We start from the raw sequence: 112999 nt of genomic DNA on the forward strand, positions 1-112999 counted from the left end.
TGCGGGTGCGCTGCAGTTCGGCCAGCTTCGCCTTGATCTGCGGCATCGCCGCCAGCGCGGCGCGTTCGCCCTCGAGGATCGCGGTGTTCTTCTGTTCGAAATCGGCCGGGCCGATGTCGTTGACCTTGGGCCGGATGACGATGTCGGCACGCGCCAGTTCCTGCTCGCCCAGGCGCTGGCCCATGATGCTGATGGACTGGTTGACGATGCCGAGCATGCTGCCCGGCTTCGTGCCCGGCGCCTTGGTGGAGATGTCCACGGCGATGACGAAGTCCGCGCCCAGCTGGCGCGCCGCATCCACCGGCACCGGGCTCACCACGCCGCCATCGACGTAGCTGGCCTTGCCGATCACCACCGGTTCGAACACGCCGGGGATGCTGCTCGACGCGCGCACCGCCTGGCCCGTGTTGCCGCGCACGAACACCGTGCGCTCGCCGTTCTCCAGCTGCGTGGACACCGCGGCGAACGGCTTCTTCAATTGCTGGATGGTGCGCTTGCCGACCAGGTCGTTGACGTAGTCCTGCAGCTTCTGGCCCTGCACCAGGCCGCCGGAGAACAGGCGCACGTCGCGGATCTTCGCTTCGTCCAGCGCGAAGGCCTGGGTCTGCATCTGGAACGGGTCCATGCCGCTGGCGTAGAGCGCGCCGACCACGCTGCCGGCGCTGGTGCCGGACACGACCACCGGCTCGATGCCGTTGGCTTCCAGCATCTTGATCACGCCGATGTGGGCGAAGCCCTTCGCCGCGCCACCACCGAGTGCGATGCCCACCTTGAGCTTCGGCGCCGGCAGCGCCGGCTTCACCACCGCCGGCGGCGGCGTGGGCTTGACGTTGTCGCCGCCGCACGCGGCGAGCAGGGTGACGCAGGCGGCGAGCAGCAGGGGACGCGGGATCAGGCGCATGGGGCAGGGCAGGGTGGGGTGGCGATCAGCGGCGGAGCATAGCGTGCGCCGCCGCAATGAAGGCCAACCGCCGTCGCGTCCTCAGAAACTGTTGTCGCCGTCGAGGATGCGGCCCAGCCCGCCGAGCACCGAGCCTTCGCCGCGGGCCTGGCCACCGCCCTGCGGCGCGGCCTGCAGCATGCGCCCGGCCAGGCGCGAGAACGGCAGCGACTGCAGCCACACCTTGCCGGGGCCGGTCAGGGTGGCGAGGAAGACGCCTTCACCGCCGAAGAACATGCTCTTGATGCCGCTGACCGGGCGCACGTCCATGTTGACGCTGGCGTGGTAGGCCACCACGCAGCCGGTATCCACGTCGATGCGTTCGCCGGGCTTGAGTTCGCGCTCGACCACGCAGCCGCCTGCATGCACGAACACCCAGCCGTCGCCCTCGAGTTTCTGCATGATGAACCCCTCGCCGCCGAACAGGCCGGTGAGGATCTTGCGCTGGAAATGGATGCCCACCGACACGCCGCGCGCGCCGGCCAGGAAGCTGTCCTTCTGGCAGATCAGGCGGCCGCCGTGCTCGTCCAGCTTCATCGCCAGCACGGTGCCGGGGTAGGGCGCGGCGAACGCGACCTTGGCCTTGCCCTGGCCGGTGTGGGTATACATCGTGGTGAACAGGCTCTCGCCGGTCAGCACGCGTTTGCCGGCGGAGAGCAGCTTGTCCATGAAGCCGCCGCCCTGGCCGCTGTGCGAGCCGTCGCCGAACACGGTATCCATCTGCACGGCGCTGTCCTTGAACATGAGCGCGCCGGCCTCGGCGATGGCGCTCTCGCCGGGGTCCAGTTCCACTTCGACGAACTGCATCTCATGGCCGACGATGCGGAAATCGATCTCGTCCGCGCCACGACGGCCACCGGCACCGGGCAGCGGCGGCAGGTGCGACGGCGGGGTGGCGGCGCCGGCCAGCTCGGGCAGTTCGCGCGCCGGTTTCCATTCCCGCATGCCCTCGCGCCAGGTCAGCGCGCCGGGCGTCCGCTGGGCGAAGGCCTGCGCCGCCGCCTCGTCCAGGGGACCGTGGCGCTGGTTGTCGTTCGGGGTATGGAAGAACCACTGGGTCATGGCGGCGATCCGGAGGGCAGGGAAGGGCGCCGAGTCTAGCCCGCGGCCCCGTCCGGCCGTCACCTGCCAGCGGTCACGGGAGGCGCCTGAACGTACCGGGGACCCGGGGAACGTATGGCGCGGCTGCGCGACGGGCGGCAATGTCCGTTACCTTTGTCGGAACGGGACTTCCAGCCATTGCCCCCCTTGTTGCTGTAATGCAACATTCGCGTGCTAGCGCCGCCAGGCGCCCCGACACCCACCCACTCGGAAAGCCACCGCCATGTCCCGACTCCGCACGACCGCTGTCCGGCCGCAACGCCTCGCTTTTGCCATCGCCGCGCTGCTGCCCTTCGGCACCGCTTTCGCGCAGGACGCCGCGCCCGCCACCACTGATGCCGCCACGCTCGACACCGTGCAGGTCACCGCGCAGCGCAAGGTCGAGAACATCCAAGACGTGCCGGTTTCCATCAGCACCATCAACGGCGAGCAGCTCGGCGTGCTGGCCTCCGGCGGTACCGACATCCGCTTCCTGTCCGGCCGCGTGCCCAGCCTGAACATCGAATCCTCGTTCGGCCGCGCGTTCCCGCGCTTCTACATCCGCGGCTACGGCAACACCGACTTCCGCCTCAACACCTCGCAGCCGGTCTCGCTGGTGTACGACGACGTGGTCCAGGAAAACCCGATCCTGAAGGGTTTCCCGCTGTTCGACCTGGAGCAGGTCGAAGTGCTGCGCGGTCCGCAGGGTTCGCTGTTCGGCCGTAACACGCCGGCCGGCGTGGTGAAGTTCGAATCGGCCAAGCCCACGCAGGAGACCACCGGTTACGGCAAGGTCGGCGTCGGCAGCGACAACATGTGGAACCTGGAAGGCGCCGTCGGTGGCGCACTGAGCCCGAACTGGTCGGCGCGCGCTTCGGTGCTGTACCAGCGCCGTGACGACTGGGTGACCAACACCTATCCGGGCCCGAACGACGGCTTCGAGGGCTACGACGAATCCGCCGGCCGCGTGCAGTTCCTCTATGAAGGCGACGGCTTCGACGCGCTGTTCAATGCGCATGCGCGCAAGCTCAACGGCACCGCGCGCCTGTTCCGCGCCAACATCATCGAACCGGGCACCAACAACTTCGTGCCGGGCTTCGACGAAGACGAAGTCTCGCAGGATGGCCTGAACTACTCCGAGCTCGAATCGCAGGGCGCCAGCGCCCGCCTGAGCTGGGACCTGGGCCAGTACAAGCTCTATTCGATCACCGGCTACGAGAGCGTCGAGACGATCAACCGCGGCGATATCGATGGCAGTTCTGGGCCTTACTTCACGCCGGAGCTGCCCTTCGCCTCCGAAACCGCCGACGGCATCCCCGAGCACTCGCAGTGGACGCAGGAGTTCCGCATCGAGTCCGCGTACACCGGTCCGTGGAACTGGCAGGCCGGCGTCTTCTACTTCAAGGAAGACTACAAGGTCGAGAGCTTCAGCTACGACTCGCTCAACGGCAGCGCGCAGGACGGTTACCAGCGCATCCGGCAGACCAACGATGCGTGGGCGGCGTTCGGCGCCGTGACCTGGCAGGCCACCGACAAGCTGGAGCTGCGCGCGGGCGCCCGCTACACGGTCGACGAGAAGAAGCTGACCGTCGAGGACTACTGGAACACCGGTTTCGCCGCCTGCGTGCTGGCGGGCAAGTGCACGCTGGCGCAGTTGGCCGCACTCGAACCCGATGGCGACCTGTCGGCTTCGCCGGAAGACAAGAAGTTCAACTGGGACCTGTCGGCGACGTACGCGCTGAACGAAGACGTGAACCTGTATGCGCGTGCTGCTACCGGCTTCCGCGGCAGCAGCATCCAGAGCGCGGGTGCGTTCAACGCGAAGTCGGTCGCGGATCCGGAAACCGTCACCTCGATCGAGACCGGCGTGAAGGCGGACTTCTGGGACAAGCGCGCGCGCCTGAGCGCGGGCGTGTACTACTACCGCGTCAAGGACCAGCAGCTGACCGCCGTCGGCGGCGCCGCCAACGCGAACATCCTGCTCAATGCCGAGAAGTCGGCCGGCAAGGGCGTCGAACTGGATTTCCAGGCCTACGTGCTGGACAACCTGCTGGTCACCCTGGGCAGCAGCTACAACGACACCGAGATCCAGGACGACGACCTGGCCGTCGCCGTGTGCGCGGCATGCACCGTCACCGATCCGACCAATGGTGCGGGCCTGGCCCTGATCGACGGCAACGACCTGCCGCAGGCGCCGAAGTGGGTGCACAACGTGACCGCGCGCTACAGCGTCGGCCTGGGCGACGGCAGCGAGCTGTACGTCTACACTGACTGGGCGTACCGCAGCGAAGTGAACTTCTTCCTGTACGACTCCATCGAGTTCACCGGCAAGTCGACCCTGGAAGGCGGCCTGCGCGTCGGCTACGGCTGGGGCTACGGCGACTACGAGGTCGCGCTGTTCGGCCGCAACATCACCGACCAGCGCCGCATCGTCGGTGGCATCGACTTCAACAACCTGACCGGCTTCATCAACGAGCCGCGCACGGTGGGCGTGGAGTTCAGCGCGAAGTTCTGAGCGGAAATCCATCGCCGAAGAAGGCCGCCCTCGGGCGGCCTTCTTGTTTCAGGCGTGGACTGTCAGACGCCCGCGGGCGTGCTCTGGCCGCGGAACTGGTTCGGCGCATCCGCGGGACAGCCCGCGACTTCCTCGATGATCAGCTGGCAGATGTACATGCCCTGCGTCAGCAGTACGGGCTGCGGGCCGAGATTGATGATCTCCAGCGTGATCGAGCCCGAGAAACCCGCATGGATGGTGGGTGCGGTGAAGTGCACCAGCACGCCACAGCGCGCAAGCGAGCTCTTGCCTTCGACGCGCGCGCTGTAGCACGTACCGTCGCCGCGCAGCGGAAAGGACACGGTTTCGCGCGTCCTTGCCAGCACCAGCTGGTGTTGCGTCAGCGAGAAAGGCTGACGGTCGGTGATGACGTACGGCGTCGAATTCTTGGCCAGGTGCTGCGCGATGCCGCCGCCGCTGAGGTCCAGCTGGAACGGACCCCCCGAGGCCGGGACCGTGATCTGGTCGTCGAGCCGGAGATCGACGGCACTCGTGTTGAAGGGCGCGCGGCGCGGATCGGTGCCCGCAAGATCGGCGATGTGGAAGTCGCCCGCCTGGATGCGCTCCAGGATCTGTACGTTGCTGAGGATCATGGCATCCGTGTCCTGATGATCGGGCCTAGGCGGCGACTTCCACCCAGCGCGAGGAGGTTTCGAACGTTTCCGTCGGCAGCAGCACGAGCTGTCGCTGTTGCGTGTCATCGGACTCCACGAGCGTGACACGAAGTTCGCCTTTCCCGTCGCGCTCATGCCGGATCTGCGATGCATCCACGAAGAAGGACACTTCCTTGCCGTCGATCAACGTCAACGACACCGCACGTTCCGCAGAAAACATGCCTTCTGAGGTGGCGACGCGGATCCAGTGTTCCTGCATGGACGGCTTCATCGTGATACTCCCGGGCTGGTCACCGGAATGGTGACGCCGGGAATATCCTCCAGCACGCTTTCCGCCACAAGAACTTTCTGCAAATGTGATAGTGATGCACACGTACCACGCGTGCATCACACCTTCGTCGACGTCAGTCTTTCGTTTTCGGCGGGAAGCGCAGCACGACGCCACGCGGTTCCTCGTCCTGATGCTCGGGGCGCACCCACAGCAGCGGCACTTCGCGCGGCGCAGGCAGTTCGAGTTCGTCGTCGTCGCGCGCGGCGGCTTCCTCGTCCTCGATCTCCCAGCTGTACTTCTTCTTCGGCAATTCGGGGTCGAGGCGACGGAACAGGAAGGCCGCGATCAGGCCCGCGACCGCGCCACCCAGGTGCGCCTGCCACGAGACCCCGGCCTCGCGCGGCAGCACGGTCAGCACCATGCCGCCGTAGAACAGGAACGCGATCATGCCTGCCGCGATCGCCGCACGGTCGCGACGCAACAGGCCGAGCATGAAGATCATGAATATCAGGCCGTGGGTCAGGCCGCTGGCACCCAGCGTATGCGTGCCGGGCTCGGCCAGCAGCCATGGCCCGAGGCCCGCGCCCAACCACACCAGCGGGATCGCCCACAGCGTCGCCCGCGGATACACCGCGCCGGCCAGCGTGCCGAGGATCAGCAGCGCGGACGCGTTCGCGGCGATGTGTTCCAGCGAGCCGTGCAGCAGCGGTGCGGTGAGGATGCCGAGCAGGCCCTCCGCGGACAGCGGGGCGATGGTGAACGCGCGCACGTCGAAGCTGTTCTGCGCCGAATACACCATCGCCAGCACCAGCACGAAGGCCAGGCTCAGGTTGAGCGCGCGCAGGATCCGCTTGCGGTCGTAGCGCTGCTGGGTTTCCGGGTCGAACGCCGGATCGTCGGGATGCAGGTCCATGAACCAGTTCTGGCGGCGGCCCCGGCGATTGCAAGGCCGGGTCGCGATGGACAGACCATCCCGCGGGCGGGATGGTCTGCCAGGGCCGACTCAGACGGCCGGGTCGGTCTTCTGAGGCCGCGCCAGGCTCAGCGCCACCGTCACGCCCAGGATCGCCGCCACCGTGCCCAGCGCCCACGGCACCGGGATCTTGTAGACATCGATCAGCAGCATCTTGGTGCCGATGAAGCCCAGCACCACGGCCAGGCCGTATGGCAGCAGGTGGAAGCGGTCGGCCATGCCCGCCAGCAGGAAGAACATCGCCCGCAGGCCCAGCACCGCGAACACGTTCGAGGTCAGCACGATGAAGGGGTCCGAGGTGATCGCGAAGATCGCCGGGATGCTGTCGACAGCGAAGATCACGTCGGTGACGCCGATCAGCACGAGCACGACGAACAGCGGGGTGAACCAGCGCACGCCGTTCTCGCGCACGCTCAGCGCCGCGCCGCGGTAGCCGTCGGTGAGCTTAAGGTGGTTGCGCATCCAGCGCAGCGCCGGGTTCTTCTCCAGGTCCGGCTCCTTGCCGGCGGCGAACCACATCTTGATGCCGGTCAGCAGCAGGAACGCGCCGAACAGGTAGAGCAGCCAGTGGAAGTGCTGCAGCAACGCCGCGCCCGCGAAGATCAGGATGCTGCGCAGGACGATGGCGCCCAGGATGCCGATCACCAGCACGCGCTGACGCTGTTCCTCGGGCACGGCGAAGTAGGTCATCACCATCAGGAAGACGAAGATGTTGTCGACGGCCAGCGCCTTCTCGACCAGATAGCCGGTCAGGAACTCCAGGCCGACGCGGTTGGCTTCGACCAGGCCCGCGGTCTCGTTGACGTACCACCACAGGCCGCCGTTGAACGCCATGGCCAGCGCGATCCAGCCCAGGCTCCACCACATCGCTTCCTTGAACGTCACCTTGTGCGCGCCGCCGTGGCGCATCAGCACCAGGTCGACCAGCAGGGCGATCACCACCAGGCCGCCGAAGCCGGCCCACAACCAGGGGTTGCCAATCGTTTCCATCGAGATTCCCGAAAAAAGTGGAGGACGGCCGCGGGCGCGGACATCTCGGGAACCGGGAAACGGGGATCCGGGGTATGCCTTCGCCATCGCGGCGAAGGTCTCGCTCACAGCCCGGTGGGCTGCCGTGGGACCGGAGCATGACTGCTCGAATTGACGGCCGGCACGTTGGGAGCTACTCCCCTTCAGGCGGGAATTGTCCGGATGGCGAGCGGCCGGGTCAACCGCGAAGGTAAAATGTCGTTCATGAACACGCCCAACCCGACCGTACGCCTGAAGAACGCCTGGCGTTCCAGCCACCCGTGGATCTTCCAGAAACTGGTCGAGAAGCCCGCCGCCAAGCCCAAGTCCGGCACCCTCGTCGAGGTGGTCGGAGTGGACGGGGAGTGGATCGGCCGCGGCTTCTACAACGGCCACTCGCGCATCGCCGTGCGCATCCTGGAAACGCACCCGGACATCCCGGTGGACGCCGGCTGGTTCTCGCGCAAGATCGCCGACGCGGTCTCGCTGCGTCGCGACGTGCTGAAGCTGGACGCCATCAGCGACGCCTGGCGTGTGGTGCACAGCGAAGGCGACGGGCTCTCCGGCCTGGTGGTGGACCGCTACGGCGACCTGATCGTGGTGGAGTTCTTCGCCGCGGGCATGTTCCGCCATCGCGAATGGATCTACGAGGCGCTGCGCGAGCAGTTCCCGGGCTGCCGCTTCCACAGCTTCGCCGACGAGCACGTGCAGAAGCAGGAGAGCTTCGACTTCCACGGCAACACCACGACCGAGGCGGCCGTCATCACCGAGTACGGGGTGAAGTTCCGCGCCGACCCGGCGGGCGCGCACAAGACCGGCTTCTTCGCCGACCAGCGCGAAAACCGCGAGTGGCTGAGCCAGCAGGTGGAAGGCAAGACCGTGCTGGACCTGTGCTGCAACACCGGCGGGTTCGCGGTGTACGCCGCCGCGCGTGGCGCGACCGACGTGCTGGGCGTGGACATCGACCAGGACGTCATCCAGATCGCCAAGGGCAACGCCAAGCTCAACAACGTGCGGCCGAAGTTCGTGCAGGCCGACATCTTCCCGTACCTGCGCGATGCGGCGAACCGCGGCGAGCAGTACGACGTGGTGATCCTGGACCCGGCCAAGATGACGCGCGATCGTGAGCAGGTGATCGCCGCGCTGAAGAAGTACCTGGACATGAACAAGCTGGCGCTCGGTGTGGTGAAGCCCGGCGGCCTGTTCGCGACGTTCTCGTGCACCGGCCTGGTCAGCGAGGAGCAGTTCCTCGACATGCTGCGCCGCGCCGCGTATTTCTCCGGCCGCACGATCCAGATCCTGAAGGTCGCCGGTGCCGGCCCCGATCACCCGTTCATGGCGCACGTGCAGGAATCGCGCTATTTGAAAGCGGTGTTCTGCCGCGTGGTGGACTGACCATGCGCGGCGTGCGGATCGTTCCGGTCCTGCTCGCCGCAATGGTGGCAGGCTGCGCGTCGACGCCCGATGCGCCCTGGCAATCGCTGGCGGATGCGGGCCAGTGGCGCAATGTCGGCGCTTCCGCGCTGGACGCGCGTTGGAAGGCGCATGAGAACGAACTCGTGCTGACCTCGGCGGGCGGTGGCGACATCATCAGCGTCGGCAGCTACGGCGACTTCGAACTGGAACTGGAATGGCGGCTGCCCGCCGGTGGCAACAGCGGGCTGTTCTATCGTGCAGTCGATGCTTCGCCGGTCTGGGCGCGGGCAGTGGAGTACCAGTTGCTGGATGACCGCGAGGCGGAAGACCGTATCGTGTCCAGCCATCGTGCCGGCGCCGCGTACGATCTCGTCGCGCCCGCAAAGGATGTCCTGCGCCCCATCGGCGACTACAACCAGGCACGCATCGTCGCCTGCGGTCCGCGCGTGGAACACTGGCTCAACGGCGTGCGCGTAGCGGCTTACGACACCGACAGCGACGCGTGGCGTCGCCGCGTCGCCGCCAGCAAGTTCGCGGGGCAGGCGGAATTCGCCCAGGCACGGCGCGGCCATCTCAGCCTGCAGGACCACGGCAACCCCGTGTATGTGCGCAACATGCGCATTCGCGCGCTGGGCCCTGAGTGCTCTTAGGTTCTGGTGTGGGAGCGACGTAAGTCGCGATGACAGATCGCTGCACAGGATCGTCGCGACTTACGTCGCTCTCACAGGCAAGACCCACGAAAAAGGCGAGCCGAAGCCCGCCTTTCCACGCACCCTGCGCTGCGATCAGCTTTCCGGCGACAGCTCGATGCAGTCGAACTGCACGTCCGGGTTCACGTCGGCATCGTAGTCCACGTCGTCGCGCTCGAAGCCGAACAGCTTCAGGAACTCGTGCTTGTAGTTGGCGTAGTCGGTCAGCTGGAACAGGTTCTCGCTGGTGACCTGCGGCCACAGCGCCTTGGCCTGCGTCTGCACCTCGGGCTTCAGTTCCCAGTCGTCCAGGCGCAGGCGGTTCTCGTCGTCGGTCGTGGCGGGCTGGCCATCGGCGCGGTACATGCGGTCGCGGTACAGGCGGTCCAGCTGTTCGATGGTGCCCTCGTGCAGGCCGAGTTCCTTCATCACCTTGAACACGATGCTGATGTAGAGCGGCATCACCGGAATCGCCGAACTGGCCTGCGTCACCACCGACTTCAGCACGGCGACGTTGGCGGTGCCGCCGGTCTTCTTCAGGCGCGCGTCGAGCCGCTGCGCGGTCTCGTCCAGGTCCACCTTCGCGCGGCCGAGCGCACCATGCCAGTAGATCGGCCAGGTGATGTCGGTGCCGATGTAGCTGAAGGCGACGGTGCGCGCACCGTCGGCCAGCACGCCGGCCTTGTCCAGCGCATCGATCCACAGCTCCCAGTCCTGCCCACCCATCACGGTGACGGTGTCGGCGATCTCCTGCTCGGTGGCCGGCTCGATGGTGGCCTGGACGATCGCGTCCTTGTTCGTGTCGATGGCGGTGGAGGTGTACGGCGCGCCGATCGGCTTCAGCGCCGAGCGCTTCACTTCGCCCGTGCCCGGAAGCCTGCGCACCGGCGACGCGAGCGAATAGATCACCAGGTCGACCTGGCCGCCCATCTCGTTCTTGATCAGTTCGATCACCTTCGCGCGCGCCTCATCGGAGAACGCGTCGCCGTTGATCGATCGGCTGTACAGGCCGGCGTCCTTCGCCGCCTTGTCGAACGCGGCCGAGTTGTACCAGCCCGCGGTGCCGGCCTTCTTCTCGTTGCCGGGCTTCTCGAAGAACACGCCCAGCGTATCCGCGCCGAAGCCGAACGCCGCGCTGATGCGCGCCGCCAGGCCATAGCCGCTGGATGCGCCGATCACCAGCACCTTCTTCGGTCCGTCGGTGCGCACGCCCTGCGCGCGCGTGGCGGCGATCTGGTCGCGCACATTGAGCGCGCAGCCGAGCGGATGGGTGGTGGTGCAGATGAAGCCGCGGACTTTGGGATGGATGATCAACGTCGTAACCCGGGGGATGGTGTGCCTGCGCGGCATCTTAGTGCCGCGGGCGCCGGGAATGAAGCGCCGGCCCTGCACACGCATGCGTATGGCGAACGTGAATCCCGCACGCGCGGGCAAAGAAAAAGCGGGCCGAAGCCCGCTTTTCCAGCACCGCGACGTCGACGTGCCTTACGCGTCGCCGCCCTTCGCCAGCATGCTGTTGCGGCGGCTGTAGGCCAGGTAGACCACGATGCCGACCACGTTCCAGACCAGGAACCAGAGCTGCGTGCGGTGCGGCAGGCTCCAGAACAGGTACAGGCAGCCGAGGATCGCGACCGGACCGACCATCCACGCCAGCGGCGTGCGGAACACGCGCGGGCGGTCCGGTTCGCGCGTGCGCAACACCAGCAGGCAGACGCCGACGGCGACGAAGGCCGCCAGCGTGCCGGCATTGGCGAGCGCGGCGATTTCGTCCAGCCGCGCGACGCCGGCCAACGCGGCGACCAGCACGGCGGTGAATACCGTGATCGCGACCGGCGTGCCGGTGCGCGCATTCACCTTCGACAGGCCGCGCGGCAGCAGGCCGTCGCGCGACATCACGAAGAAGATGCGGCTCTGGCCGTAGAAGAACGCCAGCAGCACCGTCGGCAGCGCGACGATCGCGACGATGCCGATCACCAGCGCGGCGGTGCCGTGGCCGAGTTCGCGCATGATCAGCGCCAGCGGTTCGGCGCTCTGGCCGAACACCGTGTAGCTCAGCGCGCCCACGGCGGCAACCGCGACCACCAGGTAGATCAGGGTGCAGCCGACCATCGAGCCGATGATGCCGATGGACAGGTCGCGGCCCGGGTTCTTGGTCTCTTCGGCCGCGGTGGAGATCGCATCGAAACCGTAGAACGCGAAGAAGATGATCGCCGCCGCCGCCATCACGCCGCGCTCGACGCCGTCCGGCCCGACCGACTTCGGGAAACCGTACGGCATGAAGGGCTGCAGGTTGTCCGGGTTGAACGCCGGCAGCGCGACGGCGATGAACACCGCCAGCGCGATCAGCTTGAACACCACCAGGATCGCGTTGAGCGTGGCGCTCTCGCGCGTGCCGGCGATCAGCATGCCGGCGACGAGGAAGGTGATGACGATGGCCGGCAGATTGATCACGCCCCCGGCGTGCGGACCGGCCGACAGCGCCGCGGGCAGCGTCACGCTCCAGCCGAAGTTCTGCTGCACCCATTCGAGGAAGCCGACGAAGTAGCCCGACCAGCCCACCGCCACCGTGCTGACGACCAGCGAGTACTCCAGGATCAGGCTCCAGCCCACGATCCAGGCGATGGATTCGCCCAGCACGCCGTAGCTGTAGGTGTAGGCGCTGCCGGCGGCCGGCATCATCGTCGACAGTTCCGCATAGGCCAGCGCGGCGCAGGCGCAGACCACGCCGGCGACGACGAAGGAGATCAGCACGGCAGGGCCGGCTTTCTCGGCGCCCACGCCGATCAGCGTGTAGATGCCGGTGCCGACGATGGCGCCGATGCCCAGCGCGACCAGGTGCGGCCAGCTCAGCGTGGGGACCAGTCGCCGGCCTTCTTCGTGCTCGGTGATCCGGTCGATGGATTTGCGCCGTAGCCAGGTCATGGAAGTTCCTCGAATGCGTCAATCGGACGGCATGCCGGCCGCGGGGCCGGCATGGATAAGGTGAGGGGGCACGCCCCGCGGGCGCATCCCCGCCCCGGGGCCGCCAGCAGCCTATGCGGGTGCGGCGCGGCTGGCAATCGGCGGCGCACCACGCGCCGCGGCGCAGGCCGGTTCAGAGATACGACGGGCGCGCAGGATCGAATACCAGCGGGTAACGGTGCACGTCGAGCAGGTCGAGGAACACATCCAGGCCCTCGTCCGAGCGCACCAGGTCGTACTCCGCGTCGGACACCAGGTGCACGACCAGCGGCTCGACGCCCTGGCCCTGCAGGTGCACGTTGTCGAACAGGTGGCGATCGGTCGCCACGACCGGGGGCAGCAACAGGAAGGTGGAGAACGGCGAGCCCGCCAGCGGCGGCTCCGGCAACGGCACCGTGTGGCCGTATCCGAGCCAGCTGCCTTCCGCGAACGGCAGTTTGGCCAGCCAGCGTAGCTGCGCGATGAAGGCCGGATGCGGCGCACGCACGTACCAGAACAGCTCGCGGGCCGCGGACTCGTCGCCGTCGTAGCCGTCGGGCATCGGCATCAACCGGTCGCTCATGCCGCTGGTGACCAGCACGTAGCCCTCGTCGCCGCCTTCCACGCACGCTTCGACGAAGGTGCGCGCGTAGACATGCACGTCCACCCGGTGCCGCCGATCGGGGTCGCGATCGATGCGCTCGGGCTCGCCGAGCGCCGACTGCAACGCCACCGTGCGCGCCGCCGCGAGGGCAGGCACGGGATCGGGCGCGGCGCCCATCAGTGTCCGGAGGTGTTGCAGCAAGCCGGCTTTCCCCAAGCGGTCGGTGCGCCGCGACTGTGCGCCGGCCCCACGGGGGGGTCAAGCCGCGCATCCGCGTCCCGTGACGCGGCGCGCGCTTCGCGTGCGAGGCGGTTCGCGCTGCACCCGCCTCAGGCGGTGAGACGCCAGCGGCTACACTGTCGGCATGGATTCCCAGACCCTGCTCATCCTGCTGCTGATCCTTGTCGCCGTCGCCGTCGTCCTGCTCGCGGTGCTGCTGCTGCGCCGCCCCGAGGCCCGCATCGGCGACCTGCTGGAACGCGCGCTGCGCGACGAGCAGCGCGAAGGCCGCAGCGAGCTGCGCGACCAGCTGGAAGGCCTGTCGCGCGCGCAGGAAGTGCGCATCGACGGCTTTGGCCGCAGTCTCGCCGACTTGAGCACCCGCACCGACCAGCGCCTGGACGTTTTGCGCGACACGCTGACCGAGGACGCCCGCAAGGGCCGGTTGGAATCGGCCGAATCCCAGCAGCGCTTCGCCGACACGCTGGGCCAGCGTCTCAACGAACTTACCCAGCGCAACGAGCAGCGCATCGGCGAGATGCGGCAGACGCTGGAAGGCCGCCTGAAAGAGCTGCAGGCCGACAATGCGCAGAAGCTCGAGCAGATGCGGGCGACCGTGGACGAGAAGCTGCACGCCACCCTGGAGACCCGCCTGACCGAGAGCTTCGGCAACGTCACCCGCATGCTCGCGCAAGTGCACCAGGGCTTGGGCGACATGAACAAGCTGGCGGCGGACGTCGGCGGCCTGCAGCGTGTGCTGACCAACGTGAAGAGCCGCGGCGTGTTCGGCGAAGTGCAGCTGGCCGGTCTGCTGGAGCAGGTGTTCGCGCCGGACCAGTACGCCGGCAACGTGGCCACCGTGCCCGGCAGCGGCGAGCGCGTGGAGTTCGCGGTGCGTTTTCCGGGTTCTTCCGGCGATGCGGTGGTCTGGCTGCCGATCGACGCCAAGTTTCCGCGCGAAGACTACGAGCGGCTGCTCGACGCCCAGGAACGGGCGGACGCCGATGCGGTCAAGCAGGCCGGCGACGCGCTGGAGCGTGCGGTGCGCAAGCAGGCGCAGGAGATCCGCAAGTACATCGCGGTGCCGCATACGACCGAGTTCGCGATCATGTTCCTGCCCACCGAGGGCCTCTACGCCGAAGTGCTGCGTCGCCCGGGCCTGTTCGAAGCGATCCAGCGCGACCAGCGCATCACCATCGCCGGCCCCACCACGCTGCTGGCCCTGCTGACCAGCCTGCAGGTGGGCTTCCGCACCGTGGCCATCGAGAAGCGGTCGGCCGAGGTCTGGAGCATCCTGGCCAACGCCAAGCGCGAGTTCGGCAAGTTCGGCGACGTGATGGATTCGGTGAAGACCAAGCTGGACCAGGCCAGCAAGCAGATCGACCAGACCGGCGTGCGGACGCGCGCGATCGAGCGCAGCCTGCGCGAGGTGGAGTCGCTGCCCAGCGCCGATGGCGCGAAACTCCTCGGTGGCGACGAAGCCGAGTGACCCTTGTCCTGTGGGAGCGACGTCGCGACTCTCGTCGCTCCCCAAGGAAACAAAAAACGGCGCCCGCAGGCGCCGTTTTCGTTTCCGGAGCGGGATGGCCTCAGCCGCCGCCGCTGATCTCCGGCATCGGCATCGCATCGACCGGGACGGTGGGATTGTTCTCGTCCTGCAGGTACTCCGGCAGTTCGTCCTCGGACGGCTGCTGCTGGGTACGGTGGCTCTCGATCTGGTAGTTGCGGCGCTGCAGCCACGAATCGCGGACCAGCGCGTAGTCGTCGACCGCGCCCTCGCGCAGGCTGTCCAGCGAGAGCAGCTGCGCGCGCGTGTCCACCAGGTTCAGGCCCTGCAGGAAGATGCGCGTCTTGTCGTCCTCGATCTGCCGCACCGGGCTGAGCGGCATGTCGCCCGCCAGTCCGAGGACGTCGCGCACGGTGCGCGGGCCGAAGAACGGGAGTTCCACGTAGCGCGAGCGCTTCCAGCCCCAGGTGCCCAGCGTCTGCCCGAAATCCTCGCTGCGCCGCTTCATCTTCAGGTCGCTGGCCGGGTCGAACAGGCCACCGATGCCCAGCGTGGAATTCATCACGAAGCGGCCGAAGGTCTGCGTGGCATCGCGCGGGCGGCCCTGCAGCAGCTGGTTCACCATCGTCAGCGGCTGGCGCAGGTTGTCGAAGAAGTTGCTCACGCCCAGGCGCACCGGCCGGGGCACCGCCGCGGTGTAGGCGCGCGCCAGCGGACGGGCGACCGCACGGTCCACCGCGTTGTTGAAGGCGTGCACCTTGCGGTTGTACTTCTCCCACGGGTCGTAGGCGACCGGCGCCTGCACGGGGGCGGGCAGCGAGGGATCGGCGACCGGGTCGTAGGCGCCCTGGCCGTAGATGGCCGCGAAATCGTCCTCGGCGCTGGCCGTGGCGGGATCGGTGGTCGGCGCGGCGGCGATCGTCGCCGGATCGATCGGCGGTGCGGCAGGCAGCGCGAGGGCGGGTGTCGCATCGACGCTGGCGCTGCCGTCGACCACCACGGGTTCGGGTGGCGCGCCGGTGGCCGACTTGGGCGCCGAGGCGCAGGCCGTCGCCAGGGCGGCCAGCAGGACCACGGTGCTGAGGCGGAACAGATTCATCCTGATTCCTGGAAACTGCGGGGGTGGGGTTTACGCCGGGAAATCCAGTTCCGGCGTCAGTCGGTACGCGGCCTGCAGGTCGGCCAAGCCAGCGGGCTGGCCTTCGAAACGCGGTGCGGTGCCGGTGGCGCGCGCGCGCGCGGCCAGTTCCGCCAACAGTGCCAGCCCGGCGCTGTCCACGGTAGTGACGTTCGTCAGGACGAAGCGTTGCGCGCCGGCCAGCTGCGCCGAGGCCTGCGCCCACAGCACGGCGGCCGCGGCGCGGTCCAGCGCGCCCGTGAACACGAGCGCGTCGCCATCCCGGCGTACGCCGGCGTCACTTGCCGCTGGCATTCCCGTTGACCTGGAGCTTGCCGGACTTCAGGTCCGCCGCCACCTGGGCGATGGACTTCTGCCGCAGCGGGGTATCGAACTGGGTCTTGAACGTCTGCACGAAGGACACGCCTTCCGGCAGCACGTCGAACACCTTCCACTGGCCGCCGACATTGCGCGCGTAGAAAGTGATCGGGGTGACCGTCTGGTCGGGCTGCATGAACTCGGTCTCGACCTTCACGCCCTTGCCGCCCGGCAGCGGCGATTCCGACTTCACCCGCACTTTCAGGCGCGCGTTGAAGTCCGCCAGGCGTGCGCCGTAGGCCGACAGCAGACGCTCGGTCAGGGCCTGGCCGAACAGCTTCACGTCGGCGTCGGAGGCGCCACGGCCATGCACGCCCAGCACCAGGCGGGCGGAGTAGTCGCCGTCGAACAGCGTGTTGAATTCGCTGGTCACGTACTGGCGCAGGGCAGCCGGATTCGCCTTGAACTCGGCGCGGCGCTGGTCGAGCGTGGCCAGGATGCGCGTGCTGCTGCTCAGGACCACCTGGCTGGCGCTGTTCGGCTTGGCGGCGGCCGCCGGCGCTGCGGCCTGCGCGAACACCGCGACCGGCGCGGAGGCCAGGATGGCCGCCGACAGGGCGATGGACAGGAAGGAATGCTTCATCAGGGTCTTCATGGAGTGGGTTCTTCCGTAACGGGGGGCGCGGCGGTCTCGCCACTGGCCGGGGTTTCCCCGGAGCCTGCGGCATTGTTGGCGCCGCCGCTGAACATGTACTTGCCGGCCAACTGGAGCAGGTCTACCGCCGGTTGCGTGAAGGCGATCTCTTCGCCGGGCTTCAGCACCTCCGGGTCGCCGCCCGGGGACAGGCCGATGTAGTTCTCGCCCAGCAGGCCGCTGGTGAAGATGCCCGCCGCGGTATCGGCCGGCAGGTCCTTGTACTGGCTGTCGATGGACAGGGTGACGATGGACTCGAACTTGACCGGATCCAGCTGAATGTCGGCCACCTGTCCGATGACCACGCCCCCGATCTTCACCGGCGCCTGTTTGCGCAGCTGGCCGAGGTTGGTGAAGCGCGCGGTCAGCTCATAGCTGCCCCCGCCCACGCCGAAGCGCTTGTTGGTGGAAGCCAGCGCCAGCACCAGCAGCGAGGCCAGGGCCAGCAGCAGGAAGGCACCGACGGCGAATTCGAGGCGGGGTCCACGGACGGACATGGGTCAGCTCCTGAACAGCAATGCAGACATGACGAAATTGAACATCAGCACCAGCAGCGAGGCGTTCACCACCGCGCGGGTGGTCGCCACCGAGGTGCCCTCGATGGTGGGCTCGGCGTGGAAGCCCACGTAGGCCGCGACCAATGCGCTGGTGCCGCCGAACACGGCCGACTTCAGCAGCGCCACGCCGAAGTCGTCCCAGAAATCCACGCTGTTCTGCAGCGCGGACCAGAAGGTGCCGTTGTCCAGGCCGAGCACGTGCACGGCCTCGAAGTAGCTGGCGCTGATCGCCAGCGAACAGAAGAAGCCGGTCAGCAGCGGCACCGTCAGCACCGCCGCCCAGAAGCGCGGCGCCACGGCCTTCGCCACCGGATCGATGGCCATCAGCTCCAGCGCCTTGATCTGGTCGGTGGCGCGCATCAGCCCCAGCTCCGCGGCGATCGAGCTGCCGGCGCGGCCGATGAACAGCAGCGCGGTCAGCACCGGGCCCAGTTCGCGGTAGAGCGACAGCCCCAGCAACGTGGACAGTGCGTCGCTGGCGCCGAACGTGGTCAGCGTGCGGTAGCCCTGCAGGGTCAGCACCAGGCCCACGAACGCACCGCCCACGGCGATGATCGGCAGCGAGCGGCCGCCGATCTTGTAGATCTCGCGGGTCAGTTCGGCGAAGAAGTCGCGGGTCGGCGTCGAGGCGCGGAAGACCGACAGCGAGAACAGGCCAGCGCGGCCGAGCGAACGGGTGGCGGCGACGAAGGGCATCAGGCGGCCTCCCCGCGCGTGACCGTATCGAAGGCGATCGGGCCGTCCGGCTCGCCGCGCAGGAACTGCTTCACCAGCGGGTCCGAGGTCGCTTCCAGGTCCGCCGGCGTGCCGGAGAAGACCAGCCCGCCGTTGGCGATCACCACCGCCTGGTCGGCGATCGGCAGCGTCTCGTGCACGTGGTGGGTCACGATGATGCTGGTCAGCCCGAGGGTGTCGTTGAGGCGCTGGATCAGGCTCATGATCACGCCCGAGGCGATCGGGTCCAGGCCGGTCAGCGGTTCGTCGTAGATCATCAGCGGCGGATCCAGCGCCAGCGCGCGGGCCAGCGCCACGCGACGCGCCATGCCGCCGGACAGCTCGCGCGGGTAGGCGTCGGCGGCCGCACGCAGGCCCACCGCATTCAACTTGAAGTCCACCAGCCGGCGGATCAGCGCGTCGGGCAGCTTGGTATGGGTGCGCAACGGCAGCGCCACGTTCTCGGCCACGGTCAGGTCGGTCAGCAGACCGTTGCCCTGCAGCAGCACGCCCACGCCCTTGCGCATCTCCAGCAGCGCGCGGCTGCGGTGCGGCACGGGCTGGCCGAAGACCTCCACGGTGCCCGCGACCGGCGGCAGCTCGCCGGTCAGCGCCGCCAGCATCGTCGACTTGCCGCTGCCGGATGGACCGAGCACGGCGGCGATGCTGCCGCGCGGCACGGTCAGGTCGATGCCACGCAGGATCGTGCGGCCGCCGCGATCGAGGCGGAGTCCGGAGAGGTGCACGGCAGGAGCGTCGGCAGGCGTCATGGGCGTCGTCGGCGGACCACAGGCGGGTTAACGGAAAAACAACGGTGTAGCTTCGCGGCCAGCGGCTGAACATAAACCGTACCGCGCAGTTTGATTATTGTGGCATCCACGCCTCGCCCGCGCGCACGGCCGTGCGGGATGCTGTGGCCCAAACCGCCGCCGTCTCCGGTGCTGCGACCGCCATCCGGCACAATGACGGCGACGATGACGACCGACGCCACGCCCGACTTCCGCCTGTATCCCTCCAATGTGCTGGAGCTGCTGGCGGCGTTGCTGGCCGAGGAGCTGCGCACGCCGGTGCCGGACCAGTCGCCGTTGGCGCCCGATCTGGTCCTGATCCCCCAGGTGGCCATGCGCCGCTGGTTGCAGGCCACGCTGGCGGCGAAGTACGGCATCGCCGCCAACCTGGAATTCCTCACGCCGGGCGAGTTCGTCGCCCGCGCGCTGGACGCGAATCTCGGCCCGAGTGCCGACGACCTCGACATGGCCGCGCTGCAGTGGCGTCTTTATGGCGCGCTGCGCGATCCGGCACTGCGCGGCGCGCCGGCGCTGGCCTCGTTGGACGCCTGGCTGGGCGATGGCGATCCGCTGAAGCCCTGGGCCTTGGCCGGTGAACTGGCCGGCGTCTACGAGAAATACCAGGCCTGGCGCCGCGACTGGCTGCTGCGCTGGGAGGCGGGCGCCGACCAGGACGACGCCCAGGCGCGCCTGTGGCGCGCCGTGGCCGCCGGGCACGACTACCGGGCGCGCCGCATCCACGATTACCTCGCGCGCTTCGGCCGCGACGACGGTCCATTGCCGCAGGGCCTGCCGAAGCGACTGCTCGTCTTCGCCACCCTCAACGTTTCGCCCGACGTGCTGCGCGTGCTGGCCACGCAGGCGCGCGTGGGCACGCTGCACTTCTACCTGCCCACGCCGGCGCGCGGCTACTGGGGCGATCTGCAGACGCTGCGCGAGCGCCGCCGCAGCGGCGACAGCGACCTGTTCGCCGACGACGTGCAGGAGAATCCGCTGCTGCAGGCCTGGGGCGCGGCCGGGCGCGATTTCATGGCCCTGCTGGGCGACTACGAAGTCGTGCATCCGCGCGCCGAAATCGACGTCTACGCCGATCCGCTGGGCAGCGACGGGCCCGACACACTGCTGCGGCGCCTGCAGTCGGACCTGTTCCACCGCCGTGCCCCGGCCGTGCCGCCGCCCCGCGCCGCGCTCGACGTGACCGATCCCAGCCTGCAGGTCCACGCGTGCCACACACGCCTGCGCGAACTGCAGGTGCTGCACGACCGGCTGCGCGCGCTGCTGGACCCCGCCTCCCCTGAGGGCCGCCGCTTCGATCCGCCGCTGCAGCCGCGCGAAATCGCGGTACTCGCGCCGGACATCGATCCGTACGTGCCCTACCTGGATGCGGTGTTCGGCGGCAGCGGACACGAGGATGCCCTGCCGTGGGCATTGGCCGACACCAGTCCGCTGGCGAGCGAACCGCTGGCGGAGGTGTTCCTGCGCCTGCTCGACCTGCCGGTGTCGCGCTTCGGCCTGGACGAAATGCTCGACTTGCTGGCCAGCGCGCCCGTCGCCGAGGCGTCCGGACTCGATACCGATGCGATCGACCGCCTGCACGGCTGGCTGCGCGAGGCCGGTGCACGCTGGGGGCTGGATGCCACGCACCGCGCCGCGTCCGATGCGCCGGCCGACGATGCGTACACCTGGCAGTTCGCGCTGGACCGCCTGCTGCTGGGCCATGCGAGCGGCAGCGATGACGCCATCGCCGGTGTCGCGCCGTGGCCCGAACTGGAAGGCGGCAGCCTCGACGCGCTCGACACGCTGGTGCGCCTGTTGCGCGAACTCGCCCGCCAGCGCCGCGCCCTGGGCAAGGCGCAGATGCCTGCGCAGTGGCGCGAACGCCTGCTGCACCTGCTCGACGTGCTGCTGCCCGAGCGGCCCGCCGCACCGCGTGCGCAGCGCGCGCTGGATCGCCTGCGTACCCTGGTCGACCGCTTCGCCCGCGATGCCGACGCCGCCGGCTATGGCGGCACCGTGCCGCCGGAAGTGGTGCGCGTGCACTTCGCCGACCTGCTCTCGCAGGCCGACACGCGCGCGCCGTTGCTGACCGGTGGCATCAGCATCGGCCGGATGGTGCCGATGCGCCTGCTGCCGTTCCGTGCGATCTGCCTGCTCGGCATGAACGACGGCGATTTCCCGCGGCGCGATCCCGCCGCCGGCCTCAACAAGCTGACCGCCGAACTGCACGCAGGCCGCCGCCTGCCGGGCGACCGCTCGACCCGCGAGGATGACCGCTTCCTGTTCCTGCAATTGTTCGCGGCCGCGCAGGACGTGTTCTACGTCAGCTATCTCGGCGCCGATCCGCGCGACGGCAGCGCGCGCGAACCGTCCGTGTTGGTCAGCGAACTGGTGGACGTGGCGGCGCGCTACCACGGCGATGCGAAGGCGAAGGATGCGCTGGTCGTGCGCCACACGCTGCAGCCGTTCGCGCCGGCCGCGTTCGGTGGCGACAGTGATCCGCGCCATTTCAGTTACCGCGGTGCATGGCGCGATGCGGCGCACCGCCTCGGCGGCACGCGCCGTGCGCTGGCGCCCTGGGTCGAAGCGCCGTTGCCGGCGCTCGGGGACGAGGGCGATGCGCTGCCGCTGGACGCGCTGCGCCGTTTCCTGCTCGATCCGGCCGGCCAGTTCCTCGCCCAGCGGCTCGGCATGCGCCTGCCCGATGCGCTGGAGGAAAGCGAGGACACCGAGCCCCTGATCGCACCCACGCACGGCCGCGAACGCACGCGCATGCAGCGCGAGGTGTTCGAGTGGCTGCTCGACCGCGCGTCGCCGCCCGAGACCCGCACGCCCGGCGCGCTCTACACGCGGCTGCGCGCACGCGGCCAGGTGCCCACCGGTCCGCTGGGAGAACAGGCCGCGGAGCGGGTGTTCGCCGACGTCGACCCGTATGCGCGCGCCTTCGCCGACTGGGTCGGGCACGATCGTCGCCACTGGCTGCACGACGCCCTGCATGAGCCGGATGGCCAGGCCGTGCTGGCGGCGGTGCGCAAGGGTGAGCCGGACGACGGCCTGCTCGCCCGCCTCGCAGAACAAAGGTTGTTCCCATGGATGCGCGAGGAGACCGCCGCGCAATGGCGCGGCCGCCCGACCGGACCGGACGCGGAAGCGCGTCGCTTCCTGTTGTTGCTGGACGAAGCGGAGCGCCACGTCCGCGCGCAGGTGCAGTGGCGCGAACAGGTCGATCATCGCGGCATCGTCGGCCCGCACGGCGGCGCGCCGCACCTGCACACCGTGATCGACGGCGTGCGCGTGCAGGGTCGCGTCGAGGATCTCTACGTGCACGGGTTGGCGCGCGTGCATATCGGGGTGTTGAACGGCCCGGCGGCGATCCGCCACGGCCTGGACTGGCTGCTGGCCAACGCCTGCGGCCTGCGTGTGCCGCTGGTGCAGTTCCACGACGCGGGCGAGGCCGGCGTCGGCCCGCACGTCACCCCGGGCATCGAGGCGGAACAGGCGCGCGACGCCCTGCGCCTGCTGCTGTCGCTGCGCCGCGAGGGTCTGCGCGCGCCGCTGCCGTTCGCGCCGCATACCGGCTGGGAGATCCACGGCGCCGATCCCGGCAAGCGCGAGGACGCCGCGCGGGCGAAGTGGTATCCCGGCGATTTCAGCTGGGGCGAAAGCACGGGCGAAGCGATCCAGCTCGCGTTCCGCGGCCGTGATCCGCTGGCCGATGCGGAAGGGCTGGCCGCGTTCGTCGACACCAGCCTGCGCCTCTACGCCGCGCTGCGCGGTGGCCGCACCGACGGTGGGGAGGGCGCGGCATGAGCGGCTTCGATCCCGCCCGCGAGCCGTATCTCGATCGACCGCTGGACGGCGTGCAGCTGATCGAGGCCAGCGCCGGCACCGGCAAGACCTACACGCTGGCCACGCTGTTCACGCGGCTGATCGTCGAGCGCGGCCTGCGCATGGGCGAGGTGCTGGCGGTGACCTATACCGAGGCCGCCACGCAGGAGCTGCGCAAGCGCATCCGCGAGCGCCTCGCGCTGGCCGCCGATCTTGTCGGCACGGTGGCGCACGAGGACGAGACCCACGAGGCCGCGCTCACGCGGGCCATCTTGGCCCGCCATCTCGCGCAGGGTGACGAGTCGCCTGTCCAGCTCGCGCGTCGCCTGCGCACGGCCGCCGAAGAAACCGACCTCGCCTCGATCTTCACCATCCACGGGTTCTGCGCGCGCGTGCTGCGTGAGTACGCGCTGGAGACCGGGCAGGGCCTGCAACCGGGCGAACTGCTCGGCAACACGCGCGAGCTGTACGAAGAACTCGCCGCGGACCTGTGGCGCTCGTACGCGGCCGATGCCGGCACCGTCGACGCGCTGGCCGGGTTGTGGAGCGGCCCCGATGCGCTCGCCGCCGACCTGCCGGCGTTGTGCGGTCCGCTGCCGCTGCTGCCTCCCGCGCCTCTGCATGACGACCGCGAGCGCCAGGTGGCCGTGGACGCCACGCGCGCCGGCCGCGCAGCCCACTTGGTCGAGGCCATCGGCCTGTACGAAGCGGACGCGCGCACCGCGATCGCCACCGCCTTCGACGGCAAGGTCTTCGATGGCCGCAAGGCGCGACGTCCGAGCTTCGACAAGGCCTTCGAGGAACTGTGCGCCGGTGCCGCCCTGGCGCAGTGGCCGCGTACCGACAAGACCCATGTGCAGAAGCTGCTGCCGGAGGCGTTGCTGGGCTACTGCAAGGATGGCGAAGCCGCGCGCGTGCCGGCGTCGCCGCTGTTCGACGCATGGCGCGACTGGTGCGAGGCCGACGATGCCTGGCAGCAGCTGCAGAAGCGCCTGCGCCTGGCCTTGTTGCACCGCCTGCGTGACGACGCCCGCCGTCGCCTGGCGGCGATGAAGCAGACGCGGCGCCTGCAGACCTACGATGACCTCATCGACCACGTGGCCGACGCGCTCGATGGCCCGCATCGTCGCGCGCTGGTGGCACGTTTGCGCGCGCAATACCGCATCGCCCTGGTGGACGAGTTCCAGGACACCGACGAGCGCCAGTGGCAGATCTTCGCGCGCGTGTTCGGCGACTCCGACGACGTGCGCGCACTGGGCGAGACGCCGGCGCTGTTCCTGATCGGCGACCCCAAGCAGGCCATCTACGGATTCCGTGGCGGCGACGTCGCCACTTACCTGGCGGCCCGGCACCACCCGGCCACCGTCCATGCGGATCCGCTCACCCACAACTTCCGCTCGCGTCCGGCGTTGCTGCGCGCGGTGCAGGCCTTGTACGACGGGGCCGATGCCGCGGGCCGCGAGGCGTTCGTGCATCCCGGCATCCGTTTCGAAGCCGTGTCGGCGGGCGAAAAGCGCGGCGATGCGGATTACCTGCGCGAAGGCGTTCCCGCGCCGGCGCTCACCCTGCGCCTGCTACGCAACGCGGCCGGCAAGGCGTTCGACGCGGACACTTCGCGCGAGGCCGCCACCGCCGCCTGCGTGGCCGACATCCACCGCGTGCTGTCCGATGCGCGCGACGATCGCGCGCGTATCGACGGCCGGCCCGTGCGGCCGGGCGACATCGCCGTGCTCGTGCGGAACCACAAGGACGCCACCCGCATGCAGCAGGCGCTGGCGCGGGCCGGCATCCCGGCCGTCGCCGCGGGCAAGCAGAGCCTGTTCGAAAGCCGCGAAGCCGCCGATCTGCGCACGCTGCTGCTCGCGCTGTTGCATCCGGCCGACGCCGGCCGCCTGCGCGCGGCGCTGGCCACCGTACTGCTGGGCGAGGACGCCCTCTCGCTGGCCGCCCTGGAGGCCGATGGCGAAGCGCAGCGCCATCATCAGGCGCGCCTATTGCACTGGCGCGAGCGCTGGCAGCGCAGCGGTCCGTTCGCGCTGGTGTCCGAGCTGTGCGCGGCGGAAGCCGGGCGCTTGCTCGGCCTGCTGGATGGCGAACGCCGCCTCACCAACTATCTGCAGCTCGGCGAGCATCTGCAGGAAGCCGCCGCCCGCACGCTGGGCCTGCATGGTCTGCTCGATTGGCTGCAGGCACGCATCGCCCACGCCGATCCGAACGACGAAGCGCAGCTGCTGCGGCTGGAATCCGATGCGCGCCGCGTGCAGATCGTCACCCTGCACAAGAGCAAGGGCCTGGAGTATCCGCTGGTCTACCTGCCGTTCGCCGGTCTTGGCACGGGCCGCCCGGACAGCGGCCGCCATCGCACCGTGCATGACGGCGTGCGTCGCGTGCTGCATTGGCGCATCGACAAGGACGATCCTGTTTGGCAGGCCGCGGGCGTGACGGCGAAACAGGATGCGCTGGCCGAAGATGCGCGCCTGCTCTACGTGGGCCTGACCCGCGCCCAACATGCGCTGTGGATCGCGGCCGGCGACGTGACCGAGTTCGAGAAGAGCCGCCTGGCATCGTTGCTGGCCGACCTCGCCGCACTCGGCGCACGAGACGAGGTGCGCGTTGTCGAGGGTCCGGCGGAAGTGCCACCGCCGCGCCTGCCGGTCGAATACGAGGCGGCCATCGCGCCCGCGCGGACCGCGTCGCGCCGCGTCGCCGCGGATTGGTGGGTCTACAGCTTCACCCAGCTCGCCCATGCCGACGGCGCCGATCCGCTGGCCGCCGCCACTGAAGCCGATCCCGGGGGCGAGGACGAAACGCCCGCCTCCGACGCCGACGTGCTGCCCGACGCGATCGCCGCGCCCGTGGCGCAGGCCGATCCGCGTTTCGCCGGCAGCCGTTTCGGTGTGGTGATGCACGCTGCGCTGGAGAACGCCGATTTCGCCGCCTGGCGCGACTGGCAGCCGGACGATCCCGCCCCCGACGGCCAGGCCGACGTCATCGTCGACGCGCTGCGCGAAGGCGGCTATGCCGAGGCCGATATCGACGACGGCCTCGCCGTGCTGGTGCCGCTGGTGGGGCAGACGTTGTGCACGTCGCTGCCGGAAGGCACGCGCCTGGCCGATGTGCCGCCCGACGCGCGTCGCGCCGAAATCGAATTCCACTTCGCCATGCAGCCCACCGGCGTGCCGGCGCTGCTCGCCCTGCTGCACCGGCACGGCCTACTGCGCCATCGCACGGCCTTCGGTGCGCGCGCGCGACTCGAAGGTCTGATGACGGGCCTGATCGATCTCACCTACGTCCATGACGGCCGTTGGTACGTGCTCGACTACAAGTCGAACCAGCTGCAGGCCTACGACGCGGCGGCGATGCAGCAGGCGATGGCGCACAGCGAGTACGACCTGCAGGCGCTGATCTACACGCTGGCCCTGCACCGCTGGCTGCGTTTCCGCCTGGGCGAGCGCTATGACTACGCGCGCGACTTCGGCGGCATCCGCTACCTGTTCTGCCGCGGGCTGGACCTCACCCAACCGCGTTCGCCCGGCGTGCACGCGCACCGCTTCGCCCCCGAACTGGTGCAAGCGCTGGATGCGCTGTTCGCCGGCCACCCGAGGGAGGCCCTCGCATGAGCCTGCTCGATGCGCTCTACGCGGGCGGTCACCTGCGCACGCTCGACCATGCCCTGGCGCAGAGTCTGCGCCGGCTGGATGGCGACACGCCGGATGCGGTGCTCGCCGCCGCGGCGCTGGCCTCGCTGGCGGTGGCCAAGGGCCATGCCGGCGTGCGTCTCGACGCCGCAGGCACGCTGGTCGACGCCGAACTCCCCTGGCCCGACGCCGGCGCGTGGATGCAGCAGCTGACGGCTTCGCCCTGGGTCGACGTGCCCCGCGAAGCGATGTGGCCTTCGCCCGGCAGCGCACCACTGGTGCTGGAAGGCGGCCTGCTCTACCTGCGCCGCTATCGCGAGTACGAACGCGCGCTCGCCCTGGGCCTGCGGCGCATCGCGTCGCAGCCGGTGCCCGAAGGCGACATCGCGGCACTCGCGCCGCTGTTCGGCACACTATTCCCACACGCCACGCACGACGATCGCCAGGCGCGCGCCGCCGCACTCGCGCTGCGCCATGCGTTGCTGCTGGTCACCGGCGGCCCTGGCACCGGCAAGACCACGACCACCGCACGCTTGCTGGTGTTGCTGGTCGCGCAGGCGACGTTGTCGGGGCAGGCATCGCCGCGCATCGCGCTGGCCGCGCCCACCGGCCGTGCCGCCGAGCGCATGGCCGAGAGCGTGCGCCATGCAGTGCAGGCGCTGGCCGCGCAGGGCCTCGACGCCGATCTGCTCGCCTCGTTGCCCACCACAGGTACCACGCTGCATCGCCTGCTCGGGACGATCCCGGATTCGCCGCGCTTCCGCCACGACCGGGACAGTCCGCTGCCGTACGACATCGTCGTGGTCGACGAAGCCTCGATGATCGATCTTCCGCTGATGGCCAAGCTGGTCGATGCGGTCGCGCCGGGCACGCGGCTGGTGCTGCTTGGCGATCCCGACCAGCTGCCGTCGGTGGAAGCCGGCGACGTGCTAGCCGCCATCCTCGGTGCCGCCGGCGGAGGCGACGCGATAGCGCGCGCCGATGCGGACGCCCTGCAGCCCCTGATCGGCGATGCCGGTGCGCCAGCGCCGGTCGGGGGCGAAGCGCGCTTCCCCGGCATCCGTGTCCACCTGGAGCAGGGATGGCGTCAGAGCGAGGCATTGCAGCTCGCGCCGCTGGCGTCGGCCGTGCGCGAGGGCGATGCCGATGCGGCGTTGTCGCGACTGCGCGACGGCGCGCTGTCCAATATCCACTTCCACGAGAACCTGGCCGATCCGCTGGCAGCGCAGCGCGAAGTGCTGCTCGCGCACTTCCGCGCGCTGGGCCATGCCGCCACGCCCGCCGATGCGCTGGCGCAGTCCACGCGCCTGCGCCTGCTGACGGCCGTGCGCGACGGTCCGCAGGGCGCACGCACGCTCAATGCGCGCATCGAACGGTGGCTCGCCGAATCGGGTGGCCCCGTGCGCGCCGCGCAGGGCCACGTCCACGGCCAGCTGCTGATCGTCACCGAGAACAGCTACCGTCACCGCTTGTTCAATGGCGATATCGGTGTCTGCCTGCGGGATGCGGCCGGCACCCTCGTGGCCTGGTTCCCCGGCGACGCGGTCGACGCACCACGCGCCTTCCATCCGGCCGCACTGCCTGCGCACGAGTCGGCCTTTGCGATGACGGTGCACAAGGCGCAGGGCTCCGAGTTCGATGCGGTGTGGCTACTGCTGCCCGCACGCGGCAATCGCGTGCTCTCGCGCGAACTGGTCTATACCGGTATCACCCGCGCACGCCGGGAACTGCATGTGGCCGGCAGCGAAACGGTGATCCGCGAGGCGCTTTCGCGGCATGCGAGCCGCTGGTCGGGGTTGGGCTGGCGGCTGGGCATGCGTTGAATACACCGCCCGGCCGCTCATCACGATCGTGCATGGGAACAGCGCTCCCGGGCGTTTGCGATAACCCCCCCAACGGCGTATACCTGTCCCTGCTGACTGGCAGTCCCTTCCGCCGCAACAGGCCGGCGAATTTCCTCCCTATCGGCCCATCCCGCGCAAGCCGCGCGTGCCGAGGAGGTGTGTGTGACGAGTCAGCACGTCCAGGTCTTCATCCTGCACCTGGGATCGCAGCAGTCCATCGGGCCGGACGACCTGCGCGTCATGTGGGCCACCGCGTGCGAATCGCTGGACATCTCGGTCTCGCGACGGCCAGCCGGGCAGGGCAACAACACGGGCCGACCCTGTTTCGGTCTTTGGGCCGGCCGCCAGTTCCATCGCGTGCCGGCGGAACAGCGCCTGCGCGCCATGCTGGAAGCGCGCGGCTATCTCTTCACGCTTACGCATACCGCTCTTTAGGAGGGCGCATGGCTTTTGATATCGGGATCGGCAAGTGCCGGTCGGTGTCGTCGGATTCGGTGGACGTCTGGGCGGACGGCTCCATCGTCCGGCGGCTGATGCCGGAGACCAAGTGGCAGCGCGACGGGATCAGCATCCTGCAGGTGCCGGCCAAGTTGTGCAGCGCGCGCCATCGGTTGGTCGCGGGAGAAGAGGTGTTCCTCGACACCGGCCTGATCAACGCCAACAGCGCGGGCAAGCTGGATGTCGAAGGCAGCGGCGATTTCGCCAAGGCGCGCCTGTCGCTGCTGGTGCCGTCGATCGACATCGAAGCCAAGCCGCCGCCCTCGCGCAAGGCGAGCTGGCGCTGACGGGCGTCCTTTCCCGGCAGGCTCACCGTACGACGCACCCCGGACCCTTTGCATCCCCTGGGTCCGCGCGTGTCTTCAGGTTGGGGGGCGCCGTATGGCGTAGGATGGGGGCGTCCCATTCGTGCGTCCCGTCCGACCGCCGCTACCGTCGCTCGCTGCGCTTTCCTCAACGCGTCACCGCCCACCGGGCTGACGCACCTCCGGGAGCGCCCATGACGGGCTATCAGGTCCGCGAGACCCGCCACGCCGTTGGCGGTCACGTTTTTCGCCTGCGTGTACTGAGCGACAAGCAGCAGTTCGCCGATCCCGACGGTCACGGCGCGCGCATCGGCATCTCATCGGCGCAATGGAGCCTGTTCGGACAGGTCTGGCCGGCCGGCCGCCTGCTGGCGCAGGCGATGCAGCGTTTCGATATCGTCGGCAAGCGCATCCTGGAGATCGGCTGCGGCATCGGCTTGGCGAGCCTGGTGCTGCAGAAGCGCGGTGCCGATGTGGTCGCCTCCGACATCCATCCGCTGGCGGAAGTGTTCCTGGCCTACAACGCCGCCCTGAACGGTCTGCCGGCGCTGCACTACCGTCAACTGCGTTGGGATACTCCCTTGCCGTCGCTGGGCCGCTTCGATGCGATCGTGGCCAGTGACGTGCTCTACGAGCGCGACAGCGCGGACCTGCTGAGCGCGTTGATCGAACGCCACGCGTGCGTCCGCGCCGAGGTGGTGATCACCGATCCTGGCCGTGGCAACAGTGCGCGCTTCAGCCACATGCTCGCGGCACAGGGATTCGCAGTGGATGCCGCTCCGTGCCCGATGGACGACGGCGATCCCCCGCCCCATCGCGGGCGCCTGCTGCACTACCAGCGTGGAATGGCCGCATGAACGCCGTCGCCGATCCCCAGGTCCCGTTGTGCGCGCGCTGCGATGCCGTGTGCTGTCGCCTGACCGTCGTGGTACAGCCCGAGGACCGCATTCCCGCGCATCTCACCACGCAGACGCCGGCAGGCCTGACCGTGATGGCGCGCGATGAGGAAGGCTGGTGCGTGGCCATCGATGCCGCGCGCATGTGCTGCTCCATCTACGACACGCGACCCGACGTGTGCCGTCGTTTCACGATGTCGGGTCCCTACTGCCTCGCGGTGCGCACCGACTATCTGGACAGCACCTCGCGCGGCATCCCCCTGCAGCTGTACTCATAAGGAGAGCGGCATGGCCCGCCCCCGCAAGACCTCGTCCGGAGACGCCGCTGTGCCGAACGTCCACCGCGACGCCAGCCGCGTGTTTGCCCGTCGTCCGGGCAGCGAACGCGGTCCGCTGACGCATGAAACCCTTGCCGCCGATCTCGACGCATTCCACCGCGATGGGGGCACCATCGAAGTGCTGGGCACCACGTACGTGCGCCGCAAGGTGACCCAGGACGGCAAGCCCGTCCCATCTCCGGAACCGGCGGCCGGCAAACGCCGTCGTTGAACGACTAGGAGCACGCCCTTGCCCGTCACGCCCAACTACGCTTTCGAGAGACGCCAGCGCGAGCTCGCCAAGAAGAAGAAGCTGGAAGAAAAGAAAGCCCGCAAGCGCGATGCGATCGTTCCCGCGCCCGATGATGCGCCGCCCGAAGCCGTCCACAACGACGCCGCGGCACCTGCGTCGCCGGCGATGGACGCGACCGCGGGGCCACGCATCCATCGCAAGCGGTCGCCATGAGCGCCGGTGCGGCATCGCTTCGTTTCGGGCGACCGCGGCATGAAGGACCGGGAGTCGGTGACGGTGTCGCGTCGCCAGGCTCAAGGGCTGGCGATGGCGCCGGCCGCCGTATGCGCCAGCAGATAGCCCACGACAAGATTGACGGTGCCCCCCACCGCCAGCACGATCGCCGCTGCGCCGAAGCAACGCCACCACGATAACCGGACGCGGCGACGGAACCAGGCCGCCTGCGCCACCCAGAACCACGCGAGCACCGTCAGCGTCACGCAGGCCGACGTCAGGTTCGCCCACGACTGCGGCATGAGCAGCAGCGAGACACTGATGGAAAGCAGCAGCGCGAACGGCGATACCAGGTAGCACTGCTCGTAGAACGGTTGGCGCAGGCTATCGCGATTGACCGGCTGGCGCGCCCGCATCAGCACGTAGGCGGCGCCCGCGAGCGCCCACACGCCGAAGGTGATCGTGCGGTAGAGCAGCAAGGTTTCCTCCGACGCCAGGATGACCGAAGCCAGGGACCCGGACGTGTCCGGCACCTGCGCCCGCACGCCGAGGTCGAACAGGTGCGCCAGCAGCACGCACAGGATCAGCAACAGCGGCGGACTGACGGCATCGCTGAAGCGCGCATCATCGGTGCGCGCCAGCTCATGCGCGGCGTAGGCCGTCATCCGGTCCGGGTGCAGCAGCGTCCGCACCAAGGTGCGCGGCAGCAGGATCACCCACGTCAGCGCCTCGTAGACGAACTCCTCGAACGATTTGAGGATCTTCAGGAAATCCATGACCGCATCCCCGCGACAGTCCTGCCCATGCCGGCAGCGTAGCGGACGGCGGCGATGCCGTGGTTATTTCCCCGGCGCCGGCCGCTTCCCGGTCGTGCCCCACCGCGTGAGTACGCCGAACGCCTGCGTGACCTGGTCCGGCGAGAACCCGCCATGGCCCTCGCCCGCGCCGAGAGCCTCGGCGCCGCGATGCCGTCGGTGCGTCAATGCATCAGCCGCGCCGCCATGCTGTCCAGGTCGTAACCGAAGCCGCCGTCGATGCGGCGCACGATGTCCGCGCCGGCGGCCGCCTGCAGGAATGCGGGCGTCACCTGGTAGTTGCCGCCCACGGCGTCCACGTGCGCGGCGATGCGGCTGTCCGATTCGGCGCGCGTCACCAGTTCGCCGAACGCCACCACGCGCAGCACCAGCGACGCTTCCTCTTCCATTGAAAGGCCGTGTCCGCCCACTTGGCGCGCGATCACGTTCATGCCCACGCAGGCGAGGTCTTCGCCTTCGTAGTCGGTCACGGGCAGCGCGCCGTTCATGACGGCCTGGAACAGGTCGATGCCGAAGTTCAGCAGCGCCGGGTCCACCGCCACGATGTCGATCGCGCGGACGGGAAGATCGGTCTGTGCCTGGATCTGGGGCATGGGCCACCTCGGTGCCATCGTCGTGACCTCCGTTCTAGGCATGCCCGCCGAAACACCGTGTGACGACCGCCCATGCATGCCGTTCACAACGCGGAACCCGCGTGCAACGGCCTCAGGGTCGGACGCAGTGGGCCTGCAGCCAGGCGCGTGCGGCATCGAGCGGCTGCTCGGTCGTTTCATCCGGCAGCACGGGGCCGTGCTGGACCGCGCCCTTGCGGTCGAGGATGCGCGAGGTGGTCAGCAGCAGCTTGCCGCCGTTCTCCAGTGGAAAGCTGCGGTTGGATGTCGTGTATCCGCCCGAAGGCTGTCCAAAAAAGCGCACGTTGCGCTGACCCTTGAAGCCGATGGCCAGTATCTCGCCCGAACTCATCGTCCGGGGCCCGATGATCACCGCGATGTGCGAGGGCACGCGGGAGAGTGCCGGCAGCGCAACCTGGGGATAAGGCGCATCGCCATTGAACAACTGCCCGGCAGCGACATGCACTTCGAGCCGGCTGCCGTCACGCCGCTCGAAGGTCTCCAGCACGCCTTCGTCGTAAAGAGGAGCGATGCCGCCCATCATCGGCCACATGTTGCCGCCCATGTTGGTTGTGACATCGATGACCACGCCGCATTGCGAAGACGCGAGTACTTCGTTGAGTGCCGCACGCACCACGCGCGCCTGCATGGGTACTGCCATGGGTTCGCCGCTCCAACCATTGATCTTGAGCCGGCCGATGCCACCCGCTTCCGCCAGCGCCTCGGCGATGGGCGGATTGTCCGCGGACTGCACGGGCGCATGCTGCGGTGCGGCCGTCACCGGATTCGCCAAAGGGGGCGTCGGCGATGGCGGACGGTAGGTCGAATGCCGATCCTTCAGCGAGGCCAGCACGAAGCGGATCGCCGCGGTGCGGCCGGCTTCGCCCGGCGTGGCGGTGAGTCGGGCGTAGGCCTCGCGTTCCACCGCGGGCCAGTCGGGCTGGTCGCCGTACAGGCCTTGAGTGCGCGCCAGCTGGATCACGTGGTCGAGCACGGCGTCGGCCGCGTGGGCCGATGGCACGAAAAGGAGACCAGCGCATGCGAGAGCGGCAAAACGACGGAGCGCCATGGCGGCATCCTTGCGGGTGGCGGGTTGGACTTCCTGTGTGGGCAAGAAGTTACGCGAGGTTCCGGCATCGTGCCAGCGGGCCCGCATCCATCGCGGTGGCCACGCCGTAGCAGATCGTGCCCGGGTGCCATCGGGCTTCCCGTCACCCCGATGGGTTACCATCACGCCCCCCGCAGGAGTCCATGCGATGAGCCATTCCGACGACAAATCCGGCAAGGTGACCCAGGCGCAGGCCGAGGACGCCGTGCGCGTGCTGCTGGAGTGGGCCGGCGAAGATCCCGGGCGCGAAGGCCTGCTGGACACGCCCAAGCGCGTGGCCAAGGCGTACCGCGACTGGTTCAGCGGTTACCAGATGGATCCTCGCGAGTACCTGGCGCGGACCTTCGAGGAAGTCGCCGGTTACGACGAGATGATCGTGCTGCGCGACATCGAGTTCGAAAGCCATTGCGAACACCACATGGCGCCGATCATCGGCCGCGTGCACGTGGGCTACCTGCCCGACGGCAAGGTGGTCGGCATCAGCAAGCTGGCGCGCGTGGTCGACGTGTACGCGCGCCGTTTCCAGGTGCAGGAGAAGATGACCGCGCAGATCGCGCAGTGCATCCAGGACGTGCTGCAGCCGCGTGGCGTGGCCGTCGTCGTCGACGGCGCGCACGAATGCATGACCACCCGCGGCGTGCACAAACGCGGCGTCAGCATGGTGACCAGCAAGATGCTGGGCACCTTCCGCGAGGATGCACGCACGCGCGCCGAGTTCCTGCGCTTCATCGAGACGGGCCACGGGAAGCGGTGACCGACGCCAGTCCCATGCTGTCGTGGGAGCGACGTCAGTCGCGATGAACCACCGCGGAGGCCCCCTCGCGACTGACGTCGCTCCCACAGGAGGCAGCTCGGCATGAGTCCGTGCCCCTGCGGCGCCCATCGCGACTACGCCGCCTGCTGCGGCCGCTATCACGGCGGTGAGGCCGCGCCGGACGCCGACGCGCTGATGCGCTCGCGCTACTGCGCCTTCGTGATGGGCGATGCCGACTACCTGCACGGCACCTGGCATCCCGATACCCGCCCGGCCGACCTGGGCCTGGACGCGTCCGGTGCGCCACGCACCACCTGGCTGGGCCTGACGGTGAAACAGCACCGCGTCACCGGGCCGGATACCGCCGAGGTCGAGTTCGTCGCCCGCTACCGCGTCGGTGGCGGCAGCGCAGTGCGCTTGCACGAACGTAGCCGCTTCATCCGCATCGACGGACGGTGGCTGTACGTGGATGGCGAGCATCGGTGACGCGCTTTTCCTTCTCCCCGCTGGCGCAGGGAGAGGGAGAAACTATCTCAGCCCTTCGGCTTCTCCAGATAATCCAGCGTCACCTGCAGCAGGGCGCGCAGGCCGATGTCGAGCGAGGCTTCGTCGAGCATGAACTCGGGCGAGTGGTTGCTGGGCGCGGTGACCGGATCGATGCCCTTGGCCGTGCTGCCGACGAAGAAAAACATCGACGGCACTTCGCGCGCGTAGAACGAGAAGTCTTCCGCGCCCATCTGCAGGCCCGGGGTGATGACGTTATCCGCGCCGACTACAGCCTGCAGGCTGGGCAGCATGCGGGCGGTGAGTTCCGGGTTGTTGACGGTGACCGGATTGCCGTCCTTGTCGGGCACGTGGGCTTCCACCTTCGCGCCGTGCGCGGCGCTGACGTGCGTGGCGACATTCTTGAGGTCGGCGAAGATTTTCTGCCGCATGCCTTCGTCGAACGTGCGGATGGTGCCGACCACTTCGACGTCGTCGGGGATGATGTTGTAGCGGATGCCGCCCTTGATCGCGCCGAAACTGACCACCGCGGGCAGCTTGGAAATGTCGGTGCGACGGCTGACGATGGTCTGGGCGGTACCGATCACGTCGGCCATCGCGACGATCGGGTCCACGCCACCCCACGGGCGCGACCCGTGCGTCTGCCGGCCGATGACCTTCAGCGTGAACGCATCCGAGGCGGCCATCAACGGGCCCTGGCGCACCCCGATCTGGCCGACCGGGATCGACGAGAACACATGCAGGCCGAACACCGCTTCCGGCCTGAAATCCTTGAACACGCCGTCCTTCAGCATCAGCGAAGCGCCTCCTTCCTCGCCAGCCGGGGCGCCTTCCTCCGCGGGCTGGAAGACCAGCAGGACCTCACCCGGCAAGGTGTCCTTCATGCCGACCAGCGCCTTCGCCACGCCGAGCAGGATGCCGGTGTGCGCGTCGTGGCCGCAGGCATGCATCACGCCGACGGTCTCGCCGCGATAGGTCGACGTGGCCTTCGATGCGAACGGCAGGCTGTTCCGCTCGGTGACCGGCAGCGCGTCCATGTCGGCGCGCAGGGCGATGCGCGGGCCCGGCCTGCCGCCCTTGATCACCGCCGTGACGCCGTGGCGCGCGATGCCGGTGCGCGGCTGCAGGCCCAGCTTGCGCAGTTCCTCGGCCACGCGCTTGGCGGTCTGTTCCTCGCGGTTGGACAGCTCCGGGTACTGGTGGAAGTGCCGGCGCCAGGCGATCACCTGTTGCTGCATCGCTTCGCCGGCGGCGACGACGTCCGGCCGTTGCGCGGGCGCGGCGTCCTGCGCGGCGGCAGGAAGCGCGCAGGCGAACGCACCCACGAGCAGGGAAACGGCGAGAGGACGTGCATGGCGCATCGGGTCGGCTCCTGGAGGCATGCGCCGATGCTAACGCTTGCATCGCGGATGCGCGCAGGCGGCTTTAGAATACGCGGGCGTTCCGTGTGGCCTATCACGGCTGGCGATCGCCTCCGTCCCCCGCCGGAATGTCCATGCCCGACCTCGCCCTGCAGGTGCTCCTGCTGCTGTTCCTCGCCGCGATGCTGGCGGGCTTCATCGATGCCATCGCCGGCGGCGGCGGCATGATCACCATTCCCGCCATGCTGCTGGCCGGCATCCCGCCGCTGCAGGTGCTGGGCACCAACAAGCTGCAATCGCTGTTCGGCTCGGGCTCGGCCAGCTGGGCTTATGCGCGGCATGGGCACGTCGACCTCAAGGGCCAGCTGCCGATGGTGCTGACTGCGGCGCTGGGTGCCGTCGGCGGCGCGTTGCTGGCCACCGTCATTCCGGTGGACTGGTTGAAATGGGCGCTGCCGTTCCTGCTGGTGGGCATTGCGGTGTATTTCGGCCTGAAGCCCGACATCGGCCACGTGGACCGCCACCAGCGGATGCGCCCCCAGGTGTTCGCGCTGACCTTCGTGCCGGCGATCGGCTTCTACGACGGCGTGTTCGGCCCGGGCACCGGTTCGTTCCTGATGCTGGGCTTCGTCGCGCTGGCGGGCTTCGGCATCCTCAAGGCGACCGCGCACACTAAGTTCCTCAACTTCGGCTCCAACCTCGGTGCGTTCGTCGTGTTCCTGCTGCACGGCGCGGTGCTGTGGAAGGTCGGCCTGCTGATGGGCGCGGGCCAGTTCCTCGGCGCGCAGATCGGTTCGCGCTTCGCGATGAAGCAGGGCGCGCGCATCATCAAGCCGCTGCTGGTCACCGTATCGATCGCGCTGGCGATCCGCCTGCTGGCGGATCCGCAGCATCCGTTGCGGGTGTGGCTGGCGTCGTTCTGATTCAGCTGTTGTGGGAGCGACGTAAGTCGCGGGCTTTTCGTGTGGCCCGGGGAAGAGCATCGCGACTTACGTCGCTCCCACAACCATTCTCCCTCAAGGCGAGCGAAGGTAATCCAGCGCTACCTGCAGCATCGCCTTGCTGCCCGTCTGCAGCGCCTGTTCGTCCAGCAGGAACTGCGGCGAGTGGTTGATCGGCGCGGTGGCCGGATCGATGCCCTTCGACGTTGAACCGACAAAGAAATAGAAGCCCGGCACGGTGTTGGCGAACTGCGAGAAGTCCTCGGCCACGGTCACCAAGGGCATCTCGACCACGTTCGCCGCGCCGACGGCCTTGTCCAGCGAGGGCCGCACGCGTTGGGTGAGGGCGGGCTGGTTGATCGTAGCCGGTGCGTTGTTGGCCACCTTCAGCTCGGCGCTGCCGCCACTGGCATGGCTGTAGTCGTCGGCGATGCGGCGGAAGCGCGCGATCACGTCCTCGCGCACGGCGGGGTCGAACGTCCGCAGCGTGCCGACCAGGGTGGCCTCGTCGGGGATGATGTTGAAGCGCACGCCGGCCTGGAACTGGCCCGCGGTCAGCACCACCGGGCTGGTGGCGATGTTCACCTGCCGCGCGATCATGCTCTGCGTGCCCAATAGGATCTGCGCGCCCAGGGTGATCGGGTCCACGCCGTCCCACGGCCGCGAACCGTGCGTCTGCTTGCCCTTCACCACCAGCGACCACTCATCTGCCGCGGCGAGCAGCGGTCCGCTGCGATAGCCCACGCTGCCCACAGGCAGGCCGGCCCAGACGTGCAGGCCGAACACCGCGTCCGGCTTGAAGTCCTTGAACACGCCTTCCTGCAGCATCAACGCCGCACCAAAGGTCTGGCCGGCGACGGGCGGGCCTTCCTCGGCGGGCTGGAAGACGAACATCACCTCGCCGGCGAGCTCGTTCTTCGCGGCGACCAGCGCCTGCGCCACGCCCATCAGGACCGCGACGTGCGCATCGTGGCCGCAGGCGTGCATCACGCCGACTGGCTGGCCGCGGTACTCGGCCTTCACCTTCGACGCGAACGGCAGGCCGGTCTGTTCGGTCACCGGCAGCGCATCCATGTCGGCACGCAGCGCGATGCGCGGGCCGGGCTTGGCGCCCTTCAGCACCGCGACGACGCCGGTCTTGCCGACACCGGTGCGCACCGTCAGGCCGAGCGCGCGCAGGTGGTCGGCGATGACCTTCGCGGTTCGCGTCTCCTGTTCGCCCAGTTCGGGATGCTGGTGGAGGTCGCGGCGCCACTGCACGAGCTTCGGTTGCGCCTGGTCCAGTGCGGCGAAGGCGGTGGCGTCCTGCGCGCGGGCGTCCGTGCCCGCCAGTGCGGTGGCGACGAGCAGGGCGGCTGACAGGCGGTGGGCGCGAAGCATGGCGGCATCCGGGACAGGCGGGGAGGACGATGCTAGCCCGAGCGGCGCGCGCGTCCAATGGCGAATCCCCATGAGCGCATGCCTGCGCGCGGCTCGCATTCGCCACGCGCGCGTGGCAGGCTCGCAGGCCACTGAAGAGCCTGTTCGTCCATGACCCGAGACGCCGATCCCGCTTCCTCCCGCCCGCTGCAGGGCGATGCCGCGTTGCTGCGGGCGGTGGGCAGCCTGGCGCTGGCGGCGGCCGTCATCAACATCATCGTGGGTGGTGGCATCTTCAAGATGCCCGCGGCGTTGTCGTCCCAGGTCGGTGCGGCCGCGCCGCTGGCGTTGCTGGCCGGTGCGCTGGTGATGGTGCCGGTGGCGTTGTGCTTCGCCGCCATCGGCAGCCGCGCCTCCGCGACCGGTGGGCCGTACACGTACGTCAGCGCGGTGTTCGGCACGCTGCCGGGGTTCCTGGCCGGAGCGTTGATGTGGATCTGCAACGTGGCGTCCAGCGCCGGCGTGGCGGCCGCGCTGTCGTTGCAGGCGGCCAGCCTGTGGCCGATCTTCGATGCGCCGTTGCCGCGCGCGCTGCTGCTGCTGGGCGTGTATGCCGCGATCTACGCGTTGAACGCGTTCGGCGTGAAGCTGGGCGCGCGCGCGGTGATGACGCTGGCCACGCTGAAGCTGGTGCCGTTGTTCCTGCTGGTGGTGCTGGGCCTGGCTTTCGTCGATACCACGCAGATCAGCTTCGCCTTCGCCGACGTGCCGTCGTGGACCGCGTTGGGTGCGGCCATGGTGATGGTGGTGTTCGCGTACTCCGGCGTGGAGACGGCACTGATTCCGGGCGGCGAAGTACGCGACCCCTCGCGCAGCGTGCCGCGCGCGGCGTTGAGCGCCATCCTGCTGGTGGTGCTGCTGTACCTGGGCCTGCAGATCGTCTGCCAGGGCGTGCTGGGCCCGGCGCTGGCGAGCAGCAGCGTGCCGATCGCCGAGGCCGCCGGCCGGTTGTGGGATCCGGCGCGCATCGCGCTGCTGGTCACCGCCTGCATTTCTATGGCGGGCTTCCTGCTGGGCAACCTGCTGGGCTCGTCGCGGTTGCTGTTCGCACTGGGACGCGACGGCTATCTGCCGCAGGTCTTCGGCCGCGTCAGCGCCCGCCACCGCGTGCCGCTGCTCGCGCTGGCCACGCATGCCGGCATTGCCTGCCTGCTGGCGGTGGTGGGCAATTTCGAAGCGCTCGTGCTGATCTCGGGCGGTGCCGTCTGCCTGGTGTACGTGATGGTCTGCGTCGCTGCGTGGCGGGCGCAGCGCACCGACCTGCGCGAACGCGGCGCGCCCTTCGTGCTGCGCGGCGGGCCGCTGGTGCCGGGGCTGGCGGTGGTCGGCATGGTGGCGATCCTGACCACGCTGAGCGTGCGCGAATGGACGGCCATAGGCGTGGCCGTCGTCGTGCTGGCGGTGGTGTATGCGGTGCTGGTGGGTCTGCGGCGGCGCGTCGGCAGCTGAGTTCCAGACGGGGCGGCAAGGCTGGTTGTGGGAGCGACGTAAGTCGCGAGCTCTTCCTCCGGCAACACCAAACGCTCGCGACTTACGTCGCTCCCACACCGACTATCCCCACATCTGTTATCCCTACGCCGGCCAGGCCTACCGGAACACCACAGTGCGGTGGCCGTTGAGCAGGATGCGGTGCTCGGTATGGCGACGCACGGCGCGGGCCAGCACCAGCGATTCGATGTCGCTGCCCATGCGCACCAGCTCCTTCGGCGTCATCGCGTGGTCCACGCGGGCGACGTCCTGTTCGATGATCGGGCCTTCGTCCAGGTCGCGCGTCACGTAGTGCGCGGTGGCGCCGATGATCTTGACCCCGCGCGCGTGCGCCTGGTGGTAGGGCTTGGCGCCCTTGAAGCTGGGCAGGAAGCTGTGGTGGATGTTGATGGCGCGCCCGGACAGCGCGTCGCACAGCGTCGGCGAGAGGATCTGCATGTAGCGGGCCAGCACGACCAGGTCGATCCGTTCGCGTTCCACCAGGTCGATGATCCGCTGTTCCTGCTCGTCGCGATGGTCGGCGGTCACCGGCAGGTGGTGGAAGGCTACGCCGTACGACTGCGCCAATGGCGCGAAGTCGGGATGGTTGGAGACCACGCAGGCGATCTCGACCGGCAGCTGCCGGCTGTGCACGCGGAACAGCAGGTCGTTGAGGCAGTGCCCCTGTTTGCTGACCAGCACCATCAGCCGCGCCTTGTGGCGTGCGTCGCGCAACTGCCAGTCCATCGCGAACGCCTCGGCCAGCGGCTGGAACCGTGCCTGCAGCGCTTCGGCGGAGATGGCTTCCGGCAGGTCGAAGTGCACGCGCAGGAAGAAGCGGCCGGATTCCTCGTCGCCGAACTGCTGCGCATCGAGGATGTTGCAGCCGGCGTCGAACAGCAGCCCGGTGACCCGGTAGACGATGCCGGTGGTGTCCGGGCAGGACAGCGTGAGGATGTGGTCGCGACGCATGGATTCGGTGCTTGGATCAGGCCGACCCGCTGAGCGGGCTGGGCCCGCGTGGATCGTGGGATGGGGATTCCGACACCGTGTATTGCAGACGGCGCTCGCGGATTGAAAGGTAGATGAGAAGCAGGCCGACGGTGACCAGGAACGCGCCCGACGCGAACATCACCCAGAACGTATTACCGAGGACGTCGATCAGCACCAAGCCCGTGCTGTGGGAATCCCTGGCCACGTATGCGTGATCGCCCGTGAGGGAGGCCACCACGTGCTTCGAATGCCTGCGCAGGGGCGACCCCATGTGCCATGCCGCGTCCCAGGCGTAGAAGATCCACAGCCAGTTGAAGACGCCCACGGCGATCGACAGTCCTCCAAGGACCAAGCCCATCGGTCTGGGGGCAACAGGGCTCATCGCCTTCTGCTTACTCGCAGCGCGCCGCGGTGATGCGGTTGTTGGCGTCGATGTAGACGCGCAGGCGGTCGCTGCGCGTGTCGTGCTTCACCACGGTGCTGGGGCCGATCGGATTGACCAGGCCCGCGCCGCTCTCGCTGGAGAGGCGGCGCAGGGTGGCTTCGTCGGCCGGCTGGCCGACCGCCCAGCCGAGCGACGCATCGCGGCAGGTGCCGCTGCCGGCGACCTGCGGGCCCGGTGTGCTGACGCAGGCGGTGAGCGCCATGACGGCGAGGGCCAGCGACGTCGCGCGGGTGGACGAACGGTACAGCAGCGGGGGGAGGGCCATGGCAGCATCTCGGGGGCGGCTGAGGATCGCTGTTTAACACACCCGCCGGCCTAACGGGCGGGCGCCCGTCTCGCACCGCCTGTTCCCCCTTCACGGAGACCGTCATGGATCGTCGCTTCGTCATGCCGCTCGCGCTCGCCGCCGCCCTCCTGTCCTCGCTCGCCGCCACGCCGCCCGCCGATGCCTGTACCCGCGTCGTCTATCTCGGCGCCAACGACGACGTGATCACCGCCCGTTCGATGGACTGGAAGAACGACGTGGCGACGAACCTGTGGATCTTCCCCCGCGGCATGGCCCGCAGCGGGCAGGCCGGGCCCCACTCGGTGAAATGGACATCGAAGTACGGCAGCGTCATCGCGACGGGCTACGACATCTCCACCACCGACGGCATGAACGAAGCCGGCCTGGTCGCCAACGTGCTCTGGCTGGTCGAATCCGAATATCCCGCCTACGACGGACGCGGCCCCGGCCTGAGCATCGCGGCGTGGGCCCAATACGTGCTCGACAACTACGGCAGCGTGAAGGAGGCCGTCGACGCCTTGCGCAAGCAGCCTTTCACCGTCGTGACCGACAAGGTGCCCGGGGAGGACCGGCTGACCACGCTGCACCTGTCGATGTCCGATGCCAGTGGCGACAGCGCCATCATCGAATACATCGACGGCAAGCAGGTGATTCACCATGATCGCCGGTACCAAGTGATGACCAACTCGCCGGTGTTCGACCAGCAGCTGGCGCTCAATGCCTATTGGAAGCAGATCGGTGGCACGGTGATGCTGCCGGGCACCAACCGCGCCGCAGACCGCTTCGCGCGCGCCTCGTTCTACGTCAATGCGATCCCGAAGGCCGAGGATCCGGTGAAGGCGCTGGCCAGCGTCTTCAGCGTGATCCGCAACACGTCGGTACCGTTCGGCATCAACACGCCGGAAGAGCCCAACATCTCCTCCACGCGCTGGCGGACCGTCGCCGACCACAAGCGCAAGCTCTATTTCTTCGAATCCGCGCTGACGCCGAACACGTTCTGGGTGGATCTCAAGGACGTGGACTTCTCGAGGGAGACCGGCAAGGTGCTGCGCCTGGACCTGGGTGCGGACCAGCGCAACGTGTTCGCCGGCAACGCGGTGAAGGATTTCAGGCCCGCGGAACCGTTCGTGTTCCAGGGCCTGTAGCTACAGATCGAATGCGAGCAGGTCGTGGCCGGTGGCGGCGCGCACCACACGCCGGTACAACACGTTGCCGCTGCCGCCGTTGGTCAGCGCCACCAGCGCACGCTGGCCGCTGGCATCGCCGAGCGCGAAATTCTTGAAGATGCCGCCGTTGCTGCCCGAGTGGTAGAAGACCGGCCCGCGCGGCGTGGCTTCCAGGTTCCAGCCCAGGCCCTTCTCCGTCCAGCGGCCGGGCACGTCGATCTGCTTGGTCAGCATCGCGCGGCGCGTGGCCTCGGTGATCTGCCACGGTTCGCGCGGCGTGCGCACCATCAGCGCCATGAAGCGCGCGTACGCGGTCGGCGTGGTGCGCAGGCTCGCGGCGGCATTGGCGAGGATGTCACCGGGCCAGTTCACCAGGCCCTTGGGCGTGATCGCCTGCACCTCGGGCAACGCGCGCGCGGCATCCTCGTAGCGCCAGGTCGACAGCGGCTTGCCCCAGCGGTCTGCCACGACCTGCGCCGCGCTCCACTGCTCGCGCAGCATCTGCGGCGGCATGCCGGGCGTTTCGTCCTCGACGGCGCGATGCCCGTACACCGAACGCGCGGCTAGGTCCGCATTCCAGCTGTAGCTGCTGCCCTGCATGCCGGCGGGGCCGAACAGCAGGCGCTGCATCGATTCGTCCAGGCTCTCGCCGGTCAGCGTTTCGACCACCAGCTGCAGCCAGAAGATCGCTTCGCCCGAATAGTCGATGCGCGTGCCGGGCTTCACGGCGGGCACCAGTTTTTCGGTCACCGGATCCTTGCGCCAGTTCGGCAGGCCGGTGGAGTGGCGCAATACGTCGCGCACGGTGATGGCGTCGATCCACGGATGGTCGGCCAGGTAGTCCATCCGCCGGTAGCGCACCAGCGGTGCATCAAGGTCGATGACGCCCTGGTCCGCCAGCTGCAGCACCAGATAGGCGAACACCGGCTTGCTCAGCGAGGCGTCCTCGAACAGCGTGTTCGCCACCACCGGCGCGCGCGTCAGCGCATGGGTCACGCCGAACCCGCGCGCCCACACCACCTCGCCCCGCTCGACCACCGCCAGCCCGATGCCCGGCACACGCAGCGCCTGCATCAACCGCGGCAGATCATCGAGGAAAGCCTCGGGCGGAATCCAGCCCGCCGCGTCGTCGCAGGCGGCGGCGGAAGCGGAGCGTGGCCAGGCCCACGCCAGCGGGGACAACAGGCCGGCTTTCAGCAGGTTTCGGCGTGACGGGAACGATGAGGCGTGACTCATGACGGCTTGAGTGTCCCTAGGCAGGCTCGTTTAAAGATGACGTATGAGCGATGCAAACCCCGCGCTGGCTTGACGCGCCACGCCCCACCGCCGTATCGTCCGCATCGCCAAGGTTTCCATCTCTTCATGCGAATGAAGAGATGGGATTAAAAGGGAAGCCGGTGCGGCCTGTTCCATGGGCCTATTCCGGCGCTGCCCCGCAGCGGTATTTGGAAACGAACCCCGTCAACAGCACTGGTCCTCGCGGGCCGGGAAGCGGTGGGAAGTAGGCCAGCGCACACGCGCCCGTCCATGAGCCCGAAGACCTGCCCTGGCCGGAAGACACGACCGTCTTCCGTCTGACCTGGAGCTTCCGAGGGGAGGCGGCCGGAGCCCGTGTCCGCGCGCGCCTGCCCGGATGCGTCCTCCTGCGCCTTCCTCCCGGCACTCCGGCTCGCCCGCGGGGGCGAAGGTCGCTGGCGTGGCGGGCGCGTGCCCGGCGCGCGGTTCCTTCGTTCCTCATCACTGCTTGCATGAGGACACGCACCATGACCACCGTTACCACCCTCGGCTTCCCGCGCATCGGCGTGAAGCGCGAACTGAAGACCGCACTCGAACGCTACTGGCGCGGCGAAAGCAGCGCCGACGCGCTGCAGGACACCGCACGCGACCTGCGCCATCGCCACTGGCAGCTGCAACGCAATGCCGGCGCCGATGTCGTCCCCTGCAACGACTTTTCGCTGTACGACCACGTGCTGGATACGGCGTTCCTGTTCGACGCCCTGCCCGACGCCTACCGCGCACTGGCCGATGCCGATCCGTTGGCCGGCTACTTCACCCTCGCGCGCGGCCTGCAAAAGGACGGCGTGGACCTGCGCGCGCTGGAGATGACCAAGTGGTTCGACACCAACTACCACTACCTCGTGCCGGAGCTGCACGCCGGGCAGAGTTTCCGGTTGCGCGGCGACAAGCCGGTGGCCGAGTACCTTGAAGCACGTGCCCAGGGCCACGCGACGCGCCCCGTGCTGCTCGGGCCGGTGAGCTTCCTGCTGCTGGCGAAAACGGTGGACGGCAGTGACCGGCTGGCGCTGCTCGACCGCCTGTTGCCGGTATACGCGGAGCTGCTGACGAAGCTGCATGCGGCGGGTGCGGACTGGGTGCAGCTCGATGAGCCCTGCCTGGTGCTGGACCTGGATGAGGCCACCCGTTCGGCCTACCTGCGCGCGTACGCGACGCTGGCGAAGACCGTCCGTCCGCGCCTGCTGCTGGCGACGTACTTCGGTCGGCTCGATGCGCAGCTGCCGCTGGCCTGCGCGCTGCCGGTCGACGGCCTGCACGTGGACCTGGTGCGCGGCAAGGAACAGCTGGACGACGTGCTGAAGCAGTGGCCGCGTGGCCGCGTGCTGTCGGTGGGCCTGGTGGATGGCCGCAACATCTGGCGCACGAACCTGGACAACGCGTTGATCCTGGCCAGGTACGCGCAAGGCCACCTGGAGCTCGGCCAGCTGTGGCTGGCGCCGTCGTGCTCGCTGCTGCACGTGCCGGTGGACGTCATCGGCGAGAAGGCGCTGCCATCCGACCTGAAGTCATGGCTGGCCTTTGCCCGGCAGAAAATCGAGGAACTGCGCCTGCTGGCCGACGCGCTGCGCGATCCGCGCACGGCGGACCCCGCGCTGGCGGTGGCGCGCGATCGCATCGAATCGCGTCGCCACTCGGGACGGGTGCACCGCCCCGCTGTCGCGGCGCGGCTGGCCTCGCCCGAGGCGGCCGACATCCATCGTGATGTGCCGTACCCGCAGCGTCGTCTTGCCCAGCAGGCGCGATTCGCGCTGCCGGCGTTCCCGACCACGACGATTGGCTCGTTCCCGCAGACGCACGAGGTGCGCGAGGCGCGCGCGCGCCACAAGAGCGGCACGCTGTCCGACGCCGGGTACGATGCCTTCCTCGAAGCCGAGACCGCGCGCTGCGTGCACATCCAGGAAGAGATCGGCCTCGACGTGCTGGTGCATGGCGAGTTCGAGCGCAACGACATGGTGGAGTACTTCGGCGAGCAGCTGGACGGGTTCGCCTTCACCAAGAACGGGTGGGTACAGAGCTATGGCTCGCGCTGCGTGAAGCCGCCGATCATCTACGGCGACGTGTCGCGCCCCGCGCCGATGACGGTGCGCTGGACGCGGTACGCGCAGTCGCTGACCGAGCGGCCGATGAAGGGCATGCTGACCGGACCGGTCACCGTGCTGCAGTGGTCGTTCGTGCGCGACGACCAGGCGCGTGCGCAGACCTGCCGGCAGATCGCGCTCGCCCTGCGTGACGAAGTGCTGGACCTGGAGGCGGCCGGCATCGGCGTGATCCAGATCGACGAACCGGCCCTGCGCGAAGGCCTGCCGTTGCGTCGCGCGGACTGGCAGGCCTACCTGGCCTGGGCCGTGGAGTGCTTCCGCATCAGTGCGTCCGGTGTGAAGGACGACACCCAGATCCACACCCACATGTGCTACTCGGAGTTCAACGACATCATCGAAGCCGTGGCGGCGATGGACGCCGACGTCATCTCCATCGAAACCTCGCGTTCGCGGATGGAACTGCTGGAGGCGTTCGTGAGGTTCCGCTATCCCAACGAGATCGGTCCCGGCGTGTACGACATCCACTCGCCGCGCATCCCGACCACGGGCGAGATGATCGACCTGCTGGAGCGCGCCCGCGCCGTACTGGCGCCCGAGCAGATCTGGGTCAATCCGGACTGCGGCTTGAAGACGCGGGGCTGGCCCGAGGTGCGTACGGCGCTGGAGCGGATGGTGGAAGCAGCGCATGCCTTGCGTGGCGGACGCGCGCAGGCGGCCTGACGGTCGTCGCAACGTGGTGGCGGGCAAGGGCCCGCCCCACGTCGCTTCAATCCTGCGCGATCGCCGGGGGCAGCGGCGGTGCGGGCGTGGGCCGGCCGAGCGGGTCGAGCGCGATCATCACGAAGTGACCGCGCGTGCACAGCTTGCGCTCGCCGGTCAGCAGGTTCTCGGTGATGACTTCCACGTCGACGTTCATCGAGCTGCGGCCGACCTTCACCACGCGCGCGACGACTTCCACCAGGTCGCCCTTGTGGATCGGCTGGTTGAAGTCCACCTGCTCCGAGCGCGCGGTGACCACCGTGGAGCGGGCGTAGCGGGAGGCGACGATGAAGGCGGACATGTCCATCCACGCCAGCGCCTGGCCGCCGAACAGCGTGCCCAGGTGGTTGGTGTGGTCGGGAAAGACCATGTGCAGCAGGCGGGCCTCGAGCGGGCGCGCTTCGGCGTTGGCCAGTTCAGTCATGGTGGTGCTCCGGTTCGCGTGCTCCCGGCGGCAGCATAGCGCAAGCCCTTGTGGGAGCGACGTGAGTCGCGACAAGGCTGGAGAAGCGCACGGCTGCCTTCGGATGCCATGAGGACGTGTCGTTGCAGAGATCGCGACTTACGTCGCTCCCACGTCAGCCATCGCGACGCCTCAGAACGCGTGGTCGAAGCCGACTTCGCCCTGCACGCCCAGCTGGTAGGCCGAGACGCGGCGCTCGAAGAAATTGGTCAACTCCTGCACGTCCTGCAGCTCCATGAAGGGCAGTGGGTTGCGCACGTCGTAGCGCTTGGGCATGCCCAGCTTGGCGAAGTGCTGGTCGGCGCAATGCTGCAGGTATTGGCGCATGTCGCGCGTGGAGATGCCGGCCACGCCGCCGGACAGCACGTCCTCGGCGAACTGCACCTCGCACTCGATGGCCTCCTCCAGCATGTCGTAGACCTGCTGCTGCATGACATCGTCGAACAGGTCCGGCTCTTCCTCGCGCACGGTGCGCACGCATTCGAACGCGAACTCCATGTGGCAGCTCTCGTCGCGGAACACCCAGTTGGTGCCGCTGGCCAGGCCGGGCAGCAGGCCGCGCGAGCGGAAGAAGTAGACGTAGGCGAAGGCGGCGAAGAAGAACAGCCCTTCGATGCACGCGGCGAAGCAGATCTGGTTGAGCAGGAACTGCCGGCGCTGGTCGCGCGTCTCGATCCGCTTCAGGTCCTGGATGCTGTCGATCCACTTGAAGCAGAAGTCGGCCTTCTTCTTGATCGCCGGGATGTTCTCCACCGCGGCGAAGGCCTTGAAGCGCTCCGACGGGTCGGGCAGGTAGTTGTCCAGCAGCGTCAGGTAGAACTGCACGTGCAGCGCTTCCTCGTACAGCTGCCTCGACAGGTACATGCGCGCTTCCGGCGCGTTGAGGTGCTGGTAGAGGTTCAGCACCAGGTTGTTCGACACGATCGAATCGCCGGTGGCGAAGAAGGCGACCAGCCGGTGGATCAGGTGGCGGTCGGCCGGCGTCATCTTGGCATGCAGGTCGGTGATGTCGATCTGGAAATTGATCTCCTCCACCGTCCACGTGTTCTTGATGGCGTCGCGGTACATGTCGTAGAACTGCGGGTAGCGCATCGGGCGCAGCGTCAGTTCGAAACCGGGGTCTAGCAGCATCTGCTTGGGGTGTGCGGACATGGTGCGGTGTTCTCGTGGTTCTCCTTCTCCCGCCGGGAGAAGGTGCCCGAAGGGCGGATGAGGGTGCGGCGAAAGTAGCGGCGGTGACACATCGTGATGTCGCCGTACCCTCACCCCAACCCCTCTCCCGATGGGAGAGGGGCTCGAATCAGAAGCTGGCGCATCCATGCGCCGGGAACATCCGTGTTCCGATTCCAGGGTCCGTCGACCGGGGTCGACGCAGGGGAGCGGTTACTGGCAGGCCTCGCAGGCTTCCGGGTTCTCCAGCGAGCAGGCGATGGCCTCCGTCGGCGTGTAGTCGCGCTTCGGCGCTGCGGCCGTCGTGCTGCTGACCGTGGTCTTGGCGATCTTGGTGGCCGGGCGCGAGCGCAGGTAGTAGGTGGTCTTGATGCCCTGCTTCCATGCGTACATGTACATGGACGACATCGCGCCGATGTTCGGGCTTTCCATGAACAGATTCAGCGAGGCCGACTGGTCGATGAAGGCGCCACGGCCGGCAGCCATGTCGATCAGCGAGCGCATCGGCAGTTCCCAGGCCGTGCGATAGACCTGCTGCAGCGTGTCCGGGATCTGCGCGATGCCCTGGATGGAGCCTTCGGCCAGCTTGATCGCATCGCGCGTTTCCGGCGTCCACAGGCCGAGCTTCTTCAACTCGTCCACCAGGTAGCGGTTGACCTGCAGGAAGTCGCCCGACAGCGTCTCGCGCTTGAACAGGTTGGACACCTGCGGCTCCACGCACTCGTAGCAGCCGGCGATCGAGGCGATCGTGGCGGTCGGCGCGATCGCGATCAGCAGCGAGTTACGCAGGCCGTGTTCCTTGATGCGCGCGCGCAGGGTATCCCAGCGTTCCGCGTTCTCCGGAACCACGTTCCAGGCGTCGAACTGCAGCTCGCCGTTGGCGGCGCGCGTGTCGGCGAACGACGGATGGCGGCCACGTTCCTGCGCCAGTTCCACCGACGTCTCCAGCGCGTGGAAGTAGATGGTCTCGGCGATCTTCGCCGACAGCGCGCGCGCCTCGGCGCTGTCGAACGGCAGGCGCAGCTTGAAGAACACGTCCTGCAGGCCCATGCAGCCGAGGCCCACCGGGCGCCAGCGCAGGTTGCCGCGGCGCGCGGTCTCGATCGGATAGAAGTTCAGGTCGATCACGCGGTCCAGCTGGCGCACGGCCAGGCGGACGGTCTCGGCGAGCTTGTCGAAATCGAACCAGCCATCGTCATCGAAGTGACGGCCCAGGTTGATCGAGCCGAGGTTGCACACCGCCGTTTCTTCCGCCGAGGTGACTTCCAGGATTTCCGTGCACAGGTTCGACAGGTGGATGACGTTGCCGGCGCGCAGGGTCTGGTTGCTCGCGGCGTTGCACTTGTCCTTGAAGGTCATCCAGCCGTTGCCGGTCTCGGCCAGCGTGCGCATCATCCGGCCGTAAAGCTTGCGAGCGGACGTGGTCTTCATCGCCTTGCCTTGCGCTTCGGCCTGCGTGTAGGCCAGTTCGAACGCAGCGCCATACAGGTCGGTCAGTTCAGGCACCACGCGTGGATCGAACAGCGACCATTCCTGGTCGGCTTCGACGCGCTTCATGAAGAGGTCCGGCACCCAGTTGGCCAGATTGAGGTTGTGCGTACGGCGCGCTTCGTCGCCGGTGTTGTCGCGCAGCTCCAGGAAGTCTTCGATGTCGGCGTGCCAGGTTTCCAGGTACACGCAGGCCGCGCCCTTGCGCTTGCCACCCTGGTTGACCGCCGCGACCGAGGAATCCAGCGTCTTCAGCCACGGCACGATGCCGTTGCTGTGGCCGTTGGTGGACTTGATCAGCGAACCACGCGAACGCACGCGGGTGTAGCTCACGCCGATGCCGCCGCTGAACTTGCTCAGCTGGGCGATGTCGCCGTACTTGGCGTAGATCGACTCCAGCGTGTCCTGCGGCGAGTCCAACAGGAAGCACGAGGACAGCTGCTCGTGCGTGGTGCCGCTGTTGAACAGCGTCGGCGAGCTGGGCAGGTAGTCCAGGTTGCCCATGCGGCGATACAGCGCCAGCGCTTCGGGCACGTCTTCGCTCAGCGCGCAGGCGATGCGCAGGAAGAACTGCTGCGGCGTCTCGATGACCTTGCGGGTGTGCGGGTGGCGCAGCAGGTAGCGGTCGTACAGCGTGCGCAGGCCGAAGTAGTCGAAGTGCAGGTCGAGCGAGGCGTCCAGCGCATCGTTGAGCTTGCGTGCGTTGGTCTGTACGAAGTTCAGCAGGCGGTCGTTGATCAGGCCGACTTCGTGGCCGCGGGTGACCGACTGCGAGAACGCGTGGATCTCCTGGCCGGTGACTTCCTTGACGATGTAGCCGGCCAGCAGGCGTGCGGCCAGGCGGCTGTATTCGGGTTCCTCGCCGGTCAGCAGCGCGGCGGTGCGGATCGACAGTTCGTCCAGTTCGCGCGTGCTGGCGCCGTCGTACAGGCCGGAGATGGTGCGGGTGGCCACGCGCATCGGGTCGATGGCGTGCAGGCCTTCGCAGTTGCGCTGCACCGCGCGCACGATCTTGTTGAGGTCCACCGGCTCGCGGCCGCCGTTGCGCTTGGTCACGCTCATCGCGGTGGCGGTGGGCGGCGGGGTCAGCGAAAAGGCGTCCTTCTGGGACGGGGTGGTGCCGGCGTCGGCGACGGCGCTGTCGATCTGGGTCACGAGAATCCTCCATGCGTGGTGCACGCGGCGGCCCGTCCCTCGCGGGGCTGCGCAAGGCCGGATGGAGGATCACAGTGGGGAAGCGGCGTCGCAGGGGGCGAGATCGCGCGGACGGAAGACCGGCGTGCCCTGCTTCGCCAGCCCTCTCCCCCCGGAGATTCCGCGGCCGGCACCGCGCGGTGTGCTACGCGCGGCTGTCGGCAGGTCTTCGGACTCATGGGCGGGAAGGACGTGCCTTCTTCCTACGTCCGCCGCTTCCCAGGGCAAGGCCCCAGTGCTGGTGGCGGGTTCGTTCCCAATTACCGCTGCGGGGCAGTGCCGGAGTGGCGCGAACGCGTCACCGGCTTCCCGTTTTAATCCCGTGGCTTGCGACCACCGGAACCGACGGCCACAACATAGTGGGGCATGCCGGAAGCGTCAACACCAAATGTTGTGTGGAACAGCGGGTGTCGGACTGGCGCGGGTTTCACGGATTTCTCCTTCGCCCCGCCTGCGGGGAGAAGGTGCCCTAACGGCGGATGAGGGGCAGGCGCGATGATGATCCGCGCGCGACACCAAGATCGCGAACGTTTTGCCGACTAAACGCGTTGGGGGTGGGACTCCGTTCGCCCCTCACCCGCCTTCGGCACCCTCTCCCCGCTGGCGCAGGGAGAGGGCATATGAAGCCTTAGCCGCGCAGCGCGGCGACCGAAGCGTCCTGTGCCTGCGCGTACAGCGCGAACGGGTCGTGGATCGTCGCGCCGAGCGCGGTCTCGAACGCGTCCTGGTTCGCATGCGCGTCGTAGGCGCGCTGTTCGCCGCCGCCGAGGTTGGACTGGAAGATGCCCGCCGCGCTGACCGGCAGGAAGTCCTCGTAGACGATGGGATCGGCGACGGCATGGCCGGCCGCGACGAGGGCGTCGGGCGTCATCGCCGCTCGCTCGGCGGCCGGCAACGCAGCGCCGGTCGCGGTGACGCGGTAACGGAAGTACCCCAGTCCGTCGCGGCGCAGCGTGGTCTCATCATCGGGGAAGGCCGCGAACGCCGCCGCCAGCCGCTGCGGATAGTCCGCCGACGTGTTGCCGGCGCCGCCGGCCTGGCGCACCTGCGCGAGCAGGCGGTCGTAGAGCTCGCGCCCGGCGGGCGTCAGCGCCAGGCCGCGCTGTTCGATCTCGCCGAAGCGCGCGCTGTGGCTGCCGGGCACCAGCGTGCCGGTGGCGTCGGGGAAGGCGACTTCCTCTTCCAGCGCCTTGAAGCTGGTCTGCCGCAGCAGGATCGGCACCGCGCGGCGCGGCGGGCCTTCGATCAACGCCTTGGCCTGGATGCCGCGCTCCAGCATCGCCGCCTGGGCGGCATCGATGTCCAGCGTGCGCGGGGTGAGGTGGTTGATGTGCGGGCCGCGGAAGCTGACCACGTCGGCGACCAGCCGGTGCAGACCGTGCAGCGCGCGGTAGGTCTGCAGCGAGACGGTCGCGTCGCCATGCCAGCGGAAGGTCTCGAGCACTTCGGCAACGAAGCGCTGCGCATCGGCATCGTCCAGCCCGCCGTCGCGTTCGGCCTGGTCCACCAGCGCGCGCGCGCCGGCGGTGAAGATGTCGCGCTTGGCCAGGATCGCCTCGGCTTCCGCGCGCAGCGTCGCGTCGGCGATCAGCTCCAGGCGCAGCAGCGAGGTGAAGATGCGGAACGGGTTGGCGGCCAGCGCGGCTTCGGTCAGTGGGCGGAACGCGGTCGCATGCACCGGCACGCCGGCCACGGTGAGGTCGTAGTAGCCCACCGGATGCATGCCCATCAACGCGAACACACGGCCCAGCATCGCCAGTTCCGCCGGCGTGCCGACGCGGATCGCGCCGTGGCGCTCCAGGTCCAGGCGCTCGGTTTCGCCGGTGCGCTGCAGGCGCTCGGCCAGGGCGGCGTCGCGCTGCAGTGTCGTCGTGTTGATGTCGCCGACCAGCGTGATCAGGTCGCCGTACAGCGGCACCTCGGCGCGGTACATGTCGGACATGGCCTGGGCGAACAGGCCGCGGATGCGGTCGGGGGAAACGAAGGCGGTCATGGGGCTCGGCGTGCGGGCGGCGTGGGGCCGCCGGGGGGGCGTATTGTCGCCGGCCACGCGGGCGCGGGCCAGCCGGATCCGGAGGCCGTCAACCCGTGGCCCGACGGCGCGTTGTCCCCTGCGAGGTGACCCCATGACGCCCCATCCCTGGCTCCGCACCGGCCTGTTGGCCTGCGCCCTGCTCGCTGCGCTGCCGTTGGCGGCGCAGACCTTCCGCGAGCGCCTGCAGGAGATGCGCGATGCGTCGCGCCAGCCCGCCGCCCGTGCGCCAGCCCTGCCGGCCGGTGCGCGTGCGATGCGCGATGTCGCCTACGGCGACGATCCGCGCCAGCGCTTCGACGTCTACCTGCCGGCGCAGCCCAAGCACGCGCCGATCATCCTGTTCGTCCACGGTGGCGGCTGGGCCAACGGCAACAAGGACAACCCGGGCGTGGTCGAGAACAAGGCCGCCTATTGGCTGCCGAAGGGCTACATCCTGGTCTCCACCAACTACCGCCTGCGACCGGACACCGCACCGCTCGACCAGGCGCGCGATGTCGCCCGCGCGCTGGCCGCGGTGCAGAAGCGCGCGCCCGAATGGAACGGCGATGCCTCGCGTGTGGTGCTGATGGGTCACTCGGCCGGCGCGCACCTGATCGCGTTGGTCGGTGCGTCGTCGACGCTGTGGCGCGACGCCGGCGCGACCCAGCCACGCGGCGTGGTGTCGCTGGACAGTGGCGGGCTGGACGTCCCGCAGACGATGCAGCGGCCACCGCTGCCCGGCATCTACCAGCGCGCGTTCGGGAGCGACCGCAGCGACTGGATCGCCGCCTCGCCCTACCACCAGCTCACCCGCGACGCGGTGCCGATGCTGTTCGTCTGCTCCTCGCGCCGCAAGGACGCATGCCCGCAGGGGCGAGCGATGGCGGACAAGGCGAAAACGCTGGGCGTGCCGATGGAGGTGCTGCCGGAGGATCTCTCGCATGGCGACGTGAACCGCGACCTCGGGTTGCCGTCCGGCTACACGAACACCGTGGACGCGTTCGTGCGAAAGCAGTTGCAGTAGTCCTGGCCGAAGTCTCCCTCGCCCCGTGAAACGGGGAGAGGGTGCCGAAGGCGGGTGAGGGGCAAACCGAGTCGGGAGAGGAAAGTCCGCCAGGATCATTCCGCGTTCGACGATTCGGAGATATCGCTTGGTGAACGCATCCACGCCGAAGAGAAGCGCCCTCATCCGCCCTCCGGGCACCTTCTCCCCGCGCGCGGGGAGAAGGGAAATGGAAAAGCCGTCAGCGGATGATCCGAACCGCCGCCAACGCCTCCTGCAGGCGCGCACGCGCCGTCGCTTCATCGAACGGCGGTGTGGCTGGCGGGTCGTAGACCTCGGGACGCGTGCCGGCGACGAACAGGTCGATGGCGATGCAGCGTTCGTTGCGCACATGGCGGTACGCGTCGACCGACTGGTAGTGGCTCATCGCCGCATCGCCGGCACGGAAATGATGGAACGCCTGGCCGTCGATGCGCACCTCATCGGGCGGTTCGGTGGTCGCGCCTTCTGGCGGATCCAGGCAGGTGACGACGGCGTGGCTGTCGGTGCTGGTGCCGATGCGGAGTTCGGCGGCCGTGATCTTGTCCGAACCGTCCAGGACCAGCGCGACCAGCGGTTCGCCGCGCATGTCAGGCGCGGCGAATGCCTTCCACGCGTCTGCAGAGAGATAGTCGCGGGTGAAGTCGCGGCGTAGGGTAAAGCCCGGTGTGGGCAAAAGCGCGAGACCGATCTCGTCATCCGAAAACTGGAACTGCGGCGCTTCGCGACCGGTCACGGGGGGCGCAGGATCGGCGATCTCGGCCGCGGCCTGCGTGGCGGCGTCGACGTCCTGCTCGTCGGGCGCGCGCTGGCAGCCGGCCAGCACTGCAACGGCGAGTGCCGCGTAGAGCGGAACCTGGGTGATCGGCTTCATGGCGTCTCCTCGTCGGACGTCGCGAGTCTGGCAAGCCGCGCGTGAAGCCGGTGCGTGCGGATCAGCCCAGGAACCGCGGCAACCCATGCGCCGCCGTCGCGCGCCATACATGGTCGACCTCCGCGGACAGCGCGGTAGGCTCCGGGTTGATTTCCACCACCGTGGCGCCGTGGCGGCGGGCCAATGCGGGCAGTCCGGCGGCGGGGTAAACAAGCCCCGACGTACCCACGACCAGCATCAGCGTGCAGCGCATCGCCGCATCGGTGGCCGCGCTCCACGCATCGTCCGGCAAGGCTTCGCCGAACCACACCACGCCCGGACGGATGCGATCCCCGCATGCGGCGCAGCGCATCGGCTCGACCCGCTGCATGCCACCCACATAGTCGTCGAGCGAACCTGCGTGCGCGCGGCCGCACGCGAAACAGCGCAACGCGAACAGGCTGCCATGCACATGCGCATCGACGAGGCTGCCGGCGCGCTCGTGCAGGTCGTCCACGTTCTGGGTGACCAGCGACAGCGGCACGCGCTGCGCCAGCGTCGCCAACGCGCGGTGACCGGCGTTCGGCTGCGCATCGCGCACTAATTGCATGCGCCAGCGGTACCAGCCCCAGACCAGCGCAGGATCCTCGCGCCAGGCCTCGGCCGTCGCCAGCCGCATCGGGTCGAAGCGCGACCACAGGCTGTCGTGCGTGCCGCGGAAGGTCGGGATGCCGCTCTCGGCGGACATTCCGGCGCCGGTCAGCACGCAGATGTGGCCGCCGGTGTCGGTCGCCCGGCGCAGGGCCTCGGCGATCGCGGCAGGCACGGCGTCCATCGACTCAGGCCTTGTGCGGCGTGGCGAGGTACTCGGCGCTCTGCATCTCGATCAGGCGCGAGGCCGTGCGTTCGAACGCGCCCTGCAGCCGGGTGCCGGCGTACAACGCCGTCGGCGCGGCGGCGGCGGTGCAGACCAGGTTGACGTGGCGGTCGTACAGCTCGTCGATCAGGTTGACGAACCGGCGCGCGGCGTCCTCGTTCAAGGCATCGAACGCCGGGATGCCGCCCAGCAGCACGGTGTTGAACTCGTGCGCGATCTCGATGTAGTCCGTCGTGCCGCGCGGGCCTTCGCACAGGGCGGCGAAATCGAACCAGGCGATGCTCTTGCCGCGTCCGCGCACCGGGATCTTGCGGCTGTCGATCTCGATGTTGCCGGCATGTGCCGCTTCACCGCCGGTCAGCTCGCGCCAGCGCGAGGCCAGCCAGGCGTCGGATTCGCCGTCCAATGGCGTGCGGTAGACCGGCGAACGTGTCAGCGCGCGCAGGCGGTAATCCTCCTGCCCGTCCGAGCGCAGCACGACGCAGTGCTGTTGCAGCAGCTCGATCGCCGGCAGGAAGCCCGCGCGCTGCAGGCCATCCTTGTAGAGGTTCTGCGGCGCGGTGTTGGAGGTCGTCACCAGGGTGATGCCCTCGGCGAACATGCGCTCCAGCAGGCGCGCCAGCAGCATCGCATCGCCGATGTCGGTGACGAAGAACTCGTCCAGCACCAGCACGCGCAGCTTGCCGCGCACCTCGCGCACGATCTTCGCCAGCGGGTCGCTCTCGCCCGTGTGCAGGCGCAGGCGTTCGTGCACGCCACGCATGAAGCGGTGGAAGTGCGTGCGGTATTTGCCGCCGCCCTCGCCATGCGCCTTGTTCTGCGAGACCGAATACGTCGGCAGCGGCAGGCTGTCGTAGAACAGGTCGACCAGGAACGTCTTGCCGCGACCCACTTCGCCCCAGTAGTACAGGCCCTTCACCGTCTCCGGCGCCTTGCCGAACAGACGACCGAACAGGCCCGGCGTGCCGTCATCGGCGAGCAGCGCAGTGTGGATGCGGTCCAGCTCCGCCAAGGCGGGATGTTGCGCCGGATCGTCCTGCCACTGGCCCTGCGCGGCGCCGCGCGCGTAGACCTGCGACGGCGTCAGGGCCGTCTTCTCGTGATCGTCCGCCATCACGCCGGCACGTAGGCTTTCATCGCGTGCTTGATGGCGCCGCGCAGGTCCATCAGCTTGCGGTGGAAGAAATGGCTGGTTTCCGGCATGCGGATCAGCTCCGGCGGCTGCTTCAGCGTGTCGATCCAGTCGTACACGGCCTGCGGCTCGACGATCTCGTCTTCCTCGCCCTGGATGACCAGCCACGGGCAGGTGGGCGGGGTGATCGCGGCGAAATCCCAGCGGCCGGCGGGCGGTGCGATCGAGACCAGCGCATCCGGCTGCAGGCTGTCGCTTGCACGCAGCGACACGTAGGCGCCGAAGCTGAAACCGGCCAGCCACAGCTGCGTGCCCGGTCGCTGTTCGCGCACCCACGCCACCACCGCGCGCAGATCCTCCGCTTCGCCGTCGCCCTGATCGAACAGGCCGGCCGACGCACCGGTGCCGCGGAAGTTGAAGCGCACCGTCACCGCACCGAGTTCGCGCAGGCTGCGCGCGGCCATCACCACGACCTTGTTGTGCATGGTGCCGCCCTCGGTGGGCAGCGGGTGGCAGACCACCGCGGTGATCGGCGCGAGCGGCTCGCCTTCCTCGGGCCAGTCGACGTGGGCTTCCAGCGGCCCTTCGGGGCCGTCGAGGGTGATCGGGCCGGACGCGGCGGGGAAAGCGGGCTTCGTCATGCCGCCATGATAAGCCCTGTGTGCATGACCGCCGTCATTCCGGCGTACGCGCCGGAGTGTCGAGCAAGGAATGACGGCATCTATGCCGTACGACGATGGTCCGGCAGCGCGGCGCATTCCGGTATGCGATCCTGCCCGTCCCGCGCCGTCCTCCGTTCCACCATGGCATTCGATGCCTTCGCCCTGATCCTGACCATGCTGGCCCTCGGCATGGTGTTCGCGCGCCTGCGCGCGTTCCCCGGGAACGCCGCCGACGTGCTCAACCGCGTGGTCCTGTACGTCTGTCTGCCTGCCGCGGTGCTGATCTACGTGCCGCGGCTGCATGTGGACGCGTCGTTGCTGGGGGTGGTGGCGACCCCGTGGGTACTGACGGTCGCCACGGTGGCACTGGTCGCGCTGGCGACGCGCGTGTTCGGTTTCCGGCGCGACGAGCATGCGGTGCTGCTGTTGTGCGTGGCGCTGTGCAACAGCAGCTTCATCGGCTACCCGATGGTACGCGCACTGCTGGGCGAACACGCGCTGCCCTACGCCGTCGTGTACGACCAGTTCGGAACGTTCGTGCTGCTCTCCACGTTCGGCCTGTACGTGCTCGCGCGCTACGGCGGCGACACGCCGCCGACCACCCGCGAGATGCTGCTCCGCATCGTCAGGTTCCCGCCGGTGTGGGCGCTGCTGTTCGCGTTGACGCTGATGCCGGAGCGGCCGCCGGCGTGGATCGGCGCCGCGTTGAAGAACCTGGCCGATGCGATGCTGCCGCTGGTGATGCTGGCGGTCGGCCTGACCATCCAGTTGAAGCTGCCGCGCGACGAGGTGAAGCCGCTGGCCGTCGGCCTGTTGCTGCGTCTGCTGGTGATGCCCGCCCTGGCGCTGCCGCTGTCGTTCGCGTTCGGCATGTCCGGCGAGATGCTGCAGGCGAACGTGCTGGAATCGGCCATGCCGCCGATGATCACCGCGGCCGCGCTGGCGATCTCCCACCAGCTGGCGCCGCGTCTGGCGGCGGCGATGGTGGGCTACGGCATCCTGCTGTCGCTGGCGACGCTGCCGATGTGGGCGTGGGTGGTCGGGCGGCTGGCCTGAGGCGCCGCCTGCGGGCATTCGCATCGCGTTGACCCTGCCGATGGAACCATCCGGGCAGGAGGATCACGCCATGTTCGATGGATGGGAAGTACAGGCGCCGGTGGTCGGCCGGATCGCATTCGCCATGCTGCTCGGCGGTGCCATCGGCCTCGAGCGTGAGATGAAGGACCGGCCGGCCGGCTTCCGTACCCATACGCTGGTCGCCGGTGCGGCGGCGATGCTCACCGGCATGGGCGACATGATGCTGGCGCAGGCCCAGCACGACGACGACGGCCGCGTGCAGATCGATCCGTTCCGGCTGGTCGAAGCGGTCATCGCCGGCGTGGCGTTCATCGGTGCGGGCACCATGATCGCCCACCGGGGGCGGGTGGTCGCCGGCATCACGACGGCCGCATCGCTGCTGATGGTGGCGGTCATCGGCGTGGCCGTCGGCTTCGGGCACGGCTGGCTGGCTCTGCTGGCCACGCTGCTGACGTTCGCCGTGCTGTTCGTACTGGCGTGGCTGGAGCGCCGCGTCGCGAAGCGCGACGACAGCGGCTAGCGCGGCCGGCGCATCACGCGATCAGGCGCGTCGTGCCTTCGCGACGATGCACGCCTTCCCGCGGCTGCGCATGCCAGGTGTCGGCCATGGCACGTACCGCCTGCACCAGGACATCCTCGGGCTTGGCGTAGGGCAAACGCAGCCACTGGTCGGCGCCGCCTTCCACGCTGAACACCGGGCCCGGCGCGAGATACACGCCTTTGCGCTCCACGTCCGCCGCGAGTTGCGTGGCGCTGCCCCGGGGCATGCGCGCCCACAGCGACAGGCCTCCCTCGGGCAGGCGGAACTGCCACGTGGGCAGATGTTCGCGCAGCGCACCCGCGAGCGCGTCGCGGCGCAGCCGCAGCTGTTCCCGGCGCGTGGCGAGGATGCCGCCGTCAGCGAGCATCTCGGTGACGACGAGCTGGTCGAACAGCGAGCTGCCCAGGTCCATCTGCACGCGCGTGGCGATGAGGCGGTCGACGGCCTCGCGCGGCGCGCGGATCCAGCCGACGCGCAGGCCGCCCCAGCACAGCTTCGAAGCGCTGCCGATGGTGAAGGCGTCGTGGGCATGCGCGGCGAAGGGCGCCGGCATCGGCGCGCCCGACAGGCAGGTCGCCTGCAGCGACTCGTCGACGATGGCGAGGGTGCGCGTCGCCCGCAGCGTCGCCGCATAGTGTTCGCGCTGCGCTTCGTCCATCAGGAAGCCGGTGGGATTCTGGAAGTCGGGGATCAGGTACGCCGCGCGCGGCGACGTCTGCCGCAACGTGGCCTCGATCGCCGCCAGGTCCCAGCCTTCGTCGCCGAGCGGATCGGCCATCGGCGCGGGCACGAGGCGTCCGCCGCCGAGGCGCAGGGCCTCGATCGCGTTCGAATACACCGGCGACTCGATCATCAGCCCGTCGCCGGGACGCGACAGCGTGCGGGCGATGATTCCGATGGCCGACAGCGCGCCCGAGGTGACCACGATCTGCTCCGGCGTCGTCGGCAGGCCGCGCTCCGCATAGGACTGTGCGATCCGCGCGCGCAGCGCGGGCAGGCCGGAGGGCAGGTAGCCATCGCTGGCGAGGTAGGCGGGCAATGCTTCCAGCGCACGCGCATAGGCCGCGGCGACGCCGGGTGTGGCGGCACCGGCGGCGCAGTTGAGGTCGATCGCACCTTCGGTCGATTGCGCCGTGCCGACGGCGTGCAGCGCATGGTCGTGTGCGCGTCGGCGGTCAAGTGGCACGGAGGCATACGTGCCGGCGCCCTGCCGCGCAGTGGCGAAACCGGCGGCGACCAGGTCGGCATACGCCCGGGTGACCGTGTTGCGCGACACCCCCAGTACTTCGGTGACGGCGCGTTCGCTCGGCAGGCGGGTGCCCAACGGGATGCGACCGTCGCCGATGAGTTCCTGCAGGGCCTGGCGCAGGCCACGGTAGGCCGGCGTGCGCGGGAAGTCGCCGACCAGCGTGGCGAGGCGATCAGGAGCCAATGAGCGGTTCATGTGGCCACTATCGCATGATTGGCTCTATCGAAAAGAGCCAATTTGAGGGAAGGTGGCCCCATGAACCCGCCGCCCGCCCCCGCCCTGACCCACCTCGGTCCGCTCGCCCAGCTCCGGGCCGGCCGTCTTCCCGAACGCCTGCTGCGCCTGCTGGTCGGGCTCTGGCTTTACGGACTGGCCATCGCCCTGATGATCGAAGGCGCGGTCGGTGCATCGCCGTGGGATGTGTTCCACCTGGGCGTCTCGCATCACGTGCCGGTGTCGTTCGGCATGGTCATGATCCTGACCGCGGTGGCCGTGCTGCTGGCCTGGATCCCGCTGCGGCAGATGCCGGGCCTGGGCACGGTGGCGAACACGCTGCTGCTGGGGCCGTTCGCCGATCTCAACCTGGCCCTCCTGCCGACGCCCGAGGGACTGCCGCTGCGCTGCGCCTACCTGCTGGCGGGCGTGGTGCTGTGCGCGATCGCCACCGCCATGTACATCGGCGCGCAGCTGGGCCCGGGCCCGCGCGATGGCCTGATGACGGGACTCGCGCGCCGCACCGGTTGGTCGATCCGCAGCATCCGTACGCTGATCGAAGTGACCGTGCTGGTCATCGGCGTGCTGCTCGGTGGCGTGGTCGGCGTGGGCACGCTGGTGTTCGCCTTCGGCGTGGGGCCGCTGACGCAGCTCTTCTTGCGCCATCTGGTCGTGCGGCTGGATGCGCGTCCGGCCCCCGCCCTCTCCGGAGAAACGCCATGACCGCCGCGATCCTGCGCTACAGCGCGTTCACCACCGATCCGCAGGGCGGCAATCCTGCGGGCGTGGTGCTGGATGCGCGCGGCCTGTCCGACGACGCCATGCAGCGCATCGCCGCCGACCTCGGTTATTCGGAAACCGCCTTCCTGTTGCCGCGCGCGGACGGCGAACTCGATGTGCGCTACTTCAGCCCGCTGGCGGAGGTGAGCTTCTGCGGACACGCGACGATCGCGGCGATGGTCGCCTACGCACGCGAACACGGACCGGGCGATGTGGTCCTGCACACGCAGGTCGGCCGCGTGAGCGTCACGATCGATGAAACGTTCGCGGCCACGTTGACGAGCGTGGCGCCGCGCGTCGCCGTCCTGGATGCCGCGGATCTCGATCGCCTGCTGGCGATCCTGGGCTGGTCTCGCGACGAGCTCGACACCGCACTCGCGCCGGCCGTCGCCTATGCAGGTGCGTGGCATCCGGTCATCGCGGCCGCATCGCGCGCGCGCCTGGCGGACCTGCACTACGACTTCGATGCGCTGTCGGCGCTGATGGCGGCGCGCGGCTGGACCACGGTGAACCTGGTCTGGCGCGAAGATGCGCACACGCTGCACGCGCGCAATCCATTCCCGCCCGGCGGCGTGGTGGAAGATCCTGCCACCGGCGCGGCCGCGGCCGCGTTGGGTGCCTACCTCGCCACGCAGGGCGAACTGCCGCCGACCCGCCGCTTCCGCATCCTCCAAGGCCACGACATCGGTCGGCCCAGCCTGCTCCAGGTGGAGGTGCCGGTCGATGTGGATGCGGGCGTGCGGGTAAGCGGGACGGCGGTGGAGATCCACACGACGCGCTGACGCGATCGCCTAACGACGGCCGCATTCGCTTGAATGTGATACATGCCGCGTGCGAACGTGCGTGCTCGTCTCCCTAAAGGAGTAGGGCATGCGCAAGGCTGGAAAGATGAGCGTGTGGTTGGCGGTAATGGCCACGATGTGGGTTTCATCGTCGGCGATGGCACAAGAGGGTCCACGCCCGGTGCCTCCCGGCCGGATCGAATCCGACCCGCGGCTCGCGCGTGCAGCCGAAGCGTGGCACAGGGCGTGGCGCGCGAATGTCGAAGACCACCTGCGCGCCGTCGCTGCGCGCGGCACGCCGCGTGACCTGCTGGCCGCGGGCTGGCTGTGGCCGATGGAGACCGACGAAGCCACCCTTGCGGCGCGTGGCTCGCTCTCGAGGCCACAGGCTCGCGCATGGATACAGGCGGCGTACGACGACGCGCGGGGCGACGATCCTCTCGTGGACTGGGTGCTGCTCGATGCGTGCGCGACCTCGGGCGCGGCCTGCGATCGCCAGCGGCTGCTCGCACGCGTGATCGCCGGCGATCCTGGCAACGCCGAGACGCTGCTCCTCGCTTATCAGGACGCCGTCGAGCGCAAGGATGCGGTGGCTGCGGAGGCTTACTGGCAGTCCGCTGGGCGCGCATCGCACTATCGTTCCAGGATCAATGAAGTCGGCGCGCTGATGGCGTCCGTCCTGCACGCGAGTCCCTCACCCGAACTGGACCCCACGCTTGCGGCGGCGATGGGAGAGGACCTTGGGCTGGGGCGCAGCGCCACGTCGAAGGACTTGGGGGACGTCGTGGTGATGGCCCTCAACGTGGCGATCGCGTTGCCCGCCCTGCAACCCCTCCAACAGCGTTGCACGGCCCGCGTCGGACGGGTGCCTGCGGAGGCTCGTCGCGTGTGCAAACAGATCTACGCGTTGCTGGCGGCTGATGGATCGACGCTTATAGGCCCCAGCTTCGCCCTGCCTCGCCTGGTCGAATGGGCCGACGGCGAAGACGAACGGGCGGCGGCACGCGAGCGCCTGCGTCGCTTCGCCTGGATCTACGAAGCCGGACTTCGGCAGTACCTGCTTCCTGCAAACGCGCGACGTCTGCCGGTGGATCACATGGAGCGCATGTTCCGCGACGGCGAGCTCGCCGCGATGCGCTACCAGCTGCAACTCAACGGCATCGCCACCGAACCGCCCGCGGGCTGGTTGCCCGACAACCCCGAATACCGCGCGCTGCTGACAGGCGCGTCGGTTCCTGTCGCGCGCTGACCGCCTTCGGTTGCACCTTTCCCACGGTCCTGACCGTACACTCGTGTCGACGCGATCAGGCATCAGGGGACGATGCCTGTTGTGCCATCCAGCAAAGCACCAACACCAACAGGGGTCCAGCCATGTTTGCCAAACGGATGACGGGCATCGCGCTCGTCTGCGCCTCGCAACTCTGCAGCGCCCAGGAGACGGCGCCAGCACCTGAGCAGAAAGCCGAAGAGGGCGGCATCTGTCTTTTTACCGCCACGCCACCGGCAGAGTTCTCCTACACCACGGTGAGGAAGCTGAAGTACGGGAAGGGCAGCTACGGAAGCGTCAACGATATTCTTCCCATGGTCATCGCCGATGCCAAGGCGGCGGGTGCCGATGCCGTGATCCACTACAACGGCTCTCAGCGCTTCGGCTTCTGGCCCTGGCGGCTCGTCAGGCCGGTGGTGACCGGCACCGCCGTCAAGTGGACGCCCGCGCGTGACATCGATTGTGCGGCTTCGGGCGGGCACTACAGCACCGGAACGCTGGCAGAAGCACCGCCGCCCCACGGCGGCAAGTGACCTGCGTGGGCGTCGGATGCACCGACGCCTGTTCCATTTCCTGATGTGCGGCGTCCCCGGTGGGGCGCCGCATGCTTCAGGCGTGCGCGGGGCACACAGGACGGGTGGAGCCGCAGGCGATACCCATGGTCGTTGTTCTGAAAGAGACACAACGCATTGTTGCGGCGTCCGCATCCTGACGCCGCATTTCGCTCAGTCGTGACGCAGTGCCGCGATCGGGTCCAGCTGCGCGGCCTGGCGCGCGGGATATACGCCGAAGCCGAGGCCGACCACGGCGCAGAAGCCCGCCGACAGCAGGATCGGCAGCGGCGCCCACGCGACCTGCCAGCCCGCGAACGTGGCGATCAGGTAGGCGAGCACGCCGCCGAACAGCAACCCCAGCACCGCCCCGGAGATGCAGATGACGGTGGCTTCGCGCAGGAACTGCGCGATCACGTCGCGGCGACGCGCACCGAGCGCGCGCAGCAGGCCGATCTCGCGACGGCGCTCGAGCACGTTGGCCAACATGATGTTCATGATGCCGATGCCACCGACCAGCAGGCTAACGCCGGCGATCGCGCCCATCACGACCTGGAAGATGCGCTGGGTCTGCTGGTGCTGCTGGAACAACTGCTGCGGCACGATCAACTGATAGTCCGCCATGCCGGCATGGCGCTGGTCCAGCACCGCGGCCAGCACACCGGCACCGGCCGCCAGCCGCTGCGGATCGTCCAGGCGCAGCAGGAAGCGGTCGACCTCGTCTTCCTGCGGCTGGAAGCGGAAGCGCGCCCGCGTGCTCGCCAGCGGCACGTAGATGCGGTTGCTCTCCGAGCCCAGCTGCACGCCCTCGAAATCGTCCTGGCCGAGGTCGCGGTCGGCCAGCACGCCGATCACTTCGAGCCACACGTGATTGACCTTGATCAGACCGCCCACCGCATCGCCGTTCGGGAACAGATCGGCAGCGGCTTGGTGGCCGAGCACCGCGACAGCGGCCAGCGCGGTCTCGTCGTCGGCATCGAAGGCGCGGCCCCGGGCGACATTCAGGGACGAGAGGCCGAACCAGTTCGCACTCACGCCGCTGGCCTGGGCATCGCTGCGCCCGGTGTCGCTGAACACCGTATGCGTGCGCACTTCCTTCTCGGCGGCGTGGCGCTCGGCGCCGGGCACGACGCTGAGCGCCGCATCCGCATCGGCGACGGTCAGCCCCAGGCTGCGTTCGCGCGTTTCCTTCAAGGTGTCCTCGTCCTGGGACTTGGCCTCGGCGATCAGGTTGTGCAGGCCCAGGCCTTCGACCAGGCGCAGCGCCTCGCGCCGGCTGCCTTCGCCGACGGCCTGCATGGCCACGATGGCGCCCACGCCGAAGATCATGCCGAGCAGCGTCAGCAGCGTGCGCAGTCGCCGCCGCCACAACTCCTCCACCGCCTCGCGCCAGACCGTGGGCAGGCGGTTGAACAGTCGGGTCATGCCTGCTTCTCCTGCGCGTCGCCGGTGTTGTCCGCATCGCGCGATCCGTCACCGTCCGCCGCGTCCTTGTCGTCGTCCTTGTCGCCTGGCGCGGGCACGTCGGCCTGCGACAGTCGCACCAGATCGCCGGGCTGCAGGCCTTTCATCACCTGCGAGCGCGCGGTGCCGCGTACGCCCAGGGTCACTTCGCGCGCGACGTAGTCGCCGCCCTGCTTCACCTGGACCCAGTGGCGATCGTCGCGCTGCTCGATGGCCACGTTGGGGACGCCGATCGCGTCCTTCGCGTCGAGCAGCACCACCGAGGCGGCGAACCGCTGCCCCGGGATCAGGCGGAAACGCTCGATCGCCTGCGCCGGGATCGGCGCGCGCATGGAGAGGAATTTCACCGGGCTCTCGCGGTTGCGCACCTTGGCGGCGCTCGCCACCCACGACAGTGCGCTGTCGATGCGCTGGTCGGGCCGGCCGAGCGGGTGCAGCACCACGGCGGCACCGGCCTGCACGCCCTGCGCCTCGATCTGCGGCAGGTCGATCTCCACCTCCATCGTCGAGGTGTCGGGCAGGCTGCCGAACTCGAAGCCCGCGCGGAGGTTGGCGCCGACCATCGGCTTGTCGCCGGACCAGTTCGTCGCCAGCAGCAACACGCCGTCGTTCGGCGCGCGCAGTTCCAGCGCATCCAGGTCGGCCTTTCGGGTCTGCGCATTCATGTCGAACGTGGCGCGCTGGGCATCCAGCACGGCGAGCTCCGCACCGCCGCGTACGCCGGAATGGTCGCGCTGCCATTGCAGCACGCCCTGCCGCACCTGCAGGTACTCCTTGTCTTCCACCGCGTCCAGCACCTGGTTGCGCGCGACCGTGCTGAGGTCGGCATCGGCATAGCGCTGGGCGATGCCGAGCTGCACAGCGACCTGCGACAGGTCGACTTCCACGCGGCCCTGCGTGGAGACCAGCCCGCTTTCCTTCGCCGCGCGGGCCAGTGCGTTGCGTTGCAGGTCGATCATCGCCTGGGCCAGCTGCTGTTCGCCTTCCGGCGAGATGAAGCGCGCCAGCAACTCGCCCTTCTTGACCAGACTGCCTTCTGGCACCATCCATTCGACCTGGCGTTGCGCCCAGTTCTTGCCGGGCACCGTCAGCGGCGTCGGCTTGGCCGAGCGCAGTTCGCCTTCGCCGCGGACGACGAGCGTCAACGGCCCCCGAGCGACGGTCTCGCTGGCGACGGGGACGTCGGCGTCGCCGCAGGCCGCCAGGGCGGCGACCAGCACCAACACCGTCAGGGAGCGCGCGTTGCGGATCATTTCGCGGCTCCGGCGATGTCGGGCACGGCGAGTTCCACGCGGACGGCCTGGCCCGGGCGCAGCTTCGCTTTCGCATCGTCCAGGCGGATGTCCAGATCCAGCACCGGGACGGGCTGGACCTGGGACTTGCTGCGCACCGCGCGGCCGACGCTGGCGACCTTACCGTGGTGCACGCTGCCGCCACCCCCTTCGATCACGATGCGCGCGGCCGCCCCGACCTTCACCCGCTGCAGATCGCGCTCGGGTAACTGGGCGCGGACGGCCAGCGTGGCCGGATCGGGGATCTCGGCCACGGTCTGGCCGCGCCACACCTGCGAACCGACATCGAACTTCTCGCCGTTCCAGTTGCTCTTGTGCATGATCACGCCGTCGCGCGGCGCCGGCAGGTTGAGCGCGGCGATGGACGTTTGCAGGCGGGTCACGTCCGCCTGCGCCTGCTGCAGCTCGGCGTTGACCAGACGCAGTTCCTGGCGGCGCTGCTCGGCGGCGGCGCGTTCGGCCACCTGCGCAAGCGCGGCACGGCGTTCGGTGCGGCGACGGTCCTCCACCAGCTTGTCGTACTCCAGCGCCGCGATCAGTTCGCGCGGCTGTTCGGTCTTGCGGCCGGCCTTGTCGCGTTCGGCGTCGGCTTCGGCTGTGGCCAGGCGCTGGCTGCGGTCGCGTTCGGCGACGTCCAGCGACAGGTTCTCCAGCTCGCGCTTCTTCTCCTGCAGCAGGCTCTGTTTCTCGGCCAGCTGGCGGACCAGGTCGTTGGTATCGAAGGCGACCACGATGTCGCCCTTCTTCACCGTGCTGCCGTCCGGCGCGAGCTGGGTGAGGTTGAACTGCCACATGCGGTCCACCGAGGGCGGCAACAACTGCGCGCTGCGCTGCGCGTACACCTCGCCGTCCACGCGCAGGGTGCCTGCCTGTGCGGCCGAGCCTGCGCACGCGAGGACGAGGACGAAGGCGGTGCGATGAAGGGCATTCATGGGGCGCGCTCCCTGCCGGCGGTCGTGGGCGGGCGGGCGATGACGCGCACGCTCATGCCCGGCATCAGCGTCAGCGTGTTCGCTTCCGGCGTGATGTCGAGGGTGAAGTAACGGCCCTCGCCCCATTCCGGACGCCGGTCCGGTGCGCCGGAGATGAAGTCGATGCGGCCTTTGACCTTGCGGCCGGGCAGGGCGTCGAACGTCAGTTCCACCGACTGGCCCACCGCCAGCCCGCGCCGGTCCGGCTCCAGCGCCCACGCGCGTACGTTCATGCGCCCGCTGCCGACCACTTCGCCGGCCTTGCTGCCCGGCATGGTCGAAGAACCCTCGTCGATGCGCCCGCCGATCCAGTTGTTGTTGAAGCCATGCACGACGATGCCGTCGCGGTCGGCGACCACTTCCGAGGTACGCACCAGGGCGGTGTGGTAGTCGCGCTGCAGCACCAGCTTGTCGATCTGCAGCCGGCCATCGTGGATGCGCCGCTGCACCGCCGCGCGCGCGGCCTCCAGGTCCTTGCGCTTCAGCGTGACCTCGCGCGTGGCACGGTCCAGTTCGCCCTGGTGGCGGTCGTAGTCCAGCGCGGAGATCAGGTCCGGCGGGATGGTGGCATCGAGCTTGGCGGTGGCCAGTTCGGCTTCGGCATCGACCAGCGACATCTCGGCCTCCACCGCCTTGACCTCCAGCTCGGCGATCTCCTTCGCGTCCTTGGCGCGACCCTGTTCGATCTGCGCCTCCAGTTCGGGAATGCGGCTGGCGGACTGGCCGGGGTCGATCCGCAGGACCACGTCGCCCTTCTTCACCCGTTCGCCTTCGGGCACGTAGTAACGGATCACCACCGGCGAGGTGTTGGACTGCGGAGTGAGGACCTGCTGCGCATCGATCGCGCGGACCTCGCCCGTCAGCACCACGGCCTGCGCGGGCAGGGCGGCGGCCAGGGCCATCGCGGCCCACAGCGTCTTACTGGAGCGCATCGGATTCCACCTTGCCGTCCCGCAGCTTGACCTGGCGCGGCGCGCGCGCGGCAATGTCGTTGTCGTGGGTGACCAGCACCACGGTCTGGCCACCGGCATGCACTTCATCGATCAGCGCCAGAACGTCGGCCGCGCTCTTCGAATCCAGGTTGCCGGTGGGTTCGTCGGCCAGCAGCAGGGCCGGTTGCAGCAGCAGTGCCCGGGCGATGGCGGCGCGCTGCATCTGGCCGCCGGACAGTTCGCTGGGGCGGTGGTCGCGGCGTTCGGCCAGGCCGACGCGATCCAGCAGCGCCAGGGCGCGCTCCTGCGTGCCGGGTGGCGGCTGGCGGTGGAAGCGCAACGGCAGCATGACGTTCTCCAGCACGCTCAGCCGTGGCAGCAGGTGGAAGCTCTGGAACACGAAACCGATGCGCCGGTTGCGCAGGTCGCTGCTGGCCTCGTCGTCGAAGGTGGCCACGTCGCGGCCTTCGAACAGGTAAGTGCCGGTATTGGGATGGTCCAGGCAGCCGAGGATGTTCAGCAGGCTGGACTTGCCGGAACCCGAGGGTCCGGTGATGGCGACGAACTCGCCCTGGCCGATGTGCAGGTCCACGCCCGCCAGCGCACGCACGGTCTGTCCACTCATGGCGTAGTGGCGCTGCACGCCCTGCAACTCGATCATCGCGTCCCCTTCGTTCCTTCGCGTCCTGTCGACCGCCGTCCTGCGCGAAGGTTCCCTTCGTGGCGGCACGGTCGAGCGTCCTGTTCCGGGGCGAGCATCCCAGATGGATGCGCGGGCGTGCAACCGCATGGGGATGGCAACCCATCAATCACCACTGCTCTGTCGATTGACACAAAGGTGGCTTGTCGCCAAGGCATCACGCCCGGGTTGGCCCGGGACGCGGCATCAATCCGCCGGCACCGTACGTTCCCGCGCCCACTCGCGCAGCGCCTGCACCTGTTCGGCCATCAGCACCGACAGCGGACGCGTAGTGCGGATCTCGTGCATCACCACGTCGGTGTCCAGCGGCTTCTGTTCCGCGTGTGCGGCGTACAGCGCGGAGACGATCGCCTGTTCCAGTTCCGCGCCGGAGAACCCGTCGGCCGCCGCGGCGAGTGCGGGGAGGTTGAAGCCTTCCGGGTCCAGCTGGCGACGCGACAGGTGCACGCGCAGCACCTCCACGCGGGCTTCGGGCGAGGGCAGGTCGACGAAGAAGATCTCGTCGAAGCGGCCCTTGCGCAGCAGCTCGGGCGGAAGGTCCTGCACCTGGTTGGCGGTCGCGACAAGGAACACCTGTCCGCTGCCGGCGCCGGCCTTACGTTCGGCCATCCAGGTCAGCAGATAGCCGAGCACGCGGCGCGACACGCCGCCGTCCTCGTCGCCGCCACTGGCGAGGCCTTTCTCGATTTCGTCGATCCACAGCACGCAGGGCGCCAGCTGCTCGGCCGAGGCCAGGGCGGCGCGCAGGTTCTTCTCGGTCTCGCCGTGGTACTTGTCGTACAGCGTGCCGAAATCCAGCCGCAGCAGCGGTACGCCGAAGCCGGCCGCGGTGGCCTTGGCCAGCATCGACTTGCCGCAGCCCTGCACGCCGAGCAGCAGCACGCCCTTGGGCAGGTCCAGGCCCGGCGGCGGATTGCCGGAGACGAACACCGCGCGGCGCTGCTCGATCCAGCGCTTGAGCCGGGTCGCACCGGCGACGTCGGCGAACTTCGCCGTGTCGTATTCGTAATGCAGGTGGCCGCTGCGGTTGAGCAGTTCGAACTTCAGCTTGTTCAGGGCCGGCAGGTCGCTGGCGGTGAGCGCGCCGTCGTTGAAGATCAGCTGGCGGGCGATCCGGCGCGCATCGACCAGGCTCAGGCCCTGCAGGTTGCGCACGATCTGCTTGACCGCCTCGCCGTCGGCCTCGACCCGTCGGCCGCCGTGTTCGCGGGCGTAGTGCTCGGCTTCCTCGCGGACCATCTTCAGCAGGGCGTGGCCGTCGGGCAGGCGCGGGCTGAAGCGGACCGCCAGGGCTTCCAGTTCGGCCGGCAACTCGATCTTCGCCCCCACCAGCACCACCACGTGCGGCAGGCTGTGCCGGCGCTGCAGGATGTCGCGCAGCTGGCGCTGGCTGCTGGCGTAGCCCAGGTAGGGATGGAAGTCGAACAGCAGGTAGATGCCGCGCTGCTCGGCCTGCTTGATGGACTGCAGGGCGGCACTGGCGTCCGGCGGGCCGACCGCGTCGTCTTCGCGGTCCATGTCCAGGCGGCGCAGGCCCTCGGTGATGCTCCAGCGGAACAACGCCCGCCACACCTGCCCCAGGGCCTGCCGGAACAGTTCCACCACGCGGGCCTCGTCCTGCGTCTCGATGACGATCAGCGGGGTGTTGGCGCGGATCAGCGCGGTGAGGTCCTGCAGTTCGTTCATGGGGCGTCCGGTCCGTGGGGACGGGCAAGATAGCAAGGGCGCGCGCGGCGGGGAACGAGGCTGCGGGGGCTTCATCCCCGGTTCCCGGACGCCGGTTCCCGCTTCACCAAGGCCGGTGTACCCTGCGGGCTCCCCGGGCAACGAGGTGCGCGCATGAAGACGATTCTGGTCGCCAGCTCCAAGGGCGGCGCGGGCAAGACCACCCTGGCGACCAATCTGGCCGCGTACTTCGCACTCGATGGCAAGCGTACGGTGCTGGTGGATGCGGATCCGCAGCATTCCTCCACCCGCTGGGCCGAACGCCGCGCCGAACTGGAAAGCGCCGTGCTCCCGATCGACGCCAGCGGCAAGCGCGCCTGGCGCGCCTGGTTGCCCGAGGACGCCGAGCGCGTCGTCGTCGATGCGCCCGCCGGCGCGATGGCCGACGACCTGGCCGGCTTCCTGGAGCACGCCGATGCGGTGGTGGTGCCGGTGCTGCCGTCGGCACTGGACATCGAGGCCACGGTCGGCTTCCTCAACACCCTGGCCAAGGTGCCGCGCGTGCACAAGCGCAAGCTGCCGGTGGGCCTGGTGGTCAACCGCACCAAGCCGTGGACCAACGCCTCGCAGCAGGCGGTGGAGATGCTGAAGACCTGGCCCTATCCGGTGGTCACCCAATTGCGCGATACCCAGGCCTACGTGGTGCTGGCGGGACTGGGGCGCAGCCTGTTCGATTACCGCTCGGCCCAGGTCCGCGACCACCAGGCCGACTGGGAACCGTTGTTGAAATGGATCAAGAAGGCCTAGGGCCGAAGGAGCAAGCGTCCCATGCGTGAACTCATCCTGCTGCGCCACGCGCATGCCGAACCGGCCACCACCGGCCAGTCCGACCTGGACCGTCCCCTTTCGCCGCAGGGCCTGGCCGAGGCCGAGTCGGTCGCGGCCTGGTTGAAGGACCAGGGCCTGGTGCCCGATCGGGTGCTGTGTTCGCCCGCGCGCCGGGCGCGCGAGACGCTGGAAGCGGTGCTGGGTTCGATCGGCTATGTCGAACAGCGTCTGGAAGAGCGCATCTACGAGGCCACGCCGGGCACCCTGGCCGACCTGGCCGACCAGCATCGCGAGGCCGAGCGCCTGCTGATGGTGGGCCACAATCCCGGCTTCGAGCAGCTGGCGGCGCTGATGTATTCCGGCGTGACCAGCGAGTACCGCGGCATGCCGCCGGCCGGCGTAGTGGTGCTGACGCTGCCGGTGGACGCCTCCATCGAACCGGGCGTGGCGCAGCTCTCCGCTTTCTGGTGGCCATGACGCAGGTGACTGCCGGTCTGCGGCTGGCCGCGCTGGCCGTAGGCGCGCTGCTGGCCGCGCCGGTGCTCGCGCAGGGACGCAACGACTTCGACCCGGCCAACACGCGGCTCGGGTTCGAACTGCGCACGCGCTGGGGCCAGGTGCTGGATGGCGTGTTCCGCCACTACGAAGGCTCGGTGGAGCATCTGCCCGACGGGCGCCAGCAGGTGCGCCTGCGGATGTACACGCGCGATGTCGACATCATCGATCATCCCCGCTACAGCGATTGGGCGCGCAGCGAGAAGTTCTTCGACGCCGACCGCTACCCGGTGGTCACCTTCACCTCCAAGCCCTATGACCCGATGCTGCTCTACGACGGCGGCGAGCTGGAAGGCGAGCTGAGCATCAAGGGCATCAGCCGTCCGCGCAGCCTGGACGTGGCGCCATCGACCTGCCAGCGCCCGGCGGTGGCCTGCGACGTGGTCGCCACCGGCGCGGTGCGCCGCAGCGACTACGACATGGACGACTGGATGCTCGCGGTCAGCGACCGCGTGGTGTTCGTCCTGCGCGCGCGGATCAGGAGCGGGAAAACGCCGTGAACCGCCGCAGTGCCGCCGTGATCGCCGCGCGTTGCGCGGTCCTTTGGCTCGCGCTGCTGTGCAGCGCCTGCGCCAGCCTCTCCGACCGCCAGCGCGACCGCGCCGCCGGCATCGCCGCCGCGGCCCGCTCGCAGGTGGTCGATTGCACGCAGGCCGATGCCTGCGCATTGCGCTCGCCGTTGTACGACCTGGGCGACCAGGCGCGCGCGGCGTCCACGCCGGAGGCCCCGCGCCACTACGCGGTCATCCTGGACCAGGGCTCCGACGCATTGCTGGCGCGGTTGAACCTGATCCGCAGCGCACGGGAACGCATCGACCTGCAGACCTACATCTTCGACAAGGACGACAGCGCCCGGCTGGTGCTGGACGAGTTGCTGGCCGCGGCACGGCGCGGCGTGAAGGTGCGCCTGCTGATCGACCAGCTGTCGGCGATCGCGGACCTGGAGATCCTCGCCGCGCTATCCGGCGCGCACGAGAACTTCGCCATCCGGATCTACAACCCCAGCTTCGGCAAGGCCAAGCTCAACTACCTGGACTACGCCGGCAGCGTGCTCTGCTGCTTCCGCCGCTTCAACCAGCGCATGCACACCAAGCTGCTGCTGGTGGACGGCCGCGTCGGCATCAGCGGCGGCCGCAACTACCAGGACGACTATTACGACTGGGACGCGGAATACAACTTCCGCGACCGTGACGTCCTGGTCGCCGGTCCGGAAGCGGAGGCGATGTCGCGCAACTTCCAGTCGTTCTGGGACGCCCGGCGCAGCGTGCCGGCCGAACGGCTCAACGACGTGGGCCGCACGCTGCTGGACGCCGGCGTGCCGGCCATGCCGGCGCCGCGGTACCTGCGTCCCGAGCGCGTGCGCGCCGCCAGCGAGGAGGCCAGCGACGCCGCCGTCATCCGCGAGCGCTTCGTCGATACCGCTTACCCGGTCGGCGCCGTGCGCTACATCGCCGACCTGCCGCAGAAGCACCGCCGCGAGCGACGCGACGACGATGCGCCGGCGGCGCCGGAGCTGGAGGCGCTGATCCGCGGCGCGCACTCGGAAGTGCTGCTGCAGACGCCCTACCTGGTGATGTCGAAGCAGGCGCAGGCGATGTTCCGCGAAATGCGCCAGCGGCAGCCGCCGCCGCAGGTGGTGGTGTCGACCAACAGCCTGGCGGCCACCGACAACCCGATCGTGTACTCGATGTCGTTCAAGTACAAACGCCGCTACCTGCGCGAGTTCGGCTTCCAGATCCACGAGTACAAGCCCTTTCCCGAAGACGCGCCGGTGGACTACGCCACGCTGATGCCGGAAGGGCCGCCGTTGGCGCCGGACGCCGTCGCCGCGCGCAACGACGGCGTGCGCGGGCCCTCGGGTTCGATCGGGCCGTCGTCCGGATCGCAGGGCGAGACCACCCGCCGCCTGCAGCGCACCGAGTCGCGGCCTTCGTTCCTCAGTCGAGGGGCCGGCGCGGAGCCGCTGCCGCTGAAGCGCGCCGGCGTGCGCATGGGGCTGCATGCGAAGTCGATGGTGATCGACGGCGAGACGGCGGTGATCGGCACGCACAACTTCGATCCGCGTTCGGAAACCTACAACACCGAGGCGGCGGTGGTGATCGACGATCCCGCGTTCGCGCAGGCACTGGCCGCCAGCATCCGTCGCGACATGTCGCCGCGCAACGCGTGGGTCATCGCCCCGCGCGCCAAGCCGGTCGTGTTCTCGGGACTGGATTACAGCCTGGGCAAGGTGTCCGAGGCGTTGCCGATCTTCGACATCTGGCCGTGGCGGTACGCGACGAGCTACCAATTCCAGCCCGGGCCCGACTGCCCGCTGCCGGTGACGCCGAAGGATCCGGCATTCCATCGCTGCTACGTGTCGGTCGGCGACTTCCCCGAGGTCAATGTCGGCCCGAAGTGGCTCTACACGCGCATCCTGACCGCGTTCGGCGCCGGACTGGTGCCGATCCTCTGAACGCGGGGTCCACCCGGCGCGGCCTGGCCCTTCGGGTGTCGCGCCGGCTGCCGTAATCTTGGGCTTTCCCCTTCGGATCCCGTTCCGCCATGAGCTTCCGCGCGCCCGTCGACCTCGCCGCCCTGAACGCCCACGCCGCCGACACCCTGGTGTCGAACCTGGGCATCGTCATCACCGGGGCGGGCGACGACTGGCTGCGCGGCACCATGCCGGTGGACGTCCGCACGGTGCAGCCCTACGGCATCCTGCACGGCGGCGCGTCGGTGGCGCTGGCCGAGACGCTGGGCAGCATGGCCGGCAACCTCTGCGTGGACACGACGAAGGAGATGGTCGTGGGCTTGGAGATCAACGCCAACCACGTGCGCGCGATGCGCGGCGGCGTGGTCACCGGCACGGCACGCGCGCTGCACGTGGGTCGCAGCACCCAGCTGTGGGAGATCCGTATCGAGAACGACGAGGGCAAGCTGGTCTGCGTCTCGCGCCTGACCCTGGCGGTGGTGCCGGTGCCGAAGGGGTGATGCCCGGCGCGGCGATCGGTCGCGGCGCATTCCGCTGGGGCCGGGCATCCGGTATCGTGGCGGCATGACGCCGCCCCCTGTTCATGTTGCCGGCGGCAGCGGCGTGGCGCGGCTGTTCCGCTACCTGTACCGCGTGCCGCTGTTGCTGATCCACCTGCTGGTCTTCCTGCCGATCATCCTGCTGTGCCTCTCGCCGCTGCTGGTGTGGATCCGCGTGGGCGACGAGAACGTGGGCGACGTGGCCGTGCGCTGGTGGTCGAGCGGCCTCATGCGCATCTTCGGCTTCCGCCTGCGCCGGGTCGGCACGCCGCTGGTCGGGCCGACGATGTTCGTGGCCAACCATGTCAGCTGGATCGACATCGAGGCGCTGCACAGCCAGCGCATGATGGGGTTCGTCGCCAAGCACGAGATCCGCGGCTGGCCCGTGGTGGGCTGGCTGGCGGCGCAGGGCCAGACCATCTTCCACCAGCGCGGCAGCCAGGAATCGCTGGGCGGCGTGCTGCAGGCGATGATGCGGCGGCTGCGCGAAGGGCGTTCCGTCGGCGTCTTCCCCGAGGGGCGCACGCGCGACGGCCGCGAGGTCGGCCCGTTCCATGCCCGCATCTTCCTGGCCGCGGTCGAAGCCGGCGTGCCGGTGCAGCCGGTCGCGCTGCGTTATGGCGCCCATGGCAGCGCGCAGCCCGTGGTGGCGTTCGGGCCGAAGGAAAGCTTCTTCGCCAACTTCCTGCGCCTGCTCGGCGAGCCCGCGCGGACGGCGGACATCTGTTTCCTCGAACCGATCCGCATCGCGGACGTCGAAGGGCGCCGGCGCATCGCCGACCTGTCGCGCGAGCGGATCGTACGGGCCATGGCGGCCGCCTGATCCATGGCCTTGACGGGTTTCCGACGGAGTCGAAGGAATACTCGGTCCCGCGGTGCCATGCTCGGCCCGACGCTGCCGCGATGACCCGATGATCACTGCCGCCGACTACCGCCCGCCCCGCTGGCTCCGCAATCCGCACCTGCAATCGGTGCTGGGTTCGAGTGCGCTGCGGCGCCGACGCGGGCTGCGCGCGCTGGCCATCAGCGGCGCGGTGACCGTCGAGCACATCGTCGATGGCGGGGACGGCGTGCGGCTGCAGGGGTTCCTCAGCCAGATGCCGGGCCGCGATCCGCGCGGCCTGGTGTTGCTGCTGCACGGCTGGGAAGGCAGCGCGGATTCCAGCTACATGCGGCTGACGGCCGCCCAGCTGCTGGCGCGCGGGTTCGATGTGTTCCGGCTGAACTTCCGCGACCACGGCGACACCCACCACCTCAACGAGGACCTGTTCCACTCCAACCGGCTGGACGAAGTGGTGCACGCCGCCGTGGACGTGTCGCGGCGCTTCGCCGGTGAGGTGCCGATGCGGGTGGCCGGCTACTCGCTGGGCGGCAACTTCGCGCTGCGCCTCGCGCTGCGCGCGCCGCAGGCCGGACTGTCGCTGGCGCACGTGGCGGCGGTCTGTCCGTTGCTGGATCCGGCGACCACGATGACGCGCATCGAGAACGGACTCCCGTTGTACGACTGGTACTTCGCGCGGAAGTGGCGGCGCTCGCTGCTGCGCAAGCGCCACCTGTTCCCGCAGCGGCACGACTTCGACGACACCGTGCTGGCGCTCGACATGCGGGCGCTGACCGATTGGCTGGTCCAGCGGCATACGGCGTTCGGCACGCTGGACGCCTATTTCGACGGCTACGCGATCGGCGGCGACCGGCTGGCCGGCCTCTCGGTGCCGGCGCACATCCTGATGGCCGAGGACGATCCGGTCATCCCGTTCGATACCTTCCGCGGCTGGGCCTTGCCGGCGCAGGCCACGCTGGAGATCGCCCCGTGGGGCGGGCACTGCGGTTTCATCGAGAACGTCGCCTGCGACGGTTACGCGGAGCGCTGGGTGGCCGAGCGGCTGGCCGCCGGCGTCGCCTGAGGCCCCTTACAATCGAGGCGTGCACGAGCAACGTGGCCGGCATCCGTGCTGCGGGGCGCACCCGTACCCGGCGTGATGCGCGGCATCAGGCCTTTATCCTTGCGACAGGAGCCGCGCATGCGTCTGTGGAGCGACAGTTTCGAGAACACCCGGCCCATCCCGTCCGAATTCGCGATGGGAAAGCCCGACGGCTTCGCCGCCAACCGCAACCCGCACCTGGCGTGGTCCGACGTGCCCGACGGCACGCGCTCGTTCGCCCTCCTCTGCATCGACCCCGATGCGCCGACCGTGCCGGAGACGGTCGGCCGCGACGATCTGCAGATCCCGGTCGAACAGCCGCGCGCGCATTTCATCCACTGGGCGATGGCGGACATCGCCCCGGACGTGCGCACCATCGCGGCCGGAAGCTGCAGCGATGGCGTTACCGCACGGGGCAAGCAGCACCCGCAGGGGCCGGCCGGTGCGCGCCAGGGGTTGAACGGCTACACCGGCTGGTTCGCCGGTGATGCGCAGATGGGCGGCGACTACCTCGGTTACGACGGTCCGTATCCGCCGTTCAACGACCTGCGGGTGCACCGCTACTTCTTCCGCCTGTTCGCGCTGGACGTGGCCACGCTGGACCTGCCCGCGCGCTTCGCCGCCGCCGATGTCGAGCGTGCGATGCAGGGCCATGTGCTGGCCGAAGCCGCGGTGCATGGCACCTATACGTTGAATGCCGAGCGGGCCTGAGCGCCGTGCGGCGTCAGTCGCCGTCCTGCCTCCAGTGCGTGCGCCCATCGCTTTCGATGATGAGGCAGGTTCCGGTCGATGGGCATTCCCGCGCCACGCTGATGCTCTGCAGCGGAACATCGAGTCGCCACGCAAGGCCCCACCCGCCGATGGCGTAGAAGCGTTGCTCGTCCGCGACGGCCACGTGCAGGGGCGTCGCGGGCGTGGGCTGCCGCTCCAGCGCCTGCAGCGTGGCCTCCGCCCAGCGCGCCCGCCCGATCAGGCCCGGGTGGTCGAGACGGCGCGTGCCTTCCACGGCGATCCATGAGGACAGCGCCACGAGCGCCGCGACCGCGAGCGCGCGAGGCGTGCCGACGATGCAGCGCGCCATCGCGATGACGGGCAGGATCGCCGCGATGGCGGCGTAGTACTCGTAGCTGTTCCAGGCGAACAGGAAGTAGGGCCCGTACGCGAGTACCGCGAAGGCGGGCAGCGCCAACCACTGGCGCACCACCAGGGCCCTGCGGCTGCACCAGAAGGCGAGCGCCCAGGCGGCGAGCATCGGCAGTGCGGTGGCCGCCATCCAGGCCAGCCCGGCGGCACGATCGCCCGCGACCACCATGCGCAAGGCTTCGCGCGGCACGTTCAGCAGCCATGCGGCGAACGACGCCGCGTTGCGCACGACGTGGCTGCCGAACCCCAGTTCGTAGGCGGCATCGGTGTTGGCGGTGAAGCGTCCGCGCAGCACGAGCCACGCGACGACCACGGCTACGGTCGCCAGCCAGGCGAGGATCTCGTCGGCGCGCGGTCGACGGACGCCGACGAACAGGGCGACCACGATCATCAGGCCGGGCGTGAGTGCCGCGGACTCCTTGCAGAGCAGGGCGAGGGCGAGCGACACCGGCACCGACGCGAGCAGGGCGACGCGCACGCGCCCTCGCGCATCGCGTGCGCCGATCCACGCGGCCAACGCCAGCGTTGTGAACAGGGTCAGCATCGCGTTGTTGGCGGCCGCGGCCCAGTGCACCGGCATGAGGTGCATCGTCAGCGTGCCATACATCGCGGCGGCCAGCGCGGCGATCCATCCCGCCGGGGTCCATGCGCATGCCCGCGCGACGCGGTGCGCCAGCAGCGCCACGCCCAGCGACGCGAGCACATGGAAAGCCAGGTTCACCGCGTGCGCCGCGAAAGCGTTGCTGTCCAGGGCGGCATCCACGAAGCGCCAGTACGCCTCCTGCGACAGGGGCCGCCAGAAGCGCACGGGCGACGTGGGCCAGAAGTCCGACCACCACGGTGCGCCACTCGCGTTCGTCGCATGCGCGGCATGCAGGAACACGTAGTCGTCGCCCCAGAAAGGCGTCCATAACGCGGGCAGCCACAGGGCCAGCGCTGAGGCGGCCAGCAAGGCGACGGCAACGCCGGTGAAAAAGGGGGCGTTCCTTGCGAAGCGCATCAGCGATGGATCCATTCCGGCGACGCGCCACTATACCGGCGGCGCGTCACCCGAAGGCATCACTTCTTCTCGCTGGCGGACTCCACCACCATGTCGAGCACGTAGGCGCGATTGGATGCGTCCGCCGGCGGATTCTTCACCGTGTAGCGGTCCACGCGCAGCACGTTGCGGATACCCGGTTCGTGCGTGTAGCCCTCGATGCTGTCGTAGAAGTGCTGGAACGCGCCGGGCGTGCCGACCTTCAGGCCCTTGTCGTCGTACCGGATCTCGCGGACCTGCAGGCATTGCATGTTCGGGATCAGCGGATGGTTGCAGGGCTTCGTTTCCGATGCCACTTCCAGGAACACGCGCTCGCCCGCACCGCCGTAGCGCGTTTCGGCGGTGGGTTCGCCGGAGAAGGTGAGCGTGTCGCCGCCGGCGGTGGTGAGGGTCAGCGTAGGCGCATCGCCGGACGCGGCCGTCGCCAGTTTCAGCGTGCCTTCCAGGCGCTTGCCGACTTCGTCGTCCAGCGCCATCAGCGTGGCGTCGGCGCAGGCCATCTTCGTCGACATCAGGCGTCCGGCGGTCAGCGAGCCGTCGGCCAGCGTGTAGCTGCCGCCCATGCGATTGCAGGTGTTGGAAATGCCGAGGCGGCCGTCGCGGAAATCCAGCGTGACCGGCTTGTCGGGCTGTACGAGCAGTGCGTCCAGACGCTGCCCCTGGGCATCGGTCGCGGACGTGAGGCGCCAGTGGTACTTCGGCAGTAACGCGGGGTCGGCGACGGGGGCCGCGGGCGCGGTCGCGGCAACCGGTGCCGCGGTGGGTGCGGCAACGTCATCGGCGGGCTTGGGGCAGCCGGCCAAGGCAAGGGGCAGGGCGAGCAACAGCAGTCGTTTCATGGCGTCATCTCCAAGGGTGGCCTATGCAAACGCGCGAGCGGTTGGAACGGGGTGAAGGGCCCTCAGCTTCCGACCGGCATCAGCAGGAGCAGCAACCCGCCCAGCACGATCCGGTAGATCGCGAACCCGGTGAACCGGTGCGCCTTGATGTAGCCCAGCAGCCACTTCACCACCACGAAGCCGGTGGCCGTTGCCGCGGCGAAGGCCAGGGCGACCTCGCCCCAGTTCTCGCTGCCCAGCGCGTTGTCCTTCACCAGCTCCAGGAAGGCGTAGGCGCTGGCCGCGAACATGGTGGGGATGCCGACCAGGAACACGAACTCCGCCGCCGACGAGCGCCGGCTGGTGCCGGCCAGCATCGCCATGAAAATCGCCGCGGCCGAGCGCGAGGTGCCGGGGAAGACGCCGGCCACGACCTGGGCCAGGCCGACCAGGACGGCCACCTTCCAGGTGATGGTGGCCACGTCGCCGCGTTTCTCGGCGAAATGTTCGGCCACCAGCATCCACACGCCACCCAGGATCAGGGCCCAGGCGATCGGGGTGACGGTCTCCGGCAGCTCCCAGCCGGCCAGGCGCACCGGCAGGCCGACGAAGGCGGTGACCAGGAAGGCCGCCGCCAGCTTCATCGCGTAGTCGCGGGTCTCGGCATCGCGCCAGCCGGTGGCCAGTTCCCAGATCCGGCGCCGGAACACCAGCGTGGTGGCCAGGATCGCGCCGGCCTGGATGACGATGTTGAAGAAGTCCGAGCGCTGGCCCAGCCAGTGCTGGGCGATCAGCAGGTGGCCGGTGCTGGAGACCGGCAGGAATTCGGTGAGGCCTTCGAGGATGCCGAGCAGCAGCGCGGCGAGCAGGTCGGTCATGGGCGCGGAGGACGGCGGAAAGCGGGAAAGGATAGTGGAAAGCCCGATGCACCGTTTCGGGGCTATACTCCGAAAAATAGCACCATAATGGGGATTGCTTGTGAAGGAATTGTCAAGCTAGCCATTCAAAATCAATGGCTTGGATCGATGTTGGGATTGGCACGGGGATTGCTGTACATCTGCACATCCTTATCCAACCCGAGGTTCCGAGATGTCTGTGGAGAATGTTGAAAAGCTGATCAAGGACAACAAGGTCGAGTTCGTCGACCTGCGCTTTGTCGACATGCGCGGTGTTGAACAGCACGTCACCTTCCCGGTCAGCATCGTGGACGCCTCGCTGTTCGAGGACGGCAAGATGTTCGACGGCTCGTCCATCTCGGGCTGGAAGGGCATCAACGAGTCCGACATGGTCCTGCTGCCCGACCCGAGCAGCGCCTACCTGGATCCGTTCTACGCCGATCCGACCCTGGTCCTGATCTGCGACATCCTGGACCCGGCCACCATGCAGGGCTATTCGCGCGACCCGCGCGGCATCGCCAAGCGCGCCGAAGCCCACCTGAAGGCCAGCGGCATCGCCGACGTCGCCTTCTTCGGCCCGGAGCCCGAATTCTTCATCTTCGATTCGGTGCAGTTCGCCAACGACATGGGCCACGCGTTCTTCAAGATCAATTCCGAGGAAGGCGCCTGGAATAGCGGCAAGAGCTACGACGGCGCCAACAGCGGCTACCGTCCGGGCATCAAGGGTGGCTACTTCCCGGTGCCGCCGACCGATTCGCTGCACGACCTGCGTGCCGAGATGTGCAAGACGCTGGAGCAGGTCGGCATCGAAGTCGAAGTGCACCACCACGAAGTCGCCACCGCCGGCCAGTGCGAGATCGGCGCCAAGTTCAACACGCTGGTGCAGAAGGCCGACGAACTGCAGCGGATGAAGTACGTGGTCCGCAACGTGGCCCACCGCAACGGCAAGACCGCGACCTTCATGCCCAAGCCGATCGTCGGCGACAACGGCAGCGGCATGCACGTGCACCAGTCGCTCGCCAAGGGCGGCACCAACCTGTTCACCGGCGACGGCTACGGCGGCCTGTCGCAGCTGGCGCTGTGGTACATCGGCGGCATCTTCAAGCACGCCAAGGCGATCAACGCCTTCGCCAACTCGGGCACCAACAGCTACAAGCGCCTGGTGCCGGGCTTCGAAGCGCCGGTGATGCTGGCCTACTCGGCGCGCAACCGTTCGGCCTCGTGCCGCATTCCGTGGGTCGCCAATCCTAAGGCGCGCCGCATCGAGATCCGCTTCCCCGATCCGCTGCAGTCGGGCTACCTGACCTTCACCGCGCTGATGATGGCCGGCCTGGACGGCATCAAGAACCAGATCGACCCGGGCGCTCCTTCCGACAAGGACCTGTACGACCTGCCGCCGGAAGAAGAGAAGAACATCCCGCAGGTCTGTTCCAGCCTGGACCAGGCGCTGGACGCGCTGGACAAGGATCGCGACTTCCTCAAGGCCGGCGGCGTGATGTCCGACGACTTCATCGATGCGTACATCGCGCTGAAGATGCAGGAAGTCACCAAGTTCCGCGCGGCCACGCACCCGCTGGAATACCAGCTGTACTACGCCAACTGATGCCGTCGCACGCGCCCATCGCCACGCAGGCGGAGGACCTTCTGAGGGTCCTCCGCAGCGCAGCGGTCGCGCACTGAGTTATCGCGGCGATGGCGACGGATCTCCCCTCCCACCCGTCGCCATCGCCGCACCCTCTCGGATGCATCGCATCGCGATGCGTCCGCCCGGTTGGGGAACCGGGGCAACACCGTCTTCGATTCCTGGAGATCGCACCAACGCTGTACTTGGGGAACCACAGGAGAGGTCCATGAACCGCAACTCCCTCCCACGTCACCCGTCTCCGTCGCATGTGATCGCGGCGGGCACGGATGCGGTTCATGCATCGCTCCGCACCGACAACGTGCACGCAGCCAGGGGGTCGCGCGCACGGGTGCCTTGAAACCGCCGGCCGGCTTCGGTCGGCCGGTTCCATCCACCATCGGGGTATGCGCATGAAACTGATCACCGCCATCATCCGGCCGTTCAAGCTCGACGAGGTCCGAGAGTCCTTGTCGCAAGCGGGCGTGTCCGGCATCACCGTGACCGAAGTGAAAGGCTTCGGCCGGCAGAAGGGCCACACCGAGCTGTACCGCGGCGCCGAGTACGTCGTCGATTTCCTGCCGAAGATCAAGATCGAAACCGTCGTCACCGACGAGCGACTGGATGCCGTCATCGAAGCCATCCAGCAGGCGGCCGGCACCGGCAAGATCGGTGACGGCAAGATCTTCGTCACCACCATCGATCAGGTCATCCGCATCCGCACCGGCGAAGTCGGCGCGGACGCGCTCTAACACTCGGAGACCCACATGAAGACTCGACTGTTCTCCGGGTGGAAGACCCGTGCCCAGATGGTGTGCCTGGCCGCGCTGTGCGGCCTGATGACGGTAGGCGTGGCCTCGACGGCGTTCGCCGCGCAGGACACCGCCGCCCCCACGACCGAAGCGCCCGCTGCCGATGCCGCCCCCGCGGCCGACGCCGCGCCTGCACCGGTCGAAGCGGCCGCCGCGCCTGCGGAAACCGTTGCGGCCCCGGCGGAAGCCGCTGCCGCGCCGGCCGAGGAAACCCCGGCCGCCGCGCCGGTGGTGGACAAGGGCGACGTGGCGTGGATGCTCACGTCCACGCTGCTGGTGCTGCTGATGGTGGTGCCGGGCCTGGCCCTGTTCTACGGCGGCATGGTGCGTTCGAAGAACGTGCTGTCCGTGCTGGTGCAGGTCATCACGGTGTTCTCGCTGCTGGTGGTGCTGTGGATCGTCTACGGCTACAGCCTGGCGTTCTCCGGCGAGGGCCAATGGCTCGGCAATCTGGACAAGCTGTTCCTGAAGGGCGTCGGCATCGACACGCTGGCCGCCACCTTCAGCGACGGCGTCAGCCTGCCGGAGTACGTGTTCGTCGCGTTCCAGTCGACGTTCGCCGGCATCACCGGCGCGCTGATCGTCGGTGCGTTCGCCGAGCGCATGAAGTTCGCCGCGGTGATCCTGTTCTCGATCATCTGGTTCACCCTGGGCTACCTGCCGATCGCGCACATCGTGTGGGCCACCGGCGGCTATCTGTTCGAACTGGGCGCGCTGGATTTCGCCGGCGGCACCGTGGTGCACATCAATGCGGGCGTGGCCGGCCTGATCGGCGCGTACTTCGTCGGCAAGCGCCTGGGCTACGGGCAGACCGCACTGAAGCCGCACAACGTCACCCTGACCTACGTCGGCGCGTCGCTGCTGTGGGTCGGCTGGTTCGGCTTCAACGCCGGCTCCAACCTGGAAGCCAACGCCGGCGCCGCGCTCGCCTTCATCAACACGCTGGTCGCCACCGCTGCCGCGGTGATCGCTTGGGCGCTGGCCGAGAAGATCTTCAAGGGCAAGTCGTCCGCGCTGGGCGTGGCCTCGGGTGCGGTCGCCGGCCTGGTCGGCATCACCCCGGCCGCCGGCCTGGTGGGTCCGTTCGGCGCGGTGGCCATCGGCTTCATCGCCGCCATCGCCTGCGTGTGGGGCGTCACCGGCCTGAAGCGCCTGCTGAAGGTCGACGACACCGCCGACGTGTTCGGCGTGCACGCCGTCGGCGGCATTGTCGGCGCGATCCTGACCGGCGTGTTCTACAACCCCGCGTGGGGCGGCCAGGGCGGTGAGGACTTCGACCTGGTGGCGCAGGTCATCAAGCAGGCGACCGGCGTGGGCCTGACGATCGTCTGGATCGGCGTGGTCTCGGTGATCGGCTTCCTGGTCGCCAAGCTCGTGTTCGGCCTGCGCGTGGCCGAAGACGCCGAGCGCGAGGGCCTGGACATCGCCTCGCACGGCGAATCGGCCTACGAGGCCTGAGGTTTGCCGGGGACGGCTTTGCACTAAACTGGTGCAATGTCGTCCCCGGACGTTTTCCCCATGCGATTCGAACCCACCACCGACGCCCTCAGTACGCCGGTGGCCTGGGCGGACGCCGACGGCCTGGTCCTCGGCGTGAATCCTGCCTTCGCCCGCTGGATGGGCGTCAGTACCCGCCGCCTGCTGGGACAACCGCTGGCGGCCCTAGAGATCGACGGCGACGCCATGGCGCGCTTCCTGGACAACACCGACCGCGACGTCCTACGCCTGCACCGCCTGGCGCTGGGCATGCCGGGCGAATCGCCCCGTTTCGCCGAAGGCTGGCTGTCCCGGCTGGACGGCGGCGGCTGGCTGCTGGAAGCCCATCCGGTCGACGAATTCCCCGCCCTGGACCCGACCCAGGCATTGCCCAATGCCCTGAGCGCCGCGCTCAAGGGCCTGGCCCACGAACTGCGCAACCCCCTGGCCGGCCTGAAGGGCGCCGCCCAGCTGCTGGCGCGCCGCGCCGTGCAGCGCGACGACAACGACGACGAACGCGAGCTGATCGGCCTGATCGAATCGGAGATCAACCGGCTCAACAACCTGCTCGAGCAACTGCTGTCGCCGGCCCCGCAACGCCCGCATGCACCGCTCAACATCCACGCCGTGCTCGAACGCGTGCTGCGCCTGGCCGAGAACGAGGGGGGCTGGTCCGTACGCCTGCAGCGCGACTACGACCCCAGCCTGCCGGAACTCGGCGGCGACGCCGACCGCCTGACCCAGGCGGTCTGGAACCTGGTCCGCAACGCCTTCCAGGCGGGCGCGGCCAACATCATCCTGCGCACCCGTGTCGAACACGGTTCGCGCATCCACGACCACCTGCATGCGATGGCGCTGCGGGTGGAGATCGTCGACGACGGCCGCGGCGTGCCGGAGGAACTGGCCGAACACCTGTTCCTGCCGCTGGTCAGCGGCCGTGCCGAAGGCAGCGGACTGGGCCTGGCCCTGGCCCAGCAGGTCGCCCGCGAGCACCGCGGCACGCTGACCTACCGCTCCCGTCCCGGCCACACGGTCTTCACCCTAATGCTGCCGCAGTCGCTGCACGACACCGACGAGGAACGTCATGTCCACTGATCGCCTGGCTGCGGCCACCCACGCCACCGACGCGCGCCGCATCTGGGTGGTCGACGACGACCGCTCGGTGCGTTTCGTGCTGGCCACCGCGCTGCGCGATGCCGGCTATTCCGTGGACGGCTTCGACAGCGCGGCGGCCGCCCTGCAGGCGCTGGGCGCGCGCGGTGCGCCGGACCTGCTGTTCACCGACGTGCGCATGCCCGGCGACGATGGGCTGGTGCTGCTCGACAAACTGAAGGCCACGCATCCGCAGCTGCCGGTGATCGTGATGTCGGCGTACACCGATGTGGCCAGCACCGCCGGTGCCTTCCGCGGCGGCGCGCATGAATTCCTGTCCAAGCCCTTCGACCTCGACGACGCCGTCGCGCTGGCAGCGCGCACGCTGCCCGATGCCGGCGACGCGGCCGAGGCGGTGCCGGAAGGCGATGCGCGCACCGCCACGCCGCAGCTGATCGGCGACACGCCCGCGATGCGCGCGCTGTTCCGGGCGATCGGGCGGCTGGCGCAGGCGCCGTTGTCGGTGCTGATCACCGGCGAGACCGGCACCGGCAAGGAGCTGGTCGCGCACGCGTTGCACCATGAGTCGCCGCGCGCGCGCAAACCGTTCGTCGCGCTCAACACCGCCGCGATTCCCGCCGAGCTGCTGGAGAGCGAGTTGTTCGGCCACGAAGCCGGCGCGTTCACCGGCGCGCAGAAGCGCCACATCGGCCGCTTCGAACAGGCCGACGGCGGCACGCTGTTCCTCGACGAGATCGGCGACATGCCGCTGCCGCTGCAGACGCGCCTGCTGCGCGTGCTGGCGGAGGGCGAGTTCTTCCGCGTCGGCGGCCGCGAACTGATCCGCGTCGACGTGCGGGTGATCGCCGCGACCCACCAGGACCTCGATGGCCTGGTCGCGGAAGGCCGCTTCCGCGCCGACCTGCTGCATCGCCTCAACGTGGTCCGCCTGCAGCTGCCACCGCTGCGCGAGCGCCGGGCCGACGTGCCGCAGCTGGCGGAGAACTTCCTGGCGATGGCCACGCGCAAGCTCGACATCGCACCCAAGCGCTTCGCCAATGCGGCGCTCGACCTGCTGCAGGCCTACGACTGGCCGGGCAACGTGCGCGAGCTGGAGAACGTGTGCTGGCGCCTGGCCGCGCTGGCGCCAGCCGACGTCATCAACACGACGGACCTGCAGGGCGCGCTGTCGCACGCACCGGTGGCCGGGGGCGGGCGCGGCGAATGGGACCATGCGTTGGCCGAGTGGGCGCGCCGTCGCCTGCTGGAAGGCGCGGAGTCGCTGCATGCCGAAGCGCGCGAGCGGCTGGACCGCACGTTGCTGGAAGTGGCACTCGACCTGACCCACGGCCGTCGCGCGGAAGCGGCGGTGAAGCTCGGCGTGGGACGCAACACCGTGACGCGCAAGTTGGGGCCGGGCCGCAAGCGCGGATGAAGCGGGCGGCCCGCTTTCATTGAACGTGAAGGTAGCCGCCGTTACGGTAGCGGGCCACGACCTGCTCCCGGAGATCTCCATGCGCATTGCCCTGCTGGCCGCCGCGTCGGCCCTCACGCTCGCCGCGTGCAGCACCACGCCGTCGACGCCCACGGCATCCACGCCCGAGGTGCCCACCACCAGCACCGCCAAGCAGGCGATCGCGGTGCTGGCGTCCGCGTCCGCCAGCCGTGTCAGCGGCAGCGTCACCCTGGTGCCGATGGGCAAGGGCCTGCACCTGACCGGCGAAGTCGGGGGCTTGCCGGCCAACAGCACGCATGCGTTCCACATCCACGAGAAGGGCGACTGCAGCGCCGCCGACGCGAGCAGCGCAGGCCCGCACTTCAATCCCTTCAACGCGGCGCACGGCAAGGCCGGTAGCGGCGCGCATCATGCCGGCGACATGAACAACCTCACCGCCGATGCCGAAGGCGTGGCGAAGATCAACGTGCACCTGGAAGGCGTCACCCTCGGCGGCGGCGCGGTCAACGATGTGTCGGGTCGTGCGCTGATCGTGCACGCGGCCGCGGACGATTACGCGAGCCAGCCGGCCGGCAACGCCGGCGCACGCGTGGCGTGCGGCATCATCAAGGTCACCCAGTAAGTACGACGGGCGGGGCCACGGCATGCGCCGTGGCGTTCTGCTTCACGCGCTCAGCGACGCGCGAGGATCGGCCTTGCCGGGGCAGTGCGCGAACGTGACCGGAATGCCATGCGCCTCGAGCACGGCGGCGATCTGCTGCTGCCGTGCCTGGAAGTGCTGGTAGGCGCGTTCGAGCCGCTCGTCGGTGGCGTCCTGCGGCGCATAGCGCGCCCGCCAGGCCATCGGTTCGAACAGGGCGATGTGGACTTCGCCCTGCGCGTACCGCAGCAGCGGCTCCGGCGGCGCATCCAGCCACTGCTCATCCGCAGGCGCCATCAGGGCGGTCTCGATCACCGGCCACAATGCGCCGAGCCCGCCGTGGTCGTACTGCATGGCGGTCATCGCGGCGAGGTCGTGCAGCGTCATGTAGCGCGCGTGCTCGATCTGCGCACCGAACGCCGTCTGCGCAAGCAGCGCGGTATCGGCCTGCGCCATGCCGGTTTCGAGCAGCACGCCTTCCAACCGTTCGCCGACGGCTTCTACCGTATGGTCATCGCCCGTGAGCAGGAACGGCACCACGCGCAACAGCCCGCCACGCAGGCCGTCGTCGGCTTGCAGCGGCATCGGGATGTCACCGGTGTCGTCGGCGCCGAAAGCGATCAGGCGCGCGCCTTCACCGCGCCCCGGGGCGCGCTGGTGCAGTTCGCGCAGGCGCTGGTGCAGCGACCATCCCGGCCGCAGCGCCTCCGCAGGATCGAAATGCGCCGCGGCCAGGACGAGATCCAGGTCACGGACCTGCGGGGCATGCGTGGCGAGATCGCGCCCCAGCTTTTCCGCCAGTTCGCTCGCCTCGGCGGCCGCCAGCGCGGCGCGCGCGGGCGTGTGGCCGGCCGCCAGTTCCAGTGCGATCACGCCCATCACGACGGGGCCTGTTGGGGATCGGGTCATGTCAGCGGTTGGAGGTGGTGGAGGGGCGCATTACACTGCCCATTATGCCTGCCGTACGCAGGCGCATCTTCACCCCTCCCGCCGTCGCCATCCGTCCAGAGGTCCCCATGCCCGCATCCCGTCCCGTCGCCATCCTCGGCGGCGTCCGCATTCCGTTCTGCCGCCAGAACACGGCCTACGCGGATGTGGGGAACCTGGGCATGTCGGTGCGCACGCTGGGCGCGCTGGTCGAGCGCTTCGGCCTGCACGGCCAGCAGCTGGGCGAAGTGGCGATGGGCGCGGTGATCAAGCATTCGTCGGACTGGAACCTCGGCCGCGAAGCGGCGCTGTCGTCCGGCCTCTCGCCGCTGACGCCGGGCATCACCCTGCAGCGCGCCTGCGGCACCAGCCTCGACACGATCATCCATATCGGCAACAAGATCGCGCTCGGCCAGATCGAGTCCGGCATCGGCGGCGGTTCGGACACTACCTCCGAGGTGCCGATCGTCTACGGCAAGAAGTTGCGCGCGCGGCTGCTCGCCGCCAATCGTGCCAAGACCACGCAGGACAAGCTGAAGGCGCTGGTCAGCGGCTTCAAGTTCGGCGAACTGAAGCCCGAGTTCCCCGGCGTGGCCGAGCCGCGCACCGGCAAGAGCATGGGCGACCACTGCGAAGACATGGCGAAGGAGTGGAGCATCTCGCGCGATTCCCAGGACGAGTTGGCCGTGGCCTCGCACAAGAAACTGGCCGCGGCGTACGAGCGTGGCTTCTTCGAGGATCTGATCGCACCGTTCCGCGGCCTGGAGCGCGACAACATCCTGCGCCCGGACACCTCGCTGGAAAAACTGGCCACGCTGAAGCCGGCGTTCGACAAGATATCCGGCCGCGGCACGCTGACCGCCGCCAATTCCACGCCGCTGACCGACGGCGCCGCCGCGGTGCTGCTGTCCAGCGACGAGTGGGCGAAGGCGCACGGCCACGAGCCGCTGGCCTATCTGAAGGATGCGCAGGTCTCGGCGGTCGACTTCGTCCACGGCGAAGGCCTGCTGATGGCGCCCACCATCGCCGTGCCGGAAATGCTCAAGCGCAACGGCCTGACGCTGCAGGACTTCGACATCTACGAGATCCACGAAGCCTTCGCCGCGCAGGTGCTGTGCACGCTGCGCGCGTGGGAGAGCGAGGACTACTGCCGCAACCGCCTGGGCCTGGATGCGCCGCTGGGCAGGATCGATCCGGCGAAGATGAATCCGAACGGGTCCTCGCTGGCGACGGGCCATCCCTTCGCCGCCACCGGTGCGCGCATCGTCGCCACCGTGGCGAAGGAACTGAAGCAGCGCGGCGGTGGCCGCGCGCTGGTCTCGATCTGCACCGCCGGCGGCATGGGCGTCGTGGCGATCATCGAGCGCTGAGCGTCCGCGTGATCAGCGCGCGGGTGTCTGCACCTGCGCGCTGCCGATCCCATGCCGGTGCCCTTCGCTGACCGCAGTCACCGTGCCATCCGGATGGAACACCAGCGCATTCGCGGCGCCGATTTCCTCGGCCTGGTCGGACCAGCGCTGTCCGAGGCGCGCCAGCGTCTGGGCCTGTGCACTGCCGGCGAACCCGGGCTCGATATCGGTGACGGCGCCATTGCGCTGCGATAGCCGCGGCGCGTCGATGGCCTGGTCCATCGGCAGGCCCTGGTCGATGTAGTTGACGATCGTCTGCAGCACGGTGGTGATGATGGTGGAGCCACCCGGGCTGCCGATCGAGAACGCGGGCCTGCCGTCCTTGAACGCCAGCGTCGGCGTCATGCTGCTGCGCGGTCGCTTGCCGCCTTCGGGCACGTTCGGATGCGGGCCGGTGAAATCGAAGTCGGTCAGCTCGTTGTTGAGCAGGAAACCATAACCCGGCACGACGATGCCGCTGCCGCCCCAGTCTTCGATGGTGAAGGTGTAGGCGACGACGTTGCCGTCCTTGTCCGACACGGTCAGGTGCGTGGTGTGCGTGCTCTCCGGCTGAAGCGTCCGCAGCGCGGGTCGCAGCGGATAACTCGCATCCTGCTGGAAGGCGAACGGATCGCCCGCCCCGACCGGGCCGGGCGCGGCGCGGGCGGGATCGATCAGCGCGCGCCGCTGCGCCGCGTAGGCCTTGCTGAGCAGGCCGGCCACGGGCGCGTCCACGTACTCGGGATCGGCCAGGTAGGCATCGCGGTCGGCGAAGGCCAGGCGGCTCGCTTCCAGGTAGAGATGCTCCACCTGCGTGCGCGGCAGCGACTTCAGGTCGTAGCCTTCGAGAATGTTCAGCGCTTCGAATACGGTCACGCCGCCACTGCTCGGCAGCGGCATGCCGTAGAGGTCGTAGCCACGGTAGCGGGAGCGCAACGGCGCACGCACGCGGGCCTGGTAGTCGGCCAGGTCGGCCAGGGTCATGCGACCGCCGCGAACGGAGATGCCACTCGCCGTCGGCGGACGGTTGACCGCATCGACGATCGCGCTCGCGAGCGGGCCCGCGTAGAACGCCTCCACGCCCTCGCGCGCGAGCAGGCGATAGGTGCGTGCGAGGTCGGGATTGCGCAGGCGCGTACCGGCGGGCAGCGCCTTGCCGTTGCGCAGGTACAGCGCGGCGGTGGCGGGGAAGCGACCGAACTTGCCTTCGTTGCGCGCGATCAGGCTCGAGAAATTCGCATCGACGGTGAAGCCTTCCTCGGCCGTGGCGATCGCCGGCGCGAGCACCTGCTCGAACGACATCGTGCCGTAGCGCTGCAACGCCTCATGCCAGCCGCGCACGGTCCCGGGCACGCCGACCGACAGGCCGCTGGAGACGGCGGTGTAGAAGTCCATCTCTCGACCCTCCTCGATGAAGAGGGTGGAAGTGACGGCGGCGGGCGCGGTCTCGCGATGGTCGAGGGTGACCACGCGTTGCTCCTTCGCCAGGTACACGACCATGAAGCCGCCGCCGCCGATCCCGCAGCTGAAGGGATCCGTCACCCCGAGCGTGGCTGCCGCGGCGACGGCGGCATCGACCGCGTTTCCGCCGCGGTCCAGCACGTCGATGGCCGACTGCGTGGCCTGCTCGCTGATCGTCGCCGCCCCTCCGCCGGTGCCGGTCGCCACCGGCATCTTGGCCTGCACGGCGGGGGTGGCCAGCAGGGCGAGGAGGAACGCGGTGCGCAGAAATCGGGTCATCGCGGATCACCGAAGGGCAGGCGATCCGATTGTCACACGGGTCTGGCGCGCCCCGCGCCACCCCTCGCGGCGACCGATCCGGCCATGGAATGATGCGGCCAACCCCGGTGGGCCGTGCCAGACGTTGGTAGTCGGGCCGGCACCGCCGGCCATTGCCACGCTGCCTTCGGAGTTTCCATGCGCTTGCACAGGACGTACCGCGTCGTTCCGCTGTTGGCTCTTTCTGTCCTCATCGCTTCCTGCAGCAAGCACGAGATGGCTGAGCGGGAGGCCGCGGCCGCCGCCGAGTCGAGTGCCGATGCCGCAGGCGCTCCGTTGCTGGCCGAAGCCGCTTCCGATACCGCCGCCGCGGCCGCTCCGCAGCAGAACGTGGCCTCGCCGGCGCTGCAAGGGCCGGGGGTCGATCCGTCGCAGATGGCGTCGGACGTGGCGAGCCAGATCGATCCGCAGCGCCGCTTCATTCGCACCGCGCAGGCACAGTTCCAGGTGGTGGATGTCTACCGTACGGCGCTGGCGATCGAGGATGAAGTCGCTGCGCAAGGCGGCTTCGTCGTCGACAACGAGATCTCGTCGCAGGTCCAGCGTGTGCTGAGCCGGCCGCTGGCGCCGGGCAAGCGGATGGAACTGACCGAATACAGCCTGCAGGGCCAGCTGACGGTGCGCGTGCCCAGCGAGCGTACCCAGGCGTTCCTGCGCGCGGTCGCCGCGCAGATGGAATTCCTCGACCGGCGCAGCTTCTCGGCCCGCGATGCGCAGTTCGACCTGCTGCGCCAGCAACTGGCCAGCCAGCGCGCGCAGGACGAGCAGCGCGAACTGGGCGACGCAGTGCAGGCGGGGGGCAAGCTCGCCGACAAGACCGATGCGATCCAGTCGCGCGGCGCGGCGCGCGCCGGCCGCGACGAGGCGTTGATTGCCCAGAAGCAGTTCGAGGACCGCGTCGCCTTCAGCACGATCACCCTGTCGCTGCGTCAGGACGCGCAAGTGCGGCGTGCAGAACGGGTCGATGTCGATGCGGTGTTCCGCGACAACGGGCCGGGCTTCTTCTCCCGCCTCGGCGAATCGCTGGCGGTCGGCTGGCGCGCCGCGCTGGACATCGTCATCGCCCTGGCCGCGCTGTGGCCGTTGTGGCTGGCTTTGGTCGCGGCCGTGCTGGGCTGGCGCCGCTGGCGCAAGACGCATCCGCGCCCCGCAGCGTAACGAGGCGCGTCAGTCGCGCAGGCGGGGCAGTCCGTGCGCGTCGCGTTCCTCGACGACCGCCTCGTCGTGGATCGTCTGCCGCAGGTCGCGCCCGGGCAGCACGACGGGTGCTTCCGCACGCGCGGCCTTCAAGGCATTGGCGTAGCACTGCTGCGCCTGTGCGGTATCGCCGGCGGCATTGAAGCCTTCGCCCAGTTCCTCCCAGGCCTCGGCGCCGGCGCCCTGTGCGACCGCGCGGTGCAGGAACTCCTGTGCTTGCGGCCACTGGCCCTGCAGGCGCGCTAGCCGGCCCAGTGTGACCAGCAATGCCGGGCTCGCCGGGTGCGCCTGCAGCCAGTGCTGCGCGCTGGCGCGCCGCGAATCCAGCTTGCCGATGGGCAGGCGACCGTAGAGCGCCGCCAGGCCTTCGTCCCAGCGTGCTTCGAGCGCCTGTTCGATGCTGCGCGTAGCGGCGTCTTCCCAGCGCAGCGTGGCTGCGCGCTCGGCGTACGCGGCGACCACGGCAGGCTGCACGCGCAGCGCTTTGGTCAGTGTTTCCCAGCGCTCGGCCAGCGCGTTCGCATCGGCCGCCTCATGCAGCGACTGCGCGGCGAGCCGTTGTTCAAGCGCATCGAGCATCGCCGGCGCCATCGCCTGCTGCTGTTTCAGTGCGCCCAGCAACCCGTAAGCCTCGTACGCGCGCGTGGTGTCGGCGAGCGCCTGCGCGCGCAAGGCCAGGCCGCGCGGCGGCAGGGGTTGCACGGCCGGGGCATCCAGCAGATCGAGCGCGTCGCGCGGACGACCGGCGGCCAGGGCGAGCTGCGCGGCGGCCAGGGCATGCGCGCCGGCCGAACGCTCGCGCAGGACATCGAGGTGCCGCTGCACGGTGGCATCGTCGCCTTGCGCGGCGGCCGCCTGCACGGCGCCGATGCGGGCGATAACACCGACTTCATCGTCTTCGGCGGCACGCTCCAGCAACTTGCCCGCCTTCGACCAGTGGCCCGCATGCAGTGCGTCCAGACCTTCGATCAGGCGCGCGCGTGCCTGTTTGCGGCGATGGCGGCCCCAGGCGCGGAACGGCAGGGAGAGCAGTCGCCACGCCAGCCACGCGAGCGCGGCCACCAGCACCAGCGTCAGTGCCGCGCGCGGCACGTTGGTGTGCAGGTCGTAGCCGGCGAAGCGGATGAACACCTCCCCCAGGTCGCGGTCGGTGCCGGCCATCCATTGCGCCGCGAGCGCACCCAGCAGCACGAGCGCCAGCAAGAGGATCACGGTGCGGAACGATTTCATGGGCTCACCTCCGGAACATCCGCCGCCGCCTCGGGCGTAGGCGGCAGGCGCAGGCGCACGCCGGCGTTGCGCAGCGCACGCAACTGCTGCAGCGTCGTGCCGAGCACGGCGGGCTGGGCAGGGGTCGGTGCCTGGCGCAATGCGTGCAATTGCGCGCTCACCTGTTGCCGCGCTGGCGAGGCGGGCCAGAGCCGGGGCAGCCAGGTGCCGATGCGGTCCAGTGCGGCGCGGTAGGCGGCATCGTCCTCGCGTTCGAGCGCCGCGCGCGCCAGGCTGATCTCGATCTGCAGTGCCGCGTCCGCCGCCGTGCGTTCCGCCGGTGCGATCAGCGTGGTGTCGCGGGTCGGGCGCACGTCGACCAGCGGCGCGAGGATGCGCTGCCAGGTCGGGCGATCGCGGATGTCGCCGTCTTGCGCCGCATGCGCATCGCGCGGCAACGCGGCCAGGGCTTTCACCCATGCGTCGAGGCGCGCATTCCCTTCGGCCTGCGTGCCGGGACCCAGGGCATCCAGCGCCGTGCGTTCCTGCGCCAGCGCCTGTTTGAGGTTCAGCAGGCGATGGTCGTCGATACCGTCCAGTGCGCCGGCGGCGAGCGCGTAGGCACGTTTCGCGCCGTCCAGGTCGCGGGCGATGTCCAGGCGTTGCGCACCCTGCGAAAGCAGCAGTTCGACTTCGTCCAATCGCAGCGCCTGCGCGCCGTGGCGGTTGGGATCGGTCAGCTTGGCCACGCTTTCTTCCAGCAATGCGCCGCGCTGGCCCAAACCCAGCACTTCATCGCGCAGGATGCGGTTGGTGGCGGCGGCATCGAGCAGGCGCTGCGCCTGCGCACGCTGGTCGCGGCGCAGCGCCTCCGCGCGCGATTCGAGCGCTTCCAGCCGCAGCGTGGTCTCCGAGGCCGCCGTGCGCTCCTGCGCCGAACGGGCCTGCCACCACGCCCAGCCGCGCCACGCGCCGATGCCGGCCACGATCAGCACGAGCGCCGCCACGACCAGGCGGCGCGTGCCGGTGGTGCGGGGAGGGATGGGCGACACATCGTTCACGCAGGCGTCCTTCGGGCAGGCAGAACCGTGATGGCTGCCGCAAATGCTAACGGATGCGGGGGGCCATGACGGTCGACGCGCTCTTCATCAGCTGCGCCGGTCGCGGACCGTCGGCCTGCACCACCGTGCGGAATCCCGCGGCGCGGGCGGCGTCGGCCAGGCGCGCACTGGCGGCGACCACGCCCGCCTCGCGAAAGCGCGCGGCAGCCGCAGCGGGCAACTGCGCGAGGACCTGTTCCAGCGCGCCGGCGCTGCTCAGCAGCAGGCAGGCGGGCCGATCGAGCGCGGCGAGGGCGGCCAACGCGCGCGGCGGCAGCGCGACCGGTTCGCGGCGGTAGACCTCGGCGCGATGCACGCGGGCGCCGCGTGCCTGCAGCGTGGGCAGCAACAGGTTGCGACCGTCCGGGGCGGTGACGAAGCCGATGTCCGCGCCCGCGACGTCCTGCAGCGCCGGCATCGCCAACAGCCCCTCGCTGTCCATGCGGCGCGGTGCGGAAGCCGGGACGCCCGCGCGCCGCAAGGCCGCCGCCGTGCCGGCGCCGACCGCCAGCCAGATCTGTCCCGGCAGCGCGCGCAACGGTTGCAGCGCCTGGGCGGCGGTGACAGCCGCCGGACTGGTGAACAGCACGCGCGGGCAGGCGAGCGCCTGCTGCAGGGCCTGCCGCGTGGCGTCGTCGCTGCTGGCCTGGATGCGCCACGGCGATAGCGCCAGCAGGCCGGCGCCGTGCCGTCGCGCGGCGCGGCGGAGCGCATCGTGGCCGCCCTGGGGCCGCAGCGAGATGACGTACCATGCCGGCGGCGTTGGATGTCCCATGCGCGGATTATGAGCGATGAGTCTGGAAGAAGCCCTGCAGGAACTGCGTGAGTACTGCCGCGGCATGCCGCCGGTAGCGGCGATGCAGGTGGAGGTGGCGGGACTGGAGGGCGACGCGCTGCGCTTGACCGCGCCGCTGTCGGCGAACGTCAACGACAAGGGCAACGCTTTCGGCGGCAGCCTGACTTCGCTGATGACGGTCTCCGGTTGGGGCCTGGTCACGCTGAAGCTGCAGCTGGCCGGCCTGAAGGCGGAGGTCTACGTGGCCGACAGCCATGTGCGTTATCTCGCCCCGCTGTACGGCGACCTCGTCGCCGAGGCCGCCTTCGCCGAGGGGCAGTCGTGGGACACGTTCATCGACACGCTGGTCCAGCGCGGCCGTGCCCGCATCCAGGTGGAGGCCAGGGTGCTGCTGCCTGAAGGCGGACTGGCCACCACGCTCAGTGGGCGCTTCGTGGCCATCGCGAAGCGGTAGCATGCGGGCCAGGAACGGGAGGGGTGCCATGCGGGTGATCGCGAGAATGCTGTGCGTCGTGGGGCTGCTGGCAGTGATGGCGTCGGCTGGCGCGCAGGGCCGGATGCAGCGCGGCAAGCTGCAGCAGGTGCAGGACGCCTACGCGGCCTCGATCCGCTGGGGCGACTTCGAGAATGCCTGGCAGGCCGTCGACCCGGCCTATCGCGAAGAGCACCCGATGACCGAGCTTGAGTTCGAGCGTTACCAGCAGGTCCAGATTTCCGGCTACCGCGACCTCTCCACCCGAAGCGGGCCGGACAGTACGGTCGAGCGCGTCGTGGAGCTGCGTGTCATCAACAAGCACACCATGGCCGAGCGGACCGAACGCTATATCGAGCGCTGGCGCTGGGACCCCGAAGCCAAGCGCTGGTGGTTGGTGGTGGGGCTGCCGGACCTCTGGAAGGGCCAATAGCGGCCCGGCGCCCGGCGGGGCGTCCTGTGCGACAATCGCCGCCCGCTCCACGGTCGCCAACCCTGTGAATTTCGAAGAAATCCTGGCTTTCGCCACCCGTTCCTCCTTCAACCAGATCCTGTCGCTGGCGCTGGTCGGCCTGACGGTGGCCATCGTCTATACCGAAATCGCCCGCCTGTTCCGCGGCTACAAGACCCTGCGACCGGCCGAGCTGACCCAGCTGGTCAACAGCGAGAACGCCCTGGTGGTGGACCTGTCGGCGAGCAACGATTTCGAGAAGGGGCATATCGCGGGCAGCCGCAACGTGCTGCCCAGCAGCTTCGACCCCGACAACAAGCTGCTGGCCGGGGCCAAGTCCCAGCCGGTGGTGGTGGTCTGCCGCAACGGCCAGGCCTCCGCGGGTGCGGCGAAGCGCCTGAAGAAGGCGGGTTTCGAGAAGGTCTACGCGCTCGACGGCGGCATCGCCGCGTGGCAGCAGGCCGACCTGCCGCTGGTCAAGGGCCGCTGAGCCCATCTGGCCGGCGCTGCCCCCTTGAAGCGGGGCAGCGCCGACGCCATGCCATAATCTCCCATTCACCGCATCAATCCTGAAATTCCGGAGTTCGAAATGTCCGACGAGACCACCAACGGCGCGATCGCATCCGCCGAAGCCGCTGGCCCTGCCTTCACTGTCGAGAAGATCTACGTCAAGGACGTTTCCTTCGAAGTGCCCGGCGCGCCGGCGATCTACACCGAGAACGTGCAGCCCGAACTGCAGCTCAACCTCAACCAGCGCGTCCAGCGCCTGGGCGAGAACGCGTTCGAAGTCGTGCTGGGCGTGACCCTGACCTGCAAGGCCGGCGACAAGACCGCCTACGTGGCGGAAGTCCAGCAGGCCGGCATCTTCGGCCTGATGGGCCTGGACCCGCAGGCCGTGGACGTGCTGCTCGGCACGCAGTGCCCGAACATCCTGTTCCCGTACGTCCGCCAGACCATCAGCGACCTGGTGCAGGCCGGCGGCTTCCCGCCGTTCTTCCTGCAGCCGATCAACTTCGAGGCGCTGTACGCCGAATCGCTGCGCCAGCGCGCGGCGCAGGGTGGCGAAGCCGCCCTGGCCAGCTCGGAACCTGCCGGCAACGCCTGATCCGTGGTGCAGAATCCCGTCAGGGCGGCGACGCTTCGTACAGGGGTGACGGATGACTGATCTGACAGACGCACCGCTGAAGATCGCGGTGCTCGGGGCCGGTTCCTGGGGTACGGCGCTTGCCGCGCTGATGGCGCGGCACGGCCATGCGGTCACCCTGTGGGGCCGCGACCCGGTCGTCGCCGAGGCGATCGACGCGCGGCACGAGAACACCCGCTACCTGCCCGGCATCCCGCTGCCCCTTACGCTGCGGGCGACCACCGACCTGACGGCCGCGCTCGAAGGGGCCGACCAGGTGCTGGTCGTCGTGCCCTCGCACGCCTTCACCGAAACACTGCACACGCTGGCGCCGCTGCGTCCGGCCGGTGCCGGCGTGGCGTGGGCGACGAAGGGTTTCGAGACCGGTTCCGGCCGTTTCCTGCATGAGGTGGCCGAAGACATCCTCGGCCCCGACGTGCCGTTGGCCGTGGTCACCGGGCCCTCGTTCGCCAAGGAAGTCGCGCTGGGCCTGCCCACCGCGGTGACCGTGCATGGCGCCGATCCGGTGTTCGCCCAGGCCGTGGCCGATGTGATGCACGGCCCCGCCTTTCGCGCCTACACCGGCGACGACATGGTGGGCGCCGAACTCGGCGGCGCGATGAAGAACGTGCTGGCCGTGGCCACCGGCGTGGCCGATGGCATGCAGCTGGGCCTCAATGCGCGCGCAGGCCTGATCACCCGCGGCCTCAACGAGATGCTGCGTCTGTCCGCCGCCATCGGCGCCAAGCCTGAAACGCTGATGGGCCTGGCCGGCCTGGGCGACCTGGTGCTGACGTGCACCGGCGATCTGTCGCGCAACCGCCGCCTGGGTTTGGCGCTGGGACGCGGCCAGTCGCTGCAGGACGCCGTGCGCGAGATCGGCCAGGTGGTCGAGTCGGTGCAGACGGCGGACGAAGTCATGCGCCAGGCCGACCGCCACGGCATCGACCTGCCGATCTCCAGCGCCGTGCGCGCCGTGTTGCACGGCGATCTCACGCCGCGCGACGGCCTGCAGCAGCTGCTCGCGCGCGAGCAGAAGCCCGAGTATCCGGAAACGCTGTACAGGTAACCGATGCACGCACCGAACGAGCCCGGCCTCACCCGCCGGGCTTTTTCATGCGCGCAATAAAAAGCCCGGCCACAAGGGCCGGGCTGGGTGCGACGCGGGGAGAGAGGGACGCGTCGCGGGGAGCGGTACTGCGTATTACCAGGTGAAGCGCGGACCGACGAACCACTGGGTGTCGTTGTCGGCGAACTTCACGTCGCCGCTCAGGCCCCAGTTCTGGTTGAACTTCACCTGCGCGCCCAGACGGCCGTAGTAGTCGCCGTCGAAGTCGCTGCCGTCTTCGTAACCGACGGTGGCATAGCCTTCGAACTTCGGCGCGATCGCGCCGCGGATGCCGACTTCGGCGCTGTAGCCGTTCAGATGGTCGCCCGGCACCTTGTAGCGCTCATAGGCCACGCGGGTCAGCAGGTCGATGCGCTGGCTGATCTCGTGGTTGTAGCCCACGCCGAAACGGTAGTTGTCGATGTCGACGTTGGTGTCGTCGAACTTCTGCGTGGTGTAGTCACCGAACAGGTGGAAATTCGGGGCGATGGCCACCGAACCCTTCACGCCCCAGCCGTCGGCATCCGGCAGGCCGTCGCTCAGGTTGGATGCGACATAGCCGCCTTCCACGTAGTTGTAGGACACGCCTTCCGCGGCCGAAGCAGCGAACGGAGCAGCAGCCAGCAGGGTCAGGGCAAGCAAGGACTTCTTCATGGGGAACGCCTTTCTGTTTTGTTGTTGTGTGTCCGTCGCGGTGCACTGCGACGGTGGGCGCAGTATCCGCTCCACCTCACAACAAGCCCTGAATATCAAACTGACCAGTACATGAATTAACCGGTCGACAGGGGAACTTTCGGCAGGTGTGTGCGCGGCTCACCATAGTTTGTCGATGAACTCACAAACTATGGTGATGCGGAGTGCGACAAACTATGGTGGCGTATTGTTGAAGGCACTCAGGGTCTCGTCTCGTTGTCGTAGATCTTTGTAGACAGAACAGCAATGTTGCTGCGCAGCGAGCGGCATAGTTGCCGCGACAGCGGCGTCAAACTGTTGCAACTACGGTGTTCTTGATCCGGCTCCAAGGAGCACTGGATACCGATCGGGCATCCAACAAAGTCAATCGCGGGTTGCGGTTGATTTGTGCGCAAGAATTGTTAGATTTGGTTCCGTGAACTCGTCCAACCGCCCGCTCCGAATACCTGGCTGATCAGTCGACTGATCAGCCCCTGTAGCTCAATGGTTAGAGCAGCGGTTTTATAACCCGTCAGCGCCAGATAAGCGGCTTATGCCGGTTCGAGTCCGGCCAGGGGCACCAAGTCTATTATTCCTGTGCCCGCGGTTCGGGGAGAACAGGTGATTGGCCAAGAAGTGCGAGCCAAGCTGACGTCATGACCTATCTCTTCTTAGACACCGAATGGGCGGACCCGACCGGTTCCGAACTAGTGAGCTTGGCGCTCGTTAGCGAGGACGGAATCCATAGGTTCTACGCCGAGCGTGATCCCCTGCCGGACGTGGCAACCGACTTTGTGCGGTTGGTGGTCTATCCCCTGCTGGAGCGGGGCCAGTGGCGCATGCCCGACCAAGCGATGACAACGGGACTACGAGCCTTCTTGGCGGCTGTTGCCGACCCCATTGTAGTGGCTGACTACCCCAACGACCTCGCACTTCTGCAGTGCGTGGTAGCGGGCTTCGATCTGCCAGACGATCAGGCTGCAGCATGTGGACCGATCCCTAAACCCGTGATGACGAGAATGCTCAAGGAAGGTGCCATGGGCATGTTGATTGAGGACTACTTCGCAGGTCACCCCGGTGCTGCGGCTCGGCGCCATCATGCACTCATTGATGCAGAGGCACTGCGCATGGCCTGGCTGGTCGTTACGGGGCGTGTTCCTACGCCGCCTTGGGCGACGACCATGCTCCGCCATAAGGCCCAGCCTTAGATGATCCGACTCTTCCTCGACACCGAATGGTCCAACGACGCGCTGCGTGAGCTCGTCAGCTTGGCCCTAATCAGTGAGGACGGCGAGCATGTCTTCTACGCGGAGCGAGATCCGCTACCTGGCATGCCCTCCAGCTTCGTACGCGAGAGTGTTTACCCGCTCCTCAACCGCGGGGAAGCAGCGATGAAGGACAACGCCATGACGCACGCGCTGCGGAGCTTCTTAGAGCCCTTAGGTGATTGCGAGATCTTCGCAGACGCGCCGCTCGACTTCTCGATGCTCAGCCGAGTATGGAACGGACGTGACCAGACACCCCCTGAACCGCCATTTCGTACGAGGCTCGCTCGCGAAGGGAATCTGATGCCGAGCGTTGAGCGATATTTTGAGCTTAACCCCGACCAGAGCGCGCTTCGGCACCATGCTCTCGTAGACGCCAGGGCACTTCGCTCAGCCTGGATCGTGGAGAACTACAGCTTCGATGGCGATGTTGGTGGTGCCACCTCACACGGCCCAACTATGACGAGTGGCTTCAGGCGAAGGTAAGGGCCGCGAGAGCTGATCCCCGGCCGTCCATCCCTCACGAGATCGTCATGGAGACACCCAGGAAGGGCCTTGAGAACATCAAGCCTGACGAGTAGCCAATGCGATGTCTGCTAACAACCCAAAGTGGACATGGAAGCAATACCTAAAGAGACAGCCAGTCGTGCCTGCATTAGTGCGAATGGCGGCTGACTCCGGGTAAACCGCGGGCATGTACTATGAGCATGGCGTCCAAGCGCCCCTGCACGTACTGAATATCCTCATCAGCAGCCTGATGCAGAATCTCCTTCGCGAGCGCATTGAACTGAGGCCAGAACTGGGCTTCATGCCGGAGATGCTGCAGCCAAGACGGCATCATGGCGGCCAATCGGTCTAGTTCCGTATCGAGCTGCACACGAGATTTCATGTCGCGGCGCGTGGCCAGCTAGCTTCCACGCTGTGCACGTTGCCGTCGTCCAGGAGCGCGAAGCGAAGTCCAGTCTGCTCAACGCCGTCAAGCTGCAATGTGGCGGCACCGGCATCCCGTTGCGTTATTGAGATGATATAGAGGCTGGATCCGAAGCGGTAGCGCAGCTCGTACTCCGTCCACTCGCGAGGCACGCAGGGATCCAGTGCCAACTCGCTCCCGATACGCTGCAAGCCCAGCAGCGACTCGGTCAACAGGCGGTACATCCAGCCGGCGGAACCGGTGTACCAGGTCCAACCGCCCCGGCCGACATGCGGTGCCACGCCATAGACATCGGCCGCTAGCACGTAAGGCTCCACCTTGTAGATGGCAGTGGCGTCCGGATCCTGCGCGTGATGAATCGGATTGATCATGCGTGCGAGTTCCCACGCTCGTTCCGTGTCGCCTTGATGCGCGAACGCCATTGCGGCCCATACCGCGGCATGTGTGTACTGGCCACCGTTTTCGCGCACGCCCGGCACGTAGCCGCGGATGTAGCCGGGATCTTTCGAGGTCTTGTCGAAGGGAGGGTCGAGCAACTGGATAAGCCCCGCCTCCCGCTTCACGAGATGGCGATCTAGTGAAGCCATCGCCTGTCGCGCGCGCACCGGATCCGCAGCGCCCGACAGCACCGACCAGCTCTGCGAGATCGAGTCGATCCTGCATTCATCGCTCTGGCTTGATCCCAGCGGCGTGCCGTCATCGAACCAGGCGCGCCGATACCATTGGCCATCCCAGGCATGGGCTTCCAGATTCCCCCGCAAGCGCTCGGCATGCTCTGCGCATTCGTCGGCGAATGCCTCATCCCCGCGCATGCGCGCCACCTCGATGAAGCGCTGCAGCGTGTCGTATAGGAAGAAGCCGAGCCAGACGCTTTCGCCCCGGCCGGCCTCGCCCACGCGGTTCATGCCGTCGTTCCAGTCGCCGGTGCCGATCAGGGGAAGCCCAAGCTCGCCGAGAAGGCTGCAACCGCGGCGCAACGCCAGCACGCAATGCTGGTAGAACGACTGCCGCAGATAGGACGTCGCAGGCATGTCGTAGTAGGATTCTTCGTCGGCACCGACCGGGCGGCCGTCGACGAAGCCGACCTGCTCGTCCAGCACGCTGGCATCGCCCGTCACCTGCAGGTAGCGGAAGGCGGCCAGCGGCAGCCAGAGATAATCGTCCGAGCAGCGCGTGCGCACGCCGCGCCCCTGTGGTGGATGCCACCAGTGCAGCACGTCGCCTTGCGGGAACTGATGGGCCGCACACAGCAGCAGGTGCGCACGGGTCAGCGCCGGCTTGGCGTGCAGCGTGGCCATGGTGTCCTGCAACTGGTCACGGAAGCCGAACGCCCCACCGGACTGGTAGTAGCCGCTGCGCGCCACATAGCGGCACGCAAGGGTCTGATACATCAGCCAGCCGTTCACCAACGCATCGACGGCGGGCTCCGGCGTACTGACCTGCACGGACGTCAGCAGTCCACGCCAGTGGATGCGGACGGCGTCCAGTGCGTCGTGCGCCCGCTGCGTGCCTTGAACACGGCTGGCCAGATACAGGGCATCCTCGTAATCTTTGCCAATGCCAAGCCGGAACACCGTCTCGGATGCCTCGCCATCGAGCAGCGACAAGGGCACCTGGATAGCGGCGCACGGATCGAGACCCACCCCCAGCCTGCCGGACAAACGCTCGCGCTGCAGAGCCGCCGGATCGGCCATGCTGCCATTGCGGCCGAGAAATTCCGTTCGGTCGCCCGTGAAGCTGCAGCCACTGGCATCGGTATCGAAGAACGCAACCCGGCCGTTGAACTCGGTGTTGTAGGGATTGCGTGCCGTCAACACGCCGCTGGTGGCATCCTGCTCGGTGATGACGTGCATCTGCGATTTGACCCGCAGGTCACCCAGCACCCATTCCACATAACCGGTAGCAGAGAGTCGGCGTGCGCGTCCGGACAGATTCCTGAGCTTTAGTACCGAGTACTTGACCGCGTCCTCGACGGCCACATACACCCACACCTCGCTGGCGATGCCATCTTCGATGTGCTCGTACACGCTGTAGCCGAAGCCATGGCGCGTCCGGTACGCCCCACGGCCTCGCCGCGGCAGCGGAAGCGGCGACCACACGTATCCGGTGTCCTCGTCGCGCAGATAGAACGCTTCGCCACCACTGTCAGCGACCGGGTCGTTGTGCCAGGGAGTGAGGCGGAACTCATGCGCGTTCTCGAACCAGGTGTAACCCGCCATGCTTTCGCTGACCACCGTGCCCAGCCTTTCGTTGGCCAGCACGTTGGACCACGGCGCCGGTGTCGGACCGCCTTCGCGGGTGGTGATCACATACTCGCGGCCATCGGCCGAGAAAGCACCGGTTCCGTTGTCGTGGATGAAGGTGCCGGACACGGCCTCGAAAGGCCAGCTGTCGTCTTCCTCATCTACATCTACCGGTGGCGGCAACCCGGTCGATGCATCGAGCGCGGGAAGCTCCACAGGATCCTCGCGCGGCCCCTCCGCCAACAGCGTCGGCATGATGCGTTCGGCGGGCTCGCGGCGACCGATCTGTGCGGCCAGCGAGCCCTGCTGGTCGCTGATGATCACCCGCGCCACCGACTGCAGCAGGATGCGGTCCTCCTGCGACATCTGCTGGCCCGGGCGCACGAAGATGCCACCCGGACGATCCAGCACGTTCGCCTCCGGATCGGCCGAGATCATGCCCAGGATCAGGTCCTGCAACTGCTGCCGGTAGCCGGCCTGGCTCTCGTTCCAGATCACCAAGTCCGCACGCAGTCCTTTGAGGCGCCAATAGGCGTGCGCCTGCACCATTTGCCGCACCAGTTCGATGTTGTCGGCATCCGAGATCTGCAGCAGGGCGATAGGCAGGTCGCCCGAGATCGCGTGGCCCCACAGACCGGACTGGCCACGCTGGTTCTGCAGCAGGATGTCGGCTTCTGCGCGCAGCAGCGGGTGCGCATAGACGATCAGCCCAGCCAACCGTTCGTAGAGCTGCGCATCGGCCTGCGATGCGTTGATCTGCCGGCGGACGACCTGGCTGTGCGTCCAAGCCAGGTCGAAGACGCGGTCGGCGAGCCGGCGATCGCGGTACTTGTCGATCAGTCCGGCGCAGGCTTCGCGGTCAACGCCTACGCCATGCACCATGTCGATCATCGCCGTCTGACCCGGCGCCAGCTCGATCCGGCATCGGATGGCCGCGATCGGGTCCAGTACGGAGCCTTCGCTGTCGGACAGCGCGTCCTGCTCGGCCAATGCCGCCGGCGTGCGCGGCGTGTTGCCACGACCGAGGAAGCGCGCGCGATCGGTTTCGTACGAGATCGCACCAATATCCGCGTCATGAACCGCCACCAGGTGGAACATCCACGGCGGTATATCGTCGTGCGCGCGTGGTCGGCGCGTGCACAACAGCGCCTGTTTCTCGCGCAGGATCTCCGACTGCACGAACAGATTGCTGAAAGCCGGATGCAGTTCGTCCGCGATGGCCGGCGCCAGCACCACCTCGGCATAGGTGGTGATCTCGATGGTGCGTGTCCGTCGGCTCCGGTTGCTCAGGCGCAGCCGGCGCAGTTCGATGTCGTCTTCGGCGGAGATGGCGATCTCCAGGTGGCTCTCGTAGCCGCGTTTGCGGCCCCGGAACTCGACCTTGGCATCGGAGAAGATCGCCTCGTACTGCTCCACGGGCGCGCATGCCGGCTGCAGCGACGTGGACCAGAACTCTCCGCTCTCCACATCCCGCAGGTAGCAGAAGTTGCCCCAGTGGTCGCGCGTGCCGTCTTCACGCCAGCGCGTGACCGCCATGTCGCGGTGGCGGCTGTATCCGCCGCCGGCGCTGGTGACCAGGCCGTGGTAGCGCCCGTTGGAGAGCAGTTGCACCGCCGGACGCGACATGCTCGGGTTGCGGAAGATGCGCAACTGGGTTTCGGCTTCGGTAGGCGCGGCGCGTGTGCCCAGCGCCTCGGCCTCGTGCGGATGGAACACGCCGGTATGCGGGATGCGCTCCTGAAGCAGCAGCAGGGTCGCCTGGAACTCGGCATCGGCCACGAAGCGCCGCTGCATCGGCTGCTGTCGCAGCAGATGGAGGAGCGAGAGAAACCCCATGCCCTGGTGATGCGCCATGAAGGAGCGCACCACCACGTAGTCCTGGCCGGGTGGAACGCGCACAGGCGTGTAGTCGATGGCCTCGTACAACCCGAAGTGCCCACCGAAGCCGAGGGCGGCCAGTCGTTGCAGGTTCTGGCAGGCCGCTTCCGGCGCCACCATCAGCGCCATCATCGTGGCGTAAGGCGCGATGACGAGATCCTGGCCCAGCCCGCGCTTCAGGCCCAGTCCCGGTACGCCGAAGGCGCGGTACTGGTAGTTCATGCGCGCGTCGACGGTGTTGTAGCCCGATTCGGAGATGCCCCATGGCACGTCATGGCGCTCACCATGCTGGATCTGGGCTTCCACCGCATGCCGGGAGGTCTGGTCCAGCAGCGTGTCCGGATAGTTGGGCATGACCAGCTGCGGCATCAGGTACTCGAACATCGAGCCGCTCCACGACAGCAGCGTCGCGTCGCCGTTGACCTCGGTCAGCAGGCGACCCAGCGCGAACCAGCTCTCCTGCGGCAACTGTCCCTGCGCGATCGCCACGAAGCTGCACAGGCGAGCCTCCGAGGCCAACAGGTCGTAGAGCCCGTTGTCCAGGCGGTGCTCGTCCACGTTGTAGCCGATCACCAGCAGGTGGCGCGCGCGGTCGTAGAGGAACTCGTACTCCATCAGCGAGAACTGGCCGGCGATGTGCGCCAGGCGCTCGAGTTGGTGGATCCGTTCGCGCGCGCGCCGGGTCGCAAGCGCACCGGCAGGACCGTCCTGCAGCTCGCGCAGGGTGGGCAGGTGATCGCCGACCCATGCGTCGGCATCGGGCAGCAGGAACTGCAGCTCCGCATGCGCCGACCGACAGCCTTCGACGAGGGAGGTCGGCCAATGATGCGGATGGATCTGGTCGGGACCGATGGCCGGCCAGGCCGCGACGATGCCCTCCGCATGCACCACCAGGCGCGCCAGCATGCGTTCGGCATCGGTGACGGTGGATGGCGGTTCCCGTTGGGCCTGCATCAGCACGGTGCGGAATTCGATCACCGCCAACGACAACGCGTCGTCATCGGACGGCGTGCCCGCGACGGCGTCTTCCAGCACGGCCAGGGTGTCGGCCAGTCCGTTGAACGTGGCGGGCACCAGGACGGGGGCATCCGCCATGGCCAGCAGGCCCTGTCGCAAGGTCAGCAGATGTCCGGCGAGGTTGCCGCTGTCGACCGTGGAAATGTAGGCCGGTGGCAGCGGCTGCAAGGTTTCGGTGTCGTACCAGTTGTAGAAGTGCCCGCGATGGCGGGGCAGCATCTCCAGCGTGTCGAACGCGAGGCGGGTGCGCTCCATCACGCCGCCCGCCTGCAGGTAGCCGAAATCGTAGGCCGCCAGGTTGGCCAGGAGCGACAAGCCGATGTTGGTCGGCGAGGTGCGTCGCGCCACCACCAGCGCCGGATGCTCTTGCACGTTGTCGGGTGGCAGCCAGTGATCCTCTGCGCGCACATAGGTTTCGAAGAAGGCCCACGTCCGTCGCGACAGCTTGCCGAGGAACGCCAACTGCAGTGCGGACAGCTTGTCCGTCCGCCGGTCCGGCGGGCGGCCAAGCCAAGCCATCAGCACCGGCGACAGCAGCCAGAGCAGCAGCAAGGGCGTGGCCACCCACAGTGCGGCCGGCTGTTTCATCACCAGCAGTGCGGCGACGGCGGCCGAGATCAGCGGTGCCGGCGCCATGCTGTAGAGCTCCGCGCTCACACCGCTGCCCAGACTGCGTTCGACTTCGCTGGACGGGTTCCACTGCAATAGGTGCCGTCGTGTGACCACGAGGCGCCAGAGCGTGCGCAGGATCGCGCCTAGGCTGAAAAAAGCCTCGTAGGGCAGGCAGGCCACATTGACGACCGCGCGCCAGAGTTGCTTCAGACAGGATTTCCCCACCTGCACCAGATGGGTTTCCAGCGGCATGTCCACCGGCAGGGCGACCATATCCCGCAGCGCCGGAAGCAGCACGGGCAGGGCCCATAGGCTCAGCAGCCACGCGGTCCAGGCGAGCGGGTCCGGCGAGAACAGCCAGCCCAGCACCAGCAGGGCGAAGGTGGCCGTCGGCACCAGGCTGCGTCGCAGGTTGTCGAGCAGCTTGCCGCGCGAGAGCCAGGACAGCGGATTGCGCTCAAGCCCGCTGCCGCGGCGCGGTACCCACGGCAACAACCACGGCAGCAGCTGCCAGTCGCCGCGGATCCACCGATAGCGCCGCTTCACGTCAGCCGCGTAGCGCGACGGATAGTCTTCGAACAGACGCACGTCGCTGACCAGGCCGGCACGTGTGTAGCACCCCTCCAGCAGGTCATGGCTGAGGATACGGTTGTCGGGAAAGCGGTCCGCGAGCGCATGCTCGAATGCATCCACATCGTAGATGCCCTTGCCGACGAAGGACCCCTCGCCGAACAGGTCCTGGTAGACGTCCGATACGGTGCGTGTGTAGGGATCGATGCCGGGCTCACTGCCGAACATGCGCGCATAGCGCGAACTCGGCCGCCCGCTGAGGCTGGTGCCTACGCTGGGCTGCAGGATGCCGTAGCCGCGGACCACGCGCCGTCGCCGCGGGTCGAACACGGCCTGGTTGAGCGGGTGCGCCAGCGTGCCGGCGAACTCGCGCGCGGCGTCTCGCGGCAATTTGGTGTCCGTGTCCAGCGTGATCACGTAGCGCACCTGCGCCAGCACGCCGATGTTGCCGGTCACCTGCAGGAAGTCTTCTCCCAGTCCGCCACGCAGCAGCCGGTTCAATGCCGCCAGCTTGCCTCGTTTGCGTTCGTAGCCCATCCAGCGCCGTTCGCGCGGATTCCACAAGCGCGGGCGATGAAAGAGGAAGAACAGGTCGCCGCCGCCTTCGTCGGCCCGTTCCGGCGCGTAGCGGCGGTTGAGCTGTTCGACCCGGTGTACGGCATGGGCCAGCAGCGTGGCATCGCCGGGCAGTGATGCGTCGTCCGCATCCAGGAAATCGGTGAGCAGGGCGAAATGCAGGTGGCGGTCGCGGTTGGCCAGGAAGCGGACTTCCAGTGCTTCGACCAGGGTGTCCACCCCCTCCACGCTGCCGAGCATGCTGGGGACCACCACCAGTGTGCGTGCCGTGGCCGGGATGCCTTTGGAGAAATCCATCCGGGGCAGGGGCCGGGGCGGCACCAGCAACGTCGCTGCCCAATTGACCAGGGCGATACCGAGCTCGCTGAAGGCGAGCAGCGCCAGCACGGCGGGCAACCAGAGCGGCACTCCCTGCACGGAGGACCCCGCCGTCAGCAGGCCGTGGGTGAACAGCCCGATGATGCTGGCGATCGGGAGCAGATAGACCGCCAGCGGAATCCTGCGCGGACGCAGATGGACCGGCCGCGCGCCGGGCAACGAGGCGGTCACCGCTGCCTGCGTTCGGCCGACGCCATCGTCCACCAGATAGAAGCCGACGTGCGCCTGGTGATGGCCCGGCGCGGCAGTGGCGGCGGCCTGCGCCAACTGCAGCGCGATCTCCGCCACCGCGTTCTCACCGACATTCGCGAGCCGTGCGATCTTTTCCACCACGTGCCGGTAACTGTCGCGGGTGCTGAAATCCATCAGCGCGTACGTGCGCGCCGGGTCGGCACGGAGCGTGCGCTCGACCACGCTCATGTCTTCGACGAATTCCCGCCAGTCTATGTTGGCCAGGAAACGCAGGCTACCGATGCTGTTGCTGATCGACACCTGGTCCGCGGCCTGCTGCTGGCTTTCCAGATGCACCAGTTCCTCGATGCGCAGCCCGCCATCCGCCGCCCATTGCTCCAGCCAGGTGATCGGCATGGAGAAAACGCCGCCCCGTCCCTGCAGGCCACGCGTCAGCTCGGAAACGAATGCGCCGCTCAGCGGCGGATCCGAGCGGGCCATGTCGGCGATGACCAGCACCACGTCCTTTGGATTCTCCGCCGCCGTCCGGTTGAGCTGGGCGGCCCACTCGCTGGCCAAGCGGTGATCGTCGCCGTCGCGCATCACGCGCACTGCCATACGTCGCAGGTTATCGATAAGCGCCAGTCGCAACATGATCGGGATGGCCCACAACTCACCGAGTTTCAGTGGCGTGATGGACTGATAGGCGGCGAAGAAGCGGCGCAGCGTTTCGGCGTCGATGCGGCCATCGCCGTGCGCGATGGCCTCCAGGGACAGGTCGTACACACGCGGCAGGCCGCTCGAGGGTCCCTGGCTGAGGGACGGGAGCTGTCGGCTGTAGCCTTTCGGCAGATGCCGCCGTGCGGTGACGATCTGCTCTTCCACTAGGTAGTAGTTGTCCAACAACCACTCGCCAGCCGGCGTGATGCGCATGTCGTCCTGGACCATCCGCGTCAACAGCGCGCAGACATCATCCAGCAGACCTTCGTTCTCGGCCAGGCGATCCAGCAGGCGTTCCGGTCCCACCTGTGGATGTATCCGATGAGCACGCGCCAGTGCGCGGCCATGCACTTCCATCTGTTCGACATTGAACAATTGCGCCCGCAGCGGTGCTTCCGCGCGCAACGGCTTCTGGATCGAGGTGCGGCGCCAGCGCCACAGACGCCTGCGCAAGCGTAACCAGCGGCTGAAAACCCTCCAGACCTGGGGCATCGGAAATCCTGTGGGGGGCGGCTGACCGACGTTGAACCCATCCTTGCACGCACTTCAGGAGGTGGGTGTGAAGGATGTAGCCCGGCCGCGAACGCATCGCGGTCGAATCCGCGTCTCGCGAACGAACGAAACTACTAGGTGGGCATCGGCGTCAAGGTAAAGAGGAAGCCGCGCGCATCCAGCATCGCGCGCAGGCGTTCCTCGGCGGCGATGCGATTGAAGGTGCGCCGCACCCAAAGGCCGTAGCACGGACGACCACCTCCCGCATTGCTGCCAGGCTGGACACGACGGCTCACACGGACATCCATGGATTCGCACGCGGTCGCCCAGATGACGCGCAGGTCGTCCGGGCCGATGGATTGGCGAGTACCCAAGTGTAGCAGGAAGACCTGCCTCTGTTCGCGTCGCATTGGGATCCCCTCGGCCTACTCACCCGTTCACGCCGGCCTAATGCCTGAAGCCTGGCCAGTCGGGATGGCGGGAGGCCTCATACCACTGCTGCGCACGCGTCATCGCTTCCGATTTGGAAAGATCGGCTTTGGCGAAAAAGAACCAGCGTACGTCGCTGTCGGGCCTCTGCTGTTCATGGATCAGACGATATGCGTTGACGCGCGTGTCTCGTTCGGGATCCAGAAGTGCATCAATGGATTCGACGCCAAGGGGCGAGATGATAAGCGAGATGCTGCTCACGGCGTTGCTCCTGAGGCCACCTTTGCAACGGCGGGGTGGACCTTGATGCGACGCTTCAAGTCTTTCTTTCCGGACCAGAAGTGCCATTCCGCCCTGAGGTGCTGCCGGAGAAGAACTGCCGCATGTTGCAGAGCGCCCGCGCGTGAGATCGCCCGCGGCGGATCGCAAGCTTCTGCGGGGATTGGCCAACCTTCATTCTCTGCGCATTCCACGGCGCGAGTACTCACGAGATAGGCCATGCGCTGGAATGCCTGCAGGCCTAGCACGACCCGATGTCGCTTAGTGTTCATAGCGGCTCTCAATATTGTGCGAGCCGGCACACTGCGGGTGCGGAAGTTAGCCAGCCTCGGAATCCCGCGTAACACCACCCTAGCACGCTGCCACGGTAAGCCACATGCATTTCTGCGCGCGGAGCGTCACGCCGCAGTAACGGCGGCAGGTGCATGATCTCCAAGCTACGGTGCAAGACCGTATCGGCCGCTCAGCCGCGCATCTTCCTGGCCATCATTCTCCGCATTGAGCTCCTACCGGGCGCCCCGCCAGGTCTAGGCCGTGACAGCGGCCGTCCATATGCCACCTAAGCTGGGTCCATCTCACAGGAGCCTCTCCATGGAAATGTTACAGAAGAGGGGTCTTTCTCAAGAAAACCTTCTGGGCACGATGAGGAGCAAGAACGCGTACCGCACTTTCACATACGCGATCGAGAAAGCCATGCTTACGGCTTCACTCATTGGCTCTGAACAGTACACGCTGTTCGCGCCGACCGATGAGGCATTCCGCCAGCTGCCG

Annotated in this window: 101 protein-coding genes, 1 tRNA gene, 1 pseudogene and 2 riboswitches (2 of these 105 running past the window's edge); of the genes and pseudogenes, 51 read left to right on the forward strand and 52 right to left on the reverse strand. The window is 68.6% G+C overall.

Going from position 1 to position 112999, the window contains the following annotated elements; genetic code table 11:
* Nucleotides 1-901, reverse strand: the 5' portion of a protein-coding gene (locus BLT45_RS00970) for a patatin-like phospholipase family protein (protein ID WP_093294002.1). 131 nt of this gene lie to the left of the window's left edge; 901 of the gene's 1032 nt are visible here — the first part of the coding sequence; it begins with the start codon at nucleotides 899-901; its stop codon lies off the left edge, out of view.
* Between the two features lie 81 nt (nucleotides 902-982).
* Nucleotides 983-2002, reverse strand: a complete 1020-nt coding sequence (locus BLT45_RS00975; RefSeq protein ID WP_093294004.1) for a TIGR00266 family protein — start codon at nucleotides 2000-2002, stop codon at nucleotides 983-985.
* Nucleotides 2003-2264: 262 nt separating this feature from the next.
* Here BLT45_RS00975 and BLT45_RS00980 point away from each other — a divergent pair, with 262 nt between their 5' ends.
* Nucleotides 2265-4535, forward strand: coding sequence for a TonB-dependent receptor (locus BLT45_RS00980; RefSeq protein ID WP_093294006.1), 2271 nt, complete (start codon nucleotides 2265-2267; stop codon nucleotides 4533-4535).
* 62 nt (nucleotides 4536-4597) lie between these two features.
* Here BLT45_RS00980 and dcd read toward each other — a convergent pair whose 3' ends face one another.
* From dcd to BLT45_RS01000, 4 genes are all read right to left on the reverse strand, one after another.
* A complete protein-coding gene (gene dcd / locus BLT45_RS00985; protein ID WP_093294008.1) occupies nucleotides 4598-5167 on the reverse strand; it encodes a dCTP deaminase in 570 nt (189 codons plus the stop codon).
* A 25-nt stretch (nucleotides 5168-5192) separates the two neighbouring features.
* A complete protein-coding gene (locus BLT45_RS18250; RefSeq protein WP_093294010.1) occupies nucleotides 5193-5459 on the reverse strand; it encodes a hypothetical protein in 267 nt (88 codons plus the stop codon).
* 133 nt (nucleotides 5460-5592) lie between these two features.
* Nucleotides 5593-6372, reverse strand: coding sequence for a rhomboid family intramembrane serine protease (locus BLT45_RS00995; RefSeq protein ID WP_093294012.1), 780 nt, complete (start codon nucleotides 6370-6372; stop codon nucleotides 5593-5595).
* Nucleotides 6373-6462: 90 nt separating this feature from the next.
* On the reverse strand, nucleotides 6463-7422 hold the full coding sequence (locus tag BLT45_RS01000; RefSeq protein WP_093294014.1) for a TerC family protein: 960 nt from the start codon (nucleotides 7420-7422) through the stop codon (nucleotides 6463-6465).
* Nucleotides 7423-7665: 243 nt separating this feature from the next.
* On the opposite strand from BLT45_RS01000, the gene BLT45_RS01005 reads away from it, so the two are divergent.
* Nucleotides 7666-8835, forward strand: a complete 1170-nt coding sequence (locus BLT45_RS01005; RefSeq protein WP_093298325.1) for a class I SAM-dependent rRNA methyltransferase — start codon at nucleotides 7666-7668, stop codon at nucleotides 8833-8835.
* Between the two features lie 11 nt (nucleotides 8836-8846).
* Nucleotides 8847-9506 carry a 3-keto-disaccharide hydrolase gene (locus BLT45_RS01010; RefSeq protein ID WP_175455676.1) on the forward strand — a complete coding sequence of 220 codons (660 nt, stop codon included), beginning with the start codon at nucleotides 8847-8849 and terminating at the stop codon, nucleotides 9504-9506.
* 135 nt (nucleotides 9507-9641) lie between these two features.
* On the opposite strand, the gene fabV is transcribed toward BLT45_RS01010, so the two are convergent.
* The 3 genes from fabV to BLT45_RS01025 form a co-directional block, all read right to left on the reverse strand.
* Nucleotides 9642-10859 carry an enoyl-ACP reductase FabV gene (fabV, locus tag BLT45_RS01015; protein WP_093294018.1) on the reverse strand — a complete coding sequence of 406 codons (1218 nt, stop codon included), beginning with the start codon at nucleotides 10857-10859 and terminating at the stop codon, nucleotides 9642-9644.
* A 171-nt stretch (nucleotides 10860-11030) separates the two neighbouring features.
* Nucleotides 11031-12467, reverse strand: coding sequence for an amino acid permease (locus BLT45_RS01020; RefSeq protein WP_093294021.1), 1437 nt, complete (start codon nucleotides 12465-12467; stop codon nucleotides 11031-11033).
* A gap of 172 nt (nucleotides 12468-12639) precedes the next feature.
* On the reverse strand, nucleotides 12640-13290 hold the full coding sequence (locus tag BLT45_RS01025) for a suppressor of fused domain protein (protein WP_139187848.1): 651 nt from the start codon (nucleotides 13288-13290) through the stop codon (nucleotides 12640-12642).
* Between the two features lie 163 nt (nucleotides 13291-13453).
* Here BLT45_RS01025 and rmuC point away from each other — a divergent pair, with 163 nt between their 5' ends.
* Nucleotides 13454-14797, forward strand: a complete 1344-nt coding sequence (rmuC, locus tag BLT45_RS01030; protein ID WP_093294026.1) for a DNA recombination protein RmuC — start codon at nucleotides 13454-13456, stop codon at nucleotides 14795-14797.
* A 100-nt stretch (nucleotides 14798-14897) separates the two neighbouring features.
* On the opposite strand, the gene BLT45_RS01035 is transcribed toward rmuC, so the two are convergent.
* The 6 genes from BLT45_RS01035 to BLT45_RS01060 are packed head-to-tail and all read right to left on the reverse strand — an operon-like array spanning nucleotide 14898 to nucleotide 18985.
* Nucleotides 14898-15914: an MlaA family lipoprotein gene (locus tag BLT45_RS01035; RefSeq protein WP_093294028.1), complete on the reverse strand. Its 1017-nt coding sequence runs from the start codon at nucleotides 15912-15914 to the stop codon at nucleotides 14898-14900.
* Between the two features lie 30 nt (nucleotides 15915-15944).
* Nucleotides 15945-16247, reverse strand: a complete 303-nt coding sequence (locus BLT45_RS01040; protein WP_093294030.1) for an STAS domain-containing protein — start codon at nucleotides 16245-16247, stop codon at nucleotides 15945-15947.
* On the reverse strand, nucleotides 16231-16893 hold the full coding sequence (locus BLT45_RS01045; protein WP_093298327.1) for an MlaC/ttg2D family ABC transporter substrate-binding protein: 663 nt from the start codon (nucleotides 16891-16893) through the stop codon (nucleotides 16231-16233). Before BLT45_RS01045 ends, BLT45_RS01040 begins: the two co-directional genes overlap by 17 nt.
* Nucleotides 16894-16901: 8 nt before the next feature.
* Nucleotides 16902-17441 carry an outer membrane lipid asymmetry maintenance protein MlaD gene (gene mlaD / locus BLT45_RS01050; protein ID WP_093294033.1) on the reverse strand — a complete coding sequence of 180 codons (540 nt, stop codon included), beginning with the start codon at nucleotides 17439-17441 and terminating at the stop codon, nucleotides 16902-16904.
* Nucleotides 17442-17444: 3 nt separating this feature from the next.
* Complete coding sequence (locus tag BLT45_RS01055; RefSeq protein WP_093294035.1) at nucleotides 17445-18197, reverse strand: MlaE family lipid ABC transporter permease subunit; 753 nt, start codon at nucleotides 18195-18197, stop codon at nucleotides 17445-17447.
* Nucleotides 18197-18985, reverse strand: coding sequence for an ABC transporter ATP-binding protein (locus BLT45_RS01060; protein WP_093294037.1), 789 nt, complete (start codon nucleotides 18983-18985; stop codon nucleotides 18197-18199). Before BLT45_RS01060 ends, BLT45_RS01055 begins: the two co-directional genes overlap by 1 nt.
* Nucleotides 18986-19189: 204 nt before the next feature.
* On the opposite strand from BLT45_RS01060, the pseudogene recC reads away from it, so the two are divergent.
* From recC to BLT45_RS01105, 9 genes and pseudogenes are all read left to right on the forward strand, one after another.
* Nucleotides 19190-22576: pseudogene (gene recC, locus BLT45_RS01065) on the forward strand (exodeoxyribonuclease V subunit gamma); the annotation flags it as partial.
* A gap of 230 nt (nucleotides 22577-22806) precedes the next feature.
* Nucleotides 22807-26448, forward strand: coding sequence for an exodeoxyribonuclease V subunit beta (gene recB / locus BLT45_RS01070; RefSeq protein ID WP_093294039.1), 3642 nt, complete (start codon nucleotides 22807-22809; stop codon nucleotides 26446-26448).
* Entirely contained in the window at nucleotides 26445-28289 is a 1845-nt protein-coding gene (recD, locus tag BLT45_RS01075; protein WP_093294041.1) for an exodeoxyribonuclease V subunit alpha, read from the forward strand. Before recB ends, recD begins: the two co-directional genes overlap by 4 nt.
* Nucleotides 28290-28472: 183 nt before the next feature.
* The gene (locus tag BLT45_RS01080; protein ID WP_093294043.1) at nucleotides 28473-28745 is read left to right on the forward strand and encodes a hypothetical protein; all 273 of its coding nucleotides are present in this window, start codon (nucleotides 28473-28475) and stop codon (nucleotides 28743-28745) included.
* Between the two features lie 8 nt (nucleotides 28746-28753).
* Nucleotides 28754-29095: a hypothetical protein gene (locus tag BLT45_RS01085; protein ID WP_093294046.1), complete on the forward strand. Its 342-nt coding sequence runs from the start codon at nucleotides 28754-28756 to the stop codon at nucleotides 29093-29095.
* 212 nt (nucleotides 29096-29307) lie between these two features.
* The gene (locus BLT45_RS01090) at nucleotides 29308-29970 is read left to right on the forward strand and encodes a class I SAM-dependent methyltransferase (RefSeq protein WP_093294048.1); all 663 of its coding nucleotides are present in this window, start codon (nucleotides 29308-29310) and stop codon (nucleotides 29968-29970) included.
* Nucleotides 29967-30287, forward strand: coding sequence for a YkgJ family cysteine cluster protein (locus tag BLT45_RS01095; protein ID WP_093294051.1), 321 nt, complete (start codon nucleotides 29967-29969; stop codon nucleotides 30285-30287). Before BLT45_RS01090 ends, BLT45_RS01095 begins: the two co-directional genes overlap by 4 nt.
* Before the next feature lie 10 nt (nucleotides 30288-30297).
* Nucleotides 30298-30558, forward strand: a complete 261-nt coding sequence (locus BLT45_RS01100; protein WP_093294053.1) for a hypothetical protein — start codon at nucleotides 30298-30300, stop codon at nucleotides 30556-30558.
* An 18-nt stretch (nucleotides 30559-30576) separates the two neighbouring features.
* The gene (locus BLT45_RS01105) at nucleotides 30577-30792 is read left to right on the forward strand and encodes a hypothetical protein (protein ID WP_093294056.1); all 216 of its coding nucleotides are present in this window, start codon (nucleotides 30577-30579) and stop codon (nucleotides 30790-30792) included.
* Between the two features lie 80 nt (nucleotides 30793-30872).
* Here BLT45_RS01105 and BLT45_RS01110 read toward each other — a convergent pair whose 3' ends face one another.
* From BLT45_RS01110 to BLT45_RS01120, 3 genes are all read right to left on the reverse strand, one after another.
* Nucleotides 30873-31568, reverse strand: a complete 696-nt coding sequence (locus tag BLT45_RS01110; protein ID WP_093294059.1) for a hypothetical protein — start codon at nucleotides 31566-31568, stop codon at nucleotides 30873-30875.
* A 203-nt stretch (nucleotides 31569-31771) separates the two neighbouring features.
* Nucleotides 31772-32200 (reverse strand): hypothetical protein, encoded by a 429-nt coding sequence (locus tag BLT45_RS01115; protein ID WP_093294062.1) that lies wholly within the window; start codon nucleotides 32198-32200, stop codon nucleotides 31772-31774.
* 112 nt (nucleotides 32201-32312) lie between these two features.
* Nucleotides 32313-33239, reverse strand: a complete 927-nt coding sequence (locus BLT45_RS01120) for a S41 family peptidase (protein ID WP_175455677.1) — start codon at nucleotides 33237-33239, stop codon at nucleotides 32313-32315.
* A 235-nt stretch (nucleotides 33240-33474) separates the two neighbouring features.
* Here BLT45_RS01120 and folE point away from each other — a divergent pair, with 235 nt between their 5' ends.
* Nucleotides 33475-34080, forward strand: coding sequence for a GTP cyclohydrolase I FolE (gene folE, locus BLT45_RS01125; RefSeq protein ID WP_093294068.1), 606 nt, complete (start codon nucleotides 33475-33477; stop codon nucleotides 34078-34080).
* A 102-nt stretch (nucleotides 34081-34182) separates the two neighbouring features.
* On the forward strand, nucleotides 34183-34566 hold the full coding sequence (locus BLT45_RS01130; protein WP_093294070.1) for a YchJ family protein: 384 nt from the start codon (nucleotides 34183-34185) through the stop codon (nucleotides 34564-34566).
* 47 nt (nucleotides 34567-34613) lie between these two features.
* Here the strand turns inward: BLT45_RS01130 and BLT45_RS01135 are convergent, their stop codons facing one another.
* Nucleotides 34614-35945, reverse strand: coding sequence for a M20 family metallopeptidase (locus BLT45_RS01135; RefSeq protein ID WP_093294073.1), 1332 nt, complete (start codon nucleotides 35943-35945; stop codon nucleotides 34614-34616).
* A gap of 134 nt (nucleotides 35946-36079) precedes the next feature.
* Here BLT45_RS01135 and BLT45_RS01140 point away from each other — a divergent pair, with 134 nt between their 5' ends.
* Entirely contained in the window at nucleotides 36080-36868 is a 789-nt protein-coding gene (locus tag BLT45_RS01140) for a TSUP family transporter (RefSeq protein WP_093298332.1), read from the forward strand.
* Nucleotides 36869-36961: 93 nt separating this feature from the next.
* Here BLT45_RS01140 and BLT45_RS01145 read toward each other — a convergent pair whose 3' ends face one another.
* Nucleotides 36962-38266: an amidohydrolase gene (locus BLT45_RS01145; RefSeq protein WP_093294076.1), complete on the reverse strand. Its 1305-nt coding sequence runs from the start codon at nucleotides 38264-38266 to the stop codon at nucleotides 36962-36964.
* A 150-nt stretch (nucleotides 38267-38416) separates the two neighbouring features.
* On the opposite strand from BLT45_RS01145, the gene BLT45_RS01150 reads away from it, so the two are divergent.
* Nucleotides 38417-39754, forward strand: a complete 1338-nt coding sequence (locus BLT45_RS01150) for an APC family permease (protein WP_093294078.1) — start codon at nucleotides 38417-38419, stop codon at nucleotides 39752-39754.
* Between the two features lie 138 nt (nucleotides 39755-39892).
* Here BLT45_RS01150 and purU read toward each other — a convergent pair whose 3' ends face one another.
* From purU to BLT45_RS01165, 3 genes are read right to left on the reverse strand one after another with little or no spacing between them, the layout of a single operon-like run.
* Nucleotides 39893-40744 carry a formyltetrahydrofolate deformylase gene (gene purU, locus BLT45_RS01155; protein WP_093294081.1) on the reverse strand — a complete coding sequence of 284 codons (852 nt, stop codon included), beginning with the start codon at nucleotides 40742-40744 and terminating at the stop codon, nucleotides 39893-39895.
* 16 nt (nucleotides 40745-40760) lie between these two features.
* Complete coding sequence (locus BLT45_RS01160; RefSeq protein WP_139187852.1) at nucleotides 40761-41147, reverse strand: hypothetical protein; 387 nt, start codon at nucleotides 41145-41147, stop codon at nucleotides 40761-40763.
* 10 nt (nucleotides 41148-41157) lie between these two features.
* Complete coding sequence (locus BLT45_RS01165) at nucleotides 41158-41475, reverse strand: hypothetical protein (RefSeq protein WP_093294086.1); 318 nt, start codon at nucleotides 41473-41475, stop codon at nucleotides 41158-41160.
* Nucleotides 41476-41579: 104 nt separating this feature from the next.
* Between BLT45_RS01165 and BLT45_RS01170 the strand changes: the two genes are divergently transcribed.
* Nucleotides 41580-42641, forward strand: a complete 1062-nt coding sequence (locus BLT45_RS01170) for a linear amide C-N hydrolase (RefSeq protein WP_093294088.1) — start codon at nucleotides 41580-41582, stop codon at nucleotides 42639-42641.
* Here the strand turns inward: BLT45_RS01170 and BLT45_RS01175 are convergent, their stop codons facing one another.
* On the reverse strand, nucleotides 42642-43898 hold the full coding sequence (locus BLT45_RS01175; RefSeq protein ID WP_093294091.1) for a serine hydrolase domain-containing protein: 1257 nt from the start codon (nucleotides 43896-43898) through the stop codon (nucleotides 42642-42644).
* A gap of 93 nt (nucleotides 43899-43991) precedes the next feature.
* Nucleotides 43992-44226: riboswitch (cobalamin riboswitch) on the forward strand.
* Nucleotides 44227-44425: 199 nt separating this feature from the next.
* Between BLT45_RS01175 and metE the strand changes: the two genes are divergently transcribed.
* Nucleotides 44426-46717, forward strand: coding sequence for a 5-methyltetrahydropteroyltriglutamate--homocysteine S-methyltransferase (metE, locus tag BLT45_RS01180; protein WP_093294094.1), 2292 nt, complete (start codon nucleotides 44426-44428; stop codon nucleotides 46715-46717).
* 46 nt (nucleotides 46718-46763) lie between these two features.
* Here metE and BLT45_RS01185 read toward each other — a convergent pair whose 3' ends face one another.
* The 4 genes from BLT45_RS01185 to BLT45_RS01200 form a co-directional block, all read right to left on the reverse strand.
* Complete coding sequence (locus BLT45_RS01185; protein WP_056880016.1) at nucleotides 46764-47180, reverse strand: acyl-CoA thioesterase; 417 nt, start codon at nucleotides 47178-47180, stop codon at nucleotides 46764-46766.
* Nucleotides 47181-47351: 171 nt separating this feature from the next.
* The gene (locus BLT45_RS01190) at nucleotides 47352-48371 is read right to left on the reverse strand and encodes a ribonucleotide-diphosphate reductase subunit beta (protein ID WP_093294096.1); all 1020 of its coding nucleotides are present in this window, start codon (nucleotides 48369-48371) and stop codon (nucleotides 47352-47354) included.
* 231 nt (nucleotides 48372-48602) lie between these two features.
* Nucleotides 48603-50939: a ribonucleoside-diphosphate reductase subunit alpha gene (locus BLT45_RS01195; RefSeq protein WP_254771827.1), complete on the reverse strand. Its 2337-nt coding sequence runs from the start codon at nucleotides 50937-50939 to the stop codon at nucleotides 48603-48605.
* Between the two features lie 274 nt (nucleotides 50940-51213).
* Nucleotides 51214-51433: riboswitch (cobalamin riboswitch) on the reverse strand.
* 266 nt (nucleotides 51434-51699) lie between these two features.
* A complete protein-coding gene (locus BLT45_RS01200) occupies nucleotides 51700-53064 on the reverse strand; it encodes a 2-oxoadipate dioxygenase/decarboxylase HglS (protein WP_093294098.1) in 1365 nt (454 codons plus the stop codon).
* Between the two features lie 133 nt (nucleotides 53065-53197).
* Here BLT45_RS01200 and BLT45_RS01205 point away from each other — a divergent pair, with 133 nt between their 5' ends.
* The gene (locus BLT45_RS01205) at nucleotides 53198-54109 is read left to right on the forward strand and encodes an alpha/beta hydrolase (protein WP_093294100.1); all 912 of its coding nucleotides are present in this window, start codon (nucleotides 53198-53200) and stop codon (nucleotides 54107-54109) included.
* Nucleotides 54110-54329: 220 nt separating this feature from the next.
* Here BLT45_RS01205 and BLT45_RS01210 read toward each other — a convergent pair whose 3' ends face one another.
* From BLT45_RS01210 to BLT45_RS01225, 4 genes are all read right to left on the reverse strand, one after another.
* Nucleotides 54330-55001 carry a hypothetical protein gene (locus BLT45_RS01210; RefSeq protein ID WP_093294102.1) on the reverse strand — a complete coding sequence of 224 codons (672 nt, stop codon included), beginning with the start codon at nucleotides 54999-55001 and terminating at the stop codon, nucleotides 54330-54332.
* A gap of 61 nt (nucleotides 55002-55062) precedes the next feature.
* A complete protein-coding gene (locus BLT45_RS01215; protein ID WP_093294105.1) occupies nucleotides 55063-55815 on the reverse strand; it encodes an SIR2 family NAD-dependent protein deacylase in 753 nt (250 codons plus the stop codon).
* Nucleotides 55816-55819: 4 nt separating this feature from the next.
* Nucleotides 55820-56971 carry a cell division protein ZapE gene (zapE, locus tag BLT45_RS01220; protein ID WP_093294107.1) on the reverse strand — a complete coding sequence of 384 codons (1152 nt, stop codon included), beginning with the start codon at nucleotides 56969-56971 and terminating at the stop codon, nucleotides 55820-55822.
* Nucleotides 56971-57630, reverse strand: coding sequence for an alpha/beta hydrolase (locus BLT45_RS01225; RefSeq protein WP_093294109.1), 660 nt, complete (start codon nucleotides 57628-57630; stop codon nucleotides 56971-56973). The genes zapE and BLT45_RS01225 overlap by 1 nt, the downstream gene beginning before the upstream one ends.
* A gap of 162 nt (nucleotides 57631-57792) precedes the next feature.
* Here BLT45_RS01225 and BLT45_RS01230 point away from each other — a divergent pair, with 162 nt between their 5' ends.
* The gene (locus BLT45_RS01230) at nucleotides 57793-58707 is read left to right on the forward strand and encodes an AEC family transporter (RefSeq protein ID WP_093294112.1); all 915 of its coding nucleotides are present in this window, start codon (nucleotides 57793-57795) and stop codon (nucleotides 58705-58707) included.
* Between the two features lie 70 nt (nucleotides 58708-58777).
* Nucleotides 58778-59248, forward strand: coding sequence for an MgtC/SapB family protein (locus tag BLT45_RS01235; protein WP_093298338.1), 471 nt, complete (start codon nucleotides 58778-58780; stop codon nucleotides 59246-59248).
* Nucleotides 59249-59261: 13 nt separating this feature from the next.
* Here BLT45_RS01235 and BLT45_RS01240 read toward each other — a convergent pair whose 3' ends face one another.
* Nucleotides 59262-60713 carry a MocR-like transcription factor YczR gene (locus BLT45_RS01240; protein ID WP_093294114.1) on the reverse strand — a complete coding sequence of 484 codons (1452 nt, stop codon included), beginning with the start codon at nucleotides 60711-60713 and terminating at the stop codon, nucleotides 59262-59264.
* A 60-nt stretch (nucleotides 60714-60773) separates the two neighbouring features.
* On the opposite strand from BLT45_RS01240, the gene BLT45_RS01245 reads away from it, so the two are divergent.
* The 4 genes from BLT45_RS01245 to BLT45_RS18025 all read left to right on the forward strand — a co-directional run bounded on the left by BLT45_RS01245 (nucleotide 60774) and on the right by BLT45_RS18025 (nucleotide 64093).
* Complete coding sequence (locus BLT45_RS01245) at nucleotides 60774-61454, forward strand: membrane protein YczE (RefSeq protein ID WP_093294117.1); 681 nt, start codon at nucleotides 60774-60776, stop codon at nucleotides 61452-61454.
* Nucleotides 61451-62293: a PhzF family phenazine biosynthesis protein gene (locus BLT45_RS01250; protein ID WP_093294120.1), complete on the forward strand. Its 843-nt coding sequence runs from the start codon at nucleotides 61451-61453 to the stop codon at nucleotides 62291-62293. Before BLT45_RS01245 ends, BLT45_RS01250 begins: the two co-directional genes overlap by 4 nt.
* An 88-nt stretch (nucleotides 62294-62381) precedes the next feature.
* On the forward strand, nucleotides 62382-63542 hold the full coding sequence (locus BLT45_RS01255) for a hypothetical protein (RefSeq protein WP_139187855.1): 1161 nt from the start codon (nucleotides 62382-62384) through the stop codon (nucleotides 63540-63542).
* A gap of 122 nt (nucleotides 63543-63664) precedes the next feature.
* Nucleotides 63665-64093, forward strand: a complete 429-nt coding sequence (locus tag BLT45_RS18025; RefSeq protein ID WP_139187857.1) for a hypothetical protein — start codon at nucleotides 63665-63667, stop codon at nucleotides 64091-64093.
* A 192-nt stretch (nucleotides 64094-64285) separates the two neighbouring features.
* Here the strand turns inward: BLT45_RS18025 and BLT45_RS01265 are convergent, their stop codons facing one another.
* The 6 genes from BLT45_RS01265 to BLT45_RS01290 all read right to left on the reverse strand — a co-directional run bounded on the left by BLT45_RS01265 (nucleotide 64286) and on the right by BLT45_RS01290 (nucleotide 71156).
* On the reverse strand, nucleotides 64286-65536 hold the full coding sequence (locus BLT45_RS01265) for an ABC transporter permease (RefSeq protein WP_093294128.1): 1251 nt from the start codon (nucleotides 65534-65536) through the stop codon (nucleotides 64286-64288).
* Nucleotides 65533-66828 (reverse strand): efflux RND transporter periplasmic adaptor subunit, encoded by a 1296-nt coding sequence (locus tag BLT45_RS01270; RefSeq protein ID WP_093294131.1) that lies wholly within the window; start codon nucleotides 66826-66828, stop codon nucleotides 65533-65535. Before BLT45_RS01270 ends, BLT45_RS01265 begins: the two co-directional genes overlap by 4 nt.
* Nucleotides 66825-67799, reverse strand: a complete 975-nt coding sequence (locus BLT45_RS01275; RefSeq protein ID WP_175455678.1) for an HlyD family secretion protein — start codon at nucleotides 67797-67799, stop codon at nucleotides 66825-66827. Before BLT45_RS01275 ends, BLT45_RS01270 begins: the two co-directional genes overlap by 4 nt.
* Nucleotides 67796-68770 (reverse strand): HlyD family secretion protein, encoded by a 975-nt coding sequence (locus BLT45_RS01280; protein WP_175455679.1) that lies wholly within the window; start codon nucleotides 68768-68770, stop codon nucleotides 67796-67798. Before BLT45_RS01280 ends, BLT45_RS01275 begins: the two co-directional genes overlap by 4 nt.
* On the reverse strand, nucleotides 68757-69431 hold the full coding sequence (locus BLT45_RS01285) for an ABC transporter ATP-binding protein (RefSeq protein ID WP_093294140.1): 675 nt from the start codon (nucleotides 69429-69431) through the stop codon (nucleotides 68757-68759). Before BLT45_RS01285 ends, BLT45_RS01280 begins: the two co-directional genes overlap by 14 nt.
* Nucleotides 69432-69656: 225 nt before the next feature.
* A complete protein-coding gene (locus BLT45_RS01290) occupies nucleotides 69657-71156 on the reverse strand; it encodes an AAA family ATPase (protein ID WP_093294143.1) in 1500 nt (499 codons plus the stop codon).
* 153 nt (nucleotides 71157-71309) lie between these two features.
* Here BLT45_RS01290 and BLT45_RS01295 point away from each other — a divergent pair, with 153 nt between their 5' ends.
* The 8 genes from BLT45_RS01295 (at nucleotide 71310) to BLT45_RS01330 (ending at nucleotide 78163) form a co-directional block, all read left to right on the forward strand.
* Nucleotides 71310-71942, forward strand: coding sequence for a ParA family protein (locus BLT45_RS01295; RefSeq protein WP_093294146.1), 633 nt, complete (start codon nucleotides 71310-71312; stop codon nucleotides 71940-71942).
* 21 nt (nucleotides 71943-71963) lie between these two features.
* Nucleotides 71964-72440 (forward strand): SixA phosphatase family protein, encoded by a 477-nt coding sequence (locus BLT45_RS01300; protein WP_093294149.1) that lies wholly within the window; start codon nucleotides 71964-71966, stop codon nucleotides 72438-72440.
* Entirely contained in the window at nucleotides 72437-73018 is a 582-nt protein-coding gene (locus tag BLT45_RS01305) for a YceI family protein (RefSeq protein WP_093294152.1), read from the forward strand. The genes BLT45_RS01300 and BLT45_RS01305 overlap by 4 nt, the downstream gene beginning before the upstream one ends.
* Nucleotides 73015-74973 (forward strand): phospholipase D family protein, encoded by a 1959-nt coding sequence (locus BLT45_RS01310; RefSeq protein ID WP_254771758.1) that lies wholly within the window; start codon nucleotides 73015-73017, stop codon nucleotides 74971-74973. The genes BLT45_RS01305 and BLT45_RS01310 overlap by 4 nt, the downstream gene beginning before the upstream one ends.
* Nucleotides 74974-75062: 89 nt before the next feature.
* A complete protein-coding gene (locus BLT45_RS01315; protein ID WP_093294155.1) occupies nucleotides 75063-75491 on the forward strand; it encodes a hotdog fold thioesterase in 429 nt (142 codons plus the stop codon).
* A 64-nt stretch (nucleotides 75492-75555) separates the two neighbouring features.
* A complete protein-coding gene (locus BLT45_RS01320; RefSeq protein ID WP_093294158.1) occupies nucleotides 75556-76353 on the forward strand; it encodes a lysophospholipid acyltransferase family protein in 798 nt (265 codons plus the stop codon).
* 91 nt (nucleotides 76354-76444) lie between these two features.
* Entirely contained in the window at nucleotides 76445-77434 is a 990-nt protein-coding gene (locus BLT45_RS01325; protein ID WP_175455790.1) for a YheT family hydrolase, read from the forward strand.
* Nucleotides 77435-77551: 117 nt separating this feature from the next.
* The gene (locus BLT45_RS01330) at nucleotides 77552-78163 is read left to right on the forward strand and encodes a YbhB/YbcL family Raf kinase inhibitor-like protein (protein WP_093294164.1); all 612 of its coding nucleotides are present in this window, start codon (nucleotides 77552-77554) and stop codon (nucleotides 78161-78163) included.
* Between the two features lie 13 nt (nucleotides 78164-78176).
* Here BLT45_RS01330 and BLT45_RS01335 read toward each other — a convergent pair whose 3' ends face one another.
* The 3 genes from BLT45_RS01335 to BLT45_RS01345 form a co-directional block, all read right to left on the reverse strand.
* On the reverse strand, nucleotides 78177-79547 hold the full coding sequence (locus BLT45_RS01335) for a hypothetical protein (protein ID WP_175455680.1): 1371 nt from the start codon (nucleotides 79545-79547) through the stop codon (nucleotides 78177-78179).
* A 107-nt stretch (nucleotides 79548-79654) separates the two neighbouring features.
* Nucleotides 79655-80473, reverse strand: coding sequence for an META and DUF4377 domain-containing protein (locus BLT45_RS01340; protein ID WP_093294170.1), 819 nt, complete (start codon nucleotides 80471-80473; stop codon nucleotides 79655-79657).
* 62 nt (nucleotides 80474-80535) lie between these two features.
* Nucleotides 80536-81330, reverse strand: a complete 795-nt coding sequence (locus tag BLT45_RS01345; protein ID WP_093294173.1) for an undecaprenyl-diphosphate phosphatase — start codon at nucleotides 81328-81330, stop codon at nucleotides 80536-80538.
* Nucleotides 81331-81541: 211 nt separating this feature from the next.
* On the opposite strand from BLT45_RS01345, the gene glnA reads away from it, so the two are divergent.
* The 6 genes from glnA (at nucleotide 81542) to BLT45_RS01375 (ending at nucleotide 88427) form a co-directional block, all read left to right on the forward strand.
* The gene (gene glnA / locus BLT45_RS01350; RefSeq protein WP_093294176.1) at nucleotides 81542-82951 is read left to right on the forward strand and encodes a type I glutamate--ammonia ligase; all 1410 of its coding nucleotides are present in this window, start codon (nucleotides 81542-81544) and stop codon (nucleotides 82949-82951) included.
* 431 nt (nucleotides 82952-83382) lie between these two features.
* Nucleotides 83383-83721: a P-II family nitrogen regulator gene (locus tag BLT45_RS01355; protein ID WP_056880236.1), complete on the forward strand. Its 339-nt coding sequence runs from the start codon at nucleotides 83383-83385 to the stop codon at nucleotides 83719-83721.
* Between the two features lie 15 nt (nucleotides 83722-83736).
* A complete protein-coding gene (locus tag BLT45_RS01360; protein ID WP_175455682.1) occupies nucleotides 83737-85239 on the forward strand; it encodes an ammonium transporter in 1503 nt (500 codons plus the stop codon).
* 60 nt (nucleotides 85240-85299) lie between these two features.
* On the forward strand, nucleotides 85300-86352 hold the full coding sequence (locus tag BLT45_RS01365; RefSeq protein WP_093294178.1) for a two-component system sensor histidine kinase NtrB: 1053 nt from the start codon (nucleotides 85300-85302) through the stop codon (nucleotides 86350-86352).
* Nucleotides 86342-87784 carry a nitrogen regulation protein NR(I) gene (ntrC, locus tag BLT45_RS01370; protein WP_093294181.1) on the forward strand — a complete coding sequence of 481 codons (1443 nt, stop codon included), beginning with the start codon at nucleotides 86342-86344 and terminating at the stop codon, nucleotides 87782-87784. Before BLT45_RS01365 ends, ntrC begins: the two co-directional genes overlap by 11 nt.
* A gap of 79 nt (nucleotides 87785-87863) precedes the next feature.
* A complete protein-coding gene (locus BLT45_RS01375) occupies nucleotides 87864-88427 on the forward strand; it encodes a superoxide dismutase family protein (RefSeq protein ID WP_093298346.1) in 564 nt (187 codons plus the stop codon).
* A gap of 42 nt (nucleotides 88428-88469) precedes the next feature.
* Here BLT45_RS01375 and BLT45_RS01380 read toward each other — a convergent pair whose 3' ends face one another.
* Nucleotides 88470-89354: a hypothetical protein gene (locus tag BLT45_RS01380; RefSeq protein WP_093294184.1), complete on the reverse strand. Its 885-nt coding sequence runs from the start codon at nucleotides 89352-89354 to the stop codon at nucleotides 88470-88472.
* 107 nt (nucleotides 89355-89461) lie between these two features.
* On the opposite strand from BLT45_RS01380, the gene BLT45_RS01385 reads away from it, so the two are divergent.
* Nucleotides 89462-90742 carry an acetyl-CoA C-acetyltransferase gene (locus BLT45_RS01385; RefSeq protein ID WP_093294187.1) on the forward strand — a complete coding sequence of 427 codons (1281 nt, stop codon included), beginning with the start codon at nucleotides 89462-89464 and terminating at the stop codon, nucleotides 90740-90742.
* Nucleotides 90743-90754: 12 nt separating this feature from the next.
* Here the strand turns inward: BLT45_RS01385 and ggt are convergent, their stop codons facing one another.
* Complete coding sequence (gene ggt, locus BLT45_RS01390; protein WP_093294189.1) at nucleotides 90755-92500, reverse strand: gamma-glutamyltransferase; 1746 nt, start codon at nucleotides 92498-92500, stop codon at nucleotides 90755-90757.
* Nucleotides 92501-92755: 255 nt separating this feature from the next.
* Here ggt and BLT45_RS01395 point away from each other — a divergent pair, with 255 nt between their 5' ends.
* Complete coding sequence (locus BLT45_RS01395) at nucleotides 92756-93697, forward strand: DUF4349 domain-containing protein (RefSeq protein ID WP_175455683.1); 942 nt, start codon at nucleotides 92756-92758, stop codon at nucleotides 93695-93697.
* 9 nt (nucleotides 93698-93706) lie between these two features.
* Here BLT45_RS01395 and BLT45_RS01400 read toward each other — a convergent pair whose 3' ends face one another.
* The 3 genes from BLT45_RS01400 to BLT45_RS01410 all read right to left on the reverse strand — a co-directional run bounded on the left by BLT45_RS01400 (nucleotide 93707) and on the right by BLT45_RS01410 (nucleotide 96820).
* Nucleotides 93707-94966, reverse strand: a complete 1260-nt coding sequence (locus tag BLT45_RS01400; RefSeq protein ID WP_093294194.1) for a heme biosynthesis HemY N-terminal domain-containing protein — start codon at nucleotides 94964-94966, stop codon at nucleotides 93707-93709.
* A complete protein-coding gene (locus BLT45_RS01405; protein ID WP_343123874.1) occupies nucleotides 94963-95958 on the reverse strand; it encodes a hypothetical protein in 996 nt (331 codons plus the stop codon). The genes BLT45_RS01400 and BLT45_RS01405 overlap by 4 nt, the downstream gene beginning before the upstream one ends.
* 94 nt (nucleotides 95959-96052) lie before the next feature.
* Nucleotides 96053-96820 carry a uroporphyrinogen-III synthase gene (locus BLT45_RS01410; protein WP_093294197.1) on the reverse strand — a complete coding sequence of 256 codons (768 nt, stop codon included), beginning with the start codon at nucleotides 96818-96820 and terminating at the stop codon, nucleotides 96053-96055.
* A 16-nt stretch (nucleotides 96821-96836) separates the two neighbouring features.
* On the opposite strand from BLT45_RS01410, the gene BLT45_RS01415 reads away from it, so the two are divergent.
* The 5 genes from BLT45_RS01415 (at nucleotide 96837) to BLT45_RS01435 (ending at nucleotide 99956) form a co-directional block, all read left to right on the forward strand.
* On the forward strand, nucleotides 96837-97295 hold the full coding sequence (locus BLT45_RS01415) for a YiiD C-terminal domain-containing protein (protein WP_093294200.1): 459 nt from the start codon (nucleotides 96837-96839) through the stop codon (nucleotides 97293-97295).
* A gap of 28 nt (nucleotides 97296-97323) precedes the next feature.
* The gene (locus tag BLT45_RS01420; RefSeq protein WP_093294202.1) at nucleotides 97324-97746 is read left to right on the forward strand and encodes a hypothetical protein; all 423 of its coding nucleotides are present in this window, start codon (nucleotides 97324-97326) and stop codon (nucleotides 97744-97746) included.
* A gap of 64 nt (nucleotides 97747-97810) precedes the next feature.
* Nucleotides 97811-98254 (forward strand): rhodanese-like domain-containing protein, encoded by a 444-nt coding sequence (locus tag BLT45_RS01425; RefSeq protein ID WP_093294205.1) that lies wholly within the window; start codon nucleotides 97811-97813, stop codon nucleotides 98252-98254.
* 99 nt (nucleotides 98255-98353) lie between these two features.
* Nucleotides 98354-98869 (forward strand): protein-export chaperone SecB, encoded by a 516-nt coding sequence (gene secB / locus BLT45_RS01430; protein ID WP_093294208.1) that lies wholly within the window; start codon nucleotides 98354-98356, stop codon nucleotides 98867-98869.
* A 61-nt stretch (nucleotides 98870-98930) separates the two neighbouring features.
* Nucleotides 98931-99956: an NAD(P)H-dependent glycerol-3-phosphate dehydrogenase gene (locus BLT45_RS01435; RefSeq protein WP_093298352.1), complete on the forward strand. Its 1026-nt coding sequence runs from the start codon at nucleotides 98931-98933 to the stop codon at nucleotides 99954-99956.
* Between the two features lie 135 nt (nucleotides 99957-100091).
* On the opposite strand, the gene BLT45_RS01440 is transcribed toward BLT45_RS01435, so the two are convergent.
* Nucleotides 100092-100649, reverse strand: coding sequence for an OmpO family porin (locus BLT45_RS01440; RefSeq protein ID WP_093294211.1), 558 nt, complete (start codon nucleotides 100647-100649; stop codon nucleotides 100092-100094).
* Nucleotides 100650-101157: 508 nt separating this feature from the next.
* On the opposite strand from BLT45_RS01440, the gene BLT45_RS01445 reads away from it, so the two are divergent.
* The 3 genes from BLT45_RS01445 to BLT45_RS01455 all read left to right on the forward strand — a co-directional run bounded on the left by BLT45_RS01445 (nucleotide 101158) and on the right by BLT45_RS01455 (nucleotide 102418).
* A tRNA-Ile gene (locus BLT45_RS01445) sits at nucleotides 101158-101250 on the forward strand.
* Between the two features lie 73 nt (nucleotides 101251-101323).
* Nucleotides 101324-101875 carry a 3'-5' exoribonuclease gene (locus tag BLT45_RS01450; protein ID WP_093294214.1) on the forward strand — a complete coding sequence of 184 codons (552 nt, stop codon included), beginning with the start codon at nucleotides 101324-101326 and terminating at the stop codon, nucleotides 101873-101875.
* The gene (locus BLT45_RS01455; protein ID WP_093294217.1) at nucleotides 101876-102418 is read left to right on the forward strand and encodes a 3'-5' exonuclease family protein; all 543 of its coding nucleotides are present in this window, start codon (nucleotides 101876-101878) and stop codon (nucleotides 102416-102418) included.
* Between the two features lie 169 nt (nucleotides 102419-102587).
* Here the strand turns inward: BLT45_RS01455 and BLT45_RS01460 are convergent, their stop codons facing one another.
* From BLT45_RS01460 to BLT45_RS18035, 4 genes are all read right to left on the reverse strand, one after another.
* On the reverse strand, nucleotides 102588-102821 hold the full coding sequence (locus BLT45_RS01460) for a hypothetical protein (protein ID WP_093294220.1): 234 nt from the start codon (nucleotides 102819-102821) through the stop codon (nucleotides 102588-102590).
* Nucleotides 102818-111385, reverse strand: a complete 8568-nt coding sequence (locus BLT45_RS01465) for a glycoside hydrolase family 94 protein (RefSeq protein ID WP_254771828.1) — start codon at nucleotides 111383-111385, stop codon at nucleotides 102818-102820. The genes BLT45_RS01460 and BLT45_RS01465 overlap by 4 nt, the downstream gene beginning before the upstream one ends.
* Nucleotides 111386-111654: 269 nt before the next feature.
* Nucleotides 111655-111930, reverse strand: a complete 276-nt coding sequence (locus BLT45_RS01470; protein WP_093294226.1) for a hypothetical protein — start codon at nucleotides 111928-111930, stop codon at nucleotides 111655-111657.
* A gap of 37 nt (nucleotides 111931-111967) precedes the next feature.
* Complete coding sequence (locus BLT45_RS18035; protein ID WP_139187859.1) at nucleotides 111968-112210, reverse strand: hypothetical protein; 243 nt, start codon at nucleotides 112208-112210, stop codon at nucleotides 111968-111970.
* Between the two features lie 609 nt (nucleotides 112211-112819).
* Between BLT45_RS18035 and BLT45_RS01475 the strand changes: the two genes are divergently transcribed.
* Nucleotides 112820-112999 carry the 5' end (the start) of a fasciclin domain-containing protein gene (locus BLT45_RS01475; RefSeq protein ID WP_175455684.1) on the forward strand. It continues 273 nt past the right edge of the window, so the window shows 180 of its 453 coding nt (coding positions 1-180); it begins with the start codon at nucleotides 112820-112822; its stop codon lies beyond the right edge, outside the window.

The organism is Pseudoxanthomonas sp. CF385, from assembly GCF_900104255.1.
Taxonomy (GTDB): Bacteria; Pseudomonadota; Gammaproteobacteria; order Xanthomonadales; family Xanthomonadaceae; genus Pseudoxanthomonas_A.

Coding starts and splice junctions, on each gene's coding strand:
- BLT45_RS01285 (WP_093294140.1), bottom strand. CDS start 69,431: ATGATCGAGTTGCAGGGCGTGCAGCGCCACTACGCCATGAGTGGACAG.
- secB (WP_093294208.1), top strand. CDS start 98,354: ATGTCCGACGAGACCACCAACGGCGCGATCGCATCCGCCGAAGCCGCT.
- BLT45_RS01240 (WP_093294114.1), bottom strand. CDS start 60,713: ATGAACCGCTCATTGGCTCCTGATCGCCTCGCCACGCTGGTCGGCGAC.
- BLT45_RS01360 (WP_175455682.1), top strand. CDS start 83,737: ATGAAGACTCGACTGTTCTCCGGGTGGAAGACCCGTGCCCAGATGGTG.
- BLT45_RS01270 (WP_093294131.1), bottom strand. CDS start 66,828: ATGATCCGCAACGCGCGCTCCCTGACGGTGTTGGTGCTGGTCGCCGCC.
- BLT45_RS00975 (WP_093294004.1), bottom strand. CDS start 2,002: ATGACCCAGTGGTTCTTCCATACCCCGAACGACAACCAGCGCCACGGT.
- BLT45_RS01330 (WP_093294164.1), top strand. CDS start 77,552: ATGCGTCTGTGGAGCGACAGTTTCGAGAACACCCGGCCCATCCCGTCC.
- BLT45_RS01020 (WP_093294021.1), bottom strand. CDS start 12,467: ATGACCTGGCTACGGCGCAAATCCATCGACCGGATCACCGAGCACGAA.
- BLT45_RS01110 (WP_093294059.1), bottom strand. CDS start 31,568: ATGGATTTCCTGAAGATCCTCAAATCGTTCGAGGAGTTCGTCTACGAG.
- BLT45_RS01060 (WP_093294037.1), bottom strand. CDS start 18,985: ATGACGCCTGCCGACGCTCCTGCCGTGCACCTCTCCGGACTCCGCCTC.
- BLT45_RS01375 (WP_093298346.1), top strand. CDS start 87,864: ATGCGCATTGCCCTGCTGGCCGCCGCGTCGGCCCTCACGCTCGCCGCG.
- BLT45_RS01140 (WP_093298332.1), top strand. CDS start 36,080: ATGCCCGACCTCGCCCTGCAGGTGCTCCTGCTGCTGTTCCTCGCCGCG.
- BLT45_RS01315 (WP_093294155.1), top strand. CDS start 75,063: ATGAGCTTCCGCGCGCCCGTCGACCTCGCCGCCCTGAACGCCCACGCC.
- BLT45_RS01395 (WP_175455683.1), top strand. CDS start 92,756: ATGGCTGAGCGGGAGGCCGCGGCCGCCGCCGAGTCGAGTGCCGATGCC.
- BLT45_RS01250 (WP_093294120.1), top strand. CDS start 61,451: ATGACCGCCGCGATCCTGCGCTACAGCGCGTTCACCACCGATCCGCAG.
- BLT45_RS18025 (WP_139187857.1), top strand. CDS start 63,665: ATGTTTGCCAAACGGATGACGGGCATCGCGCTCGTCTGCGCCTCGCAA.
- glnA (WP_093294176.1), top strand. CDS start 81,542: ATGTCTGTGGAGAATGTTGAAAAGCTGATCAAGGACAACAAGGTCGAG.
- BLT45_RS01175 (WP_093294091.1), bottom strand. CDS start 43,898: ATGAGTCACGCCTCATCGTTCCCGTCACGCCGAAACCTGCTGAAAGCC.
- BLT45_RS01410 (WP_093294197.1), bottom strand. CDS start 96,820: ATGGGACATCCAACGCCGCCGGCATGGTACGTCATCTCGCTGCGGCCC.
- BLT45_RS01000 (WP_093294014.1), bottom strand. CDS start 7,422: ATGGAAACGATTGGCAACCCCTGGTTGTGGGCCGGCTTCGGCGGCCTG.
- BLT45_RS01090 (WP_093294048.1), top strand. CDS start 29,308: ATGACGGGCTATCAGGTCCGCGAGACCCGCCACGCCGTTGGCGGTCAC.
- BLT45_RS01450 (WP_093294214.1), top strand. CDS start 101,324: ATGACCTATCTCTTCTTAGACACCGAATGGGCGGACCCGACCGGTTCC.
- BLT45_RS01095 (WP_093294051.1), top strand. CDS start 29,967: ATGAACGCCGTCGCCGATCCCCAGGTCCCGTTGTGCGCGCGCTGCGAT.
- dcd (WP_093294008.1), bottom strand. CDS start 5,167: ATGATCCTCAGCAACGTACAGATCCTGGAGCGCATCCAGGCGGGCGAC.
- BLT45_RS01365 (WP_093294178.1), top strand. CDS start 85,300: ATGCGATTCGAACCCACCACCGACGCCCTCAGTACGCCGGTGGCCTGG.
- BLT45_RS01400 (WP_093294194.1), bottom strand. CDS start 94,966: ATGAAATCGTTCCGCACCGTGATCCTCTTGCTGGCGCTCGTGCTGCTG.
- recD (WP_093294041.1), top strand. CDS start 26,445: ATGAGCCTGCTCGATGCGCTCTACGCGGGCGGTCACCTGCGCACGCTC.
- BLT45_RS01345 (WP_093294173.1), bottom strand. CDS start 81,330: ATGACCGACCTGCTCGCCGCGCTGCTGCTCGGCATCCTCGAAGGCCTC.
- BLT45_RS01255 (WP_139187855.1), top strand. CDS start 62,382: ATGCGCAAGGCTGGAAAGATGAGCGTGTGGTTGGCGGTAATGGCCACG.
- BLT45_RS01210 (WP_093294102.1), bottom strand. CDS start 55,001: ATGAAGCCGATCACCCAGGTTCCGCTCTACGCGGCACTCGCCGTTGCA.
- recB (WP_093294039.1), top strand. CDS start 22,807: ATGAGCGGCTTCGATCCCGCCCGCGAGCCGTATCTCGATCGACCGCTG.
- purU (WP_093294081.1), bottom strand. CDS start 40,744: ATGCGTCGCGACCACATCCTCACGCTGTCCTGCCCGGACACCACCGGC.
- BLT45_RS01305 (WP_093294152.1), top strand. CDS start 72,437: ATGACGCAGGTGACTGCCGGTCTGCGGCTGGCCGCGCTGGCCGTAGGC.
- BLT45_RS01085 (WP_093294046.1), top strand. CDS start 28,754: ATGGCTTTTGATATCGGGATCGGCAAGTGCCGGTCGGTGTCGTCGGAT.
- BLT45_RS01380 (WP_093294184.1), bottom strand. CDS start 89,354: ATGACCCGATCCCCAACAGGCCCCGTCGTGATGGGCGTGATCGCACTG.
- BLT45_RS01185 (WP_056880016.1), bottom strand. CDS start 47,180: ATGACTGAACTGGCCAACGCCGAAGCGCGCCCGCTCGAGGCCCGCCTG.
- BLT45_RS01035 (WP_093294028.1), bottom strand. CDS start 15,914: ATGAATCTGTTCCGCCTCAGCACCGTGGTCCTGCTGGCCGCCCTGGCG.
- BLT45_RS01295 (WP_093294146.1), top strand. CDS start 71,310: ATGAAGACGATTCTGGTCGCCAGCTCCAAGGGCGGCGCGGGCAAGACC.
- BLT45_RS01275 (WP_175455678.1), bottom strand. CDS start 67,799: ATGAATGCCCTTCATCGCACCGCCTTCGTCCTCGTCCTCGCGTGCGCA.
- BLT45_RS01100 (WP_093294053.1), top strand. CDS start 30,298: ATGGCCCGCCCCCGCAAGACCTCGTCCGGAGACGCCGCTGTGCCGAAC.
- BLT45_RS01230 (WP_093294112.1), top strand. CDS start 57,793: ATGGCATTCGATGCCTTCGCCCTGATCCTGACCATGCTGGCCCTCGGC.
- BLT45_RS01200 (WP_093294098.1), bottom strand. CDS start 53,064: ATGACCGCCTTCGTTTCCCCCGACCGCATCCGCGGCCTGTTCGCCCAG.
- BLT45_RS01355 (WP_056880236.1), top strand. CDS start 83,383: ATGAAACTGATCACCGCCATCATCCGGCCGTTCAAGCTCGACGAGGTC.
- rmuC (WP_093294026.1), top strand. CDS start 13,454: ATGGATTCCCAGACCCTGCTCATCCTGCTGCTGATCCTTGTCGCCGTC.
- BLT45_RS01145 (WP_093294076.1), bottom strand. CDS start 38,266: ATGCTTCGCGCCCACCGCCTGTCAGCCGCCCTGCTCGTCGCCACCGCA.
- BLT45_RS01470 (WP_093294226.1), bottom strand. CDS start 111,930: ATGCGACGCGAACAGAGGCAGGTCTTCCTGCTACACTTGGGTACTCGC.
- zapE (WP_093294107.1), bottom strand. CDS start 56,971: ATGGCGGACGATCACGAGAAGACGGCCCTGACGCCGTCGCAGGTCTAC.
- metE (WP_093294094.1), top strand. CDS start 44,426: ATGACCACCGTTACCACCCTCGGCTTCCCGCGCATCGGCGTGAAGCGC.
- BLT45_RS01190 (WP_093294096.1), bottom strand. CDS start 48,371: ATGTCCGCACACCCCAAGCAGATGCTGCTAGACCCCGGTTTCGAACTG.
- BLT45_RS01300 (WP_093294149.1), top strand. CDS start 71,964: ATGCGTGAACTCATCCTGCTGCGCCACGCGCATGCCGAACCGGCCACC.
- BLT45_RS01440 (WP_093294211.1), bottom strand. CDS start 100,649: ATGAAGAAGTCCTTGCTTGCCCTGACCCTGCTGGCTGCTGCTCCGTTC.
- BLT45_RS01320 (WP_093294158.1), top strand. CDS start 75,556: ATGACGCCGCCCCCTGTTCATGTTGCCGGCGGCAGCGGCGTGGCGCGG.
- BLT45_RS01215 (WP_093294105.1), bottom strand. CDS start 55,815: ATGGACGCCGTGCCTGCCGCGATCGCCGAGGCCCTGCGCCGGGCGACC.
- BLT45_RS01150 (WP_093294078.1), top strand. CDS start 38,417: ATGACCCGAGACGCCGATCCCGCTTCCTCCCGCCCGCTGCAGGGCGAT.
- BLT45_RS01415 (WP_093294200.1), top strand. CDS start 96,837: ATGAGTCTGGAAGAAGCCCTGCAGGAACTGCGTGAGTACTGCCGCGGC.
- BLT45_RS01340 (WP_093294170.1), bottom strand. CDS start 80,473: ATGAAACGACTGCTGTTGCTCGCCCTGCCCCTTGCCTTGGCCGGCTGC.
- BLT45_RS01465 (WP_254771828.1), bottom strand. CDS start 111,385: ATGGAAGTGCATGGCCGCGCACTGGCGCGTGCTCATCGGATACATCCA.
- BLT45_RS01235 (WP_093298338.1), top strand. CDS start 58,778: ATGTTCGATGGATGGGAAGTACAGGCGCCGGTGGTCGGCCGGATCGCA.
- BLT45_RS01165 (WP_093294086.1), bottom strand. CDS start 41,475: ATGGCCCTCCCCCCGCTGCTGTACCGTTCGTCCACCCGCGCGACGTCG.
- BLT45_RS01115 (WP_093294062.1), bottom strand. CDS start 32,200: ATGCCCCAGATCCAGGCACAGACCGATCTTCCCGTCCGCGCGATCGAC.
- BLT45_RS01460 (WP_093294220.1), bottom strand. CDS start 102,821: ATGAAATCTCGTGTGCAGCTCGATACGGAACTAGACCGATTGGCCGCC.
- BLT45_RS01130 (WP_093294070.1), top strand. CDS start 34,183: ATGAGTCCGTGCCCCTGCGGCGCCCATCGCGACTACGCCGCCTGCTGC.
- BLT45_RS01040 (WP_093294030.1), bottom strand. CDS start 16,247: ATGCCAGCGGCAAGTGACGCCGGCGTACGCCGGGATGGCGACGCGCTC.
- BLT45_RS01170 (WP_093294088.1), top strand. CDS start 41,580: ATGGATCGTCGCTTCGTCATGCCGCTCGCGCTCGCCGCCGCCCTCCTG.
- BLT45_RS01225 (WP_093294109.1), bottom strand. CDS start 57,630: ATGACGAAGCCCGCTTTCCCCGCCGCGTCCGGCCCGATCACCCTCGAC.
- mlaD (WP_093294033.1), bottom strand. CDS start 17,441: ATGTCCGTCCGTGGACCCCGCCTCGAATTCGCCGTCGGTGCCTTCCTG.
- BLT45_RS01385 (WP_093294187.1), top strand. CDS start 89,462: ATGCCCGCATCCCGTCCCGTCGCCATCCTCGGCGGCGTCCGCATTCCG.
- BLT45_RS01265 (WP_093294128.1), bottom strand. CDS start 65,536: ATGACCCGACTGTTCAACCGCCTGCCCACGGTCTGGCGCGAGGCGGTG.
- BLT45_RS01195 (WP_254771827.1), bottom strand. CDS start 50,939: ATGAGCGTGACCAAGCGCAACGGCGGCCGCGAGCCGGTGGACCTCAAC.
- ggt (WP_093294189.1), bottom strand. CDS start 92,500: ATGACCCGATTTCTGCGCACCGCGTTCCTCCTCGCCCTGCTGGCCACC.
- BLT45_RS01005 (WP_093298325.1), top strand. CDS start 7,666: ATGAACACGCCCAACCCGACCGTACGCCTGAAGAACGCCTGGCGTTCC.
- BLT45_RS00995 (WP_093294012.1), bottom strand. CDS start 6,372: ATGGACCTGCATCCCGACGATCCGGCGTTCGACCCGGAAACCCAGCAG.
- BLT45_RS18250 (WP_093294010.1), bottom strand. CDS start 5,459: ATGAAGCCGTCCATGCAGGAACACTGGATCCGCGTCGCCACCTCAGAA.
- ntrC (WP_093294181.1), top strand. CDS start 86,342: ATGTCCACTGATCGCCTGGCTGCGGCCACCCACGCCACCGACGCGCGC.
- BLT45_RS01135 (WP_093294073.1), bottom strand. CDS start 35,945: ATGCGCCATGCACGTCCTCTCGCCGTTTCCCTGCTCGTGGGTGCGTTC.
- BLT45_RS01455 (WP_093294217.1), top strand. CDS start 101,876: ATGATCCGACTCTTCCTCGACACCGAATGGTCCAACGACGCGCTGCGT.
- BLT45_RS01290 (WP_093294143.1), bottom strand. CDS start 71,156: ATGAACGAACTGCAGGACCTCACCGCGCTGATCCGCGCCAACACCCCG.
- BLT45_RS01420 (WP_093294202.1), top strand. CDS start 97,324: ATGCGGGTGATCGCGAGAATGCTGTGCGTCGTGGGGCTGCTGGCAGTG.
- BLT45_RS01055 (WP_093294035.1), bottom strand. CDS start 18,197: ATGCCCTTCGTCGCCGCCACCCGTTCGCTCGGCCGCGCTGGCCTGTTC.
- BLT45_RS01280 (WP_175455679.1), bottom strand. CDS start 68,770: ATGCGCTCCAGTAAGACGCTGTGGGCCGCGATGGCCCTGGCCGCCGCC.
- BLT45_RS01245 (WP_093294117.1), top strand. CDS start 60,774: ATGAACCCGCCGCCCGCCCCCGCCCTGACCCACCTCGGTCCGCTCGCC.
- BLT45_RS01160 (WP_139187852.1), bottom strand. CDS start 41,147: ATGAGCCCTGTTGCCCCCAGACCGATGGGCTTGGTCCTTGGAGGACTG.
- BLT45_RS01045 (WP_093298327.1), bottom strand. CDS start 16,893: ATGAAGCATTCCTTCCTGTCCATCGCCCTGTCGGCGGCCATCCTGGCC.
- BLT45_RS00980 (WP_093294006.1), top strand. CDS start 2,265: ATGTCCCGACTCCGCACGACCGCTGTCCGGCCGCAACGCCTCGCTTTT.
- BLT45_RS01205 (WP_093294100.1), top strand. CDS start 53,198: ATGACGCCCCATCCCTGGCTCCGCACCGGCCTGTTGGCCTGCGCCCTG.
- folE (WP_093294068.1), top strand. CDS start 33,475: ATGAGCCATTCCGACGACAAATCCGGCAAGGTGACCCAGGCGCAGGCC.